Source organism: Bacteroides sp. AM07-18 (assembly GCF_003602695.1).
In the GTDB taxonomy this organism is placed as follows: Bacteria; Bacteroidota; Bacteroidia; order Bacteroidales; family Bacteroidaceae; genus Bacteroides; species Bacteroides uniformis.
Genome location: NZ_QTLM01000001.1, coordinates 1 through 115,343, shown reverse-complemented (window position 1 = coordinate 115,343; position 115,343 = coordinate 1). Strand labels below are relative to the sequence as shown.

The following is a 115,343-nucleotide window of genomic DNA, read 5'->3' as shown; positions in this document are numbered from 1 at the left end:
ACATTTCGGTTCCAAATGCCGGGGAATCTTATATTTAACACCTGAAGTTCTTTTGCACATTGCCCGGAATTTCACCGGAAAATCCCTGAGATTCTCAGACAGCAGATAACGGACTACCCTTCCTGCTCCTCTTCATTGCCCGAAAGGATAGGCAGGCAAATCCTATACTTCACCGCCAGTATGCGGGTAACGAACACCGTCACACCGCCCACAATCTGACACACGAAAGACTCCATCCTCAGAAGATGGCACATCCAGTAGAAGGTTCCTCCCACCACACAAGCCATCGCATAAATCTCCTTCCGGAATATCAGCGGAATTTCGTTAATGAATACGTCACGTATCACACCTCCCGCAGCCCCGGTGATGCTGCCCATAATGATGGCCACCCAGAAGGGATAGCCCAGCGCGATGCTCTTGCCCACGCCGACCACCGTGAACAGTGCCAGGCCGATACTGTCGAATATGAAGAACGTATTGTGCAGATGGATGAGATGTTTACCGAAGAGGATGACCCACAACAAGGCCAGTCCGGTACAAATCAAGTAAATGGGATCCGTCATCCAGCCCGGGGTGACGTCCAGCAACAGGTCGCGTATCGTACCGCCGCCAATGGCCGTCACAAAACCCACCACATACGCTCCAAACCAGTCGAACCGCTTGGCCGAGGCCAGGCGTATGCCACTGATGGCAAAGGCAAATGTGCCAATGAAATCGAGTATCTGAACAAATGTTGGCATTATCACTTTGAGAATTAAAAATTATAAATTATAAATTAAACATTGAATAAGTGTGTATTTTCAACAGACACTCTGAAAATAATAGGCAAAGTAACAAATAATTTCCCTAAGAAAACGTATTTTTGTCGTATCATTTTTCACCAACTACGACAATGAGAATAACAATCGTATCGGGCGCACGCCCCAACTTCATGAAAATAGCCCCCATCTGCCGCGCCATCGACGCCGCCAGAGAGGCAGGAAAGAACATCTCCTACCGCATCGTCTACACCGGTCCGCAGGATGACACCAGCCTGGATGCCTCGCTCTTCTCCGACCTTTCCATGAGGAAACCGGATGCCTACCTCGGTGTCACCGGACACAACCACTCGCAGGTGGCAGCCTCCATCATGCTCGCCTTCGAGCGGGAGTTGGACGGGCATCCGGCACAAGTCGTACTGGTGGTAGATGACATGACCGCCACTATGAGCTGCTCCATCGTCGCCAAGAAGCGCGGACTGAAGGTGGCGCACGTCATAGCCGGCACACGCTCTTTCGACATGAACATGCCCCGCGAGGTGAACCGCACCATCGTGGACGCCATTTCCGACTATCTCTTCACCGCCGGCATGGTGGCCAACCGCAACCTCAACCAGGAGGGCATGATACCCGAATATATCCACTACGTGGGCAACATACTGATTGACACCATCCGTTTCAACCGCCACCGCCTGGTGCAGCCCATGTGGTTCTCCAGCCTCGGCCTGCGGAAAGGGAACTACCTGCTGCTCACCCTCAACCGCCGCGACCTGCTGGAGAAGAAAGCCGTACTGCACTCCCTGCTCCAGACCGTCATCGAGAAGGCCGGCGGCATGCCTATCGTCGCCCCGCTACACCCCTACGTGCAAAAGGCGGTGAAGTCGCTGGAAGTGAATGCTCCCAACCTGCACATCCTGCCTCCGCAGAGTTACCTGCACTTCGGATTCCTCATCAACCAGGCACGGGGCATCGTCACCGACTCGGGAAACATCGCCGAAGAAGCTACCTTCCTCGACGTCCCCTGCATCACCCTCAATACCTATGCCGAGCATCCCGAAACCTGGCGCATCGGTACCAACGAGCTGGTAGGCGAAAATTCCTTCGCCCTCTCCGCCTCGCTCGACAAGCTGCTGCACGGAGAATGGAAGCACACCACCCTGCCCGACCGCTGGGACGGACGAACGGCGGAACGCATCGTACAGACACTACTGAACGGCAACAATTCATAATCCTCCATAAATTCTATCCCAAGCTTGCAAACGTCTATCCCAAACCTACGGACGCTTATCCCAAGCTTGGGCTTTTCTATCCCAAGGCTTGGGATAGAACTTTCTCCATACGTTGTGCAACTTTATCCTTTATATCCGGCAACTTTTCTATAAGGATTCTGTACGTTTTTTATCTGTATCCGACAAACAAGACATACGACTTTCACGTTCATTTAACCATATCTCCCGTTTCTTTAGTCTATATTTGCTTCTTGATTAACCTTAATTTGTTAACTTTGCGCCCGAATTATCTGTAACTTATGAAGCAAAGATATACAATTTACGCCCTTTTCCTGCTGTCACTGTTCGTCTCCATCAGCGCATCCGCCCAGATAAAGGGTGTCATCACAGACTCCCTCACGAACGAACCGCTGATGTACATCACCGTACAGTATGAAGGGAAAGGTGTAGGCGGCATCTCCAACGCAAACGGTGAATACCAGGTGGAAACCCGCAAAGGCTGGGATGAGCTGACGTTCTCCGCCGTAGGCTATATCACCAAGAAAGTAAAACTGAAACCCGGCACCCGGGTGCTGAACGTCAAACTGCAATCGGATGACATCATGCTCTCCGAGGTCGTGGTGAAGCCCAAAAAGGAGAAATATTCCCGCAAGAACAACCCCGCCGTGGAGTTCATGAAGAAGGTCATCGAGAACAAGAAGGCGCTGAAACTGGAAGAGAACGACTACTACCAGTACCAGAAGTACGAAAAGATGAAGATGTCGCTCAACGACGTCACCCCTGACAAAATGGAGAAAGGCATCTACAAGAAATTCTCCTTCTTCAAAGACCAGGTGGAGGTATCACCCAAGACCAACAAAATGATTCTGCCCATCTCCATCAAGGAGACGGCCAGCAAGACCATTTTCCGTAAAAGCCCCAAAAGCGAAAAGACCATCATCGAAGGTATGAACTCCGCCGGTATCGAAGAGTTCTTCAACACCGGAGACATGCTGGGGACCATCCTTACGGACGTATTTTCCGACATCAACATCTACGACGACGACATCCGCCTGCTGCAACGCCGCTTCGTCAGCCCCATCGGCCGCGGAGCCATCAGCTTCTACAAATACTACTTGATGGACACGCTCATGGTGGATAGGCAGGAGTGCGTGCACCTCACCTTCGTTCCCCAGAACCCACAGGACTTCGGTTTCACGGGGCACCTCTACGTGGTGAAGGACTCCACCTATGCCGTGAAGAAATGTACCATGAACCTGCCCAAGAAGACGGGTGTCAACTTCGTGGAAAACCTCGACATCGTGCAGCAGTTCGAACAACTGCCCGACGGAAACTGGGTGCTGACCGATGACGACATGACCGTGGAACTGCACTTTGTGAAAGGCATCCAAGGCCTGGAAGTACAGCGGACCACCAAGTACAGCGACTATCAGTTCACGGAGATAGAACCCCGGCTCTTCCGCCTGAAAGGAAACGTCATCAAGGAGGCGAACATGCTTGCCAAGAGCGACGAGTATTGGGCGAAAGTGCGCCAAGTGCCCCTCACCAAGAAGGAGAGCACGATGGACGTATTCATGAACCGCATCGAACAGATTCCCGGCTTCAAGTACGTTATCTTCGGGGCGAAAGCCTTGATTGAGAACTTCGTGGAGACGGGCAGCAAGAACCATCCCAGCAAGTTCGACTTCGGTCCTATCAATACAATGATAACCAGCAACTACGTCAACGGCACGCGCTTCCGTCTGAGCGGTATGACAACCGGTAACCTCGACCCGCATTGGAGCCTGAGCGGTTACGGCGCCTACGGAACCAAGGACAAGAAATGGTTCTACTCCGGGCAGGTGGCCTACTCCTTCAACAAGCGCGAATACGTATTATGGGAGTTCCCGAAGCACTACATCGCCTTCAAGTACACCTACGACGTGATGTCTCCCATGGACAAGTACCTCGCCACGGACAAGGACAACTTGTTTGTCGGCTGGAAATGGACTACGGTAGACCAGATGTCCTACATGCGTGATGCCACGCTGACCTACGAGCTGGAAACCAATACCGGCTTCTCCGTACAGGCCATGGCACGCCACCGCAACGACCAGCCTGCGGGGCAACTGCAATACTGGAAGAACAACGGAGAAACACCCGGACAGTGGGATGAAAAGAATACGCTGGTGCACGACATCACCACTACCGAGCTGGGTGTGACCCTGCGTTACGCTCCTGGTGAAACCTTCGTCAACACCAAACAGCGCCGCGTGCCCGTATCGTTGGATGCGCCCACCTTCACCCTCTCCCACACCGCCGGATTCAAGGGTGTGCTGGGTGGAGAGTACAACTTCAACCTGACGGAAGCCAGCATCCGGAAGCGCTTCTGGTTCGGCTCGTGGGGTAAGCTGGACATTACGGCACGTGCCGGTGCGCAATGGAACACCGTCCCCTTCCCTCTGCTGAACCTGCCGATGGCGAACCTCTCGTACATCACGCAGAACAACGAATCGTTCAACCTCATCAACAACATGGAGTTCCTGAACGACCGCTATGCCTCGCTCAACCTGAGCTACGACATGAACGGAAAACTCTTCAACCGCATCCCGCTCATCAAGAAGCTGAAGTGGCGCGAGATGTTCCGTGTCCGCGGCCTGTGGGGCACGCTGACCGACAAGAACAACCCGTACAAGAGCAGTAACCCGGACTTGTTCCTCTTCCCCACGCGCGACGGTGTACCCACCAGCCACATCATGGACAAGACCCCCTATGTGGAAGCCAGCGTAGGTATCTACAACATCTTCAAGCTGCTCCATATAGAATATGTACGCCGGCTGACTTATACCGACATCCCCGGAACAAAGAACTGGGGAATACGATTCATGATATTGACAGTGTTTTGATTAGTAATTAGTTATTAGTGATTGGTGATTAATTATGGGATGAGTAATAATGATGAAAGAAAGTATATTAAAAGATAAATCGATGGATTTTGCAGTACGTATAGTAAACCTATACTATTATTTAAATGATAAAAGGCAAGAGAGAGTGATGTCTATCACACCCCAACAATACGATTCCCTCAATGAAGATTGTGTAATTCTTATAAAAATGATAACCGCTACTATCGTTACTTGCAAAAAGAACAACTCAAAACCACCAATCACCAATAACTAATCACTAATAACTAACAACCATGCCTCCATTAGCAGAACGGCTTCGACCAAGAACATTAGACGAATACATCGGACAGAAACATTTGGTGGGTCCGGGTGCGGTGCTGCGCAAAATGATTGACGCAGGACGCATATCCTCATTCATTCTGTGGGGTCCTCCGGGAGTGGGAAAGACAACCCTGGCACAGATTATCGCCAACAAGCTGGAAACCCCTTTCTATACGCTCAGTGCCGTGACCAGCGGCGTGAAGGATGTACGCGACGTGATAGAGCGTGCCAAGAGCAACCGTTTCTTCTCGCAAGCCAGCCCCATCCTCTTCATCGACGAGATACACCGTTTCAGCAAGTCGCAGCAAGACTCGCTGCTGGGTGCCGTGGAGCAAGGCACCGTGACGCTGATAGGCGCCACCACGGAGAACCCGTCGTTCGAAGTCATTCGCCCGCTGCTGTCGCGCTGCCAGCTCTATACCCTGAAGTCACTGGAGAAGGACGACCTGCTGGAACTGCTGCAACGCGCCATCACCACAGACACCGTGCTGAAGGAACGGAAAATAGAACTGAAAGAAACCACCGCCATACTCCGCTTCAGCGGAGGAGACGCCCGCAAGCTGCTCAACATTCTGGAACTGGTAGTGGAATCCGAAGCCGGAGAAACCGTCATTATTACCGATGACATGGTGACCGAGCGCCTTCAACAGAACCCTCTTGCCTATGATAAAGATGGAGAGATGCACTACGACATCATCTCCGCCTTCATCAAATCCATCCGGGGCAGCGACCCGGATGGCGCCATCTACTGGCTGGCACGTATGGTCGAAGGCGGTGAAGACCCTGCCTTCATAGCCCGCCGCCTCGTCATCTCCGCCTCCGAAGACATCGGACTGGCCAACCCCAACGCGCTGCTGCTTGCCAACGCCTGCTTCGACACGCTGATGAAGGTAGGATGGCCCGAAGGACGTATCCCCCTGGCAGAAGCCACCATATACCTTGCCACCAGCCCCAAGAGCAATTCGGCCTACATGGCCATCAACAACGCCCTGCAGCTGGTACGCGAAACGGGTAACCTCCCCGTACCCCTGCACCTGCGCAACGCGCCCACCAAATTGATGAAGCAATTGGGCTACGGCGAGAACTACAAGTACGCCCACGACTACCCCGGCAACTTCGTCAAGCAACAATTCCTGCCCGACGAATTGAAAGACCGCCGTATCTGGGAACCACAACTCAACCCTGCCGAGCAGAAGCATAAGGAACGGATGCAGCAACTCTGGGGAGGGGAAAAGAATTGGTAAGCTATCAATTCAAATTAAAAATTGAAAATTAAAAATTAAAAGTTGGAGATTAAAAGTCAGATACAGAAAATCTCCACAACAAATAACTCATAACTCCATGAATATAGTAGTATTAGACGGCTATGCCGCCAACCCCGGCGACCTTTGCTGGGACGAATTGCAAGCCTTGGGCGAGTGCACCATCTACGACCGCACCGCCCCTGCGGAAGTATTGGAACGCGCCGCCGGTGCAGAAATCCTGCTGACCAACAAAACTGTGCTCACCGCCGAACACATGGCCGCACTGCCCGAACTGAAGTATATCGGTGTGCTGGCCACCGGATACAACATCGTAGACACCGCTGCCGCCAAAGAACGCGGCATCATCGTCACCAACATTCCCGCCTACAGCACCGACTCCGTTGCCCAGATGGTCTTTGCCCATATACTGAACATCGCCCAGCAAGTGCAGCACCACTCCGAAGAGGTGCACCGGGGCCGCTGGACAGCAAGCAAGGACTTCTGTTTCTGGGACACGCCGCTCATCGAACTGCGCGAAAAGAAGCTCGGAATCGTAGGCCTGGGCCACACCGGTTTCACCACCGCCCGCATCGCCATCGGCTTCGGTATGAAGGTATGTGCCTACACCTCCAAGACCAACTTCCAGCTTCCTCCCGAAATCCGCAAGATGGAGCTGGACGAGCTGTTCCGCGAATGTGACATCATCAGCCTGCACTGTCCCCTCACCGACTCCACCCGCGAGATGGTAAATGCAGAACGGCTCCGACTGATGAAGCCCACCGCCATTCTCATCAATACCGGACGCGGCCCGCTCATCAACGAACAAGACCTTGCCAATGCACTTAACAACGGCACCATCTATGCCGCCGGCGTAGACGTACTCTCGCAAGAACCTCCCCGTGCCGACAATCCGCTGCTCTCCGCCCGCAACTGCTATATCACTCCGCACATTGCCTGGGCAAGCACCGCCGCGCGCGAACGCCTCATGCAGATTATGCTCGAGAACATCAAGGCCTACCAAGACGGTAAGCCGGTGAACGTAGTGAATAAATAAGCAAACAACATGGGAAAGTCCGCCGTAAAAGGTCTGTTCTACATCTGCCTGATAGCAGCGACATTTGTCTTGGCCACCATCACCATAGTGGCAGCCTTCTCAGGAAACGTGGCTCCGGTCGATTCCGTCATCATGCCATTACTGGGGCTGGCAGTGCCCGTACTCCTGATTGTCAATCTGATAACGGCACTCTGCTGGGCATTGGCCCATAAGCGCTGGGCACTGGTTCCGCTGGTGGCATTCTTCTGCAACTGGGGATATCTGACGTCTGTCTTCCAGCTCCACCTGCCGAAAGACAAGACCCTGGCAGGCAAGTATCTGAAGATAGCCACCTACAACATACACAACTTTGGAGGTGAAATTACCGGTTATTCCTGCAAGGAGATAGCCCGGTACATGCAGCAGGAGGGCGTGGATGTGCTATGCTTCCAGGAGTTCGGAGACAACAGTGACTTCCCCACGGACAGCATACGGCGCGTACTCTCGCATTGGTCACACGCGCTCATCCCTTCCGAAGACTCTGTCAAGGGCGTACTGCCTATCGCCGTATTCAGCCGTTATCCATTGGCGAACCACCGTTTCATCACTTACCAGCACAGCTCCAACTGTAGCATGATGTGCGATGTAGTGATGGGTACGGATACCATACGTCTGATAAACAACCACCTGCAGACCACCAGCGTCAGCCAGAAACGCAGGAAGTGGGAACGCGAGCTGGCCACCGACGACACCCGCCGCGAAGTCCAGGCAGCCAAAGATGCCGCAGGCACCCTGCACGAAAACTTCATGAAGCGGGCCACACAGACTTACGTCATCAGCCACTACGCTAAGACCAGCCCCTATCCCGTGCTGCTATGCGGCGACTTCAACTCAATACCTTCCTCCTACACCTACCACCATTTGAGGACAACCCTCAAAGACGGATTCCGCACTGCCGGAAACGGATACATGTACACCTACCGCTATGCCAAACGCATGTTACGTATTGACTACATCTTCCACTCCCCTAGCCTAAAGGGTATCGAATACTACTCTCCAGACCTGGATTTGTGCAGCGACCACAATCCAGTGATTATGGAGGTTGAAATACAATAAAGTAAAGAAATCCCAAAACAATAAGGGCTGTCCCGGAATCCCGGAACAGCCCTTGCCTTATCATATTCCGCCATTCAGCGGAGATTATCTGCACCCGATTAGTTGAACACGTAGCGGATACCGACTTGCAACTTCCAGCATTCGCTGTAGTTCTGATAGGTGTCGTAAGTCTTGGTAGGATATTCACCGTTCACTTTATACATGGAGAATACCGGAGTCAGGTCAGTAGCACTCTTCACCCCTTCATACTTCAGGATTCGGTTGCTGTTGGAAACGGTGTTGGTCTTGGAGATACCCCATTTGGAGTTGATGAGGTTACCCACGTTCATGATGTCGAAACTCAACTGGAAGCAATGCTTAGTCTTGCCAATCTTGAATTCGAAGTCCTCCAGCAGACGGAAATCGAAACGGTGTACCCACGGAGCGCGAGCGGCATAAGCCTCAGCATACTGTCCTTTGTGATTCTTCAGGTACGAATCCTGCTCTACGAATCTCCAGAAAGCAACGCGGTCTTCCTCTGTCTTGAAGTTGATTTCACTATCATCCTTCGGAATATACATCAGGTCGTTGTTGATGCCGTCGCCGTTCATGTCGTTGGTGTAGCAGAAGCTGTAACCGCCGGAAGAATAACCGGAATAGAACAGATTCAGGTGTGTGCCGCGAAGCAGGCCTTTGTGTCTGAAGGGAATGTAGTAGCCCACAGAAGCAATCACCTTGTCGGGAACCACATACTGTGAACGTTGTGCATCCACATAATTGGAACCGTCAATCGTGTTCAGTCCCTGCCAAGTAGAGATGGGGTCGCTGCCCGGAAGACCGGAAACTTCTTTGGACTCCGTGTGCGTATAGGCCAGCATCAGCATCAGGTCGTCCACCGGCTGGGCATTCACCGTGATGTTTGCCGTATAACCGTAACCTTTGGAAGTATTGTCGAGCACCACGGCATTCTTGCCATTGTAATGCACGAAGTCGCCTGCATATTTCACATTCTTGTCGGGGTTGTCATAAAGAGAATAAGAGTACACCATACGGTTATCCGCACCATTGAAACGTTGCATACCCGTATGCAGCAGTTCCGTAGTTGTCACCTCTTTTCCATCAGCGCCCTTGACGGTGGTCAGCTTATTGTACTTCCATTCGTCGGGGTTCTTGATGTTGATATTGTTGATGGTAACGGCATTCACATTCTTTGTAAACATGAACTCTCCCGTCACGGTCAAGGGGAAAGATACGGGTACCTGATAATCCACCGCGATAGACGACTTCCACACCTGTGGCATCTTGAAGTCCTTGGCCACACCCGAAATCTTGCTTCCCGCCACGTGTTTCTCAATCGTGGTGGGGAGGTTGAACTTGTCGATTATCTGGTTCATGTCCGTAATCATGCCGCCTGCCAACTGGTCCAGACGGGAATCGTGGCCCACCACTTTTCCATTGTCATATTGGGTCTTAAAGGTAACGGAGTTCTGTACCATAGAAGCATTGGTCGGCATATTGGTGAAGAAAACCAACGGCAGACGTCCCGTAAACACACCCGTACCTCCACGTACTTTCAGCGACTTGTCCTTGAACACATCCCAAACGAAACCTACACGGGGAGAAATCTGCCATCTGGAATCCGGCCACTTGCCGGTGTCGATGTGCTGCCCGTCGAAGTCGAGCTCATAGATGGCATCGTTTCTCTGGAGATCGTCGTTGTCGAACATCAAGTTGTCGAAACGGATACCGTAGGTCAGTTTCAGACTGTTGCCGAGATTCCATTCATCTTGGGCATAGAAGCCAAGCTGGTTAAAGGTAACCTGGGCATTGGGGTTGGCCACACCGTTGAAACCATAAGTCAAAGCGAATGATTCGGGAGCTGCGCCACTCAGGAAATCTTCCAGACTGTTGTAGCGATAGTATCCCGTACCGTTACGCATATAGGCGTTGTTGGCAAACTGGTGCTCGTAGCTAAGACCTGCCGTCAGCTTGTGGTTACCGGTGAAGAAGGTGAAGTTATCGGTAATGTTCGTAATCTTGTTCTTCACACCGTTGTTGTAGGTGAACAACTCGTAACCGGCGCTCATATACGGTTCCAGAATCTGGTTTCCGTTCTCGTCCTTGCCTGCCATGATGTCGATAAAAGGGAAAGGAGAAGAGTTGGTGCCGCGCATGTCCTCTATATTGGTGTAGGTGAACAGCAGCTGGTTGGAAATCTTATCGGTGAAGCGGCTGTTCAAATCTGCCGCCCAAGACTGCACTTTATTGTCCATGGAATACATGCTGTTGGCAAACGCCATAGACTGTGTACCTACGCGGTAAGTGTTGTTCAAACGGTATCCCGTATCGGAAGAGTTACCGTTCGGGGCATTCCAAGCTGTATTCTTCGTATTGTTGTAGCGGAGGCTCAAGCGATGGCGGTCCGTGATGTTCCAGTCGATGCGGGCCAGAATCTTGGTGTTCTCCTCGTCAGCAGGAAAACTTGTGTAAGAACCTGCGTCGTAGCCGTACTTGTCCTTCAGATGGTTGTACACCTTCTCCATATCCGACTTCAGCGTACGGGACACCATACCTTTTGCCTCTTCACCGTCCTCACGCGCGCGATACTTTATAACCTCTCCCGGAGTCTTCTCTTTTTCGTAGTTCACAAAGAAGAACAACTTGTTCTTGATGATGGGACCACCCAGCGTGAAGCCGTAGGTAGTCTTGGACTCATCGGAACGTGCTCCCAGGTCCTCGCCGTTGATGCGGTTACCGCGCATGTCCTGGTTGCGGTAATAGGTATAGGCAGTACCTCTGAATGTGTTCGTACCACTCTTGGTGATGGCATTGATGCCGCCGCCGATGAAGTTCGTCTGGCGTACGTCGAAGGGAGCCACCACTACCTGCACCTCTTCGATGGCATCCATGGAGATAGGGTTGCCGCCGCCGGGAAGGTTGGAGCTAAGTCCGAAGTTATTGTTGAAGTTGGCACCGTCGATAGTGAAGTTCGTGGAACGTCCGTCACCGCCGGCAAAACTCATGCCGTTAGCATAGGGAGAAAGGCGGGCAATGTCACTGATGCTGCGGTTCACGGTGGGAAGCTGCGTCATCTGTGCAGACGAGATATTGGTAGTGGCACCCGTCTTTTCAGCGGTGAACTTGGTCTTGGCAGCCGTCACAATCACTTCGTTCAGCAACTCGGAAGATTCACTCATCTCTACGTTCAGGTTGTATACCTCACCCAGCTGAAGGGTGATGTCCTTATAAATAACCGTCTGATAGCCGATGTAGGAAATCTCCACCCGGTAGGGACCACCGGTGCGCATACCCTGGATGGAATAGCGTCCGTCAACGTTGGTCACGGTTCCGTAGCGCGAACCGGAAGGCTGGTGAACAGCCTGGACAGTGGCGCCGATAATGGGCTCATTACTTGCATCCGTCACCTTACCTGCCATAGAGGCGGTGGTGACCTGCGCATTTACACCTACAGCAGCCAGTAGCAGTAGCGCTGTCAGTATAATTCTTACCTTCTTTAACATAATGTCTTTAAATTAGTTCTTTAAAACGTTATATTTCTTAAAACACCGGCAAAGATACGCAAATTTATATATAAAAAGGTTACATTACGATTACAAATTTTAAGAATCTATTCAACACAAGGAAGTATCACTGTGAAACGGCTTCCACGGCCCTCTTCGGAACGGAGCTCAATGCGTCCCCCCATCTTTTCGGCAATGAGCACGCAAATGGACAGCCCCAGTCCTACGCCTTGCGAGAACTCGCTGCGTTTGTAGAAACGCTCGAAAATCATCTTCTGCTCGCTGTGCGGAATGCCTACGCCGGTGTCTTCCACATAGAGATGTACCTCGCCCGTACCGGGCGGACAGCAGTAACCCAGTCGGATGCTGCCGGTCTCGGTGAACTTGTTGGCATTGTTCAGGAAGTTGGTGAGCACCTGCGTCAGACGCATGGAGTCCACGTCCACCTGCACATCCCAGACCGGGAAGTCCTTGACGAACTGCAACGGAGGATGGATGAGCAGGCTATGCGTCTGGTAGACGTCATCGAGCAGCTTACGCACACTCTCATGCTGGAAAGTGAACGAGAGGTTGCCCGACTCGATACGCGACAACTCCAGTATATCGCCCACCAGCTTCAGCAGCAGTTTGGTATTGGTGTTGATGATGTCCACAAACTCCTGCCGCTCTGCGTCGGAGAACTCCGGTTCGTTGGCCAGCATGTCCGAGAAGCCTACAATGGCATTGAGCGGAGTACGTATCTCGTGGCTCATGTTGTTGAGGAACGACTGTTTCAGTTCGGCCTGCTCCGCAAGCTCGCGGGACTCTATCAACTCCTGCTCGTGGTCTTTCAGTTCCTGGATGTTCTGCAGCAGTCCGGCTATGATGGGTGCGTGTCCGGGGGTGTGGATGGTATTGTAGCTGAACTCCCACCACTGGAACTCGCCGGTGAAGTTACAGCGGTACTGTCCCTTGTGGTGCGTACGTTCGTGCCTTGACGCTATGTTCTTGCGGAAAACGGGTAAGTCGCCGGGATGGATGTAGGGAGTGATTTCATTGAGCAGAAGACGACCGGAGCGGTGGTGAATAAGCTCGCAGAACTGCGAGTCGCAGGACACGGAATCTCCCTCCAGTCGCCAGGCGTAGGTAGAATTTCCTTCGATGGCCAGGCAGAGGGTCTCATGCTCGTAGAGGAGGTTTCGCAGTGCCTCACGCTTGCGTCTGCGTTCGCGCAGCAGGCTGAAGGAGAGCAAGACTATCACCGTCAGCACGAAGACTGCGCCCAAGATGGAACCGATAAGTATAGGATAGCGGTAGCGCTCCGAAAAAGGGATATACATCACAGTGTACTCTGCCGGAATGCTCTCGAGCGGGATGCCATACTTCTGCAGCACATGCCAGTTCAGCACGTACTGCTTGGCGCATTCCGTCACCTGCTGCCGGGGCATCCGCCCTTCGAGGCGTTCCTTGATACCGGTCGCCATGTATCTTATCTGGCTTTCCAGTGGAGTGAAATATCCTCCCAGCAAGTAGTCGGCAAAGCCGAAGCCCTCGTTGATGGTCTGAAACGTGGGATTGTCGAAGAGCATGCCCACACGCTTGGTGGTATAGTCTCGCTTGGTGTAGAGCAGCAACGTATTGTCGCCGCGTCCCAGCCACATCAGATGGCGTATCGCTATGGAGTCGCTCGTCATGCGCACAATCTTCGTGGTGTCCAGCAACACGTCTATGTTCTGCCGTTTCAGTATAGGGCTGATAGTCTCCCTCTCGCGCACACGGTGATAGGAGGAACCGGCAAAGTAAGCACCCTCGGTAGAGGTCACGATGGCGAACCCCTGCCCACGACACTGCTCATTCAACGCATGCCATATCTTGCGGTCCAGAAACACTTGTCCGTTCATCAGGCAGATGCGCGACTTTCCCATGATACTCTCTATCATGCGTATGGTACGCAAGTAATCGGGCGTGTCGGCATAGCCCGTGATGTTGGGGTATTGCAGGAGCAGAGATATGTTGGGATAGTTCACACCGCTGAACACAACGGGTATTTCATGCGCCAACGGGTGTCTGCATGCCATCAGCGCATAGGCAGCCTGGTCGTCGAGCACGGCTATCAACTCGGCTCCCCAGGCAGAGAGGTCGTCCACGAAACCGGCCATACGGAGGTTTTCTGCCTCCTCCATGTAGCGGTCGCAGTCCAGATAGTATTCGCGTACATCGCAGTCCAAGCCGAGAAGGCTGAACTCTTTTTGCAACAGTTCCAGAGCCTTCGCAGCAGGCGGATAGCCCGGCTCGAAAGAGTGTATCAGCGCAATACGCCGTGTCTCCGCATGGGCAGGGTGTGCACACACGAGGCAGAGAGAAAGAATCAATATGTATCCGGCAACTGCCTTTATGTGCTTCATATCCGGAAGGTCCTTTTCGACTTGTACCAGCAAAGATACGAATGTTTTTTAAGAATAATGGACTATTTCTTCTGTTTCTGTAACAAAGAATACGTTTTCTTAAATCATTGACACATCCCAACTTATCTTTCAGAGGATTTACCGAATATCCCTAAAGAACCGATTCTTCGTCCAGTATTCCAAAGTGGAGGTCTATTTGTCCTTGACCTTCGGCAACACCGCATTCAGTACCATATATCCCAACATACCGGCAACAATCGTTCCCAGCAATACACCAAACTTCGCCTGGTTCAGCAGATCCGGATATTCTCCTGCAAAAGAAAGGTTGGCAATAAATAAAGATACCGTAAAGCCAATACCCCCCAACAAGGATACTCCGGCAACACTTCTCCAATTCATTCCCGGAGGCATTGAGGACAAACCACTCTTGACCGCCAGCCAGGTAAACAGAAAAATACCGATAAACTTGCCAAGAAGCAATCCTGCAGCCACCGCTATACTAACAGCTCCAACAACGCCACCGCCTCCACTGAACACCACACCGGCATTGGCAAAGGCAAAGAGCGGCAGTATCACAAAGTTTACCGCACCATGCAAATTGTCTTCCAGGGATTGCAAAGGACTAATTACATGATCAGAAGCGCGCTCCACTTGTTTTAGAGTGGCAATCTGCTCATTGGTCAATATAATATTATCTGATTTGGTAACCGGAAAATCACCGATAATGTCGCGGATGCGTTTAATGTATTTCCCGGCATCCAAACGGGGACGGGCCGGTATTACAAAGGCCAGTATCACTCCGGAAATAGTGCTGTGAATGCCCGACTGAAGGAACAAATACCAAATAATTACCCCGATAAGCAGGAAGAATATCTTCTGTGTCATACCGAATTTCCCCATATAGTAAAGGAAGAAATAAAGGACAGCAGCTACAATAAGATATCCGTATGCCACTTCGGAACTATAGAAAATGGCAATAACCAGAATACCGCCAATATCATCGACCACTGCAAATGCCGTCAGGAAAATTTTCAGGCTCAAAGGCACCCGTTTACCCAGCAGACTGAGTACACCCAATGAAAAAGCAATATCCGTAGCCATCGGTATAGCCATACCGCGCGTTTCCGGAGTACCCTGAACGACCAAAAGTGAATAGACAATGACCGGCACCAGCATACCGCCACATGCCGCTACAAAGGGTAAAGAGGCCTTACGAAAGGAAGAAAGTTCACCCACCAGCAGTTCCCGCTTTATCTCCAACCCCACAGCCAGAAAGAAAACAGTCATCAGGCAGTCGTTTATAAACTCAATCATTTTCAATGGATGACCGCCATGGGAGAACAAGTTGAAGTCTCCGATGCGCAGATGCAGTTCCTGCAAAAGAAAGCCCTGATACAACGGAGCCATTGGTGAATTAGCAATAACGGCCGCCAAAATAGCCATCAAAAACAGCAAGATGCTCGCCGCTATATTCAGCGACGAGAAGTTTTTCACAGTACGTAAAATAATCATAAAGAAGTATATTTGATTTAAGATTTCATCCTTTCGACATCAATCCAGCTTCAAGACTGCCAGGAACGCTTTCTGAGGTACCTCCACATTACCAATCTGTTTCATACGCTTCTTACCTCTCTTCTGTTTCTCAAGCAATTTTCGTTTACGGCTCACGTCACCTCCATAACATTTGGCCGTTACGTCCTTACGCACAGCCTTAATCGTTTCCCGGGAAATAATCTTGGCACCGATAGCAGCCTGAATGGCGATATCGAACTGCTGTCTCGGAATCAGGTCTTTCAACTTCTCGCACATCCGGCGTCCCAACTCGTAGGCATTGTCAAAGTGTGTCAAGGTAGAAAGAGCATCCACCGGCTCACCGTTCAGCAAAATATCCAGCTTCACCAGTTTGGAAGGGCGGAAACCGTGGGGATGATAGTCAAAAGAGGCATATCCCTTGGAGATACTCTTCAATTTATCATAAAAATCGATGACTATTTCGCCAAGAGGCATGTCATAGTATATTTCTACGCGGTTACCTGAAATATATTCCTGCTTCACCAGCTCGCCACGCTTGCCCAGGCAAAGAGTCATGATAGGACCGATGTAATCAGTGGTGGTAATCACCGAAGCACGGATATAGGGCTCCTCAATACGGTCTATCATGGTAGGGTCGGGCATGCTGCCGGGGTTATGCACTTCGGTCATATTTCCCTGCTTGTCATAGATATTGTAGGAAACGTTGGGCACGGTGGTGATAACGTTCATGTCAAATTCACGGTCAAGGCGTTCCTGCACAATCTCCATATGGAGCAGCCCAAGGAAACCGCAACGGAAACCAAAGCCCAAAGCCAATGAAGACTCAGGCTGGAAAGTCAGCGAAGCATCATTCAACTGCAGCTTCTCCAAAGAAGAACGCAGGTCCTCGAAATCTTCCGCCTCGATGGGGTACACACCGGCAAAAACCATCGGCTTCACTTCCTCAAAACCGGCGATGGCCACTTCGCAAGGACGGGCAATATGCGTAATCGTATCACCTACTTTCACTTCCTTAGAGGTTTTGATACCCGAGATGATATAGCCCACATCCCCCGTACGCAACTCCGGACGTGGCATCATTTCCATTTTGAGCACTCCGATTTCATCCGCATCATATTCCTTGCCTGTATTGAAGAATTTCACTTTATCCCCTTTACGAATCACACCGTTCACTATCTTGAAATATGCAATGATACCACGGAAAGAATTGAAGACAGAATCGAAAATCAACGCCTGCAACGGAGCTTCCTCGTCACCCTCCGGATGAGGGATACGCTCAATGACCGCAGTCAGAATCTCTTCCACTCCCATGCCTGTTTTGCCGGAAGCACGGATAATCTCATCACGCTTGCAGCCCAACAGTTCAACGATTTCGTCCTCCACTTCCTCGGGCATGGCGCTTGCCATGTCACATTTGTTGATGACGGGGATAATCTCCAAATCATGCTCAATCGCCATATAGAGGTTTGAAATGGTCTGCGCCTGCACTCCTTGCGAAGCATCTACAATAAGCAAGGCTCCTTCACAAGCGGCGATGGAACGTGACACCTCGTACGAGAAGTCCACGTGTCCCGGAGTGTCTATCAAGTTCAGAATATACTTTTCACCTTTATAGGTATACTCCATTTGTATGGCATGGCTCTTGATGGTGATACCTCTTTCCTTCTCAAGGTCCATGTCATCCAGCATCTGTCCGTTAGTTACTTGTATAGTATTGGTAAATTCCAGCAGACGGTCTGCCAAGGTTGATTTACCGTGGTCGATATGGGCAATAATGCAAAAATTTCGTATATTCTTCATTGTCAATAACTATCTATTAATTGGGTGCGCAAAGATAATGAAAACAGAGCAAATAAAAAAAATGCGTTGATAACATATTCATGTACCAACGCATCTTTTTATAACATTCCAATCAATTCCTCGCTTAGTTCAGCTTTACAAACAATTCGCCTTCCACTTCAGAAGTAGAAACCTTGTCTTCTCTTAACAACCAGCCCAATCCCAGGAAGAAGTCCTTGTCGATCAGTTTAGTTGCTTTCTTGATTTGCTTGTGAGTCAAGCCATCTGTGCCATTCAGTGCAGTCCAAATCTGTCCTGCAACATTACCAGCTTTTTCTTTTAACATTTCTATTTGCTTTTAGTTAAACGTTATCCTCATCTCCAAAGATAGAGATGTCGGTGTTTTTATATCGCTGCAAAGATAGGTATATTTATGTTATACAACACGTTATTAGGCACTTTTTTTCTTACTAAGGAGTAAAAAAGTTCTTTTTTCTTACTTTGAGGACGTTTTTTCCAGGTATTCGGTCCAAATTTGGGCAGCTACCTCTACCATCCTGGCACACGGGCGTTTAGCATAATACTGCTCGGTACGGGCTTCCGGAACGGACGAACCTTCCGGTTTTCTCAACCCCAACAATTCAGCACATATCAAAGAGCCGTTCCGTTTCTTGAACTCAGCAGCCAGCTCCTGCACCAACGCATAGTTTGCCGCCTTACCTTCACGGTCCTTGCCTTCCACAGCTCCTTTTTCCAATCCGGCCAATAGGAACATGCCGCATGCAGCACCGCATGTCTGCCTCATACGACCTATGCCACCACCAAAAGAGGCGGACATCCGGAAAGCCTGCTCTTCTGTAAAACCATACATATCTGCAAAAGCTCCCACTACCGACTGCGAGCAGTTATAGCCACTCTTGAAAAGCTCCACAGCTTTTTCTATTCTGTCTTTTGTTTCCATAATCATTCTGTAATTTCCAACAACATCGGGCAATGGTCCGAGTGGACAACGTCACCCAATATTCTCGCTTCCTTCAACATCGGGCGCACCGGCTCACTCACCATACAATAATCAATGCGCCACCCTTTGTTCTTGGCACGTGAATTAAAGCGATAGCTCCACCACGTATATTCCTGCTTGTCGGGATGAAGCCAACGGAAGGAATCTATGAATCCCGCATTGAGAAAGCGCGTCATCCACTCCCGCTCTTCAGGCAGGAAGCCACTGTTAGTAGCATTCCTGATAGGGTCATGAATATCCATTGCCTCATGGCAGATATTATAATCACCGCAAAGAATGAGTTTAGGACGCGTACGTTCCAGCTCCAATACATATTCCTGGAATTTCTCCAACCAGACCATCTTAAAGGCCTGGCGTTCATCACCGCTGGTACCGGAAGGATGATAAACACTCACAACGGACACATCGCCGAAGTCGGCACGGATAAAGCGCCCTTCGTTATCGTATTCTTCGATACCCATACCATATTCCACATGGTCCGGTTCTTGCTTGCTCAGAATAGCGACTCCACTATACCCTTTCTTCTGTGCAGAATATAGATAATGCTTATACCCCAAAGCATCCAGCGCTTCCGTCGGATACTGTTCCGGTTGCAGCTTCGTTTCCTGCAAACAAAGCACATCCGGCTGCTCTTGTGCCAGCCACTCGGGAAAACCTTTTGTCACGGCAGCCCGTAGCCCATTTACGTTATATGTAATAATCTTCATACTTATTTGATTTCTTAGAAATGAATTATTCAAGATGTCAACTCGGATACCAGCAGCATGATATTCAGCACAGTGACCACCGCAGCAATGGCGTAAAGTACAAATGTACTCCATTTACTGTTTACATACTGCCCCATCACTTTGCGTGAAGAAGTCAGTCCCACTTGCAGGAAAACCGTGAACGGCAGCTGGATGCTCAGTATCATCTGTGAAATCAGCAGTCCTTTGAACGGGTCTCCGATAAAGAAAATCAGCAGCAGCGCAATGCCCAGCGACAGAATCACCCCCACCTGCGAGTGACTGTCTTTGATATGATAGGATTCTCCGAAAATACCGGCAAAGATAGAACCTGCCGCCATACCGCTGGTTATGGTGGAAGATATACCCGCCATCAGTAATGCCAATGCAAAAACCACGGCAGCACTATTCCCCAGCAACGGCTCCAGCAAGGATTTGGCCTGCTGCAACTCTTCCACCTGAATGCCGCTTTTAAAGAAAGTTGCCGCAGCCAGCAGTATCATGGCACTGTTGATGGCCCATCCCACAATCATAGAGAACAGCGTGTCGAACAATTCATATTTCAACACCTTACGGATGGATGCATCATCTTTCTTATTATATTCATGGCTCTGTATCACTTCCGAGTGCAGAAACAGATTATGCGGCATCACCACCGCACCGAGCACACTCATGATAATCAGCATGCTCCCATGCGGGAACGAAGGTGTCACCCACCCTTGTGCGGCCAGCGGCCAATCTATCTTCACCAGAAACAGCTCATAGATAAAGGAGAGCCCGATGACCGAAACAAAAGCAATGATGGAACGTTCTATCTTCTTGTAGGAATTAGTGAAAAGCATGACGACTACAAATACGGTAGTCAAGATAGAGCCCCATATGATGGGAATGTCAAACAGCATCTGCAAAGCGATGGCACCTCCCAATATCTCTGCCAGCGAAGTCGAGATGGAAGCCAATACCGCTGTACCCAATATGGGACGCGACACCCAGGAAGGAGTATATTTGGTAGCGGCTTCGGACAAGCACAAGCCGGTTACAATTCCCAGATGCGCCACATTATGCTGCAATACAATCAGCATGATAGTGGATAAAGTCACGACCCACAGCAATGAATAGCCAAATTCAGACCCTGCCGCAAAATTAGATGCCCAGTTCCCCGGGTCAATAAAGCCCACAGTCACCAGCAGTCCGGGACCTATATATTTAAAAACGTCCAGACCGCCCAGATAGCGTTTGTGGTCTCTCCGTTTCAAGTCTTTAAAAATATTCTTCATTGTATCTGTTCAATTAAGAGCGTAAAAATACTCAAATAATAACAAATACCTCCATGTTAGGTTCAAAAAAAGCCCCTGGCATCTTTCAATGTCAGGGGCTCTCATCCATTCTTTCAGGCAGGAGGCTCAATACCCCATCTCGTGCAATGCCTTGCACAATTGGTCGGGGCAGGAAGTGGAACGTCTTCCGCAGCGAATTCCTTCCAAATGGGCAATCACCGCATCTACCGGCATGCCTTTCACCAAACGTGAAAGTCCTTGCAGGTTTCCATTACATCCACCCCAAAATGCCACTTCTTTCACAATACCATCTTCCACATCCAGTTCGATGTTACTGCTACACGTACCTTGCGTCTTGTATGTATATGTCATTATTCTCCGCCTTCTTCCGGTTTCATGTTAGTATAAACCGTCTGTACATCATCAAACTCTTCGAGACGCTCTATCATTTTGTCGATGGTTTCGCGTTGCTCGGGAGTCACATCCTTCATATCGTTCGGGATATAGGTAAACTCACCGCCGACATCTTCAAAACCGCACTCTTCCAAATGTTTCTGGATAGCTGCATAGCTTTTCGGATCACCATAAATAGTGATAGTACCTTCTTCTTCATCCTCTTCGTAGTCTTCCTCCACGTCATAGTCTATCAAGTCAAGAATGAGTTCCTCCATATCGATACCGTCTTTCTTCTTGAAAGTGAACACACACTTGTGGTCAAACAAGAAAGCCAGTGAACCCATTGTTCCCAAGTTACCGCCGAACTTGTTGAATACGGAACGCACATCGGCTACTGTACGGGTAGTGTTATCGGTCAGTGTATCCACAAAAACAGCTACACCGTGAGGACCGTATCCTTCATAAGTCATACCCTTATAGTCGCTCTGGTCCTTACCCATCGCATTCTTGATAGCACGTTCAATATTATCCTTCGGCATGTTTTCACGCTTACAAGTAGCGATAACCGAACGCAGTGTCGGGTTGTTTTCCGGCTCCGGACCGCCGGCCTTCACCGCAATAGCAATTTGTTTACCCAGTCTTGTAAAGGTCTTTGCCATGTGACCCCATCTTTTCAATTTGGCAGCTTTTCTATATTCAAACGCTCTTCCCATTGGAACTGTATTTTAAATTATGAATTATAAATTCTAAATAATGAATCAACGCAGCTTGGCATTCAACTTGTCCTCCAGGTTCTTCACCAGTTTGGACATAATCTTGTCAATCTGCTTATCGTTCAACGTGGCATTCTCATCCTGCAGCAAGAAGCTCACCGCGTAACTCTTCTTACCGGCTTCCAGATTCTTACCCTCATAAACGTCGAAGAGAGAAACCTCCTTCAGCAGCTTTTTCTCCGTCTCGTAGGCAATCTTCTCAATTTCCGCAAACTGCACTTTCTTGTCGAGCAGTAACGCCAAGTCGCGTTTCACGGCAGGGAACTTGGAGATTTCCGTATAGCTCACCTTCACATTGCGGATGGCCTTCAGCAATTCTTTCCAGTTGAAATCGGCATAGTAAACCTCGTTGTCAATATCGAATGCCTTCAGCAGCTTCTTTGTTACAATACCGAAAGTAGCCAACCGCTTTCCACCCCTTGTCTGTACGGATAAACCGGCAGCATAGATGTCATCAGTCAGATTGCCGACAACCAAATCATGCATGTGCAGCCCCAATCTGGCAAAAACATTCTCAACGTATGCCTTCAGCTCATATACCGAGCTGTTCTCGTCCGGATGAGCCCATGAGTTGGTCACCCTCTTGCCAGTCACCCACAAACCAAGATGATAGTCTTCGGAATAAGCGGCAAGCACTTTCTCCGGATTCTTCTTTTCCTCGTTGAAGTGATAACAATTACCGAATTCAAAGAATTTCAGGTCTGCATTCTTACGGTTGGCGTTGTGCGAGATGCTTTCCAATCCACCGAAAAGCAGTGTCTGACGCATGGCATTCAAGTCTGCACTCAACGGATTCAGCAACATTACCAGATTCTTCGACGGATAAGACTCCAAGTTGTCATAGTAAGCGGCACGCGTCAACGAGTTATTCAGAATCTCATTGAAACCACAGCCCACCAGCTGCTCGGCAACCAAGTTCTGCAGTTTGTTGGATTTATCATATTCACCCTTGGTAGTCAGACAAGACTTCAAGGTAGTCGGAATCTCCACATTATTATATCCGTAGATACGCAGGATATCCTCTATTACATCGCAATCGCGCTGCACGTCCACACGGTAAGGAGGAACATCCAGTGTAAGCCCTTCGGCTGTCTCGTCTACAATCTTCATTTCCAGACTTGTCACGATGCTCTTGATGGTATCCACCGGAATAACTTTACCAATCAGTGAGTTCACTTTCTCATAGGCAAGTTCCACACGGAAATCCTTGGCAGGAGCGGCGCACACATCTTTTATTTCAGAAGAAATGGTACCTCCGGCAAGTTCCTTTACCATCAAAGCAGCCAGCTTCAGGCAGTAAATAGTGGCATTCGGGTCAATACCTCTTTCAAAACGGAAAGAAGCATCTGTGTTCAATCCATGACGACGGGCTGTCTTGCGCACCCATGTGGGATGGAAGTAAGCACTTTCAAGGAACACATCCTTGGTGGTTTCCGTAGAACCGGAATCCAGACCGCCGAACACACCGGCAATACACATCGCCTCTTCCTTGTTGCAAATCATCAGGTCGCGTTCGTTCAATTTACGCTCCACGCCATCAAGAGTTACAAACGGAGTACCTTCCGGCATGGTCTTTACAATCACCTCACCGCCTTTAATCTTATCCGCATCGAAGCAGTGCAGCGGCTGGCCGAAAGCATGAACGATATAGTTGGTAATATCCACCACATTATTGATAGGACGCAGGCCGATAATACGCAACTTGTTCTGCAACCATTCGGGGCTTTCTTTTACTGTAACCCCTTTCACCGTAACGCCGGCATATCGGGGACATGCTTCGCTGTTCTCTACAGTTACTTTAATATCCAAGTCGTGATTTTCTACCGCAAAAGCGTCTACCAAAGGTTTCTTCAAGGTAGCCTGCTTACCGTTCTGTATCAAGTAGGCGTACAAGTCGCGTGCCACCCCATAATGTGAGCAAGCATCAGCACGGTTGGGAGTGATGTCCACTTCCAGTACGTAATCGCTCTTGATGTTATAGTAGTCCTTGGCAAGCGTACCCGGAACAGCTGTCTCCGGCAGTACGATGATGCCTGCGTGGTCCGTACCGATACCGATTTCATCCTCAGCACAAATCATGCCGACAGATTCCACGCCACGAAGTTTTGATTTCTTGATGGTAAAACATTCGTCACCGTCATACAGTTTTGTACCCAACGTGGCTACTACCACTTTCTGTCCGGCAGCTACATTCGGAGCGCCGCATACAATCTGCACGGGTTCACCTTGTCCCAGGTTCACCGTAGTGACGTGCATATGGTCTGAGTTAGGATGAGCTTCGCATGTCAGCACTTCGCCGATGACCAGTCCTTCCAGTCCGCCTTTAATGGTTTGCACCTCTTCCACACTTCCCGTTTCCAGTCCGATGGAGGTCAGTGCCGCAGCAACTTCATCCGGTGTCAAATCGAAATCGACATACTCTTTCAACCAATTATAAGAGATATTCATATCATTATATTTTTATTGTTTCCAAAAGTGACCTGCAAAGGTAATAAGATTTTTTGGTTGGCAGGGAATTATAAATGAAGAAAATAACAAAAAGGCGATGAAGTGCTTTTCCTTCACCGCCTTTCTCCTAATATTACTACATGAATCTACAATTTATACATTCATTGCATTGGCACCTAAAGCTCCCAATATGGCAGAAGCAACAGCTATCACTACCTTCAAAATTTTGTCCCAAACGTTCTTTTTCATAGTTTTAATCTTTCTAAATCAGTAAATACATCTTATCCTAACGGGTTCTCTCCCTGGTCACCGTCGGAACCGCCACCGGAATTACCACTATCACCGGCATCATCCTTACCATCCGTAACCACTCCCGTCCATTTCTCAAACTCCACACCCTGGAGCAGGGCACGCGTAGTGCCGATGGCAGCCGGGCGCGTGTATTCCGGAGTAAACTGGCAGCGCAAAGCAGTCACCTGATTGGGATTCACGTCTTCAGATTTGACCACTCCCTTACCTCGCGTACGGGCCTTCATGGTGAATGTGCCCAGGCCATCCAGACGCACCGTACGGCTGTTCAGCAACTGGCTCCTCATTACCGTCATCAGGTTACGGATTACATTATGTACGTCACCCGGAGTCAGGGAAGATTTCTCGGCAATCACCTCAGCCAGCTGTTGCGCATCCACAGCTCTTCCCACTTTCTTCAAACTCAGATGCCAAAGTTTGGCACCCTCTTTCGTCGCCAGAGACGACTGTCTTGCATAATAAAATAAAGGCATACTTTCTTTCTCCTTTTTACATTTTTAATTCAACATGGTTTTTCATCTCGTATTGTTGATCAACAATGCAAAGGTGAGGATATATTTGCCTGTAAACAAAGAAAACAGCCTCGCTGAAGCTGTTTTCTGAGATAAGTTCATAAAGTATTGATTTACAAGTCGACAGATTAGGCAAGCCAACTTAATCAAGAAAAGGAAAGCTTATTTCAAATTGATTGATGTAATCCAAAATACCTCTTCATGAAACAGATATAAATAAGACTTAACAAGAGGATGGTACATAGCAGATACCAGTAGCCTGAATCCAAACACATTATATATCCTACGATTATGATTGCCTGCACTGCCATGTAAATAGAAGAAACCATTACATGAGGAATCTTCAGCTCATTCGCCATAATCTGATACAGATGCTTGCGATGCGGTAGTCCGATATTCTCATGAAGCATCAGGCGGTGAATGATAGTCAGTACACTATCCACACCATAAACGGATAAAAGGACAATCCAACTGAAATCTTCCGTTTCAATGATGAGCCTGCCTATCAGGAAAAGAAGGATGAAGGCAATGCTCACCGAACCCACATCACCCGCAAAGCATTTGGCACGCTTGCGGAAATTGAAGAAGCAGAAGACAAGAACGGAACAGATAACGGTATAGATGAAATCCGCTTCCACAAAAGTAACAACCTCCTTATTGATATAGGCCAACGCAGCAAGAATAACCAGAGAACAACCGCCGGTTATGCCATTAATACCATCCATAAAGTTGTAGGCATTGATGATACCCGTACAGACTATCAAGGCTATGACTATCCACCACCAGGACAAGGAGAACAGTCCCCACTGATAAAACATCAAGGCCATGGCAGAGAAATGAAAAAGCAGTCTTGTCATCTGTCCGGTGGATTTTATATCGTCCACGAAGCTGATGAACGTCACCAGTGTCAAGGCAAGCAGGAACCAGGGATATTCAAAGCCACTCGTCAGGAAATAGACCAACGCACCGAAATAAAAGATAATCCCACCACCACGCAAAGTCACTTTCGTATGGGAACTGCGCTCATTGGGCTTGTCGATGATATTGCACCTATCAGCCACCCTAAAATAAAAAAGTTCTGCCACGAATAACAGAACTAAAATTATCAGATAATACATAAATACAAACTTATTTTACTACTTCAAACTGTCTGCAACCTGTTTTAAAGACTCTTCAAAGCTTACCAGCTGATAATCAAATTCCATCTTACTCATCTTTGGATTGTAATAGTAGGTCGCAAACATCTTATTTATAGGCTGCAACACAAAGCTACCCAACCACACAAACGGGTTCAGCAACTTGGTTATCCAAACCTTGTGACCAGCAACCTTAGCGAAGTAACGGACAATCTCCACCGTATCAGCCAACTCGCGATTTTGCGGATAAAACGTACCCTCCAACTCACGTTCAATCGCCTGCTTCACAAACTCAGCCAAATTGTCAATATAGAGCATCGAACGCTTATTGTGCCACTCTGGAAATACCGGAGTCTTACAAGCCAACTTCGCCAAACGAGGGAAATTCCCCTTCGCATTTGGACCATAAATCATACAAGGACGAAGGATACAGATTTTCATCTGATTTCCACCTTTAGTTTTAGCAGAATCTTCCTCCTGATTTTTAACAAGATCCCACAGTCCATTCTCTGCCTGTAACTTCGAGTCACCATAGAACCCATTCGGAGCCGGTTTCGTTTCTGCCGTCAAGACTTCAGCCTTAAGCGACCGGCTTTCATGAAACACTATCTGGCTCGACATAAAGATAAACTGCTTCACGCCCGTAGCCTTAGCATGTTTTGCAATCTCAATCGTTAAGTCACGATTCACCTTATAATAAAGCGGCTCCATTTTCGGATCTGCATTTACATGTGCAATACCAGCCACATGAAAGACCACATCATACTTTGTATAATCAGCCTTCTTCCAGTTGTCGTCCATCGTATCCACCGCATCAATCTGATACGATGAGTCCTTAGACAATATATATTTTCTGACGCTCTCGCCCACATAGCTACCAGCGCCAGTTATTAATATTTTCTTCATTCGTTCAATTAGTAGAGTTTCTCTATTTCTTTCCAAACCAATCGGCTGTCAAAGTTCTCAACGACCCACTTTCGTCCATTTCTTCCATCAATGACATTTTCCTTACGAATCATATCAAGCTTTCTCACCAAATCCTCAGGAGCAATATCCACGAACAAACCTGTCCTACCGTCAATAATCGAGTCACAACAACCTGTTACACGAGTCGTAATGACAGGTTTCTCCATCGCCTGCGCCTCCAACACACCCGTAGGAAATCCCTCACGATAAGATGCGAGTACATACACATTCATCAACGAATAGTAATACTCCATACCGCCATTGATAAAGCCTGTGAAAATAATACGCTTATCATTCTTAATCCGTTCCTGAATGTCCTTAGGCAAAGCATCCCTCACCTCAAACATGCCTACAAGCAACAACTTGCAGTTATCCGCATCCTGCAACCGGTCAAAAGCACGTACCAGTTCAATAATGCCCTTATCACGTACCAAACGACCTGAATAACCAATTACAAAGTTACCCTCCTCAATGCCATACTTTGCTCTCAATGCAGCAACCTTCGTCTGATCAATAATAGCGGGATTGAAGTGATTGACAGTATCCACTCCATTGCATGTACCCTTACCTAAAATGATTTGCTTTTTTGCAGGAGCCAAATGATTTTCAATACTCCTTCTAAGCACAGATGGACTTACACACACCACCTTAGTTGAACAAAACGAAGCCAATCTGTCCACCGTCATCAGTATGAAACGTTTCAATCCATAACTAGTCTCATACACCAATCCATGACGAAAGTAAATGCGATTAGGCACACGCATCAACCAACCCGAAATCATAGCTAGTAACCCACCTTTAGGCGTATGCCCAACAATGATATCAATCTTTTGTTTTTTGATAAACTTGCAGATATTCCGTATCGAAGTAAAATCCTCTTTTATCGAGATACTTCTATTCACAGGAGTCTCAATATACGCGAATCCTTGCTCCTTAGCAAAGTCTGCCAAATACTCACTCGGACTGCAAGCTACATTCATATTATAACCCTTTTCTTTGAAGTATTTGAACTGATCTCCGATGAAATATGGAAGAACGAAATAAATATTTACTACATGTAGAATATTCATTTTTATAAAGCAACATATTTTTACTTACCTTCTTGCCACTTTCTACAATCCTTGAAGAAGCTAATGACAATCATTGTGAGAAGAATCCCTACAGGGAAAGCCGCAATAATGGTTACGCCCTGAAGACTATAGAGGGAATTCTCAGCAAAGAGAAGACCGATAGGAAGAAAAATGAGCAAAAGCGCCCAAAATCCACGAATCTTGCGTGAAGGTTCTTCATCGGCAGCAATCTGTTTGTAACTGTAAGATGAAGTGACATATGTGATGCCATCAAGTGTAGTACTATAGAAAGCAATCATAGTAATCACAAGCAATATCAAGGCAACTGCAGGAAGAGGGAGCGTGTCAAAAATCATCAGAATGGCATCGTACATCTCACCACCATTGCTAATGAAGCCAGTCACATTAAGACCATACTTCATTTGCTGAGCAAGCCCGTAGTTACCAAGAATAATAAACGACATGTAGGTTCCTGCGAGCCCCCAACCAAACGAACCGAAGACCGTGTTGCGGATAGTACGACCCTTTGAAATCAAAGCGATGAAGAAAGGAGTTGCCACACACCAAACAAGCCAGTATGCCCAATAATAGACAGTCCAGTTCTGAGCAAAACCGTTTTCACGAAGAGGATCCATATAAGTAGAGAGACCGATGAAGTTCTGAATGAGGTTGCCCAATGATTGGAAGCCTGTTTCAACGATATAACGAGTTTCACCACCCAAGAAAAGGAAGTAAAACAAGATACCGAAAAACAGATATGAACAGATGCCTGCAAGTTTGCTGATACCAGTCACACCGAAGAGTACGGTAATCGTGTAGATAGAGCAGATAAGCAGAAGCACACAGATGGTGATGGCTGTATTGACCTCAAAACCGAATACCGAACCCATAGCTTTGGTAAGCAGAGGAGTTGCCAACGAGAAGGTAGTAGCAGTAGCACATACCACAGCAAAGATGGCAATCACATCAATCATCTTACCCCAGATACCATCCACTTTATCGCCAAGGAGCGGACGGCAAGCCTCTGAGAAACGCTGTCGTTCACGCTTGCGAACATGCATCATGAAGCCAAAACAAACAGCAAGAATCACATAAAAGCCCCAAGCCAAAGGTCCCCAATGAAATAAAGTGAAAGTAGGAGCCCACATCTGCATAGAGCCCTTTTCTACTACATGAGTTTCTGCGCCATAGAGTGCCCACTCAATAAGTGAGTAAAACATGATGTCGGCTGCCATAGTGGAAGTGAAGATCATTGTACCCCACTTGAAGTTACTGTAAGCAGGCTTGTTTAGATTTCCAAATCTGATGTTTCCATACTTTGGCTTAAGAGCTACATAGAGTGCACAAGCCACACTACCAATAGCAAGTATAGAATAATAGAGTCCGATGGTATCACCCAAAAATCCCCTCATTATATCGACTACTGATTTTGACTTATCGGGCACTATCATAAATACTGCCATCAATGCTATAACTATAGCAAAGGGGATTAGCATCGTGCTCCAATCAATTTTTCTATTTTTGACTTCCATCTGTATACTATCTTTTGATGTTCTTTAAGTTCCTTATCGCGCGATTGTAACGGTCGTATCCGTAGGTCCCAAAGTTATCTCCCTTTGCCTCCTTGATGATTGTCCATTGTGCCCAGAGGTAATCCCAAAGAATCATATAACAGAGAATCTTTTTAAAGGAATTCTTCGGTACATTTCCGTTAAAATACTTGTCAAGAATGTAATCCTGATTTTCTTTCGTAAAGTCTGCTTCTATAAATAGAGCTGCAAAATCTGCCATCGGGTCGTTCATACCTGAGTACTCCCAATCAATGAGGTAGATTGTTCCATCCATTGCCTTGATGAAGTTCTCGTAGAGAGCATCATTGTGACATGGGCAAAGTTCTACACCCAATTCATTTAAATAGCCTTCAAGTGCCATCACCTGCGGACGAACCTCCTCCCATCCTTCATACATTATAGCCTCTGCCTTTTGTATCAACAGGTCGTACTTTTCTATCTCCTGAAAAATATTGAACTCGTTCTTCAGCCGAATATGCGAACCATGAACCGTCTGATAAATCTTGGCTATCTTCTTCATATTGTCATGACGCTGGATAGTAGCGGCATTGAGGGTTTCAGCATTCTCTACAAAGTCTGCCAGTTTAATTCCGGTCTTTGCATTGAAATAGCGAATCTCCGGAGTCACACCCATCTTGCAGGCTTCGATGGCATTAAATTCTTCGTTAGCACGCTCCACCATTCCCTCCGAACCATTTCCTGGAACACGAAGTACATAACTCTTACCTTCGAAATTCACTCGGAAGTTCTTATTGCTCATACCGCCAATCTGTATGATTTCAACCTTGCTGACATCTTCTCCTGAGAAGATGCTCTGCAGATGCATCATCAGGTTATCGTAATCAAACGGATCTTCGCGTCTTCTGAGACGAGGATAAATATCGTTCTGTAACTTCTTAAAATCCTCTTCACAATCCACATCGCCCCAAATGAGATTCTTGAACATTATGACAGGACGATCAAGCGGATCGGTCACATCCATCAGCAGATACTCATAGTTAAGATACGGATTGCTGGCATGCTCCCAGGCTTCAATCAGATGCTTATAAGTGTCCAGGCTGATACGGCTCACACCTATCATCTCACCCTCAAAATGGCACACACGATGGCGATCTTTTGTTATCTTGGTAGCAAAACCATTCTTTGTTTCCATAAAGCACTCGTCGCCCGAACCACTTTCCTCAGTCATTGAGAGACAATTGCCTTCGGTTCTGGCAGCGAGTTCCTCCAGAACTCTTCTGCCATAGAAAGTATCGCTTTCTATAAGCAGAAAATCCTCTTGGATATCATCTTTTGCCAATGCCAGCGAACCCATAGATGCCGTAAACTCATAGTCCTCATTTTTGATGAGTTTTACATCTTCAGCTGCATATTTCTGGAACATTTCAGCTTTGTAGCCCACCACTAACACAATATTACTGAAATGGAGGTCGCGAAGGATTCCCAAAGTTCTGTCAAGCAAGCAAAGACCTTCGGCAAACGGCATCAGAGGATAGGGTATTTCAGAATCCTTCTCACGTCTGGCTGCAAGTATTACGGCAGTTTTCATATTCTCTTAATCTCTACACCTTTTTCGGAATTGTATTCGTATGGGATTTCACCTACCATAAACCGGAAGTGCAGGTAGTCGCCCTTGTGCCTGATATTCTTAAAGGCATAAACATCTGCCTCTTTCACCTCAAGCTGTTGGCAAATCTGCTTAACTACCGACGAACATGTATCATCTTTATAGCTTTCGTCAAACTGGCGCAATTCGTCAAGCGAATCAAACTCAAGAATCTCCCCTTCCTTATAGCGGTTGATTCTCATCTTTGGCAGTTGGTCTATATAACGGATATAGACATCCTCCCAATAGCCTTGCTTGGTTTCTTCGTTCTTGTATTCCTCAATCATAATCTTACGGAAAGCCTCCGAGAACTCATGATTGAAAAACACATGCCCTACCATATACCAAGCATCACGACCGCCAATCTTTACTTCGGTAATCTGACCGTTGTCATTGGTGGTCAGACAATATTCACCAGTTTCGCCTTCTGCATAGAGAGCAGAATAATAACTTTCAGCCGATTCCTTTACGAATACATTATCTGGGAAATAGTTATCTGAACTACACACGAACGTATTATCCAGTTTTTCGATTACACGTATTACTGACGAAGTATTGTTGTAACAAGCATAATCTTCGTTGCACACAATGCTGACGCCATACTTCTTCTTGAGATAGGCAAACATTTCTGCCTTATACCCCACAACGAGAGTGATGTCTTCAATGCCAGCCTCTTTCAACTGACAAATCTGGCGCTCAATGAGCACCTCACCTTTCACCTCCAGCAATCCTTTTGGACGTTCAACAGAGAGTGGTACAAAGCGCGATGAAGTACCCGCAGCCATAATGATGGCATTACGTTTTGTCATTAGAATGAGATATTTGCAATGAAGTTGATGTATGGCTTATCAAAAACCGGATTGTAGATATACTCTGCACTCAGAGGAAGCGTCCATCCATTTTTGAAGTTTACATTATAAGTATATTTCAGGTCGATGTTGCAGACTGCGAATTTCTTTTCGTAATTGGTGTAACAAGACCTAGTTGGTGTCATACCAACAGCCAGCGAGATGCGGTTGTTATTGAGGAAATCGTAATAAGTACCAATCTCCAGATAGGTAGAGTATGCCTGCTTCAGATTGCCATCGGCATCCTCGTATTTGTCATCATCGCCTGCAAAAAAATTACTGGCAGTAATCCAAAGAGGTACTCTCTCAGGAGTATAGGTGATGCAAGCCTCTAACCAGTGACCATTGTGCTTACCGCCAAAGTACTCATCGCCCTTACTTCCAATAGTAGGGTAATAATAGTCGTTGAAGGCAACGGTCAAGCCCTTCCAAGTATAGCTCAAACCAAGGTCAACCTCTGCATATTTACCATTAAAAGCATAACCACCCATGGCGTATACATAAAGACCATTCCAACTATAGTTCACACAAGGGAAAAGCACAGGTGCAGACTCCTCAGGAATCATCTCCATACCTCTCCACATATACTTGGTCTGAAGATCAAGGCCCAAGTGGAAGTTCGAAGCCTTTAGCTTTGCGCTCCAGTTGTTCCTTGCAGGAAGCCCAGCCTTTGCTACTGGAGTTGATACGGTTTCCTTAACAACAACCTGTGCGATATAGACTGTATCATGAACGTACACGACTTCCTGTGCGAAAGAAGCAATCGAAATTGTTAGCAATGATAATGTAAGAAAAAACTTTCTCATTTCTACTGTAAATATTTATCACTAATTATATTATTTTCAATATTTCCTGATTACTAAGTGGTCGTTCAATAGAATAAGTTTTTTTGCTTCGCATTGCCTTTTCATTTATTACGATATTATCTGTCAAGACTCTATTTAGAACAATTCCAGTAAAAAAAACGCCAAAATAATCCAAAGGGAACACTCTTTACCTGAACTTCCACTATTTTTCTGCAGGTACCCTTATACCATTTATAAAAATGTTGTAAGAGACGTTATTCTTTGAACAGAATGAGTGAAGAAACATTCCATGAGGGACGGCCTCAGTTTGGTACTGAAAATAAAATCTTTCAAGAGCTTCGCTATATACATAAGTGTTAGATTTTATTTCCTACAAAGATATAGATAGCATTTTGAAGCCCTAATTTGAGTGCTTACTTAAATATATATGTCAGCCTATTTTAAGCACTTAAAAAACAAATGATTAACATTTTCATAATTGCAATACTCTACATAGACGGCATATATCCAAACAGGCTCTAAAAAAGAAATATTATTTCTCCCCTATTTTGGTATATTTATATCCCATTTTCTCTATATCAACTCTATTCCAAATATTTCGACCATCCACAATCACTTTCCCCTTCATCACTTTATCAATAACATTCCAAGCAGGTAAACGGAACTGTCTCCATTCTGTCATTAATAATAATGCATCTGCTCCGTCCGCACAATCATAAATATTAGAAGTATAAGTCACTGAATCACCTATTCTGCGTTTACATTCATCCATGGCAATGGGATCAAATACTCTAACTTGAGCTCCGATTTTCAATAATTTATCAATCACGACCAATGCCGGTGCTTCCCGCATATCATCAGTTTCCGGTTTAAACGCAAGACCTAAAAGTGCAATAGTCTTTCCTTTCAAACAACTTTCAGAAGCCTGTTTCAAGGAATCTTCAGCGGATATTAAAGCTACAAGTTTTTCATATACGATACTCTTCTGCTTCTCATTAACTCGTTCTACAGCTTCAATTATTTCCATGTGGTAACCATTCTCAACACCTGTATGTATCAATGCTTTAACATCTTTTGGGAAACAACTTCCACCATATCCACAACCTGCATAAAGAAATTTTTGTCCAATACGGGCATCTGCTCCAATTCCTTTACGCACACTATCCACATCAGCCCCTACCCTTTCACAAAGGTTTGCAATATCATTCATAAATGAAATGCGTGTTGCAAGCATTGCATTGGCTGCATATTTAGTCATTTCTGCACTGGGAATATCCATAAAAATCACCCGAAAATTCTGAAGCAGAAAGGGTTTATAAAGCTTAGTCAAGATCTCTTCCGCCCGCTTACTTTCTATTCCAATAACTATGCGATCCGGACTCATAAAATCCTTAATGGCAGCACCCTCTTTCAAAAATTCCGGATTACTTGCTACATCAAATGGAATTTGCAAACCTCGCTTGTCCAATTCTCCTTGAATAGCCATTTTTACTTTTTGAGCAGTGCCTACAGGAACTGTGGACTTTGTTACAAGTATAGTGTATTTATTAATATTCCTTCCAAATTCACGAGCTACCGCCAATACATATTGCAAATCAGCAGAACCATCTTCGTCAGGTGGCGTTCCCACTGCTGAAAAAACAACTGCCGCCTCATCAATGACATCTGATAAATTTGTCGAGAAGTTCAGACGTCCATATTCTACATTACGTCGTACCAACTCTTCTAATCCAGGTTCATAAATGGGCATCTCACCATTCTTCAACTTTTCTATTTTATCTATATCAACATCAATACATGTTACCCGAACACCCATTTCCGCAAAACATGTACCGGAAACCAATCCTACATAGCCTGTGCCTACAACTGCTATATTCATAATTACATTATTTTATAAAAAAAATACCTTATACAAGAAAAAAACATCCAAAAAGAAAAATTTCTCAATCCAAACCGATATTCTCTATAACGGAAGAAATGCTTTTGCCAAAATGTCATATTCTCACCATTTTTACAATAGAATTTATAAAGTCCCAGTTTCCTATTTGCCAATTTCGTAATAGAAGGAGCTTCTTTATCCACATGTATAATCTGAAGAATATCCGTCAGATATATAGCCTTTGGTTTAACTTTAAGCAAACGTGTCCACATATCCCAATCTTGATTACAAGGCATCTCTACATCAAAACCATTTGCTTGAAGTATCAATTCTTTTTTTACCAAAACTTGATTTCCCACCACATTACACCACAACAAATCATATAGAGAGAAACACCGATCTTTAAAAAAATAGCGAACAATCTTCTTTCTATTTTTCTCATCACAAATTACCCCGGCAGAACATACAAAAGCCACCTCATCCGACATCGCAGCCATCATTTTCTCAATTCTCTCCGGCACAAATTCATCATCATCATCCAACCCTGCAATATACATTCCATGAGCTTGGCTTATTCCATAATTACGAGCAGCACAAGCTCCCCGATTAGGATCTGGCAATGCATAATAAAAAAGATTATCATTCTTCTCTATCAACTGCCCGATTTTTTTTGCAGTATCATCAGAAGAATGGTCATCCACCACGATAATCTCTATATTTCGATAAGATTGGTTTATAACAGAATTAACGGCTCTTATCACATTATCCTCACGGTTGTGTGTTGTGACAATTACACTCACTAATGGTTCATTCATAACTATTCGAAAGGATATAAATACTCTTCCAATTCTGATTCTATAAATTTTATTTTCTCAAGTTCCTTAACATACATAGATTTCTTCCAAAGCATTGTATTGTTAATCGATCTTGAAGGCATGAACTTGGGATCTTTACTATGCAGTTTCTCATCAAGATTCAAAAAATGATTTACACGCTTTGAAAATTCATCGTAATGATAAATAGCGTCTTCGAAACGAATTCTCAATACATTTTCCGAATCTTTTTCTCGATTGATTTGTTCACGCTGTTTACGATATAACACCACAAATTTATTTACATCCTTAGGTACCCAACCCTCACCCCAGCGCACAACATTTTCCAAATAATAATCACGAGGATCACGATCAACCACTATTGCTTTCATCTTTTCAAAATAATCGAAATAACGGTTGATGCCAGTAGGCGGTAGCAATTGATCAAAATAAATATAATCATATTTATTAGACGGATCTATTACTTCACACAATGCTGTGAGATACCATTTCACACATTCACAGAAATATACTTTTGTTGGAGAAGAAAAATACATATCTCGATGCGGAATATAGTGCGCAATATACTTACGGTTTCCACCTAATAATCTCATGAAATGAGGATAGATTTTATATAAAAGATAAGACTTCCATCGAGGCGCCATCACCAAATATTCTCCCCAAAAACCATCCCATGTTACATCCAACAGTTTCGATAGGAAATCATAAGATATTTTTTTAAATTGCCCATGGAAAAATTGTTCATATCTCTTATTAAAAATATCGCCCGCTTGCCATTCCACATAATTGATGAAATTCTGAATAGCAATATCAGAATTCAATCGATGATAACTATTCACCAATGTATCTTCCAACGAAGTTACTCCACCAAAATCTTGAAGAAATCTAAACTCAAAATCACCGAAATTATTAATATTCTCAAATTCTGATAAATAATCGGTCACTACACCCGACCCTGAACTTCCAAAGCTAGCGCACGATACTATTTTGTAATCTTTCATTAACACTACATTTTATATTAATATAGATTCAGTAAAAAGGCTTCCACTCTTTCTAATATCACTTCCGGAACAAACTGTTTACTTTTCTCCAATGCCAAATCTGAATATTTTCGATACATTTCTTTATCGGAAAGTATGCGATATATATTTTCTCCCAATGCCTCGAAATCATCAATAGGAGAAACAAGCCCATACTCACTATTACCCAATATCTCACGTACCGATGTGTCCGATGACACTAATGGAAGTCCAAAACTACCCGCTTCAATCAATACGGTAGGTAATCCTTCTGAAAAACTGGAAAAAGCGAACAAATGTGCTGCTGCATAATAATTCTGAGGTTCTGGCTGGTTACCCTCGAAAAAGCAAACATCTGCCATTCCATTCTCTACAGCAAAAATTTTAAGTTCCTCTTCAAGTTCCCCTTCACCTACCATCAACAAATTACACGAATAATGGTATTTTTCTCTAATATATGCCATGGCCTTGATGAGGCTTTTATGGTTTTTTTGAGGAGATAACCTTGCTACCATCAATACAAAATCACCATATTTATCTCTCAATTCACTTATCTTCTGTTCATTCAAAGGTTTCTGTCTTATAAAAGAAGGATTATAAATTTTTTCAATATTCAGATGAAGGAACTTATTGAAAAACAAGACCTCTTTTTGACAAACATCGGTCAACACCACCAGATTCTTTATTTTCATATATAACCTTTCAAAACCTGGTACAATTACCATATAAGAATAAAGCCCCCCATGCAACCAACAACACTTCTTTTTCGCTTTCAGAAAGTCATATGCAACAAAAGACAGATCATTCAAATGACCAGAGAAAGCAATCGCCACATCATATTTTCTTCGAGGTGTTATGATGCATTTATAACCAAACAAAATAATCCTCAACAATAAAAAGATTATAGGAAAAGCATATTTCCCCCACCAATATTGCTTGGCAACCCTCCAATACGCTTCAGGGCAAAGTGCCAAAGGCAACGGCATATTTTTTATTTCACAATCTTCAGGCAATTCATTGACTATTTCATCCGTTTTTTTAGGATTCAGAATATAAACATCCACTTCATAGCCACGTGATTTTAATAAATGGATATAATCTATCCCCACGCGCTGAATGCCTCCATAAAACATAGAATCAAAAACAAAAGCAATTTTCATTTCATCTAAATTTACTAAATATTATTTCCGAAAAGATGTTTCTAACTCCATAGCCCTATCCGCATCTTCTATACGCTGCTCCACTATGTTTTTCTGATTTTTGTCAAAACGATGAAATATATCAGTATATGGATACCAATGATGATAAAATTTCAATCCACTTCTCACATAAGACAAATCTCCTGCATAATAATTGGCATTAGGCAATATAGGAAGGGTGAAAAAAAAGACAAAAGCCAATAAGTTTTGCGGCAAGCGTAAACGGTATAAAGCATCAACATAATAAAGTAACATATAAAAAACGATATAATTTATCATACGTCCCGCAATAGCAGTATTGGCAACCATTGTTGTAGCAATGAAAAAATAAAGCATATAAATGGGGTCATATTTATCTATTTTGCCAAGCAACTTCTTTCTATTGTAATAAACTAAAATAAATGGAAATAATACATACTCAACAAACCGTAATATTTTCCCATTAATGTTCATGCCCAAACCTTGATAATATTCAAACTTCTGAGCAATAAGAGGATTGACAAATAAATAAGAAAATATATCGTTCAGATACCCCCATAGCAATATATTTCCCACCAACATTAAAAATATATTCAGATAAGAGAAACGGATATACCGACAAAAAGGATAAAGAAACAATATAAAAGCAGAAGAATGGAATAAAAATGCTATTGATACAACCAAATAGTACTTACTCCATTTCTTATCAATATAATAATCTGATGCAAAAAGGAAACAAATGACAGCCAATGATTCACGTAGAATTTCTGTATTAAAATATAAATATTGATATAAAAAATAAAAAAGCACTACTGTAAAACGATATTTCGTTTTCTTCCAAATAAAAAAGAATACAAAGCCATTCAAAAGGACAGCATGTACAAATTGAAAAAATATAAAATCATCATAAACCGTTTTAATAATAGAATTTAAAAGTAACCAACCAGGATCAAAAAACACGTAAGAAAAGAGATTCATTTCATCCCCCAGTTTCGGATAAAAATCGAAATATCGAATATATCGCACAGTATCTCCCCCTACCACATAACGACATCCCATTATCAAAACTGCCAGTATAAGCAATAACTTATAAGACAGAACAAGCCCTTTCTTTTTTTTGCAGATATCATAACGGAATACAAAATAAAGGGTTAGAGTTAATACGAAGAAATAAATCATAGCATAATCTTCTTATATCGAGTATATGCACTCATAAAAAACGGTATATATAACAATAATAAAGTAAATACACATATCCATTTCATCCCCAATGTAAGATCCCCTCCAAGCATTACATATAAAGATAATGCTAAAACCGGCATTAAAGTAAACAATAATAACCTCCAATGAAAATCCACTCTATATAAATATTCTGTAGTTATCAAACTAATGGCACATAAAACAGCATTTGCTAAAAACATTGAAAAGGCAACTCCTGGCAAAGCAAAAAATCGAACTCCCAAAAACAAAGTTACTATATTAACAATCAATGACATAAAAAAATTAATCGAAATATATTGAGTTTTCTGCACAATTTTAGGCCCTACATTTACTATCTCTGTCAATACCAGAAAAGAGATGCTCAATCCTAACATACCTACATATTTAGACGAGTCCAAATATTTATCATCAGCCATAACCTTTATCAAATCTTGTGAAAAAACGGTAATACATGATACTAAAAAGAACAATGGCGGGGATAATAAATCCAACATACTTTGTATCATCTTTTTATGATTTTCCTTTTGCAGAATCTTAAATAAGAATTGATTCCAAGCCATCATAAAAGTTTGTTGAAACAGTTGCATAATCGACCCGAACTTCAATGCCATTGAAAAAATTCCTAAAGTATATGTATCCAAGTATCCTAATATAAAGAAACGATTAGAAGAAGAGTTTATAGAAACTCCTACACGTGCTGGGAACTGTGGAATTGCATATCGTAAAGACTTCAGAAAAGCTGTTTTTGAAAAAGAGAACGCTAACAATTTGCGAATAAAAATCAAGGATAATACAGAAGAGAAAAAAACAGCCAAGAGTTGAGACATGAAAAAACCTTGCAAGCCCATACCTGAAAATCTCAAAAAGACAAACATCAAAGCTATCAACAATATGGATTTTATAATCACGGAAGTTGCAAATAAAAAGACCTTATTTTCAAACCTTAATAGAATTAAAGACAATGTTGAAAGTGCTGAAAAAGGCATTTGTATCGCAGCTATTCTGAAAGCATATGCATACTGAGTATTTTCACACAATAAAACACTTAATGTTTCCGCATAAATACATACCAACAAAACAAGCAATAGCACCAATAAAAGTATGACAGAAAATATAGTAAAAGCAAAAATTTTTCTCTCTTTACTCTCATATTCATAATAATATCTTTGTAACGATGTCTCCAATTGCAAAAAGGCAAATATCAACACAACACCAATTGTCGTTTGTACAATGTCAATTACCCCAAACTCAGCAACAGTAAAAGTTGAAGCATATAACGGGATTAAAAGAAAAGAGCATAGCCGCTCTAAAGCAACGGCAAAACTATATGAAAAAAAATTCAGAATCAATTCTCTCATTTTCCAAAACGTCTTAGCCAAGATTGATATGTATACTTTTCCACTATGCTCGAAGATAAAGGAACAATATCCTTTTGCAAAAAAGCATCCAATTCATCCCATGAATCCATATCAATAATAAATATATTATTCGGATCATAAAAATCCGCTTCTTTCACTGACTTTTGATTTGTAATTAATTTCTTTCCGAAAAAAAATGCTTCCATTACCCTTAAAGTATAACCGCTTTGTCCTGGTTGGGCTATATCCAATAAAATATTTGACTTACTTACATAATCCAAGTATATTTCATATTCCAAATAAGGAAGTCGCTGCGATTTAGGCAATGTTTCGTCAACTACATAAAACAATACATTCATATTTAGAGATATGAATTTCTCACGTAAGGTATTCAACAACGCTCCTCTTCCCTTATTTTGACCACAGAACAATACATCATACTCTTTTCTCCCAATCTTTTCAGGAACCAATTCCTTTAAATAGAAAGCTGTATTATATTGCATATTCCAGCGTTCACAATCTGCCTTATCAAAAGACCATAACTGACATCCCATTTTCCACAAAACAGAGGGCAAAATTGAGTTTTTCGCAGCAATAACAGGATTCCAATACCAAACTATAACTTTACCATGCATCATTTTTTTACATACATATTTGATTACTCCATATGAATAATCATGATTGTAAGCAAAAATAATTACGCATTTATATGTATTTAATTTCTTTTTCCAATTTCCTAAAAAGATAGCTATCAATTTATTATCCAATATACCCAAACTCTTTAATACCTTTTTCAATATTCGAGTAATTATTCCCATATTTTTATAGGGAGCACAAATGTCCACATTGTTATTCCCCATATATTTTTCCCATATAGGAAATGGCGTATATAATACCAAAAAATCCTTATTCATTTAACAAATCTATTTCTCCTTTTCATTTATTTACTACCATAGCTGGAACACCAACCACAGTACATCCAATAGGCACATCATGAATAACCACAGCATTAGCACCAACCATACTATCATCCTCAACAATAACACCTCCTAAGACACATGCCCCACACCCAATCATAACATTATCTTTTATAACAGGAACCCCTCTATTATTTCTACCTGCTATTGAAACATTCTGATATATCTTACAATTATCTCCAATTATAGCATCTTGATGAATCACACATCCCAAGCCATTATGGACAAACAAAGTATTCCTTCCTATTTGTACACTAGGAGGCAGTTCACAAGAATAAATAACTCGAATTAAACGAGATATAAATCCTGGGAAAAACGGTATTTTCTTTTTATACAAATAGTGCATCACACGATACAAACGCATTAAAGAGTTCTTTTCCATAAGTGGTGTTAATACTCAATTTAGAGCATATCCTTTTTATAAGGCACCAGAATGGGTGCCTCACAAAAAATTGCTATTAAATTCGATTGATTTTTAACTATTGGCATACAGCCAAGTCTATATTTTGCGGTGCAAGACTCAAAAAATCTCTGCAACCGTTAAAAATTCCGGTAAAAAATTTGCCAAGATAATCCCACGTGGACCTGCCTTGCAGCTTCACCGTGCTGATTATGCTATGGTATACGGCGGCAATCTCAGCCCCCTCGTCGCTGCCGAAGTGCAGCGAGTTCTTCCGTTTGGTCGTAAAGGGACGGACAGCACGTTCTGCAAGATTGTTAGAGATCGGATAACGCCCGTCCTTGATATAAGTGAAAGCCTCCTTCCAAAACTTATGGAGATAATTAAGGGCCTCACGCATATAACAACTTTTCTGCTCCTCCTCACTTTTCAACTCCTGCAAAAGGTTCGCCCGCAGATTTATCATCACCTCCATGGTCGGCAACCCCTGCCGTCGCCGGGTACGTTCCCCGTCGGTGATCATCTCCCTGTCGTACTCCCTTTCAAAACGGAAGAGACGGTTGATATTGTCAAGGAACACATCAGCCCTCTTGTCGCCACCTTCCATCCAGGCCTTCACGAACTTCGCCCGCACGTGCGCCAGACAGACCTGATGGTCCGTATCCTTATACCTGTGGGTTTTCAGCTCGTCACCGATAAAGACATAAGCGTTATAGCCGTCCGACATGAGAGCCTTCAACTCGGCGTCACCTAAAAAGTTCGTCAGCACGTCACGGCCACGCGAACCGTCCTCGTAGAAGAAGATCACCACACGTTCAGCCTTGTTCACCAGGACCCACATGTAGCATTTCTTGTAACGGTCATATTTACGGACCTTGCACCACGTCTCGTCACAATTGACAACGGCATCCTTCTCCAGCGCGATACGCTTAAGTTCCAACACCATACGGTCGAGGTATTTCCTGCCTTTCTTCAGCCAGTTGCGCAAGGTGTTCTCCGATACGGTCATTCCCATATCCCCAAGCCATTGGTGCAGCAGGCAGAAGGTCACGTTCTTCACGTATACCTCATAGGCGATGGCCTGCAGGAACCCAGGAGTTATCTTGGTACCGTCAAACCGAGTTACCACCTGCGGGTGTCCTTCCTTGGGGAAATACCCCCAGCGCGGCTTGCGGCCCTTCTCCACGTACTGTACCATCTCGAACTGTTCTTCCACAAGGCGGATGTCCAGACGGAAGGTCCTCACAAGCTTGCGGTCAAGGATACGCCCGGGAACCTTGGAGAGATCCGACAAGTGCCTGACAGGAGTTCCGTTCACGCCCATGGTACGATAGGTTTCCGGACGGTTGCAGAGATCCCTCGGATTCGGAGAGGAGGGGTGGGATTCCTGTGTTTCCGACTCCGGTATGGAACGGGGATCCAACGATTCGTCCGTACCGTCAAAGCCATCTTTCTCATTCTCACGGTCAACCGGATCATCATCACTACCGGAATCATCCTTCTTTACGGACTGTTTCTTCGATCCGAAACGCTGCTTGCGGGCGGATTTGAGTTGCTCCTTCAGTTTTGTAATCTCCTGTTCCAGGGATTTACGCGATTTGCGTTCTTCCTCAAGAAGGGATTGCGACTCATTTAATTTTTCCAGCATCCGGTTGGAGCGGGATAACTCTTTTGTCAGATCCTCCAAAACCAGTTTCATCGCCCGGTTATCCAACTCAGCGTTCTCCAGACGCTCGATAAGGTATTCCACATAGCGGTTTTTCATTTCATCGGACATATTCTCACAGCGGTTAAAAACACGACGAGAGAAGGTCTCCCGAGACAGAAGCTCGCGTTTCTGAACTATAAACTGGCGTAATTCGTCCGTATCCATATCCTGCTTTTTGTGATATAAAGATACAAAAAAAACTTGATATAACCATATAAATACGGAACATAATCATCTTATCTTTAACGATTTAATTACGGGATTCTCCAACAGGAGGACCACGTCCTTCCAGTCTATCCGGCAGGCGACCTCGTTACCTTCGTCATCCTTGATTATACGCATAAACTGATAGCCCGAAACAAACTTCTTCTCGAAAAGACTATACGAACGGTTATCATAGGCGAACAGCCGAACGATACGCCGGTCTTTAGACATCACGATATAAATGTCACCGTCTGAGGGCTCACGGTGCAACTGTTCACGGATGACAGACAGAACACGGGAATGCTTACAACGCATGTCAGTAAAGCCACGCAGGTAATAGAAGCGGTTCATGCCGGTCACACTCAACATAGCACCTCCAGCTTTTGGATCAGACGGTACAGACCAGGATAATCCAGATCTTTTTGGAGGATATGCAGACCATTGCTCAAGGTTAGATCCAAGCATATACGCACGGGAAGCACACGCGCCCCTTGGCACGGATTCCGGTGATTGTTCCCTGCCTGCGGGGAAGGAATGTCCTTCTTGACCGGGTTTTCCACTGAAGGAGAAGACGGAACGGAATCCGAGGGCGGAACCGGGGGAACACCATCCACCTGAACTTCTACTATTTTTCTGCGGGTATCCTTGTACCATTTATGAAAAAGGTTGTAAGGAACGTTATGCGTTGAACAGAATGACTGAAGAGACACACCATGAGGGACGGCCTCCGTTTGGTACTGAAAATAAAATCTTTCAAGATCTTCGCTACTATACATAATTCGGAAATTTTAGTTCGCAGCGAAGATAGGTATTTCATTTTTGAGCTCTAATTTGAGTGCTTACGAATGGTCATCAAATGGGAACATTGCGAGACGCTTAGTCTTTCACTTCCTCCCACGGATAAGGATTCTCCATCACATTCTGAAACTCATCAACAGCTTCCTGCTGTTCGGCGGTCAGCAATGCAGCATTCCAAGAGGCAATGATGGAGTGAGCTTCATCTGCCAAAGGCTCATCGAAAACCTCTCCATAACAAGCAGTGAGCAGACGGAGCTTCAGCAAAGATGCGGGAAGAGTATCCAGAATATCCCAACAACGGTTCAGAACCTCCTGCACATGCTGCTGTTTCTCACCGTGGTCGACAAACGAGGCACTGTAACCCATTAAAAGAGCGAGACATACATTGGCTTGTTCCTCCACTGTAGTGCCCCAAGTGCCGGAATTATATAAAGTTGTAGTCAAACGATAAACTTCACCATTACGACGCGACAAGTCATCACTATAAATAGGACTCCCGTCCATACCCAAATACATCAGATCGTGCGCAGCACGCTGAAGGAGGAGTGCTTCTTCTAAAAGAGACATATTATTTCAGATTTATGATTTTAGATTCTAAAGAGGAAAAAAGATACTTCGCCACATCCTACATAGTGATCGTTATTTGATCACTTCTATAAGGTCCGGATGGATAGTGGCCATGGCAAGAGCAATGACACCTTGTATCTCTATAACCACACGGCGGTCACGTGCCCCCTTTACTTTCAGAAAAATACCCTCCTGACCTGCAAAGTCACCACCCGTAATACGGACTCTAGTTCCCTTCGACAGATTCAACTCTTCGGGCTGGAAATAAAGCAAATGGTCGTTATAGGTTCCGGCAACGGCGATGAAGCGCTGCATCTCATGGTCGGGAATAATTATCTTCTGACCACTGCGGGTATCGGTTATATATTGCAAATAAGTAATTTGAGACTTAACACGCTGTACGTCGGAAGGACGTGCATGGACAAAAACCAGATTACGGATGACGGGAACCAAAGTACGGACTTTCTTACCCTTACGGATACTTACCTTATATTGCATGGGGACAAAACAGCCGAGGCTCTCCTTCTCGAGAAGATGCACCGCATCAAGCTCTCTGCGGTATGTGGCACGCATGGCATGCCAGACTTCAACCTCGTTATCCGTTTCCATTTTCGTTGTTTTGTTCACAAAAGAGTGTTCCTCTGGGGCTTTGAACCCTCGGTATATACCTGGTATCCAATCATTTGCGAGCACCCTATGTAAAATACAGCAAGCATTGTGCCCTTCTTGCCAACAGTTTTTTTGCAGTTCGTCATTACCTTTTGGTAAGAGACTATAAACGAACGGATTACAAACAAAAAGCGTTTTTTAAACGTTCGTTTTTTGAACGTCAAATTTCAGGAAATGAAATAGGGAATAAGTTAATAAAAGGGAATGGAAATTTTAAATATTAAATAAGATACTTAATACACTGAATTACTGTATATTAAACTGGAATATGATGGGCTTTCCAAAATATTTTTATTAAACATTTTGAGGATATAAAAAACAGTCTTATCTTTGCGTCCATTAAACGAACGTTTAAAAAACACTTCCAAGTCAAAGTCATTTCCATTTATATATCAACGCATTAACCCATCATAAAGATAAAACCCAGCTTTTTATCTCCATCCTTACTCCACAAAAACAAAAAACTTGATATACCTTTGCATTTATTTTACAAACTACAGTAATTTTAATTATTAACCCAAAAACATTAGAAAATGAAGGCAAAAGAAACACTCCAAAGTAAGGAAAAAAAACAAAAAGAGACACCCTTAAAACGGATGTAAAGCACGGCATATCAGCTCCTAAAGCAGGAGTAGGACGTCCCTCAAGCGGGGAGGTTATAGGAATACTGCCACAATATAGGAAAGAAGTCATTAAAGACATCATCCTATGGAAAAAATCAAGATACTTTATAGAAGAAAAGCCGACAAGCAACAAGGCATTGGCACAATGGGCATACTCACATTTCGACTTTAGAACGCCAGACTATAAAAGACTGTCAGAAAACACTATAATACAAGAGTTCGGTGAAGTGTGGCGGGAAATGAAGGTAGCAGGAAAGATATAGGGAATAAAACAAAAAAGGGCAGAAACCACGAAACTTATTGACAATAATTAAATATAAACAACTTAAGGAATAAACCACTTATCTTTGCCGCCACTTTGGTAAGGATGAAGCCACACCGCCTATAGATGCCGCTTTCTCAACGAATGCGGCATCTTTTTTTATATACAAGCGTACCTCCTGCCAAACTAATACAATTATTAATTTTAAAGACAACAAGATGAGAAAGTCGACAAAGAACGCTTCACTTCACGAAGCACTGAGAAACCTATGGAAAATACGTATCATGCTGGAAAAGAACTACACGGAAACATGCGCCACATGGATGGCCCGACGGATAGAAAGCCTGATAGACCACATGCAATACGGCCACGCACTCATAGCCTACCACAAGCAGGACGGGACATTCAGGCTGGCGAAAGCCACCTTACTGCCCTACAAGGCAGACTTCAGAAGAGATTATGACATCACAAGAGTGACAAGCACCATAGCCTTTTGGGACGTGGAACTGCAGGCATGGAAAACCTTCCAGCTGGAAAACTTCCTCGAATGGAGCCCCATATGCTAACCATTAACCATTAATCACTAATCATTAAACACTAAAAACAATGGCCATGATGTACGGGGGAATGCTATACTTCCCCCTCAAAGTAAATCTATTCGAAGAGATAGCAGTGGAACTGGTGGAAGCCAGGTTCGGACTGAAAGGAACGGCGGCGGTAATGAAACTGCTGTGCAAGATACACAAGGAAAACGGATATTACCTGAAATGGAACGCGGAGCAATGCACACTGTTCACAAACAAGGCGGGAAAGGACATCAACGAGCAGGAGATGCAGGGAATCGTGGACATCCTGGTGGAGAAAGCCTTTTTCGACCCCAAAACCTATAAGGAGCAAGGGGTGCTGACCTCTACCGAGATACAGAAAATATGGCTGGAAGCCACCAAAAGAAGAAAAAGGGACCTCACCACCCTACCCTATCTGCTGGTAGAGACGGAGGAAGATAAACCGGACAAGGACGAGACTTGTACGCAAAAACGGGAAAATTGTACGCAGGATGCGGACATTTTCCCCGAAAATGCATACAATTCCAAACAAAGCAAAGTAGAAGAAAGTAAAGCAAAAGAAAGTAAAGCACTTCCCCCTCTTACTCCCCCGGGGGAAAGCGGAGGAGCGCAGGGGAATCCTGATCTGGACATTCCCGGATATGCCTACAACAGGAATACGCACAACCTGGAATGCCTCATGCTGAATCTGGAAAAGCTCTACATCACCGACCGGGAGGAAATCAGGAAGATACTGAAGTTATCGGACTACGGCAGGCTGGGAAACTACGTCTGGAAAATATTCAATGGGACGAACTGGAGCAAGGTGAACAGCAAGGGAGGGTACATCATCTCGGTACTGGCAAGAGAGAAGCGGAGTACGGGAAGCTGATTCCACAGGGCACAAGCTATCAATAACATGTCATGCAGGAAATCAATAACGTGTGATACAAAAAACAAATATCGTGCCGGCAGGAAATTAATTCCTTGCCGACACGATATGAATTTCTTCTTCGTCCTTAAAACTGTACCTTATAATTATGCCGGTATTCAGTGCAAAACCTCTGCAATTCAATAAAAAATGGCTGGAACACAGCAAACAGTTCCTCATCGTGCTCTTCAAGGTAACGAATAGCCTTGTCTACGGATATATCAATATGATGATATTCCACCATGATGTTCAAAGACTCTCTTATTCCGTTCAGAGTGGCGTATTTCCGCAAACGGTCGGTCAGGATAAAATGCCAGATGAAACGTTTGAACCGTACCGGAAGATAGCGGTAATTGATGAGGAGGGAAAGATAGAAAGTCCGGGTATACCTCCTCAAGGAAACTCCGGAGAACGACTCGAAACGGGAAGCCAGCAAATAATCGAAATAAATATCCAGCAATACCCCCGAATAGCGTCCGAATTCAGGTTGAAGCCTATGTACCACCTCGCAGACAGCCGGATGACGGTCGGTATAGTCGTCAATAGCGCGGTGAAGCTGAATACCCTTGGCTATATCCGGCGGATAATTCTTATAGGAGCTTCCCTTTACGGCATCGCCTACAAAATTGCCCAACTGTACTTTTCTGTTCGAACCGGAAAGGAATATATGTGCCAGGTAGTTCATGACAAAAGATTTACCAGCTCCTTGCAAAGACACTCCTTCACCTCTTCCATCGGCACCTCGTGTCCCAGCTCTTTCTGCAAAGAAGTGACACCCTTGTCTATGAATCCGCAGGGATTGATATAGCTGAAATAACGTAAATCGGTATTCACATTCAGTGCCAATCCATGCATGGTGACAAAATGGCTGCTGCGCACGCCGATGGCACAAATCTTACGGGCACGGGAAGTATCGCCCTCCAGCCATACGCCCGTTGCCTTCTCCAGGCGTCCGGCCGCGATGCCAAACGAAGCACAAACACGGATTACCGCCTCTTCCAGCAGATGCACATACTCCTTCAACCCCAAAGAAAAGTCGTCAAGGTTCAGAATAGGATAGCAGACCAACTGTCCCGGGCCATGATACGTAATGTCTCCGCCACGGTCAATATGATAGAGCGTAGCCCCTATCCTGCGCAGTTGTTCTTCTCCCAGCAACATATTCCCTTCTTTTCCGCTACGCCCCAATGTATAGACATGGGGATGCTCGCAGAGCACAATATGATTGACATAGCACTCTCCTGCCTGCTTGGCGTGTACAAGTGCGTCAAACCATTCCGTCTGCCGGCTCCATGCTCCGGCATAAGGAATCATGTCCCAATCTGATATTTCCAGTTTCATGCAAGCAAATATAGCACTTTTTTGAATTCACTCCCCGAATTTATCTTAAATATGTAGCATCTATTCATAAAAATACACCTTGATAATCTGATAATATCTCACGTACTTTGCAAACATTCTGATATAACTATTCACAAAAAGACAGACTTATGAAAAAAAGAATTCTAATAACGCTATTCGCAGCGTTACTGTTCAGCTTTTCCATATCTGCACAGATATTGAAGGGGCACGTATATGATGCAACGACCAATGAACCGCTTGCAGGGGCATCGGTCACCTACAAGCTGAAGGACACGCAAGGCGTAGTGACCGACATAAACGGTGCATACGAAGTACACCTGCCGGCGGGAGGTGTAGATTTGGTATTCAGCTACGTGGGATATGAGGATGTGCCAATGCCCATCGTCATCAGCAAAGGAGACATTATGCAGAAAGACGTGTACATGAAGGAAAGCACCAACCTGCTGGAAGATGTCGTGGTCTCGGCCGGACGGTTTGAACAGAAGCTGAGCGATGTGACGGTCTCCATGGATTTGATAAAGGCCAGTGACATTGCCCGCCAGGCTCCCACAGACATCACCTCGACACTGCAGACCATTCCGGGGGTGGATATCATCGACAAGCAACCCAGCATTCGAGGCGGTGGCGGCTGGACTTACAGCGTAGGTGCCCGCAGCCTGGTACTGGTAGACGGGATGAGCGTGCTCAGCCCCCAAAACGGAGTCATCAACTGGAACAGCGTACCTCTGGAAAATGTGCAGCAGGTAGAGGTCATCAAAGGAGCCTCCAGCGTGCTCTATGGTTCGTCGGCCCTGAACGGCATCATCAACATACGCACCGCACGGCCGGGACTGACCCCTCAGACCCGTTTCAGTGCCTATGTAGGAATCTATGACGACCCCGACAACAGCGATTACCAATGGAGTGACAAATCTTTCTGGAAAGAGGACAAATATCCGGTAAAGCCCTTGTTGCGCAACAGCCTTTTCAGCGGTGTACGCAATCCGCTCTACGAAGGTTTCGACCTCACCCACTCCCGCCGCATCGGTAACTTTGACGTCAGCGGCGGACTGAATCTCTTTACCGACGAGGGCTACCGCCAACAAGGTTACAACAAACGTTTCCACATCAACGGAAACCTCACCTACTATCAGCCGGATATGGGTATGAAACTGATGAACTACGGTTTCAACGTGGATTTCCTTTCCAACAAGTACGGGGATTTCTTCATCTGGCGCTCGCCCGGCGAGGCCTACCGCCCCTCTCCCTTTACTAATATGGGACGTGAGTCCAACAACTTCCGCATTGACCCTTTCTTCAACTTCACCAATCCTGAAAGAGGTACTTCACACAAAGTAAAGGGCCGTTTCTACTACAGTGCGGACAATGTGGTACGCCCTACACAATCCGCCTCCATTACGGATATTCTGGGCAACATGGGCACCGACGCACAAGTCATCCAGAACATTGCCAATGGAGACTACACAGCCCTCCAGCCACTGATGACCGGAGTTATCAAATGGCTGGGAAGCGACAAGCTGAGTGATTTGATGGACGGTGTCTTCGGCTCTCTGGACAACATATTCCCCAATGCCACCACTGCCGACTATTGCGACCTCATCTCCTGGGTAATGAGCAACGGCCTGCCGTCTGACATGGGCGGACTGCTTGAAGGGAAACTGCCCAGCGACCTGGTTCCCTGGCTATCCGGTGTACTCAATCCGGAGCGCAATCAATCACCGACACGGACGGACAAGAATTACGACTATTATCTGGACTATCAGTTCAACAAGAAATGGGACGGCGGCGCACAAATCACCACGGGCCTGACTTACGAACATATCCGCACCTTCTCCGGCGAAACGGAAGAAGTACATCAAAGTGACAATGTTGCCGCCTATATGCAATACGACCAGCGCTTCTGGGACCGCCTCAGCGTATCGGCCGGTGTACGTGCCGAATACTACCGGATAGACAAGCACTATCGGGAAGCCGACACAAAGGTTTTCGGGAGCAAGATCCCTTTCCGCCCCGTGTTCCGTGCCGGGCTGAACTACCAGCTGGCCGATTACAGCTTCCTGCGTGCCAGTTTCGGCCAGGGTTACCGTAATCCCTCCATCACCGAGAAATACCTTCGCAAAGACATCGGAGGTGTAGGCGTATATCCCAACTACAACGTACGGCCGGAAAAAGGATTCAATGCCGAGCTGGGATTCAAGCAAGGGTACAAGGCAGGCAATTTACAAGGATTTGCAGATGTCGCCGCTTTCTATACCCAATACAAGGATATGGTGGAATTCCAGTTCGGCCTATTCAACAATGCGGACCTGAGCATGATAAACAGCGTTACAGACGCCATACAAATGCTGAAGGACGGCAAGGGTTTCGGCATCGGGGCACAGTTCCACAACGTGTCCAAAGCACAGATTTATGGAATGGAAATCAGCACCAACGGCATGTACACCTTCAACAAAAACGCCAAGCTGCTCTATAACCTGGGATATGTATATACCGAACCGAGGGATGCCGACTACAAGAAACGCAATGCCCTGGAGAACACCTATACCGACCCGCTTCAGATGAAGGAGAAAAGCAATGACGGCAAGTACTTGAAATACCGTCCGAAACACAGTTTCAAGGCCACGCTGGACTTTCAGTGGAAACGCATCAACATAGGTGCCAACGTAAACTGGAAAAGCAAGATGCTTGCCGTGGACTATATTATGCTGGACGAACGCAGCAAAAGTGAACCTGACCTGCTGGACTACGTGCGCGGCATCCTCTTCGGCTCGTCCAACGGGGAAACCCTGGCATCCTATTGGAAAAAGCATAATACGGACTATGCCACAGTGGACATGCGCTTCGGGGTGAAAGCCACCAAGGAAGTAGCTTTCCAGTTCATGATAAACAACCTGCTGAACAAGGAGTACAGCTATCGTCCCATGGCAGTAGGCGCGCCACGTACTTTCGTCGTAAAGATGGACGTTACATTTTAAAAAAAGAACATTTCATTTTAAAAACAGAATGTCTTCCGTTACTTTTTCCCGGAAAAGAATTACCTTTGTGCGAACTCTAAACGACAAAGCGTATGGAATTTCCTCAAGTCGACCTGCCAGTAGACATGATTGCATGGACTGAAGTAACGGAAGACATTCTAAACATATACAAACAGTCGTGCCGCCTGAAAGCATGCATCTTTGCACTATGCATAGAAGGTTCCATCACGGTATCCATCAATCTGATGGATACGGAAATCAAGCAAGGGGATTTCATTACCCTGCTTCCCGGAACCATCATACAGTTTTACGAACAAAAGGAAAAAGTATGCCTGGGATTCGTGGGGTTTTCTTCCCATTGCCTCAATGGAGTCAACCTCATCCAGTCTACATTAAGCTCCTTCTCCAACATACTGGAGTATCCGGTACTGGCTGTCAACCCTACCGTCGCCTCCTATTTCAAGGACTATTTTGCCTTATGGGCACGCATCACGACCGGTCCCTATCCTCCCGATACAAAAATGGCTCAAAGCACATTGAACATGCTCCTCAGCGGCATAGACAGAATGTATTGCCACCGTCCGCAGATGCAAAAAGGGAATAAGAGCCGGAAAGAGGAAATATGCCGCGAACTGGTGCAGCTCGTCATCGAAAACTATACCCGCGAACGCCGCGCGCAATTCTATGCCGACAAACTGGGCATCTCCCTGCAACACCTCAGCACCACCGTGAGGCAAGTGACCGGCAGAAATGTATTGGACATCATCGCCCACGTCGTCATCGTAGACGTGAAAGCCAAGCTGAAATCAACCAACATGACCATTCAGGAGATTGCCTATTCCCTAAACTTCCCCAGTGCTTCCTTCTTTGGAAAATACTTCAAGAGGCACATGGGCATGAGTCCGCTGGAGTATAGGAACAGCTGAGAATACAGCCGTCAGAACCTGGAACTCAGACGAAGGCTGCTCAAAGCCACGGATACACAGGAAAGAGCCATGGCAGCACCTGCCAGCGCAGGACTCAGCAGGATGTCATAAACGGGATAGAGTACTCCGGCCGCGACAAAGATACCTACTGTATTATAGATGAAAGCCCAGAACAGATTCCGGTACATGAGGCTCACAGTCTGGCGAGACAACCGGAAAACTTTGGGCAACAGCAGCAGGTCTGAAGTCCTGAGAGTAATCATGGCGGTGTCCATCAACGTATCGGTCCCCTTTCCCATGGCAATGCTTACATCAGCACAGCTCAAGGCTCGCGCATCGTTCACGCCGTCACCTACCATGGCGACCGTTTTACCCTGAAGCTGCAGCTTATGGATGAAATCCTCTTTGTCGTCGGGCATGGCATCAGCCACAAAACGCATGATACCCAAACTGCCGGCCACGGAAGAAGCCGTACGCTCACCGTCTCCCGTAAGCATGCATATCTCGATGTCCTGGGTACGCAGTTCCCGGATAGCTTCCATAGAAGTCACCCGCAACTGGTCCTTGATGGCAATAACGGCAAGTAAATCGTTCTCACGCCCAAAGTAGACAATACTGTTTCCGTCCGATTCATATTGTGTCAGCATATCGGCCAGGATATCCGACAAATTGGCTTGATAATCTTTCAGCAGTTTATGGCTTCCTACCCAATATTCCGCACCTTGATAGGCCACTCTGACACCTTTTCCGGTAATGTTTTCAAAACCGTCCAGGTGGGCAGGGATAACCTGCTCCTCCCCTTCCAGGGCCGTAACGATTGCTTCTGCCAGAGGATGGTCCGAAGTAGACTCGGCAGCAAGCAGTACATCTTTATAATGCTCCTCCTGCCCTTGCGCCCACAGCCAGCCTATTACCGTAGGATGTCCTTCTGTCAGGGTCCCGGTCTTGTCGAATACCACCACATCCACATTGCGCATCTGCTCTAAAGCGGAAGTGTCCCTGATCAGGATATGATTGCGGGCAGCTTTATTGAGGCCCGCCGCCAAAGCTACTGGAGTGGCCAGCCCTACCACACACGGACAAGCCACCACCAATACGGACAAAGCGGCAAACAGACCGTGTGACACTACATCTATGCCTCCGAAGAACACCCATATAAAAAAGGTCAGCAGGGAAATGATGAGAATGACCGGGACAAAAAGCTCGGCAACACGGTCGTCAATGCGTTGCTTCTCCGGCAGTACGCGGGCTGCGTTATGCTGCCAGCCTCCCAACCGGCGGATAGCCGCCGACACATTTCGCCGGGCACGTTCCTCCATAAACTCGCCGGTCAGGGAAAAGGCGATGATGACGGCGGCAACCCCATAATAGACATGCGGTTCCAGCCCGATGCCCAGCCAATAATCCGGGAAGAAAGTGTTGAACACACTGAACAGAAAAGCCACAGAGGTGGTAAGCGCCACCAGACGGTCTATATTGTTGCGGCCCGACCGGGTCCCCTTCCAGGCACCGGTATAAAAAGGAGCGCCGAAAAACAGCAGTACCGGAATTGCCAGTACCATCTGTATTTCACGGGTATAGGGTACATGCACAAAGACTGTAGAAAACAGTATCAGTACGATGGCAAAAAGCCATGCACCGACGACGCGCAATCCCGTGCTGTGCATATCCGGCACGGGATGTGCCTTAGTAATTATATTGCTCATTCGATTTATTTTTTAGATGGTTGTTGTTCCGCTTTAATAAAGCAACAACCGGAATGAGCAGTTTGTTCAATTACTTCTTATCGTCCTGCTTGGTTTCCTTGACAAACTCCGCTTCATAATGGAACTTTTGGAAACCTTCTTTCAACTTTTCCACATTGGTCTTGTCGGCATCATACGTGATGGTTACCGTCTTTGTCTTCAGGTCTGTGTGGAAGTCCTTCAGTCCCTTCTCAAAACGGATGTTATTGTTTATCTTCCTTACACAGTTCTCACACTTCATCTGTGCCACCTTGAACACGGCTGTACGGATGTCTTTTGCCATTGCGGCAGATGCACAGAAGAGTACAACTGCCAAAGTCATTAAAAATCTTCTTGTTTTCATTGTTTCGCTATTGATTTAATAAATAATATTATATTCTCGGCAAGTTGAAGCGAATACCTACATAGGCTTTTGCCCCATGCATCGGTCCCCACACCATCGTAGCATCAAAGTTGCTTCCCCAGGGGTTGGAAGCGTCGATGATGGAGTCCTTCTGCTTGAAGTTCGTCAGATTCTCGCCACCGATGTATATAGACCAGCGGCGAAAATAGCGTGTCACCTGGGCACTCAACTGCTCGAAGCCGCCATAGCGCCTTTCCCACGACCAGCCGCCATTTTCCAGTTCATACGGAGCCGGCATGCGCCCGCCACCGTTCAGTTGCAAAGTTACATCAAACTGCCACAATCCCAAAGGTGTCTGATAAGAAGCCGTCAGCAAACCTTTATATTTGCTGGTAAGGGGTTTCTCCATCAGCTCTCCGTTGTAATTCGTCTTGGCATCCGTCCAACGGTAAGCCGCGGTAAAGGTGAAACCCGGGAAGAACGGATAGCTTGCCTCCACCTGCACTACCTGCGAATAGGAACGGCCGTGAAGGTTGTAAAACAGAACGGCATGCGGGTCCGTATCCATGTCTACCACCACCTGCTTGCTGAAATCCGTGTAATAGTATTCCGCATTCAGGTTCAAGGTTTTGCCGAACAAGGGAATATAGGCGGAAGTGCTTGCGCCATAGTTCCAGGCCTCATCCTGGTCAAGACGTTTGGCGATGTCTATCCGGCGGCTACTTGCCAGCAGATAGTTATTCTCGGCCAGCACATGGTTCGTGCGGTATCCTTTTCCTGCCGAAAGACGGAAATGTACATACTCGTTGGGATTGTACTTCACATGGAAACGCGGGGTGACGAAATAGCCGTACTCGCTGCTATGGTCGCCGCGGATGCCACCCATCAGCACCAGTTTATCGTCCCAGTTGTAGGTGTACTGCACGTAGGCGCCGGGGACGGCTTCTTTGGTGAATTTCTTTGTCAAAGGCTGTGCGGCGTCATTGTCCAGGCGGTAGTGCTGGTCGTAGGAGTCATAGTTGAAGCTCAGTCCGGCAGAAAGGCTTTGACGCTTGGTCAGTTCCGTCTCGAACAGCAAGGAGGCATAAGCGTTGTGCTGGTCCACATCGTAGATTTTCCGTCCGTACAAGGCATCCTGCTTGTGCAGGGAGCCGGAGAGAATCAATGCCAGGTTGGTATTCTTCTCCTTGTTGAATATATAGGCGTTCTTGGTGAAAGCTTCGTAGCGGTCGGTACCTATACTTATCTTATAAGGGTCTGCCAGGGACGTTTTGCCATGGCTGACTTGCCCGCTGTTGCGGTCTTCTGTAAGCACTTTGATGCCTGCCTGGAAGACGTAACGGTCGCCCATGTATGCCCAGCGGTTCCAGAGGTTGTACTGCTCCACGCGGGGGATGTCGGCAAAGCCGTCGTCGTTGCTGTCGTGAGCTTTGGTCTCATTCTCGTAATGCGCCAGCAAAGAGGTGCTCCAACGTTTGGAGAGTTTCACCGTGGCATCGGCATTGGCTTCATAACGGTTGGTGCTGCTGGCAAAGAGGTTGGCGGAAAACCAATCGGCTTCGGGCAACTGGGGTTTCTTGAATTCCACATTGATTTGTCCCGTGATGGCCTCATAGCCGTTCTTCACGGATGAACTGCCCTTGCTCACCTGAATACTCTGCATCCATGGCCCGGGTACATAACCCAGTCCGTAGGGGGCGGCAGAGCCGCGGTAGTTGGGGATATTCTCCGTCATCATCTGCACATACGTACCGGACAAGCCGAGAAGCTTGATTTGCTTGGCACCGGTGGCGGCGTCAGAGTAGGTGACGTCCACCGAGGGATTGGTCACAAAACTCTCTCCCAGGTTACAGCAGGCGGCACGACTCAACTCGGCGCTGCTTATCATATCTTCATTCATCACACTGTTGCGCAGCTTCATGGTGCCCAACTTACGGCTGACCACATTCACCTCGCTCAGTTCCACCCCTTCGCGCAAGACAATGTCGAGCGTCTCATTGCGGTTACTGACGTGTATCGTATCGTTCTCAAAACCGATAAAGCTGACTACAAGCATATGCTTGTCATTGGGTTTGGACAAGGAGAAAGTACCGTCCGCCGAAGTGGTGGTACCTTGGGTGGTTCCCTGCCAGAAGAGGTTGGCACCCGCAATCGGGTCGCCCAAATTATCCTTTACCGTTCCCTTTACCTGCGCCTGCAAGGCGGTGAAAGAGAACAGAAGAATGGCTATCAAACTATATTTCATTTCTGTTTTATACTTAAAGAAGTGATTAAAAAACAAACAGTTCCCTCCGGGCAATCCAGGTCATTGCCCCGTATAAAACAACACTAAATGAGAAGCGTGGAATAGAGCGCCAGATAATGACGCGAGCCGACGACATATGGCGGTGCTCCTGAAACAACTCTCGGAGTACAAGCCACCTGCGGCAAGGAGTGATCAAACAGCGGCAGTTGCTCGCAAAACAGTGTAAGGAATGGCACGAACGAAACAGACTCGTGTGCATGCTTCACGAAATCCACCTTGTAGTAGACGGCTGTACAGCCGGTATCCTTGCATGTTTGCCGTGAGGCACGATGTGTATTATGGCATTTGGAACAGCCGGAAGTGCAGCAGCTTTGCGTCGTCTCGCATCCGGCACAGCAATACTGAACTACAGAAATCCCCACTCCGCTTATAATGATAAGGGAGGAAAAGAGTACAGCCAGTATGTAACGGAGTTCCTTCATAAGCGCTGCAAAGATAGAAAGTTTTAACCGTTTGCCGGAATTAATTTTTCCTTTTTTATGTGTGCAGTTCGTTAATAAGTTCTATATTTGTCGATAAAGTTTTTTGATTGATATGTTGATTTATAAACGAAATTCAATATGAAAAAGCAAACTGTCAGCCTACTTGTCCTTCTGCTTGCGGCAAGCGGCTTTTTCTTTTCCTGCGGTAACACCGTGAACAAAAACGCATACGCGTTGGAGTTCGACAGTATACAAGTAAACGAAACCGTACATCTCTTCGGAGACACAGCCAAGCCGGCCTGCAACCTCATCCTCAACTTTGCCTACGCCAGCCAGTCATCCGACGTGAGGCTGAAAGACAGTCTGAACGCCTTCTTCCTCTCCGCCTGCTTCGGCGACAAGTACATGGCGATGACACCCGAAGAAGCTGTCAAGAAATATACGGAGAAATATGTCAGCGACTACCGCAATGACCTGGAGCCGATGTACAAAAAGGATGAGCAGGACAAGGAGGACGAAGAAAGCATAGGAGCCTGGTATTCCTATTATAAAGGAATCGAAAGCCATGTGCAGTTGTGCAATACCTTGATACTGACCTACCGTATAGATTACAACGAATATACCGGCGGCGCACACGGCATCTACATGTCCACTTTCCTCAACCTCGACCTAAAGACCCTAAGCCCCATCCGCCTGGACGACCTCTTTGAAGGCGACTATAAGGAAGCGCTGACCGACTTGCTTTGGAAACAGCTGATGGCAGACAACAACGTCAGCACCCGCCAAGAGCTGGAGGACATGGGCTACGCCACCACCGGCGATCTGGAGCCCATCGAGAATTTCTATCTGGACCCAACGGGAATCACCTTCTATTATAATGTATATGAAATTGCCCCATACGTAATGGGAGCAACCAAAATCACGTTGTCTTATGAGGACATAGCCCATCTGATGAACGGTGAATTCATCACATTGAGCAGTGCTATAAAGGCAGACGGTGAATAGGAACTGTAATCAATTGTCTATCAACATAAAATTCACAATGGATTTAATACTCAAATATTTCCCGGACCTGACGGAAGAACAGAAACGGCAGTTTGCCGCACTCTACGACCTCTATCTGGACTGGAACTCTAAGATTAATGTCATTTCACGCAAAGATATAGAGAACTTGTACGAACACCATGTGCTGCATTCTCTGGGCATAGCCAAGGTAATCCGCTTCAGGCCGGGGACACAGATTATGGACCTCGGCACGGGAGGAGGCTTTCCGGGAATCCCGCTTGCCATCCTTTTCCCCGAAGTATACTTCCATCTGGTGGACAGCATCGGAAAGAAAGTACGCGTAGCCTCCGAAATAGCCAACAGCATCGGGCTGAAAAACGTCACCTTCCGTCATGCCCGCGCAGAAGAGGAAAAAGGGAAGTTCGACTTTGTGGTGAGCCGTGCCGTGATGCCACTGACAGACCTACTGAAGATTATCCGCAAGAACATCTCCTCCAAACAGCAGAATGCATTGCCCAACGGACTGATTTGCCTCAAGGGGGGCGAATTGGAAAACGAAACCATGCCCGTCAAGAACAAGACTACGCTGTGGGACCTGAAGGAGTTCTTTGAAGAGGAGTTTTTCGAGACAAAGAAAGTAGTATATGTAGGGGGATAAATCTAAATACATAATATGAAAATAAAGAGATTTGAGTTTAATATGTTCCCGGAGAACTGTTATGTGCTTTGGGACGAAACCAATGAAGCGGTCGTCATTGACCCGGGCTGTTTTTATGAAGAAGAAAAGCAGGCCTTGAAAAACTTCATCATCAAGAATGGGCTGAATGTGAAACATCTGCTGAATACCCATCTGCATCTGGACCATATCTTCGGCAATCCTTTCATGCTGAAAGAGTTCGGTCTGAAGGCCGAAGCCAACCAGGCCGATGAGTTCTGGATTGACGAAGCGCCGAAACAAAGCCGCATGTTCGGCTTCCAACTGCAGGAAGCCCCCGTGCCCCTGGGCACTTATCTGCACGATGGAGACATCATCACCTTCGGCAATACGGAACTGGAAGCCATCCATGTGCCGGGACACTCGCCGGGCAGCCTGGTGTACTATTGCGCGGCAGACCACTGCATGTTCTCGGGGGATGTGCTGTTTCAAGGCAGCATCGGCCGTGCCGACCTTGCCGGCGGCAACTTCGACGAACTGATAGAGCATATTTGCAGCCGTCTGTTCATCCTGCCCAACGACACGATTGTCTATCCCGGACACGGAGCACCGACTACCATAGGAATAGAAAAAGCGGAGAATCCGTTCTTCCGGTAAATATACAGCAAACTTTTAAATCATTACAGCCATGAAAAACGACCTATTGGCCTACCGCCACATCGGCATCAGCGAAAAAGACGAGGAGAAGATGCTCCAAAAAATAGGAGTGAAAAGCCTGGACGAGCTGATTGATAAAACCATTCCTGCCAACATCCGCCTGAAAGAACCGCTGGCTCTGCCCAAGACAATGACGGAGTATGAATTCGGACAGCACATTGCAGGACTGGCTGCCAAAAACAAACTTTACACAACCTATATCGGTATGGGATGGTACAATACCATCACTCCTGCCGTTATCCAACGGAATGTATTCGAGAACCCCGTTTGGTACACTTCCTATACCCCCTATCAGACCGAAGTCTCACAAGGACGCCTGGAAGCCCTGATGAACTTCCAGACTGCCGTATGCGACCTCACCGGCATGCCCCTTGCCAACTGCTCCCTGCTGGACGAAGCGACTGCCGCAGCCGAAGCCGTGACGATGATGTACGCCCTGCGTCCGCGCGACATGCAGAAATCGGGTGCCAACGTGGTATTTGTAGACGAAGCCGTCTTCCCGCAGACACTGGCGGTAATGGCTACCCGCGCCATTCCGCAAGGTATCGAGCTGCGTATAGGAAAATACCATGAAATGGAATTCACGCCGGACATCTTCGCCTGCGTACTGCAATATCCCAACGCCGCCGGCAACGTGGAAGATTATCGCGCCTTCGTGGAAAAAGCCCATGCGGCCAACTGCAAAGTGGCCGTTGCCGCCGACATTCTGAGCCTCGCCCTGCTCACCCCTCCGGGAGAATGGGGAGCTGACATCGTCTTCGGAACCACACAACGGCTCGGTACCCCGATGTTCTACGGTGGGCCGTCGGCAGCCTACTTTGCCACCCGCGACGAGTACAAGCGCAATATGCCGGGACGCATCATCGGCTGGTCGAAAGACAAATACGGCAAGCTGTGCTACCGCATGGCGCTGCAAACCCGCGAGCAACATATCAAGCGTGAAAAGGCGACTTCCAACATCTGTACCGCGCAGGCACTGCTGGCCACGATGGCTGGCTTCTATGCCGTATATCATGGTCCGGAAGGCATCCGCACCATTGCAGAACGCATCCACAGCATTGCCGTATTTCTGGAAGAAAGTATCAACAGACTGGGGTACAAGCAGGTCAATGCACAATATTTCGACACGCTCCGCTTTGCACTGCCCGACACCATTTCGGCACAGCAGATACGTACCATCGCCTTGAGCAAGGAAGTGAACCTGCGTTATTTCAAGAATGGGGACGTAGGTATGAGCATCGATGAGACTACGGACATCACTGCCGTCAACGTACTGCTCTCCATCTTTGCCATTGCCGCCGGAAGGGATTGGGAAAAGGCAAGCGACGTACCCATGGCAAGCAGCATCAGCGCGGAGATGAAACGCCAAAGCACCTATCTGACACATGAAGTATTCAACAAATACCATACGGAAACGGAGATGATGCGCTACATCAAGCGTCTCGACCGCAAGGACATCTCACTGGCACACTCCATGATTTCCCTCGGCTCGTGCACCATGAAGCTGAACGCTGCCGCAGAGATGCTGCCGCTCAGCCGTCCGGAATTCATGAACATGCATCCCCTGGTGCCCGAGGACCAGGCCGAAGGTTACCGCGAACTGATAAGCAACCTCAGTGAAGAGCTGAAGATAATTACCGGCTTTGCCGGTGTCAGCCTGCAACCCAACTCCGGTGCGGCAGGCGAATATGCAGGACTCCGCGTCATCCGCGCCTATCTGGAAAGTATAGGACAAGGGCACCGCAATAAAATACTGATACCTGCATCCGCACACGGCACCAACCCGGCATCTGCCATCCAGGCAGGCTTTACCACCGTGACCTGCGCCTGCGACGCACAAGGCAATGTGGATATGGCCGACCTGCGCGCCAAAGCGGAAGAAAACAAGGCGGACCTCGCCGCCCTAATGATCACCTACCCTTCCACACACGGTATCTTTGAAACGGAAATTGTGGAAATCTGCCACATCATACACGCCTGCGGTGCGCAGGTATATATGGACGGCGCCAATATGAATGCCCAAGTAGGCTTGACGAATCCCGGCTTTATCGGTGCGGATGTCTGCCATTTGAATCTGCACAAAACGTTCGCCTCTCCTCACGGTGGCGGCGGACCGGGCGTAGGTCCCATCTGCGTGGCAGAGCATCTGGTTCCGTTCCTTCCGGGACACAAATTGTTCGGCAATGCCGCCAACCAGGTGTCCGGAGCTCCTTTCGGCAGTGCAGGTATCCTCCCCATTACTTACGGCTATATCCGCATGATGGGAACAGAAGGGCTGACACGGGCCACAAAGATAGCCATCCTCAGCGCCAACTACCTGGCAGCCTGCCTCAAGGATACATACGGCATCGTTTACCGCGGTGCTACCGGCTTCGTAGGACACGAAATGATATTGGAATGCCGTAAGGTGCACGAAGAGACGGGCATCAGCGAAAACGACATCGCCAAGCGCCTGATGGATTATGGATATCATGCCCCTACCCTCTCCTTCCCGGTACACGGCACACTGATGATTGAACCGACGGAGAGCGAAAGCCTTGCCGAACTCGACAACTTTGTCCACGTGATGCTGACCATTTGGGACGAGATTCAAGAGGTGAAGAACGGCGAAGTCGACAAGACGGACAACGTGCTGGTGAATGCCCCGCATCCCGAATACGAAGTGGTAGCCGACACATGGGAGCACAGTTATACCCGCCAAAAGGCAGCCTACCCGATAGAAAGCGTGCGCGAAAACAAGTTCTGGGTGAACGTGGCACGCGTAGACAACACGTTGGGAGACCGTAAACTGTTGCCCACATGCTATGGATGCTTCGACTGATGAAAAGAAAGCGTAACGGACTATTTTATAGTAAAAAAGAAGAAACCATCAATTCCATCTCCCATGGCATCGGCATTGCCATGGGAGTAATTGTAAGTGCACTATTCCTGATAAAATGCTACCAGGCACAGAACCTTTGGGCAGCATGCGGCGTATGGCTCTATCTGTTCGGCATGGGCGGCTCCTATCTTGCCTCCACACTCTACCACTCCCTGAAACATCATAATCCGTGGAAACGGCGCTTGCGGCATTGGGACCATGCGGCCATCTATTGGCACATTGCAGGCAGTTACTCCCCCATCACGCTCATTGCATTGAGAGAGGACGGCGGTTGGGGATGGGAACTTTTCGGCTTCGTCTGGCTATGCGCCATCATCGGCACTGTTGTCAGCTTCCGCAAGATGGAGGAGCACAGTTACGTGGAAACAGTGTGTTACATCCTGATGGGACTGTCCGTACTGGTAGTATTCAAGCAGCTTTTCGCCCTCTCCCCTACAGCCTGCTACTGGATTATTGCCGAAGGAGTATGCTACATCACGGGAGCTGCTTTCTACTCCTTGCGCAAGGCACGGTACATGCATTCGGTTTTCCATTTCTTTGTATTGGGCGGTTCAGCCTGCCACATGGTGGCTGTATGGGACATACTGGTGAAGATGCTGTAAGCAAACGGCAAGCGCACAACAGCTAAAAGAAGTTAATAAGTATCTCTCCCCCTTGCTTTTCTCCATAACTTACCCTACGTTTGCAGTGTTGTACATCAGTGCAACACTAATAAAATTATGATAACGATAGAGAATACGAGCTACGGTTACAAGTCCAATCCACTTATTTTCAACAACATATCTTTGGAAATAGGAAACGGCATATATGGACTTCTGGGAGAAAACGGCGTAGGCAAAACGACGCTGATGCATCTCATCTGCGGACTACTCTTCCCCAAAAACGGAAAGTGCAGCATAGACGGAAGAAACACGGCGGAGAGACAGCCCGAAGGGTTGAACCGTTACTTCTTCCTGCCCGAAGAGATGCAGATGCCAACCGAGAGTATCGTCAGCTTCGCTGCACGCCATTCCGTATTCTATCCACATTTCAATCAGGAAGAATTCGAGCTGAACCTGGAAGAGCTGAAAATCAACCGGAAACAAAAACTCTCTTCCGTCTCCTACGGACAACAGAAGAAGGCAATGCTGGCATACGCCTTTGCCCTGCATACTCCATACATCCTGCTCGACGAACCGACAAACGGGCTGGACATCACCTCCCGCCAAGCCTTGAAACGTATCATCAGCCGCAGCATGGACGATGAAAGCACGCTGCTCATCTCCACCCATCAGGCGCACGACTTCGAGAATCTGCTGGACCATCTCGTCATCCTTGGCAAAGGCGAAATATTACTGAACCGTTCGCTGGACGAAATCAGTAACCGGCTTCTCTTTGCCCGTACGGACATCCTGCCGGCAGAAAGAATTTACAGCGAAGAGAATCTATCGGGTTATTTCTCCATCATTCCCAACGAGGACGGAGAAGAGAACACACCGGACATCGAGCTGCTGTATAAAGCGGTGCTGCAACAACCGGAAAAGATACAGAGCATGTTTCAATGAAAATCCATCATACAAACAGAACAATGAACGCAACTTTTAATCTGAAACGCTTCCTGCTACTGGAACAATATAAAAGGAATGAGACCGGCAGGCACCTGCTTTGGTCAGCAGCCGTCGTATCGTTCATCTGCATCCTGTGCATTCTCTACGACATAAACCGCGGTGGAAGTTACTACGGCAAACATACCTCTGCCACCGAATTCTCCCGCTACGTACTATGGTTTATCCTCATGGCCCCCTGCCTGCTGGAAACAAAATTCAGCAAACGCAGCTCCACTCTCGATATACTGCTGCCGGCATCGGCATTCGAGAAGTTCCTGCATGTCTGGATAAAATACCTGCTGCTGCTTCCCCTATTCTGCAGCCTGCTGATAGCCTGCCTCAAAGGTCTGCTGTCCTTAAGCGGCAGCGAGTTCCTGCAGTATTTTGCAACGCACATCACGATGTTCCGGATACACAACACCCAGATACTGACCTATGTAATCCTGCATGCTTCCGCCTTCATCGGATACTTCGCCTTCAGCCGGCAAATCCTGCTGAAAAGCTTCACCATCTTTGTAGGCTCCATTGCCGTCTGCATAGGAATTGTAACTTTTGTGGCCTCCCTCATGCCCGAAGCCAGAGCGGACGGATATTGGATGGATAACATTGCCACATGGCCCCACACCAACTATCCGTTGTCGGCCGGTGCACAAGCCATCGTGACTTTCTGCAATTATGCGGCTCCCATCAGTGTGCTGCTCGGTTCATGGGTATCGAGCTACTTCCTGCTCAAAGAAAAACAACTGTAGCCTATGGACTTCAAGACCAACAAGCCGATATACCAGCAGATTGTAGACTTCTGTTTCAGCAAGATTCTCACCCGCGAATGGCGGGCGGAAGAGCGGGTGGTATCCGTGAGGGAGCTCTCCACACAACTGGCAGTGAACTCGCGCACCGTGCTGAAGGCCTATGAATACCTCCAGACGGAGGACATCATCTACCCGGAACGGGGAATGGGGTTCTACCTCTCCAAAGATGCGGTGAAGAAAGTGATGCGAATACAGAAGAAAGAGTTTTTTGACAACCAGCTTGCCGACATGTTCCGCAGCATGGAGCTACTCGGCATCAGTATAGAAGAAATAACAGAACGATATAACAAACTTAAAAAAGACGGTTCATGAAGAGATACGCAAAGACTGCATTATGGATTACCTTCGGACTCCTCTTCGGACTTACGATTGTCAAAGTTTCGACACTGATGTACGAGATTTATTCCTTCATGCATTCCTAACTTTCATCGGACAGACGAGGAAAGTATAAACAACTGATATACAAGCTTCAGCATCTTCCCTTAGCGGGAAGAGTGACTTTTACATCCCTATCCAACAGTAACAGACTAATACAAACGATTATGAAAACCAAACTTTTTTTACTATTGCTTGCCCTCTCCGTACTCCGTACGCAGGCACAGAGCCTCTCCATCAAAGGACGCGTCACGGACGCCTCGCAAGAAGCAGTTATAGCCGCCAATGTGTCATTATGGACCATAGACTCTACTTTGGTGACCGGAGTAACCTCGGATGCACAAGGCAAGTTCGCCCTCCCTAAAATCAAGGCAGGCGACTACCGCCTTTCCATCTCCTTCATCGGCCTCCAAAGTGAAAACATACTGCTGAAACTGAATAAAAGCCTCGACCTGGGCGATGTACAGTTGCAGGAAGATGCCGTGAGCCTCGGTGAAGTGACGGTATCTGCCAGCAATGTGCTGCAGCGGGTAGACCGGCAAATCATCCTGCCTTCCGAAAGCCAGCTCAAACGCTCGTTCGGTGCCTACGACCTGCTGAACAATCTCGGCATTGCCCGTCTGCAAGTGGACAATCTGAGCAACAGCATGAGCGTCAGCGGTGGCGGGGCCGTACAAACCCGTATCAACGGCATTAAAGTGACAGACAAGGAGATAGCGGCCGTCAGAGCCAAAGACGTACTGCGTGTGGAGTTCATCGAAGACCCCGGCAAGCAGTACGGAGACGATGAGCTGGGCGCCGTAGTCAACATTATCCTGCGCCGCCGCGAAACGGGCGGTGTTGTGAACTTCCAACTCTCCGATTCGCCCCACACCCTATGGGGAGAGAATTTCCTGAGCGCGAAGTTCAATTACAAGAACTCCGAATGGGGCATCGACTACTTCAACAAGAACGGCAAGTATCACAGCCGCCTCGAATCCCACGAAACCTTCTATCTGGGCGACCGCACCATCGACCGCATCAAGGAAGGCATCGAAGACGAGTCGCCCTCTCTGAGCTTCATCAACAACCTGAATCTGACGTACAATCTGACGAAAGCGGACAAATATGTATTCAATGCCATCTTCCGTAACAACCTCAGCAATGCCCCCTACCAGAATGAACTGAACAAGATGTGGGCAGTGGGCAGCACGGAGTCCATCTATTCGTACGTCAACAACCACACATCCAGCTACTCTCCGGCGCTCGACCTTTACTTCCAGCATACCCTGCCCCATCAGCAGAGCATCCAGGTGAATGTAACGGGAACGCTCATCCATACCAAGAACAACCGGAAATACAAGGAGTACAAAGACGAGAACGCACCGCTGGCGGACATCCAGACATTGGTGGACGGTGACAAGCGCTCCGTCATTGGCGAAGCCATCTATGAAAAGAACTTCAAGGAGGTGAAGCTGAGCGGCGGTGCCCGCCACTATCAGATGCGGACAGAGAATGAGTATAAAGGTTCCAACCCTACCACTTCGAAGATGGACCAGTCGCAGACATCCGCTTTCTTCGAGGTGCAGGGCAAGGTAAAGGACTTCAGCTATGCGGGCAGTGTAGGAATGACACGTGCCTGGTTCAAGGAAAGTGAGGAAGACCATGCTTACTATACCTTCACGCCCACCGTGCGGTTGAGCTATAATCTGAAGAAGGCGGGATTCCTGCGCTACCGGTTCAACATCAGTCCTGCCATACCGTCGCTCGGCTCGCTGACTGATGTGGAGCAGGCGATGGACACGATACAGATAGTCCGCGGAAACCCGTTGCTGAAAACGTATCAACAGTTCACGAACTCCTTGTCTTACAGCTATTCGAAGAAGCAGTTCAATGCCAATCTGAGCGTGCGCCACCAGTATTATGACAATCCCATCATGGAAAGCATCTTCGTGGAGGACGGCAAACTGATACTGAAGGATGAAAACCAGCGGTCGTTCCAAAGCCTGAATACGGAACTGATGGCCGGCATAAATGGCGCTACACTGTTCGGACTGAAAGATTTCCTGACGCTTTATGCTTCGGGAGGATATACGCGCAGTTGGTCGGAAGGCCTGAACTATAGCCATATGTACGATGAATTCTATTACAGCGTGATGGCGCAAGTGCAATATAAAGGCCTCTCGCTGCTCGGGCAGTTCCGGAAAGTGCAGAACAATTTCTTCGGCGAAACCATTAAAAAGAACGAAAACCAGACGGCATTCATGGCAATGTACACCCGGCAGAACCTTCAGGCGGGAATCGGTATTATGTTTCCCTTCACCAATAATTATAAAGTGGGAAAAGAAAGAATCAGCAAAGTGGCTCCTTTCCGTTCCGAGACATTCGTCAGGGAGACGGGACAGATGGTCGTGCTGCGCGTGGGTTATACATTCGAGTTCGGACGCAAGCACAAGGCAGGCAACAAGGGGCTGAACAACAGTGATACGGACAGCGGCATCATCAATATGCAGCGATAACCCATTTCCTCTGTGAAGAGGAAGCCCAACGGAGAGTGGCGGAATTATACGTTATTTTGCTTCATGTATGATTAATTACCTGACCGTCACCTCTCCTGCGGGTATCTCTGTTTAGCGGATGATGGTCACCGTACCTTCCTTCACCTTTTTCTCCTTCACCGGAGCATCGGCGGGAGCATATCCCAGGGCTGCGCAGCCATATACCTTATGGCTCTCGGGTACACCCAGCTTTGTCAAGAAAGCGCGGACATCGGGGTCGTCGCAGGTCTGCCCCAACTGGTTAATCCAGCAGGAACCGATGCCGAGGGACTTGGCTGCAAGGAAAATGTTCTCCAAGGCGCAAGCGCAATCCATAGCAGCCCACCATTGGGTAGGCTCGTTGGAGACAATGACCAGCGTGGGGGCATGATAGTAGCAGCAATAAGTCTGGCTATGTCCACGTTCCCGTGTATGAGGGTCGTCACTCTTGGCAAAGGCGCCTTTGATTTTATCATTCAACTCTTTCAGTACTTCCTTATTCTGAATGGCAGTGAAGTGCCACGTCTCCAAATGCATACCGTTGGGGGCATAAGTAGCCGCCTCAAGGATAAGATTCAAATCTTCTGCGGAAACCTGCTGTTCCATATAGGCACGGACGCTACGGCGTGCCTTGATAGTTTGTAATGTCTCGTTCATTTGTTTAATTGAGAATTGATAGTTGATTATTGATAATGCAAATCGGTGCGTATTCAGTAGGGCTGTTTCATCGTTTCACCAGTCCAATCTTCACATTCAGCTTGAAGTACCAGACGCCGTTCTCGCGCTCCAAGAAGCCGTATTTATCTTTCTCTACGGCACCTTTCTCCAAACGCGTGTTCTGATAAAGGAAGTCTGCAAAGACCTGCGGACGGGATTTGTGGTAGCAGAGTATCTGCCCGTTGCCGTCCGTCAGGAAGATGCCTTCGACGGCAGAGTCCGTACCGTTATAAATTTTGGCAGGGCGCATGCCGAGGGCAAGCGCCAGCAAGAACTGCTTCATCTTGAACTCGTAGAAGCGGTGCTTGTTTATCAACTCGTCCTTTATCTTCAGCGGATTCATCTCCTTGATGCGCTCCGTCAATTCGCTGATGCGGGTGATGCCGTCCAAGTGCATCAAGCGCACCATCTCGGCAAGCATGCGGGGGAAGTGGAGGTCTATCATCAGCAGGTTGCAGCGGAACACGCGGTCGGCAACGTCGGCATACTTCAGCACGCCGCCCAGTCGCTCAATCATCATCATGCGTTCTGCTACTTCCGTAGAAGATTCCGGCAGGGCATTCACCTTGTTCACCGTGGGCACGGCAAACTTGACACCGCTTTGCTCCAGCTTCAGATTCGCCGTGCGCCCTCCGTCCAGCAACGGATTCATCGGGGTAAGACGACAACGGACATTGAAGCCCGTCAGAGGTGCTTCGGGATGCCAGAAGGCAACGGAAAAGTCGGTACGGTCTTCCGTCTTGGACTCCAGGTCATATATGTTGGCAGCATCCAAGAAAGCTTCCAGCCCTTCGGACACTTCCACTTCCTCGCCCGAAACATTCTTCAACAGATGCAGAATCAACTCTGCCGCATCACCAAAGTCTTCGCGGGGGAAACGCAGCTCCTCTTTCTCGCCCGGAACAAACGAACCGTCCTTCCCGGTAGTTCCGCTGACAATGCGCACTTCCTGCTCTTCGATATAGTAACGGCGCGTACCGTCATGCTCTTCCCTCTGTATCAAGGCAACGGGCCAGCGCAGGGTTTCGTCTTTTTCAGCTTTCGGTGTGCCCGGTGACACGGCTCCATCCGCCAGCAGGCGAAAGAAGGTGTAGAGCTCGCCCAGTTCTCTTTTTGTTGCACTAAATGCCATAAATTTTCTTTTGTTTAAAGGAGGGAGTCAGCCTTTCATAAGGAGTGATGCCGTTTCCGCAAAGAAAACAGTCTGTTCCGAAGGACAAAACAACTTGTTCCGTTAAAGGAAACGAACAACTTCCCTATTGAAAGGGGCTCTTATCCCATTTGTTGTATTATTCAAACCTCAATGTTTCTACTTTCTCCAACCGTGCCCGCAACTTCGGCATCATGGACTGGCGGATACGGAGCGTCATGCGGCAGTCCATATCGTACGACTGTTCCTGAATTTCCGGCTCTTCTTCCTTCACTACCCGCATCACATCGTTCATGAAAGGATATTCGAAAAGGAAGGTAACCGTCTCATCCACGGTCTTTTCAATAACGGTGGCGGCAGCAATGGCTTCGGCGGCAGCAGCCTTATAAGCTACAATCAGTCCACTCGTACCCAACTTGATACCGCCAAAGTAGCGCACTACGATGACGAGAATATCCGTCAGTTCGTTGGAATTGATTTGTCCCAGAATCGGTTTGCCTGCCGTGCCCGAAGGCTCACCGTTGTCGTTGGCACGGAAGTCCTTCCGCTCATGCCCCAGCATATAGGCGTAGCACACGTGGCGGGCGTCGTAGTATTTCTTCTGGTAAGTTTCCAGATGCGCCTTCACCTCCTCTACTGTACGCACCGGCAGGGCGATGGCAATGAACTTGCTGCGCTTTTCAGTGTAAATGCCCTCGGAAGGGGCAACGATGGTTTTATACGTATCTTCGCTCATGCTGCAAAGATAATGCAAACCGAAGAGAGAACTTTCATGCTTGCATGAAAAAAGTTATGTTGAAGTGCAGCTTATCTAAAGATAATGCAAAATCAAAAGCAGAAGAAATAAGCAAGCTGATTTCTGCCGAAAAGAGTTATCTTTGTACGAAGAATCAGATTTATAATCAAACAGAAAAAATGACAGACGGAATCAAGACATTGCACTATTCGGACCTCTTCCTGGCAATGTATTTCGAGGGAGGGAGAAGCTGCACGCACCGGAATCATTCGCACGTGCTGGTATATATGTACTCCGGTGAAATGGTTATCGATGAAAGAGGCAAAATCACTCGGCTGCATAAAGGAGACTGTGCCTTTATCCGTAAGGACTTTAGTGTGCAAATGACCAAACAAGCCTGGAATGGAGAGCAGTTCAAAGCCATTTTCCTGATGTTCACTCCCAAATTCCTGCGTGACTTTTACAGCAGGCTGAACCGGGACATCCTGCCTAAAGATGCCAAACGAGATAAAATAAGCTTGTACAAGCTACCTTCCAACCGCCCCGACATTGTAAGTCTGTTCGAATCCATGACACCCTATTTCGATTCGAGCATCCACCCGACTGAGGAGTTGCTGCAACTGAAAAGGATGGAGGGGATATACGTGTTGCTCAATACGAGTAAAAACCTGTATGCTTCCGTTTTTGATTTTGCAGACCCGTGGAAAATAGACATATTGGACTTTCTGGAACACAATTACATGAACGACATATCCATGGAAGAAATGGCCAATTATACCGGCCGCAGCCTATCCACGTTTAAACGCGATTTCAAAAAATGCAGCACACTCTCCCCACGGGAATGGCTGATACAGCGCCGTCTCGAAGCCGCCCGTGAGCTGATACGGAAAGGAGGGCGCAAAGTATCGGAAATCTGTTTTGAAGTAGGTTTCAAGAACCTCTCCCATTTCTCGAAAGCTTATAAAGCCACCTACGGTATTCCTCCGACAGAAGACATACAGCAGGAAGTGAGTCTCACATAGATTGCGGAACTTTTTCTATCCGTGGACTGCACGGCAAAGCATATTGAACCGTACAACAAAGCCATTGTAGCATAGCCTCCTTACATTTGTACCCGAAAAATGATTAGAGTGTATAACAATTTAAATCAAACGATTATGAAAAGTATTTTTGAAAAAGATTTATCGGGAGAGATGGTTTCACCCAACGAGCCGGGCTACAATGCATTAATTGAGGACATTTTCGCTACCATCAAGGTTGCCACAGAAATGAATACGGGTTACCGCACCCCCGAAGAGGTACACGGATATATGGGCAAGATTCTCGGTAAACCGCTTGAAGAAAGTACAACGGTGCTGCCACCACTCTACATCGACTACGGTAAGCCTATCACCATCGGAAAAGGGTGCTTCATCCAGCAATGCTGCACTTTCTTCGGTTGCGGCGGCATAACGATTGGCGATGAGGTATTTATCGGACCGAAAGTCAATCTGATTACAATCAACCACGACCCCGATCCGGAGAATCGCAGCGCTACCTATGGCCGTCCGATTACCATTGAGGATAAGGTATGGATAGGAATCAATTCGACCGTCCTCCCCGGAGTACGTATTGGCTACGGCGCAATTATCGGAGCGGGCAGTGTAGTGACCAAAGACGTTCCTCCTATGACTGTGGTAGCCGGGAATCCAGCCAGATTTATCAAAAAAATCAATAAACCACACCAAAAAGATTAAAGCAAATTCATGAAAAAGATAGTGATTGCCATCGATTCCTTCAAAGGATGTCTCACCTCGGCAGAAGCCGGAGAAGCTGCCGCCCAAGGGGTACATGCCGCATGTCCCGAATGCCGGACCATCGTGCTCCCCGTGGCCGACGGTGGAGAAGGCATGCTCGACGTCCTGCTTGCAGCCAGTAACGGAAAACGTATCACCGTCCGTGCCCACGACCCGTTGATGCAACCGTGCGATGCCAGTTACGGCATCTCCGGAGACGGCAATACCGCATTCATAGAGATGGCCGCCATCAGCGGACTGCCTCTGGTTCCTGCCGACAAAAGGAATCCGATGAAAACCACCACCTTCGGAACGGGCGAACTGATACGCGATGCCCTGGAACGGGGATGCCTCCGTTTCATCATCGGACTTGGAGGGAGCGCCACGAACGATGCCGGTCTGGGAATGCTGCAAGCATTGGAATTCCGTTTCTTCGATAAAGAAGGACACGAAGTGGGAAGCATGAAAAAAGGCATCGCCCTATGCGGTGCCCTTCTATCGGCAATCAGCTCCATTGACAGCTCTTCCGCCCATCCCGCACTGAAAAAGGCATGTTTCACGGCGGCGTGTGATGTACGCAATCCTTTCTTCGGTCCCAATGGAGCAGCCCACATATTCGCTCCCCAAAAAGGAGCAGACGCAGATATGGTAAAGGAACTGGATGTTGCTATGCAGCATCTTTCGGACGTCATATTCCACACTACCGGCAAAGACGTATCCTTGCATCCCGGTGCCGGTGCGGCAGGCGGCATGGGCGGCAGTCTCCACGCATTTTTGGATGCACAGTTGAAACCCGGCATAGAGCTTTTTTTGGAAACTCTGGACTTTGCAGAAAAGATTAAGGATGCCGACCTCCTCATCACTGGAGAAGGGAAATCGGACCGGCAGACTCTTATGGGGAAAGTGCCTTCGGGCATCTTGCAGGAAGCAAGAAGGCAACGTATTCCTGTCATCCTGCTGGCAGGAGCGATAGAGGATGCCGGGATACTGAATGCAGCCGGATTCCGGGGCGTATTCTCCATTACCCCCTCTCCCGTCTCTTTGGAGCAGGCCATGCAGCCTGAATTTGCTCAAGAAAATATCCGAAGGACAGTGGAGCAAATTTGCCGGATTTTCTTTTAACTCTCTCTAACTCCTTTAACATACCGATAGCACCAGATACCGACTACATCGGCAATCAGCCAGCCGATGGGGATGGACCACCAGATGCCTGTCACCCCAATCTCAGGTATCGAAGCAAACCAATAAGAAAGAACTACACGGGTGCCCAGCGACAGCACGGTCAGCACAACAGACATGCCCGGCATACGGATGGCCCGGTAGTATCCGTACAGCAAAAACAAGATGCCGATGCCACAGTAGAAAGCACCTTCAATGCGTAGGTACGCCACTCCCACCGCAATAATCTCCGTTTCGTCCGGACGGACAAAGATAAGTATCAACGGTTTGGCAAAGATGAAAACCAATACGGACACAAGGAGCGAAAAAACAACAGCCGTGACAAATGCACTGCGAACACCCCGGTGGATACGGTCGTAACGTCCGGCCCCGAAGTTCTGTGCAATAAAGGTGGAAAAGGCGTTCCCAAATTCCTGCACGGGCATATAGGCGAAAGAGTCAATCTTCACAGCTGCCGCAAAAGCTGCCATTACCGCTGTTCCAAAGCTGTTGACAAGTCCCTGTACCATCAGGATTCCCAGATTCATCACCGACTGTTGGACGCAAGTCAGTGTAGAGAAAGAAGCTATTTCCTTCAAGCAAGTACGGTCAAAACACATATCTTCATGATGCCATCGCAGTTCCGGACGCCTTCTGTAAGTATAAATGATGATGCCCAGAGCAGCTACTCCTTGAGCGAGGACAGTGGCCGCAGCCGCACCCTGAATCCCCCAATCCAGTTGTAGGATAAAAAACAAGTCGAGCGCTATATTCAGAACGACAGAAACTGCCAGAAACCAAAGCGGAGTGACAGAATCCCCTACTGCACGCAGCAGAGATGCGTAGAAGTTATAGATAAAGGTGAAAACTATACCGCAGAAGATTATCCACAAGTAGCTGTGCATCATGCCGTATATGTCTTGCGGAACCTGCAACAGCCGGAGAATAGGATCGAGCCAGATAAAAACGGCTACATTCAGTATCAGTGTCACGATACCTATCAGTACAAACGAACTGAATATGCTACGACGCAGTGCTACATAGTTTCCGGCGCCATAATGCAGGGAGAATACGGTACCACTGCCCATCGCCAGTCCCAGCAAAACGGATATCAGGAAAACCATCAGTGTGTATGCCGAACCGACCGCCGCCAACGCCCCTGCACCAATGCATTGGCCTACAATGAGCGTATCTGCAATGTTGTAGCATTGCTGCAAAAAAGACCCTACCATCATGGGTAGGGTAAAACGTAATAAAGTACCGGTTATGCCTCCTTGGGTGAGGTCTCCTTTCCGTAGCATCCTGCTTTTGTTTTTAAGAGTTTCATTTCCGGGTACAAAGATACAAAACCCTCCAACAAATCATCTGGACTCGACGAAGAAAGAGGCATGTAATAAAAAAAGCAGAGGGTTAACCTCTGCTCTCCATACTGTTTTTGTCAGGATTCAGAATCTTTACGACCTGACGAACATCTCTCTTGTCTGCATTACCGTAAAGGCCAATCTGTTGTCCGGGTACTGTTCCCTTTTCATGTTCTGCCTGGGACAATGCTACTTTCGGGTCAATATGCCCTGCTTTCTTATCTATATTCATACCTATTGAGTTTTTCTAAATTCTTATATGAGAACAAGATAAAAAAGCAAATTGTTCAGCAGTGTCACGAGATATTTAGTAATTCCACTTCAAATATCAGTGTGGAATACGCCGGAATGGGTCCACTGGTACGTGTACCGTATCCCATGGTGTAAGGGATATATACAATCCAACGACTTCCGGGATGCATTCGTAGCAAGGCAATCTGCCAGCCCTCAATCACTTCATTCAGACGAAAAGCCTCCGGACAATTCCGTTTCCACGAATTATCGAACTCACGCCCATTAATAAGCGTGCCTTTATAATGCACAGATACTACACTGTTGAGACGTGGTGTCGGACCGTCTCTGCCTTCCTCCAATACCCGATAAAGTATGCCGCAAGGCAATTCCTTGATTCCTTCTGCCGTACGCAACTGCTCCAGAAACTGTTCGTTCTGCAATTTATATTCTTCTTTTCTACTCATATTGACTTTTTCAATACTTTACAATAATTTGTGCACTGCTTTCTTGCAGTTCCGCATATCCTTTTCCGTCAGCTCAGGATGCTTCTTAGTACCTCCCCTCTCAATGGTTTTCACAATCTTGAAACCACTCCATTTCAGAATCTCCCTGAAAGCTTTCACCACACCGTGCGTCTGATTATAGAGAATATTGAAAGGATAAGGGGTAGTACAAGTGCTAACCACAATCGCTTTCTTGCCCTTATGAAGCGGAAGGGGCATTCCCCAGGAGTTCTCCCCCATCATACCGTAAACCATACGGTCGAAAAGCACTTTCACTTCTCCCGGCATGTTTCCCCAATAGCAAGGGGCACCGATTATCACTGCATCGGCTTCTTTCATAGACTGCAACACTCTCTGTGCCCCATCCTCGGGCAGACAACACTTCAATGAACTGCGACACTTCATGCAACCGATGCAGGGATGTACCTGCAACTGTGGAACGTCTATATAAACTGTTCCAACTCCGCAGCCTTCAAGTTCCTGCTTCATCAGCTCCAACATTTTCGACATGTTGCCATGACGACGAGGACTACCGTTAAGAATCAATACCTTCATTGCATACTCTTAATTTTTCAGCAAAGGTCGGCATTTTCTACATAATAACCTTACTTCTTGTTCAGTTTTAGTTCTGTAATAAAAGCCACTATCAGTCCGATTCCACCAACACCCAGCACACAAGCCCCATAAATAAGGGAAACAGTCTCCCTATACATCCAGTCTCTGTCCGCAGTAAAGTAATTGGGAATCGTCGCATAGCAGATAAGATAACCCAGCAATAACCCAAGTCCCATACCAGCCAACAGACATCCTATTTTCAGGGCAGAGAACGAAAAGCTACTTCCACGTAATTTAGGCGTATCCATCTGAGGGAGTAGTCCCCGCTCGTCCATCTTCTCAATCAGCATGATTCTTTCCTTCTTACAAACAAACAGCTCAAACAATTTGTAAACTCCTAAAGTAATGATTGTCATCACCGCAGGCACCATAATAAAATCCATCATATTCGTTTCAATTTAAATTAGTAATTTCGTTTCTTTGTACCCTTTAGACGCGGCAGTTTACATGAGGTTACACTTTTCCGGAAAAATATTTTTTCTTCCGAAAATCTGTAACCAACCAAACAAACTTGCGTCTAACAGACAAAATGAAAGACGACGAGAGACATATCATCCAGCGCATCTTGAGGGGAGAGACTGCTCTTTACGAGCATTTTCTCAACACATACGGCCAGCAGGTATTCATCCTGGTGGCCCGTATCGTCTCCAACCAGGAAGATGCCGAAGAACTGACCCAAGATGTCTTCCTGAAAGCCTTCCAGCATCTCTCGTCTTTCAAGGGCACCAGTTCTTTTTCGACGTGGATTTATTCGATTGCATATAATACGGCCATCTCGAATGCACGGAAAAAGAAATTTGATACCTTTGTCATGGATGATACACTGCTTGCCAACATATCCGATACACAAGTAGATGAAGCCTTAAATGATGAAGGGGAAGAGCAAATTGCCAAATTGAACAGAGCCATGGAGCAACTCGATTCCGAGGAACAGGCACTGATAAGCCTGTTCTATTATGAAGAAAAAACATTGAATGAGGTCGCTCTCATCCTGGGACTGACGGAAAGCAACGCAAAAGTGAAGCTACACCGTATACGTAAAAAGATTTATGTGTTGATGAAACAAGAAAAAGTATGAACGAAGAACTAAAAGATAGAGGATTGAAAAAGGCGGTAAGAGAACAGACTACTTTCCGCCTGCCGTCCAATTTTACCTACCGCACCATGCAGAAGGTAGAAGAAGCCATACGTCTGCGCGAGAAGAAATCAGAAAGAAGAATTCTGCTTGCAACTATTGCCGCTGCTATCTTCTTGATAGGTGTCAGTGGGACAGGATTGGTTCTGTACTTCGGAGACAGCATCCGGGAAGCCTTTACGCCCACCACCCTCCCACAGTCAGAAAGTATCCAGATTCCTTGCTTTTATCTCCTACTGATTCTGACCATTCCGCTTTTCATCCTGTTTGACCGGTGGATGAGAAAACTGTATTTCAAACATCACACTCCTAAGCTTCCAGAGTTCTGAACGAAAAACGGGGATGTCTTTTAGTGGAAGACATCCCCGTTTCAGTTTATATCAATTCATTTAGTCCAGTTTATGAATCACCAGTCCCGAACGCAACTTCGGCTCAAACCAAGTTGTCTTGGGAGGCATGATGTTGCCCGTATCGGCGATGTCCATCAGCTGCTTCATGGAAACGGGATAGAGGGCCAATGCCACTTTCATCTCACCACTGTCCACCCGCTTCTTCAACTCTCCCAGACCACGGATACCGCCTACAAAGTCGATACGCTTGTCGGAACGAAGGTCTTTGATGCCGAGCACTTCATCCAGTATCAGATTGGAGGAGATGGTTACATCCAGTACTCCAATGGGGTCGTTATCATTATAAGTACCCGGTTTGGCAGTAAGGCTGTACCACTTTCCGTTCAAATAGAGGGAGAAGTTATGCAGTTCGGACGGCTTATAGATGTCCTCACCTTTCTCCTCCACGATGAAATTCTTGCCCACAGCAGCCAGAAACTCTTCGGGAGTCATGCCGTTCAAGTCCTTCACCACCCGGTTATAGTCAATAATAGTCAACTGGTTGGCAGGGAAGCACACAGCCATGAAGTAGTTATACTCTTCGTCACCACGGTGATTGGGATTTTGCTTGGCTTTCTCCGCACCCACCAAAGCGGCAGCGGCGCTGCGATGATGCCCATCGGCAATGTAGAGGGCGGGCATCTTGGCAAACTCCTGGGTTATGGCATCAATGTCCTCCTGCTTGTCTATAATCCAGAAGGTATGACCGAAACCGTCACCCGGAGCGATAAAGTCGTATACCGGTTTCCCGGCTGTATAACGGGAAATGATGGCATCCAGCGCAGTATTATCGGGATAGGCAAAGAACACGGGCTCAATGTTGGCATTGTTCACGCGGACATGCTTCATACGGTCCTCCTCTTTATCACGACGAGTCAACTCGTGCTTCTTGATAACACCGTTCATATAATCGGGAACATAGGCACCGACAACAAGACCGTACTGTGTCTTGCCGTTCATGGTCTGGGCATAGACGTAATAGTTTTCTTTATCATCCTGCACCAGCCAGCCTTTCTCTTGGAACATACGAAAGTTCTCTGCAGCTTTCCGATAAACACGTTCGTCATGCTCATCCGTACCGACGGGAAAATCTATTTCCGGCTTGATGATATGATATAGGGACTTCTCATTACCTTCCGCTTCTGCACGTGCTTCTGCAGAATTCAATACGTCGTAAGGACGGGACGCTACTTGTTCCACCAAATCCTGAGGGGGACGAATCCCTTTAAAGGGTTTAATTATAGCCATAAGAGAGTGTTTTATATGGATTATTAAGGTTTCTTTTTCACGAAATATCTTACCAGATAAATTGCACTACCTAATATCAGTACAATAGATACGCCCTCGCAAAAACCGAGGGCGAAATCTGACAATTCATTTCTGAATATACTACTTAATGAAAATATACCAGCACCTATTGCTAAATAAAGAACTGAACATTTATAGGTAGTCTTACTATTCATCTCATTTCCTGTTTACGCGGAACTTCTCGCAACCGTCTTTCAGGAAGCCTACAATCTGCTTGGCAGCGGCAATACCTGCGTTGATATTGGCTTCGGCAGTCTGGGCACCCATCTTTTTCGGTGTAGAGAAATAACGTCCGGCAAACTTGGCTGCAAATGTTTCATTGGCAGCAGGCATAATGTCGGTCATGTATTTCAAGTCGGTACGCTCTTCCATCAGCTGGATAAGCTCGGCTTCATTGATGACTTCCTTACGGGCTGTGTTCACCAGCAGTGCGCCTTTCGGCATCTTGTTCACCAATGCATAATTGATGGAATTCTTCGTTTCGGCAGTTGCAGGAATATGCAGGGAAACGACATCGCAAGTAGAGTAAAGCTCTTCGGCAGAACCCACAGCCTTCACTCCATCCTTCTCGATTACTTCTTTCGGGCAGAAAGCGTCGAACGCATAAATCTCCATACCGAAGCCTTTGGCAATACGGGCTACGTTGCGACCCACGTTACCATAAGCGTGGATACCCAGTTTCTTGCCCATCAGTTCCGTACCGGAAGTACCGTTATACATATTACGGACAGCCATCACCATCAAGCCGAAAGCCAACTCGGCCACAGCATTGGAGTTCTGTCCCGGAGTATTCATTACACATACATTGTGGGCAGTAGCTGCTTCCAGGTCCACATTGTCATAACCGGCACCGGCACGCACCACAATCTTCAGTTCCTTGGCGGCATCCAGCACTTCAGCATCAATGATGTCACTGCGGATAATGATAGCGTTGGCATCTTTCACAGCCTCCAGCAGCTTGGCTTTTTCGCCATATTTCTCCAGCAGCACGAGTTCGTAACCTGCTGCTTCTATTTCTCTACGGATACCGTCTACTGCCACTTTGGCAAACGGTTTGTCTGTTGCAACTAATACTTTCATAATTTCATGATATTAAAAAGACTCACCACAGATGACACAGATTATCACAGAGTTTAATCATAAAAACAATCTGTGCAAATCTACGTAATCTGTGGTGAAAAACAATATTATTAATGAAGTTTCTCAAATTCCTGCATGCAGTCAATCAAAGCCTGCACGCTTTCCTTTGGCATGGCATTATAGCAGGATGCACGGAATCCACCTACAGAACGGTGTCCCTTGATACCTACCATACCTCTTTCGGTAGCGAACTTCAAGAAGTCAGCTTCCAATTCCTTGTATTCGGGAGCCATCACAAAGCAGATGTTCATGCGTGAACGGTCTTCTTTGGCAGCCGTACCCACAAACATTTTGTTACGGTCAATTTCAGCATACAGCATATCGGCCTTTTCGATGGCACGGCGTTCCATTTCCTTCACGCCACCCTCTGCCTTAATCCAGCGCAATGTCTGCAGGGCTGCATAGATGGGGACAACGGGAGGAGTATTGAACATAGAGCCGCTATCCACATGCGTCTGATAGTTCAGCATGGTCGGGATATAGCGGGATACCTTACCCAGCGCGTCATTCTTCACGATGACGAATGTAACACCGGAAGGAGCCAGATTCTTCTGCGCACCACCATAGATACAGATATATTTGGATACGTCGATGGGACGGGAGAAAATATCAGAAGACATATCGGCCACCATCGGAACGTTTACGTCCAAATCCTCTTTCAGTTCCGTACCGTAGATTGTATTGTTGGTAGTGATGTGGAAATAGTCTGCATCAGCAGGCACTGTATAGTCCTTCGGAATATAAGTATAAGTAGATTCAGCGGAAGAAGCGACTTCAACTACTTCACCGAATGCCTTAGCTTCTTTCATGGCTTTCTTGGCCCATACACCCGTATTCAGGTAAGCAGCTTTCTTTTCAAGGAAGTTGAAGGGTACCATGCAGAATTCCAAACTGGCACCACCGCCCAAGAACAGTACCGAATATCCTTCGGGGATATTGAGCAATTCTTTGAATAATGCCACAGCTTCGTCCACAACGGGTTGGAAGTCTTTGGCACGGTGGCTGATTTCCATCAGTGAGAGGCCTGAGCCATTGAAATCAAGAATAGCTTGTGCCGTATTCTCAATCACCTCACGAGGAAGGATAGAAGGTCCTGCATTGAAATTATGCTTTTTCATTTGAAGTTTGTTTTGGTTATACAATTTCGTTCATTAATGTCTTTCGACTTTGCGAAATTACGGAAATATTTCTTCAAAACAAACCTTTCCTGATGAAATTCTATTTTTAAGCCGCATTTAGCTTACTTTTTAATGGTTTATACAAGATATATGCACCATTTTGTTATCTTTACTTATCAAGGATAATACTTTTAGAGAAACTAAAAGCAAGGCGGTTTCATTACTTCATATTCAAAAGAATAAGCGCAAATAAAATGAATATTTATAAGATAAATCACTTTGCTTCCTCGATAACAGTTTTCATTCCCTTGATTTTTTCACCGCGTACCAGCGTCAACAATTGTTTCATTTTACTGCGGCGCACGGCTACAAAGGCATAGTGTTCCTTTACGTCCACCTGCCCGACATCTTCACGCGCCATTCCTCCTTTTTTATACAAGAAGCCGACAATATCTATCTTGTTCAACTTATCCTTTTTCCCTTTACCTATATATAAGGTAGCCCATCGGGGCTTGGCCGGTTTGGGAAGCGTCTCCGGAAACTCGTACGTTTCGATGTCTTCAGAAATGTACTCGGGTACCCGCTCCTCGGCATGCAGGACAAGATATGCATTTCCCGATGCCTCCCAACGGGCGGTACGTCCATTACGGTGTGTATAGGCTTCCTCGTTTACGGGAGGATGGTAATGCACCACATTCTCAATACCCGGAATATCCAGTCCGCGGGCGGCAAGGTCTGTAGATATCAGCACGGCGCAACTGCCATTACGGAACTTGTAAAGCGCACGTTCGCGGTCGGGTTGCTCCATACCGCCATGAAACATGTCGCAAGGGAACTTCCTGGCTTTCAGGTACCCGGCAACACGCTCCACGCTTTCACGATAATTGCAGAATACCAGAGTGGAATGATAGCCGAGAGTACAAAGCAGGTTATAGAGGGTCTCCAGCTTGTCCTTCTCCGGAGAAACGACCTTATGCAGCCGCAGACGCGGAGCAAGGGCTTCCGGAGCAAGAAAATCAAGCTTCATGAGCCGGGAGACGGAAGACGGGGAATCACCTCCTACTCCGGCAAATTGCGGTATTTCCTCTGCATCGGTGGCCGAGAGAAGCACACGCTTTTTCAGTGAGGGAAGCTGCCCGATAACCTCTGCCATCTCGTCATGGAAACCGAACTCAAGACACTTGTCGAATTCATCTATCACCAGAGTGACGACAGTGGCGGCATTGAAATTCTCTTTCCTCAAATGGTCGCTCATACGTCCCGGAGTACCGATAATGACGGCGGGATGAATGCCTTTCATTGTCCGGTGTTCTTCCATAGCAGGGCGTCCGCCATAGCAGCTCATAGCCTTGAAAGGAGTTCCCATGGACTTGAACACAGTTTCTATCTGCAAAGCCAATTCGCGTGAAGGTACTAGTACAAGAGCCTGCACACTTTGTATATCCGCTTTCAAGGTCTGTACCAGCGGAAGGAGGAAAGCCAGTGTCTTACCCGAACCGGTAGGCGAAAGAAGCACTAAATCTTGGGCTGATTGATAGGCTTCCTTAGCAGCCTCCTGCATCGGAGTAAGTTCTTGTATCTTCAAATTATGAAGTATATCCGAAAGTTCCATGAATATCTCTTTTTTTAATCAATATGCAAAGATACGGATAAGAAGTCAGTTTCCATCAAAACGAAAACAGCTTTTAAGAAAGCTACCTAAATCATGACATGCCCGTCATACTAAAAGGGGAGACTCTCCTTATAGTTTCTGAAGCTTTTACCAAGCCCAATCGTCAGCACTATAAGTAGCTTCTACAGTCTTCTCTATCTCATTAGGCAGGTTACAGAAGAAGTCGATACCGGTTTCGTACTCCAAATTTTTAATAGAAACGGCATAAACCATAAATTCATCTTTTCCAGGTTTTTCTGGCAATAATTCAGAATGAGGGACTAAAAAAGCGATAGTATGATAAACCCCTGCCTTCTCGCTCAACAGAGCCATGTAATAATAGCTGGGGCAAATGAGTCCGCCAAGTGTCAGCCCGTCGGCATTGGTGGTGGGATAAAGCCCGTCATTGGCTTTCTTCACACCTGTGAAATTGGTAAGCAAACGGTCAGTAGTACCACCTTTCACGACATAAAGTTTGTCGTATGTGCCATTGATGGTGGAACGTCCCCAAGTCTGCACCTGCTTCTCAAGAGCCGCCCAATACTTTTGATTGAAACTCCCTATCTGTGGCGAGATATTACTGTAGTAGAAGGTCTGCTTATTGGCACTTTTACTGTACACACGGTCTTCGCTGGCACAAAGATGCCCCTTGTCGTACCCATCGCTCTTATGCATGGATTCAGTCACCTCCACGCTGTTGTCAATATTGGGGTCGTCTTGATTCCACTCGTTGGCACGCTTCACGTTGTCTTGCGCAGTAATCGGGTCGAAACTGAATGCCACCCAAGCCGAATGCTTCTTGGAAGCGATGTATTCCAAAGAGAAATTGAGTACCTGCCCGGCACCTTCCTCATCAGACACGCCTGCATAGTATTCAATATATTGATTGGTTGCATTGAGAGCTGGGATTTCAAGATTGTCTGCTTTATTGTTATCAGCAATATTGGCATTTTTCACATCTATATCCTCAGAAGCCACATACTCTATGCCCACTTCATTACCGTGAATATAGGCCACGCGGAGCTTGCCCATCTGATAATGATTGTAGCGGTTGAAACGCACCCAATAGCACGTAGAGGGTTTCACCTCAACGCTTTCGCTGAAAGCATCGGCAGACGGAACAACAGTAAGCCCTTCCAGCGACTCACTATTAACAGGAGCAAATGCGTAATTACGCCCGGTAAAAGCTTTGGACTGGATATAGAAAGGGGTGCCGATAGCCTTGGGCTTATACACGTTGAAACCATTGTCGCTCGACTCATAGCCCTTCATCACGTAAGTATCCGAACCCTGCTCGGTAGGTATTATCTCGGGAATGAGCGAAGCCTCTGAAGAATCATCACATCCAGCCAGCCAAATTCCGACCAGCAAAAGAAATAAGTAAGACAGTTTTTTCATCTATGTTTCTAAATTTGATTTTACGATACTAAGAATGCAAATGTGGTAATGGACAGTAAAGTCCATTACCACATTGTCTATTGCACAACCTCAGGAATTATTCCTTCACCACAAAGTTACTCATGTAGAATGTAGGAGCAAATCCAGGATCAGTATTACTTGCATAACGGAATGCCACATATACTTTCTTGCCCACATAGTCAGCCATGGAAGTACGCATTTCGATCTCTTTAGAGCTTGTAGGCCACTCGAACGACAACGGATCACTCCAAGCCGCTCCCTGCAATGCTGCAATCTTCTCTTCCTCAGTAGCAGTAGAAGCCGCAGGGATATAATTTTCGGACACATGTACAGACACTGCGTTCTCAATTTTGCCTCCATACAAATAGTCTGCCGAAGCAGTGAATACCATCTGTGGGGCAATAGCTTCGGTAAGATCTACCTCACCGGTTACAAGCCATGCCTCCGTATCGCGGTTACGCTGATAATAACCGCTTGCCTTGATACGGGTATAACCTGCACCTGCACTCCATACATAATTCATGCCATCAAGCTTCACATTCACAATCTGGGCATCGTTATGAAGTTCACCAGCAAAGTCATTGCTATAATACTCTTTTGCTTCCATCCATTTGCCGTCAGTCTTCAGGAATGCCATTTCAGCAGTTTCCGTTTCGGTATTCTTCTTCACCCATGCAGTGCCATCGAAGCCATATTCATCGGCCATCACATCATACTCCTTATTTCCGAAATAAACTACTGCCTTGACATCCCCGCTCTGTGCGTAAGGGAATGCATTCTTCAGATAAACGGGCAATACGGCATCAGCATCGCTCAAATAGTCCGAACCGGTAGAAACATAATCGGCAGGTTGCATCACACGGATACCGATACTTGCGCTTTCTTCGTAGGCAGTCCAAGCCGAACCGTCATACTGGTAGAGAGCAGAAGCATTTGGCTTCACGTCTGATGCACGGGTAACGGCACGAGCAGGCATTTCAGCTTCTGATTCAGGAATCTCCTTATAAATATCCACACCCTCATAATACCCTGATACGGTACTTGTAAGTGACATATTCTTAAACTCTACAGTAGGCGCACACTCTGTAGTACTCTTATAACGGAAAGCAATGGCTATCTTCTTGCCCTCGTAAGCACTCAGGTCAATATCACCGGAATTTACATAATTCCAATTCTTGCCTTCCGGCCATTGAGGTACATTCAGAGCCTTCCATTCAGCAGTAGCCACATCATCCACATAATCTTCCGAAGCCAGCAATTCAATAAAATCAGCACGATTGTTACCATTCAAGAAATTAATGGCAATATCTACCTTAAGAAGAGGAGCCTTCGCTTTTGCTAAATCTATAATAGGAGAAACCACCCATGCTTCCGATTCAAAATCGCTATCTCCTACATGAGCACTACCCTTCCAACCATATTTACCATCCACCTTCCATACATTAGTTAACGTGCCGGTAAGTTTCACATTTTGAGTAGTGAAACCGCCCTCGTTTCCATTGAACGACTCATTCATATAAATGCCCAACGTAGCATTCGGATAAGAACCGTATGAATAAGAGTTTCCTTTTTCATAGAAATTCAGCTTGATGATTTTGTCCTTTTCCACATTTTTTACATCAAATGCCTTACGGTCATAGTTGTAAGCAAAGCTCCAATCCCCACCCTCGGGTATGGAAGTACCGATGTTGAAACTGTTAAACGTACCACTCTGATAAATGAACTTGCCATCCGGACGTTGCATAGTGAAACCTTTTTCCGTAGGAGTAAGTGTCATGATATGATTGGACACATCGCTGGTGATGAAACCATCCGCAATCTCTACCGGTTCACCCTCCATATAACCATACGTCTTATCCGGGTCTTTGAACTGACCGAAAGGAATCCAAGTATTGTCCTTCGTCGGAGCCACAATGACATAATTACCTCCTTCGGCATCAATAGAAGTTACTTTCTGGTATACCATTTTCACTGCACCGCCGCCTGTACTGGGCTCGGTCTCCGACCAAGCGTAATTCACTTGGCACACATCTCCCGTCTTCGGGTTCTTGATACCTTCCTTCAACAAAGCAGGAAGCTTCTTCAACGTAGAAGGGGTGAGATATTTCACTACCATGCTTTCCCCCCATACTGTAGCGTAATTATCAGAAGTAAGATCGAAAGTCTGAGCTTCGTTTATCTTCGAGAGATATTCAGGTTGCTCCTTGCCGATATTGTACTGCACCAGCACCTTGGAACCATCTGACAGATATGCGTAGAGCGAATCGACAAATGCAGGCAGATAATCTTCAGGAGCTACCATATCAGTAAACATCTTGGTTTTACCCAGCTGGTTCAATGCCGTAAGATAAGTCTGCCCCTCGGGATCCTTGGCGAGAGCTATCCCTTGGTTCTTCGGCATAGAAGCTATTTTGCCATAATGGGCATCAGCCAATACGAGGGTATCGGTACTGACATCCGTGATGGTTTCTTTTTCATCAAATCCGGGGAAATTATCCTCGTTATAATCGCAGGCCCCAAGTGCAAACAGCGAAGCCAGTGCGGTTCCTAATAATATATGTTTTTTCATAAATATGTTCGCTTAGAAATTCAACTTCAATCTTACAGTATAAGTACGTCCCCAACCATAGATAACACGTGTGGCCGTCTCCCAGTCATGGTTACTTCCATCGCGTGCATCGGCTATGTACTCTTGGTTGAACAAGTTGTTCACATTGCCGCTCAGTGTAGCACGAATCTTACCGAAGTCAAAGGTATATCCTGCACTTACATCAAATGTGCTCCATGAAGGAATCTCCCAAGGTTTTTCCACCACGTAAGCCTCTTTTTGAGTGGCTTGGCTCGCATCAATGTCATAATCGGCATAATTGCGTGCAAAGAAGTTCCAGTCTGCATTAAGACGCAAGCCTTTCATTGGGCGGAATGTCACTCCCAAAGCAGCTGTAGTCTGAGCAGAACCGCCCACCTGTACATTATCCATTTCAATGGTATACTTGTACTGATCTACATTACTCATATCTGTCACCACTTCACCACGGCTATTCGCCATAATCTGGCCTTCAGTATTCATCATGAAGCCTTTCGCTGTCCCATTCCAGCGCCAGTCTCCCCAAGAGAACATACCGTTAACTTCCATCCAGCGGAAAGGCTTGGCAATAAAGTCAAGCTCTATACCCATGTGGTTAGCCTGCGCACCGGTCATGTTCATTGTCCAACGCTGGGAAGCCCCGTTTACGTCTTCATAGGATCCGGTATCATATAAAGCCTTGTCTTTCCACATAGTATAATAGGCGTTTACATTGGCTGAAAAATACTGGCTACGATATCCATAACCTAATTCGAAAGAGTAAACTTTCTCATTCTTAGCATCGGGATTACGCTCATGTGAACTCTGAGAATTGATGAAGGTATTATCAAAAATAGGAGCACGGCTGATAAATCCGGTATTGAAGAATACGTTATTGTAATCATCAAGGTTGTAATTCAAACCAGCTTTCACATTGCCTCCCAAATAATGCTTCTTCGAAGACAGCTGTTTGTCACCACTATAATAAAAACGGTCTTTACGCCAATAACTGGTATTTGTAAGACCACCTGAAACAAATGCACTCACTTTATCTTTATTATACTCCAATTGGGCAAAACCACCTTCGTACATCACAAAACCGTCGTAGTCACGACGAATCACATCTCCTACTCCCAACTTCTGGTTTACCCAGGAGGTGACTCCACCATTCACACTATTCTCAGCCAATACACTCTTACGGTTATAAGAGTCTACATAATACTGCCCTCCAAAAAGATCGGTAATGACATTCTTGTGCAAACCTTTATAATAGCGGAAGTCAATACCACCATAGAAATCAAAGTAATCACCAAACTTAGTGGTATAAGTAGAAATCAATCCTGTCCAGAAATGGTCGTTCGAGGCTTTGTTCATAATCATCAGCGAACCTTTATAACCGGGCATTCCACTCACATTCACCGGATTAGTATAGTTATCTGCATTAAGCTTATCCACAGCATCATAATCAAAAGTACCATCAGGACAACGGAACTGAGTGTTCACCGTACCATCACTGGCCGTACCGTACCAAGAGCTGGTGTACCCCGTTACCCCCGTACCACTATAGCCCGCACCAGTACCGATAGACATATAAGCTGCTGTACTGAGGCTTGACTTATGGTTGATTTGCCACAAATGATTAAGAGACATCTGGGGCTTATGGTATTCGTTACGTGAAGAGTTCATCACTTGTCCATTGCGATAACCGAAAGTAGAGTTGTAACGATAGGGACTTTCCTCACCCATCCATTGTTTTACACGCTGATACTCCTTGATATTCAAACCATTTGCCATATTACGCTGATTATGCCACTGAGGTGCTCCAAAAGCTGTAAATGAAAGTTGATGGTTGTCATTGATACGTTTTGCAATACTCATGAACCAAGTGTAGGCCTCGGATTCCGTACCTTGAATATAACCGTCGCGTTTATCTCTGGCACCCAATAAAGTAAAGGCCCAACCATCTTTTGTCAGACCGGAAGAGACACTGAACATCACTTTACTGTAGCCGTCATTACCCATGCCGTAAGAGATGAAGCCGCCTTTCTTGGCATCAGTAGTCTTGGTTATAATGTTTTGTGAGCCACCTACTGAAGGAGTTGACACCTTGCTGGCACCAAGTCCACGTTGTACCTGAATACTGCTGGCCACATCAATCAAACCACCCCAGTTACTCATGTATACTTTCTGGTTTTCCATTCCGTTCATGGGTACACCGTTAATCATCATAGCCACATATTCTGACTTAAAACCACGAATCTTTATGTTGGAATCACCAAAGCCACCTCCCTCATTAGAAGCATAAACACCCGGAGTAGATTTCAAGATTTGCGGTAACTCCTGAGAACCTATCTTATCTTCAATAAATACGGGGTCGACAGTAGATACTGCAACCGGAGTCTTGCGTGCCACAGCAATAGACGATGTAATCACTACGTCCTTCAGCATCACAGCATCCGGTTCCATTGGGATAGCACCCAAATCCACAGAAGCGCCCTTCTGCGTAATCTTCTTCTTCTGGTCTTTATACCCCACATACTTGAATAGCAATGTCGCATTCGAAGCAACGCTTTGCTTGAAATAGCCATCAATGTCGGTCACCGATCCTTGTGTAGTACCTTCCACCATGACGGCGGCACCCACTAACGGTTCACCTGTTTCTGAATCAACAAGCTGACCTCTCACTGTAGTCTGAGCAAATGCAGCGGCACTGAATACCGACAACACTGCAACCAACAGGAATTGAATTAGATGTTTTCTCATAATTCTGTTTTTTGTTAATAGATAGTGTTAATTAAACATTAATTTATGTTTTAAGTCGCAAATATAACTAATAAAAACGAGATTAATGTTATATTTATGTTACATTTTTTGAAGGTAGAAAGGCTTTTTTGAGATATTTTTAAACAAAAAAAGCCCTGCATTCTACAGCAGGGCTTTCGTATTGTCAACAAGTAAAAGAATATACTTTCAAATTCGCACTGAAATCAGTCATTCATGAGCTTTCTATAACGTACACGGGTGGGTTCTTCTTTCCCAAGACGTTTCTGTTTATTTTCCTCATATTCGGAATAAGAGCCCTCAAAGAAGAACACATTGGAGTCTCCTTCGAAAGCGAGGATATGCGTACAGATACGGTCGAGGAACCAACGGTCGTGACTGATGACCACGGCACATCCGGCAAAGTCCTCCAAACCTTCTTCGAGAGCACGGAGCGTATTCACGTCGATGTCGTTGGTGGGCTCGTCCAGCAACAGTACATTACCTTCTTCCTTTAGGCAGAGCGCCAGGTGCAGACGGTTGCGCTCACCACCGGAAAGCACCCCGCAGAGCTTTTCTTGGTCGGCGCCGGAGAAGTTGAAACGGGACAGATAGGCGCGTGCATTGATGTCGCGTCCACCCATGCGAATTAGGTCGTTTCCACCGGAGATGACTTGATATACGCTCTTGTTGGGGTCGATATCCTTGTGCTGCTGGTCCACGTAGGCCACCTTTACGGTCTCCCCTACCTCAAACTTGCCTTTATCTGCCTTTTCCAGCCCCATGATAAGGCGGAAAAGCGTGGTCTTACCGGCACCGTTAGGGCCGATGATACCCACGATTCCGTTGGGCGGAAGCATGAAGTTGAGGTCATCGAACAGCAGTTTGTCGCCAAACGCTTTTGCCACATGCTTGGCTTCAATCACTTTATTACCCAGACGGGGACCGTTCGGGATAAAGATTTCCAGCTTCTCTTCCTTCTCCTTCACGTCCTCGTTCAGCAATTTGTCGTAGGAGTTCAAACGTGCTTTACCCTTTGCCTGGCGGGCCTTGGGAGCCATACGCACCCACTCCAACTCACGTTCCAGCGTCTTGCGGCGCTTGCTGGCAGTCTTTTCCTCCTGCTCCATACGCTTGGTCTTCTGTTCCAGCCAGCTGGAGTAGTTACCCTTCCAGGGAATGCCTTCACCACGGTCCAGCTCAAGAATCCAGCCGGCAACGTGGTCGAGGAAGTAACGGTCGTGCGTTACGGCAATCACCGTACCCTCGTACTGCTGCAAGTGTTGTTCCAGCCAGTCAATGGATTCGGCATCGAGGTGGTTGGTGGGCTCGTCAAGGAGAAGCACGTCAGGCTTCTGCAACAATAGGCGGCAGAGAGCCACACGACGGCGTTCACCACCGGAAAGATGTTCTACGGACTGGTCTTCGGGCGGACAACGGAGGGCGTCCATGGCGCGCTCCAGCTTGCTGTCGAGGTTCCAGGCATCGGTCGCGTCAATGATGTCCTGCAACTCGGCCTGGCGGGAGAAGAGCTTGTCCATCTTGTCCTGGTCCTCATAATATTCGGGCAAGCCAAACTTCTGATTGATTTCCTCGTATTCTGCCAGCGCGTCCACAATAGGCTGCACGCCTTCCATTACAATTTCCTTTACGGTCTTGGTGGGGTCGAGGTACGGTTCCTGGGCCAGATACCCCACAGAATATCCCGGCGAGAACACCACTTCGCCCTGATAGGACTTATCCAATCCGGCGATAATCTTCAGCAGGGTCGATTTACCCGAACCGTTCAGACCGATGATACCGATTTTTGCCCCGTAGAAGAACGAGAGGTAAATGTTCTTCAGTACCTGCTTGTTGTTCTGCTGAATGGTTTTATTCAGCCCAACCATAGAAAAGATAATCTTTTTATCGTCTACTGTTGCCATGTATTTAATGATTAATGTTCAGTGATAATGATTAATATCAAGGATTGATGGGGACAAAGATAAGAAAAAAGATGATATTATTTTGCAATTTTCAAAAAAGTATCTATCTTTGCATCCGCTTAACAGCAATGAAGGATTGAATCGCTAGCTCAGCAGGTAGAGCACAACACTTTTAATGTTGGGGTCTTGGGTTCGAGCCCCAAGCGGTTCACATAGAAACAAAGCCAGAAGGCGACAAAAAGAAAAAAGTCCTACAATATCAATGTATTGTGGGACTTTTTTTATGTTTCCATCTTACCTGAAAGTCCCAAAAGGGTACGAAAAGAAAAGTTGGACATCCAAACAGTGGTACAATTGGTACAGTGGGTACAGCGCCTCTTCTGCTTCACACACATGCGCTTATGTACATTACTTCATAACGCGTACATTATTTATATACATGCGTGTGTGAGATAGAAGAGACGCTGTACCCACTGTACCAACTGTACCCATAAACCTCACCTTTACGCCGCTCAAGTTCACCTTTACACGGCCCAACCTCACCTTTGCTTATGTCACTTCACCTCTTCCAGATAAAGCACACGGCTCGAATAGTCGTTCTGCTTGTGATAGTCCACCTTATGGTTGTAGGGAATCTCCAGCCCGTTTGCCATGAGGTAGGCACCACTGAAACTCTTTCCTTCGTAGTTCAAGGGAACATTATCTATACGGTTCAGCTCATGTACCCGGTATTGCTTGTCAGCACAGAGACCGGCCATCTTCACACGCGGCAGGTGCTGGTTACAGAAATGTTCCGTCTTCCACCAATAGAAAACTGCCTTGTCCTTCTCCGGAGCCACGTACATCAGAGAAGCCACACCTTGCTTGTCATAAGGAGAGAGCAGGCGGTAAATGTCTCCCAACTGTACTACGGGACGGATGGTCTTGTACTCGGCAATGGCATTCTTGCAAAGAGCCTTTTCTTCTTCCGTCATATTTTTGGGCTGGATTTCCATACCCAAACGACCACTCATGGCAACGTCTATCCGATATTTCAGAGGAATGGTGCGGAACGTCTGATGATTGGGGGCAGCACTGATATGCGATGCCATAGCGATGGCGGGGAAGAAATAGGAAGTTCCCCACTGCATATAGACACGCTGAAGGGCATCAGTATTGTCACTCACCCAGAATTCATCAAAGTAAGGCAGCACTCCGTAGTTGGCACGACCGCCGCCACTGGCACATGCCTGGATGGTAAGGTCGGGATATTTGGCACGGATGCGCTGGCAGATTTTCTCGAAGCCGCGGTGGAATTCGATGTACATGTGGCTCTGATTATCCTTCGTCAGATATTGCGAACCGTGGTTCTGGACAGACATATTGGCGTCCCACTTGATGTAATCTATTTCAGGATAAGAGGTCATCAGGTTGTCTACCACACCGAAAACGAAGTCCTGCACGGCAGGATTGGCAAGGTCAAGCACTACCTGCGTGCCGCCGCGTCCCAACACAACGTCACGTTCGGAAGCTTTAAGTACCCAGTCGGGATGCTTCTCGTAGAGTTCGCTGGTAGTGTTCGCCATCTCCGGCTCAATCCAGATGCCAAACTTGACGCCATGTTTCTTGGCATCACTCAGCAAGCCTCCAATGCCGTTCGGAAGCTTGTTCTTGTCCACCACCCAGTCGCCGAGTGATGAGCTGTCGTTCTTACGGGGATACTTGTCGCCAAACCAGCCATCGTCCATCACGAACAACTCGCCACCCATGGAGGCAATGTCCGCCATCATTTGATCCATACCTTGCTGGTTGATGTCAAAGTACACGCCTTCCCAACTATTCAAAAGAATCTTGCGGGGGGTAGTGCCGTGCGCCAGTTTGTGCAGGCGTGCCCAGCGATGGAAGTTACGGCTGCCGCCACTCAAGCCTTCATTACTATAAGTCAGGGCAAGTTCGGGAGTGCGGAAAAGTTCGTCCTTCTTCAAGGAATAAGTAGAGTTCTCTTCGTTGATTCCGGCAAAGAAATGGTGGTATTCATCATCGTGTGTCTCAATGCGGAGTTTGTAGTTGCCGCTGTAACAGAGGGCTGCACCAATCACGTTGCCCGTGTTCTCCTGCGGACGACCGTCGAGGGAGAACATCACTTCGGCATGGTCAGTATGGGAATTGCGCACACCGTCCTTATTCTTGATAACCTTCATGCCCGGAGTGAGAGGTTCCTGCGTCAAAACCCCTTCATTGGCCCAGGAACCGGAGAGATGGGACAGCCATACATCGCCGCGGCGGATGGGCAGATAGCCGGAGGCAAACTGATTGAGCACCACCGGCTTCTTCTCCTGATGGGAGATTTCAGTCCAGGATTCTATCACGTCGGCATCCTGCCAGGCACGGTAACAGACGTTGACGAAGAAGGGATACACCTTATCCTTCAGTGCCACGACAGTCGTCACGGCATTCCCTTCCTTTTCGGTAGTCACGTTCAATACTTCGAGCTGGAGGGTCATGTTACCGTCGGCATGCTTCACAGCGAGGGCCGTCTCCACGGGAGCATTCAATCCATATTCGGGATAGGCTGCATGGTTCGCTTCTGCCGCAGAGATATTCTGCAAGTCGGCTTCAGAAAGTCTGTTACCATAATACAAGTGTCTCAGTGTACCGCCTTCAGGAACCGAAAGCACCAAAGAGGTTTTCGGAGTGGATACACATACGTTTTGAGCCAACAAACTGCCGGTCAGCAGCAGTGCTCCAAAGAGAAAATTTGTTCGTTTCTTGAAATTCATGCTTTTCTTGTTTAGATTCTATATTCATTTAGCTGTGAGCAAATGTAGGCGTTTCCCCGAAGATAAAATAGTATCATTTTATCATATCCTTATACAAATTCTATTTCCGGCTGACAATTGTCCCCGTGGCTTGGTTGGCAGGCATCACCAGCACTTCCGCAATCTGGATATGCTCGGGGACGGCAGCGGCGAAATAGACCACTTCGGCTATATCGTCGCCGGTCAGCGGGCGTATACCTTTATATACATTATCGGCCGCCTCCCGGTTACCACGGAAACGGACGACGGAGAAATTGGTTTCCACCAACCCCGGCTTGATATTCGTTACGCGTATCGGGGTATCCACCAGGTCGATGCGGAGTCCGTCGGAAAGGGCCTTGACGGCAGCCTTGCAGGCACAGTACACACTGCCTCCCGGATAAGCGTAATCTCCGGCAATGGACCCCATATTGATAACGTGACCACGGCCTCGCTCCACCATACCGGGAACCACGAGGCGGGTCATGGCAAGCAAGGCTTTCACGTTAGTGTCGATGACAATGTCCCATTCATCCAGGTTACCTTCATGTTCCTTGTCCACCCCAATGACGAGTCCGGCATTGTTCACCAGTATGTCTACCGCCTTCCATTCCTCCGGAAGGGATTCGAGGGCGGCACGGGCAGCCTGCCGGTCGCGGACATCGAAAGGAAGCAGATACACATCGGCTCCATATTTCTCCAACAATTCTTTCTTTACAGCATTCAGTTTCTCCACATTACGGCCATTGAGTATAAGCCGGTAACCGTTCATGGCAAATTTACGCGCGCAGCCTTCCCCTATTCCCGAGGAGGCTCCGGTGATGAGTACAATCTTCTTTTCCATCATGTTATTAAGTTTTAATATCAATACTGCCAACAAAGGTATTACTTATTATTTTAACTTCATAGGAATAATGAATTTTAGAGTAAGGCGAAAAATCCCGATAAATTATGTAACTTTGCACCCGCTTTTTGAAAGCCCGAGAAACTGTTTTGATTTTATTTCAGCTTTCTTCTGAGATTTGTTTAATTCGTTTGGATAAAGTAAAAGACGCTTATGCAAAAGTCCGATTGCATCATCGGTGTGGAGCACGTATCGAAATTTTTCGGAGATAAGGCCGTGCTGAATGATGTGAATTTGTCTGTCCGTAAGGGCGAGTTTGTAACAATACTGGGACCGTCCGGCTGCGGAAAGACAACACTGTTGCGCCTCATTGCAGGCTTTCAGACAGCCTCGGAAGGAGTGATAACCATTGCCGGAAAGGACATCACGCAGACACCGCCGCACAAGCGTCCGGTAAACACCGTGTTCCAGAAGTACGCCCTCTTCCCCCACCTCAACGTGTTCAACAACATTGCCTTCGGGCTGAAGCTGAAGAAGCTGCCCGGTGCCACCATCGAGAAGAAGGTGAAGCAAGCCCTGCGCATGGTGGGCATGACGGACTATGAGGACCGCGACGTGGATTCCCTCTCCGGCGGGCAGCAACAGCGCGTAGCCATTGCCCGAGCCATCGTCAACGAACCCGAAGTGCTGCTACTGGACGAACCCCTTGCCGCCCTGGACCTAAAAATGCGCAAGGACATGCAGATGGAGCTAAAGGAGATGCACCAGAAGCTGGGCATCACCTTCGTATATGTGACCCACGACCAGGAAGAGGCACTGACCTTGAGCGATACCATCGTCGTGATGAGCGAAGGACGCATCCAGCAAATAGGCGTGCCGACGGACATCTACAACGAACCCATCAACTCCTTCGTAGCAGACTTCATTGGTGAAAGCAACATCTTGAACGGAGTTATGATAAAGGATAAAGCCGTCACCTTCTGCGGACACGAATTTGAATGCGTGGACACGGGATTTGGCGAGCAGATGCAGGTAGACGTAGTGATTCGCCCCGAAGACATCTACATCTTCGACGTATCCGACGCCGCACAGCTGACGGGCACCGTAACCAGCTGCATCTTCAAGGGTGTGCACTACGAAATGCTGGTGCAGACGCGCGAAGGCTACGAGCTGATGGTGCAGGACTACCATGCCTTCGAGGCAGGACGCGAAGTCGGTCTGCTGGTGAAGCCCTTCGACATCCATGTGATGAAGAAGGAACGCACCTGCAACACCTTCGAAGGAAAGCTGGTGGACGAGACACATGTAGAGTTCCTAGGCTGCAACTTCGAGTGCCTGCCCGTGCAAGGCATCGAACCGGGCAGTAGCGTACAAGTGGAAGTGGACTTCCAGTACGTCATCCTCGAGGACAACGAAGAGGACGGCCGACTGACGGGTGAAGTGAAATTCATACTCTACAAAGGAAACCATTACCACCTGACCGTGTTTACGGACTGGGACGAAGATATCTTTGTCGACACCAACGACGTGTGGGACGACGGCGACCGTGTAGGTATCACCATCGCCCCTCAAAATATACGGATTGTTCAATCTCTTAATAAGGAAGGAAGTGCTCAATAAGTTATCCCATTTCTTTATGCGCCGGCGCAACTGGACGGTACCCTACGCGCTGTTTCTGCTTGTATTTGTCATAGTACCGCTACTGCTCATCGTGCTCTACGCCTTTACGGACGACGGAGGAGCGTTTACGCTGGCCAACTTCCGCAAGTTCATGATGCACCCCGAAGCGATGAACACGTTTGTCTACTCCATCGGAATAGCCGTTATCACCACGCTGGTCTGCCTGCTGCTGGGCTATCCGGCAGCGTATATCCTGAGCCAGAAGCAATTCAACACCTCACGCACCATGGTGGTGCTGTTCATCCTCCCCATGTGGGTGAATATCTTGATACGTACGCTTGCCACAGTGGCGCTGTTCGACTTCCTGAACCTGCCGCTAGGCGAAGGTGCCCTTGTGTTCGGTATGGTCTACAACTTCCTGCCGTTCATGATATACCCCATTTACAACACCCTTCAGAAGATGGACCACAATCTGATTGAGGCTGCGCAGGACTTGGGAGCCTCTCCTACCCGCGTATTCGGCAAGGTGATTCTGCCGCTCTCCATGCCGGGAGTGATGAGCGGCATAGTGATGGTGTTTATGCCTACGGTTTCTACCTTTGCCATTGCCGAGTTGCTGACAATGAACAACATCAAACTGTTCGGCACCACGGTGCAAGAGAATATTTACAACGGAATGTGGAACTACGGTGCCGCCCTCTCGCTCATCATGCTGCTGCTGATAGGCATCACCATCCTCTTTACCAACGAGGAGGACGGGGCATCGAATGAAAGCGGAGGTGTGATATGATGACACGAATCTTAACCCGCGGCTACTTGTGGCTGCTGCTGGCGTTGCTCTACTCGCCCATCTTAATTATTATGATATTCTCCTTCACGGAGGCAAAGGTGCTGGGCAACTGGACGGGATTCTCCACCAAGCTGTACAGCTCCTTGTTTACGGGCGGGATGCACCACTCGCTGATAAATGCCATCTGGAACACATTCGCCATTGCCCTGCTTGCCGCCACCGCCAGTACGGCGCTGGGCAGCATTGCAGCCATCGGCATCTTCAATCTGCGCTCGCGCACACGGCAGGTAATGAACTTCGCCAATGCCATCCCGATGATGAATGCAGACATTATCACCGGTGTGTCGCTGTTCCTGCTGTTCGTCAGCTTCGGCATATCGCAAGGATTCACCACAGTGGTACTGGCACACATCACTTTCTGCACGCCCTACGTGGTGCTCAGCGTAATGCCCCGGCTCAAAAAGATGAACCAGAATGTCTACGAGGCGGCACTCGACCTGGGCGCCACACCGTTCCAAGCACTGCGCAAGGTTATTCTTCCGGAGATATTTTCGGGTATGATAAGCGGATTCATCCTTGCTTTCACGCTCTCCATCGACGACTTTGCCGTGACCATCTTCACCATCGGCAACCAGGGGCTGGAAACGCTCTCCACCTACATCTACGCCGATGCGCGCAAAGGTGGACTGACGCCGGAACTGCGGCCACTCTCCACCATCATCTTCGTGACAGTGCTGGTGCTGCTGATTGTAATCAACAAGCGGGCCGAACGGACGAAAAACGATTGATGTGAGTGATGAGTTATAAGTTATCAATTGTCAAGAACAAGATGATGAAAAGGATAATAAACATACTGATTCTACTGTGCTGTATCGCATCCCTCTCTTCTTGTGGAAACTCCACAGAAGAGCGCAGCCGTGTACTGAAGATATACAACTGGGCGGACTACATCGATGAAGATGTGCTTGCCGAATTTCCCGACTGGTACAAGCAGCAGACGGGCGAAGACCTCCGTATCATCTACCAGGTGTTCGATATCAACGAAATCATGCTCACCAAAATTGAGCGCGGGCACGAGGACTTCGACGTCGTATGCCCCTCGGAGTACATCATCGAACGTATGCTTCGCAAAGACCTCCTGCTACCCATCGACCGCAACTTCGGCCACACGCCGGACTACATCCCCAACGTGTCGCCCTACATTCGCCACGAGCTGAACAAGACCTCGCAACCGGAACGCCAGACCGAGGACTATGCCGTACCCTACATGTGGGGCACCGCTGGCATCCTCTTCAACAAAAAGTTTATTACCGCCGAAGAGGCCGGCACATGGGACATCCTCTGGGACTCCAAAAACCGAGGCAAAATACTGATGAAGGACAGCTACCGCGATGCCTACGGTACCGCCATCATCTACGCCCACGCCCGGGAGCTGGCCGACAGCACCGTCACCGTAGAGCAACTGATGAACGACAACTCCCCGCAGGCCATCGCTCTGGCCGAGCAACGCCTCAAGGAGATGAAACCCAACATCGCCGGCTGGGAAGCCGACTTCGGCAAGGAAATGATGACCAAGAACAAGGCGTGGATTAACTTCACCTGGAGCGGCGATGCCGTCTGGGCCATCGAGGAGGCCGATGCCGTGGGTGTGGAACTGGACTACACCGTCCCCCGCGAAGGTAGCAACATCTGGTACGACGGCTGGGTAATCCCCCGCTACGCCCGCAACGTGAAGGCGGCAAGCTATTTCATCAACTACCTCTGCCAGCCTTCCGTGGCACTGCGCAACATGGATGCTATCGGCTACGTCAGCGCCGTAGCCACACCGGAAATCATGGAGGCCAAGACCGATACCACGCTCGACGTGCACTCCGACCTCAGCTACTTCTTCGGCCCCCTGCCCGGAGCCGACAGCCTGCAGATAGACCCGGTCCAGTACCCTGACCGCTGTGTAGTGGAACGCTGCGCCATGATACGCGACTTCGGCGACCGCACGGAACTGGTGCTCGAGATGTGGAGCCGCGTGAAAGGTGACAATCTCAACACAGGCATCGTGCTGCTCATCTTCGCCGTTTTCGGTCTGCTCTTCATCTGGCTGGTATATGCCAAGATACGAAAGTACAAGCAGAAACGCCGCCACCGTCTCCGCAGAAAGCGGAAAAGGGGATGAACAACACATTGTTTACCTAAAAACCCGTCAACGTGCAAGGAACAAAGAATCTGACACAAGGCCCCATCAACCGCCAGCTTTTCACGCTGGCAATGCCCATCATGGCCACCTCGTTCATCCAGATGGCCTACAGCCTGACGGACATGGCATGGGTAGGGCGTCTGGGCAGTGAGTCCGTGGCTGCAGTAGGTGCGGTAGGCATACTGACGTGGATGTCCGGCTCCATCGCCTTGCTCAATAAAGTGGGCGCCGAAGTCAGCGTAGGCCAGTCCATCGGTGCACGCAGCGAAGAGGATGCACGCAGCTTTGCTTCGCACAACATTACGATTGCCCTGCTCATCTCCGTCTGCTGGGGAGGTCTGCTCTTCCTTTTCGCCCGCCCCATTCTGAACATCTTCGAGCTGAAACAGCATATCACGGACGCCGCCGTGACTTATCTGCGCATCGTGTCGACGGGACTGCCGTTTGTCTTTCTCTCCGCTGCCTTCACGGGCATCTACAACGCGGCAGGACGAAGCAAGATTCCGTTCTACATCAGCGGAACGGGACTGATTATGAATATCCTCCTCGACCCTCTGTTCATCTTCGGCTTCGGTTGGGGAACAGTGGGCGCGGCACTTGCCACATGGCTTTCCGAAGCTACAGTATTCGGCATCTTCGTCTACAAGCTCCGGGAGAAAAGCGCCGTGCTCGGAGGTTTCTCCTTTATCGTTCCGTTGAAAAAGAAGTACACCCGGCGCATCTTCAAGCTCGGGCTGCCCGTGGCTACGCTGAACACGCTATTTGCCTTCGTCAATATGTTCCTCTCGCGCACCGCCTCGGAGCAGGGAGGACACATCGGACTGATGGCATTCACCACCGGTGGACAAATCGAGGCCATTACCTGGAATACTTCGCAAGGATTCTCCACGGGGCTGAGTACGTTCATCGCCCAGAACTATGCCGCGGGGCAGAAGTCGCGCGTGAAGCAAGCATGGCGCACCACCATGTGGATGACGGGCGTATTCGGAAGCCTCTGCTCACTACTGTTCATCTTCTTCGGCAGCGAGGTGTTCTCTATCTTCGTACCCGAGGCCGAAGCCTACCGTGTGGGCGGAGATTTCCTCCGCATCGACGGCTATTCGCAAATGTTCATGATGATGGAAATTACCATGCAGGGCGTGTTCTACGGACTGGGACGGACAGTGCCGCCTGCCATTGTCAGCATCGGATGCAATTACATGCGTATTCCGGTGGCGTTATTGCTGGTGCACATGGGTATGGGAGTGGATGCCATCTGGTGGGCAGTAAGTGGAACGACCGTTGCCAAAGGTCTTATACTGACAGCCTGGTTCGTCCTCATCAAAAGGAAAATTCTCTAAAAAAGGACAGAACTGGCGAACTTTAGAAAGAAGAATATGGTTATTATATACATAAATTTGCAACATTAAAGATAAAGTCAACTTTTAAAGAAAAAGAGTTATGAAGAAGATGAAATTTACAGTATTACTTTTGTGCGGCGCATTGCTGCTGGGCAGTTGCGGCACAATGAACAACAAGGCCAAAGGTGGAATAATCGGCGGTGGCTCCGGTGCAGCAGCAGGTGCCATTATCGGCGGACTGATAGGTAAAGGCAAGGGGGCAGCCATTGGAGCTGCGGTAGGTGCTGCAGTAGGTACGGGTGCCGGCGTTGCCATCGGACACAAGATGGACAAGAAGGCTGCCGAAGCTGCCAAGATTGAAGGCGCCCAAGTGGAGCAGGTGACGGATGCAAACGGCTTGCCGGCTGTCAAAGTATCCTTTGCGGCAGGTATTCTTTTCGGCTTCAACTCCGCAGCACTGAGCAACGAGGCAAAGGCTTCCCTGCGCGAACTCGCACAGATTCTGAAGGAAGACCCGACAACCGATATCGCCATCATCGGCCATACCGACAAAGTGGGTACTTACGAAGCCAACATGAAAGTTTCCAAGAACCGCGCCTATGCCGTAGAGAACTATTTGCAGGATTGCGGCGTATCTCCGGCCCAGTTCAAGAAAGTGGAAGGCGTGGGATACAACGAATACGACGAAAGTCTGTCTGCCGACCAGAACCGACGCGTAGAGGTATATATGTATGCCAGCGAACAGATGATTAAGAATGCGGAGGCGAATAATTAATGTGCTAATGTGATTAATGTGCCAATTAGCACATTGGCACATTGATCACATTGGCATATTAGCACATTAATCACACTGGCACTCTCTCCATGAAACTCCCGAAGCCTTTGCGGTTCCTCCGCAACATCATATTATTCTTCTTTATTTCCACTATCCTAGCGGTAGTGGCTTATCGTTTTGTACCCGTCTACATCACGCCACTGATGGTTATTCGCAGCGTGCAACAGGTCTTTAAGGGTGAAAGTCCATGCTGGCACCACACTTGGGTATCTTCCGACAAGATATCCCCTCACCTGCCTATGGCCGTCATTGCCTCGGAAGACAACCGGTTTGCCACACACAACGGATTCGATTTCATCGAGATACAAAAAGCGATAAAGGAGAATGAAACAAGAAAACGGAAACGGGGCGCAAGCACCATCAGCCAGCAGACGGCAAAGAATGTATTCCTATGGCCCCAGTCTTCCTGGGTACGTAAAGGACTGGAAGTCTACTTCACCGTACTAATAGAGTTCTTCTGGTCCAAAGAACGTATCATGGAGGTCTATCTCAACTCCATCGAAATGGGGAAAGGCATCTATGGTGCACAAGCTGCCGCCAAATACAAGTTCAAGACCACCGCCGCCAAGCTCTCTGCCGGACAGTGCGCACTAATAGCGGCAACATTGCCCAACCCCATACGCTTCGACTCAGCACACCCCTCCCCTTACATAAAGAAAAGGCAAGGACAGATTCTACGATTGATGAAACTGGTACCCAAATTCCAGCTAAATGAGAAGCGGACAAAAGAATAAGAAGAGGATGTATCAAAACAGTTAATAGCACACAGATGACACATCCTCCTTTAATTTTTAATTCTTAATTTTTAATTAATACGCGTGTCCTCCCTCTTCCATCTCCTTCGCATCAATCTTGCGATTGTCGATGCTGCGCCAAGCGTAGAAGATGTAGGCAAGAACGAAAGGAACAAGGATAGAGACATAAGCCATAACCTTCAGTGTGAACTGGCTCGAGCAACTGTTTGCCAACGTGAGTGAGCTTTGCAGGTCGTGGGTAGAAGGATAATAGGCCGTATTGTTATAGCCTGCCACAAGCAGCAGTGCCAATACCGTAAGCACCGTCCCTGCACCGGCAAACCAGATACCCTTGTCGAATGCCGGCTTCCACAGCGTGCGGATAATGCCCCAGAGCACAGCCACCACACCAACCAGGAATACAAGCAGCACTACCGGCATCTGCAGGAAGTTCGTCAGATACTTGTAGGGCTCCATGAACACCTCTCCCGTTTCCGGGCGTACAGCATAGCCGTCGGCAAGCAGCGTGCGGATGACGAAGGCCAGGAAGAATACCAGGAACAACGCCGTATTTCCCCAGAGTGCCCGGCGGCAGCGTTTCACCAAATCATCCTCATTGATATTATTAATAAAATAAAGCGCTCCCAAGATACGTGCCAGAAAGAACACAGCCAGCCCCAGCACCACATTCCACGGATTAAGCAGCGCATCCAACCCATGCCAGCCGTTAGCCCATTGGCTGATAACCGGCATTGCCGCATCTGCGATATTCCCTTTATTGATATAGAAGTTAGACCCCGTGAAGAACGTAGCAACCGCCCCACCCAGCAATACCGGACCTACTACTCCGTTTATCACCAGGAATGTGCGATACGTTGTCTTGCCCAGCAGATTTCCCGCCTTGGACTGAAACTCGTAGCTGACAGCCTGCAACACAAAGCTGAACAGAATAATCATCCACAGCCAATAGGCTCCTCCGAAACTCGTACTATAGAACAACGGAAACGAAGCAAAGAACGCGCCTCCAAACGTGACGAGCGTTGTAAACGTGAACTCCCACTTCCGTCCCGTAGAATTAATCATCATCTTCTTCTGCTCCTCCGTCTTCCCCAGACAGAACAGAAGCGAATTACCTCCCTGCACGAACAGCAGGAATACCAGCAGTGCTCCCAGCAAGGAGACTACAAACCACCAATAGTGTTGAAGAAATATATAAGCATTCATTGTGAGTTATGAGTTATAAGTTATGAGTTATGTGACGGTGTGTGCGTTTCGGTTTCCGGACCTTTGCGAATGGCCTTCAGCATAATTCCCACCTCAGCAATCAGCATGACAGTGAAAAGTACCAGGAAGATAAAGAACGTGGTCTGCACGGAGCCTACATCCAGCTTAGAGATGGCGGCACTCGTGGGCAGCATATCTTGGATGGCCCACGGCTGGCGACCACACTCGGCAACCACCCATCCGGCTTGTCCAGCCAGATAGCCCAGCGGAATGGTGAGCATAGCCACCCAATGCATCCATGACATCCGCGACAAGTCTTTCTTATAGGCCAGGAACAGCACCACAATAAAGAAGAGGATGAAGTATCCACCCAACATCACCATCACACGGAACATGTAGAACGTAAGGGGCACATTGGGCACCAGCTCGTTCACGTCCTTGATATAACCGTAACCGAAATAGGCTACATTATCTTTCAACACTTTGGCAGCCACCTCTGCATCCGCCTCATTGCCCGCAGCCTTGGCTGCACGATAGGCGGCAAACGCACCGATGGCCGTTTTTCCTTTTTCTATTTTCTCTTCTGCCGAAAGCGCTACGGTACCGTCCCTCAACGGATATCCGCCTTTCAGCAGGTCATTGATGCCGGGAACAAAAGCATCCATCTTGCGCTCGGCAAGCAGCGACAGCATCTTCGGAATTTCCACACGGAAAAGGAATGGGTCTACTCCGTCCTGCGGTGTCTGCTTGGCAGGATTCAGCAGCCCGAACGCTACCAATCCGGCACCTTGCCGCCCTTCATAATAGCCTTCCATAGCAGCCAGCTTCATCGGCTGCTTTTGCGCCACCTGATAGCCCGAGCCATCACCCGTCCAGGCAGAGAGCACAGCGGCACACAGACCTACCCATGCGGCAATCTTTACACTTGCCAGCGCAAATTTCTTCTCGCGCTTCTTCCACAGATACCAGCAGCTTACGCCTACTACAAACACGGCAGCCAGCACCCAGCCGGACAGCACGCTATGGAAGAACTTATTGACAGCCATCGGCGAAGTTGCCACAGCCCAGAAGTCCACCATCTCGTTGCGTGCCGTATCGGGATTGAACTCCATACCTACGGGATTCTGCATCCACGCATTGGCAACCAGAATCCACCAGGCAGAAATCGTGGCGCCCAACCCCGTGAGCCAAGTAGATGCCAGGTGGAAACGCTTGCTCACCTTATCCCAGCCGAAGAACATGACGGCGATAAACGTTGCTTCCATAAAGAAAGCCAAAATACCCTCGATGGCAAGCGGCGCACCGAAGATGTCGCCCACAAACCAACTGTAATTACTCCAATTCGTACCGAATTCAAATTCCAGAATAATACCGGTTGCTACACCAATAGCAAAGTTGATACCGAAAATCTTCATCCAGAATTTGGCAGTACGTTTCCAAAATTCGTCACCCGTACGGTAGTACGCTGTCTCCATGATGCCCATAATTACCGCCAGTCCAAGTGTCAGCGGCACAAAAATCCAGTGATAGATGGCGGTCAAGGCAAATTGGGCTCTCGACCAGTCAATCAGGGAAGTGTCAATGTGTCCAAGCATAAGAATCAAGTTATGAGTTATAAGTTATGAGTTATTAAGTTTTTAAGTTATCGGGTAAGAACAGAGAGACACGGAGAATTTATAAGGGCAAGGAAATAAACTCTGTGTCTCCGTGTTTAGTCGCCCAGACTCCGATGGATAAGCTCATTACTGACATAGCCTTCCTTGTCATCGCCCACCACGGGGGTATTCAGAAACCGTGGGAAGAAGAAAAGGCGGAGAATGAAGAACATGATGAACAACTTCACAAGAATGATAAGCCACAAAGTACGCCCTAACGTCATACTTCGAAAACCTTCCAAATAAAAACGCCAAATGTTTACCGCAGTCTGTTTCATGCCGATAAAATTATAATGATTACAAATATAAAATACTTTTATATAAAGAACAAATAAAAAGGTGAAAAGTTGAACAGAAAAAAGACTTCTCCCATTCATCGGTACAAAAAAGATTTTAGGCGAGGAAAATTCACTCAACGTCTATCACTTTTGCAATCCTTTCTCCACCCCACTACATTTGCAAATGTAAAACCATAGAATAACGAAGATATGACGAACGTAAAAAGATTGACAGTGATAGCGCTATGTATGGCAAGCTGCATGGGAGTGGCCGCCCAAAACGGCACTTCCACGCAGATACCCGGCAGTTCCGAGCAGCCAGCCGACAGCCTGCCCGCCCAATGGGACTTGCAAGCGTGCATCGACTATGCCTTGCAGCAAAACATCACCATCCGCAAGAACCGCCTCAGTGCGGAAAGTGCCCAGGTAGATGTAAAGACCGCCCGAGCCGCTCTCTTCCCCAGCCTTTCGGCCAGTGTGAGCCAGCGTGTCGTGAATCGCCCGAAGAGCGAGACAAACACCACCATCGACGGCGACAACATCACCAGCAGCCAGAGCAAGACTTCCTATAACGGCAGCTACGGCATCGATGCCAACTGGACCCTCTACAACGGCGGGAAGCGCCTCAACACCATCAAACAACAGCAACTGAACAACCGCATTGCCGAACTTAGCGTAGCACAGAGCGAGAACAGCATCGAAGAAAGTATCGCACAAACCTACGTACAGATACTCTACGCCGCCGAAGCCGTGAAAGTGAACGAATCGACCCTGGAAGTGAGCCAAGCCGAATGCGAACGCGCCCGCCAGCTTCTCGAAGCAGGAAGCATAGCCAAAAGCGACCTGGCACAACTGGAAGCGCAGGTAAGCACCGACAAGTACCAACTGGTGACCGCACAAGCCACCCTGCAAGACTACAAACTACAACTGAAACAACTCCTGGAACTGGACGGCGAATCCGAGATGAACCTCTACATCCCCACACTCGGCACGGAAAACGTACTGGCACCCCTGCCCACCAAAACGGACGTTTACCGTTCTGCCCTCGTGCTCCGTCCGGAAATAGAAGCCGGCAAACTGAATATACAGACATCCGACCTCGACATCAAAATTGCCCGCGCTGGCTATCTGCCTACGCTGAGCCTCAGCGCCGGCATCGGAACCAGCCATGCCAACGGCAATGACTTCACCTTCAGCGAGCAAGTCAAACAGAACTGGAACAACTCGCTGGGCTTCACCGTAAGCGTGCCTATCTTCAGCAACCGGCAGACCAAGAGTGCCGTAGAGAAAGCCAAGATTCAGAAGCAGACCAGCGAACTGGACCTGCTGGACGACCAAAAAACGCTGTACAAGACCATCGAAACCCTCTGGCTCGATGCCAACAGCGCCCAGCAGCGCTACGCCGCCGCCACAGAGAAACTGAAAAGTACGCAGACCAGCTATGAACTGATTCAAGAGCAGTTCAACCTGGGCATGAAGAATACCGTAGAACTGCTGACTGAGAAAAGCAATCTGCTCAGCGCACAGCAGGAGACACTGCAAGCCAAATACATGGCCATACTGAATATGCAGCTACTGAAGTTTTATCAAGGAGAAAAAATCGAATTATAATACCTTATATATATGAACAAAAAAAGAATCATCCTCATTGCCGTAGCTGCCGTAATCATAGTGGGCGGCGGCGTATGGCTCTTCGGTGGTGCCAAGGCCAAGCACAAGGTGACCTACGCCACAGCAACCATCCATAAAGGCGAGATTTCCGAATCCGTAACCGCCACGGGGACCATCGAACCGGTGACGGAAGTGGAAGTGGGTACCCAGGTGAGCGGTATCATCGACAAGATTCATGTAGACTACAATTCCGTAGTAACCAAAGGCCAACTCATTGCCGAGATGGACCGCGTGACACTGCAAAGCGAACTCGCTTCGCAACGCGCCGCCTACAACGGTGCAGAGGCCGAATACGAGTACCAGAAAAAACTCTACGAGCGCAACAAGACGCTGAACGAAAAGCAGCTCATCGCCGCCACGGACTATGAGCAGTCCGTCTATAACTACGAGAAGGCCAAGAGCAACTACGAAAGCAGCCAGGCATCACTGGCAAAGGCTGAACGCAACCTCTCCTACGCCACCATCACCTCTCCCATCGACGGTGTAGTCATCAGCCGCGACGTGGAAGCAGGACAGACCGTGGCTTCCGGCTTCGAGACACCGACACTGTTCACCATCGCTGCCGACCTGACGCAGATGCAGGTTGTGGCCGACGTGGACGAAGCGGACATAGGCGGTGTGGAAGAGGGACAGCGCGCCACGTTTACCGTAGACGCCTACCCGAATGACGTGTTCGAAGGAGTGGTCACACAAATTCGTCTGGGAGATGCCAGCTCAAGCAGCACGTCGAGCACCAGCACCAGCACGGTTGTGACCTACGAAATAGTCATATCCGCCCACAACCCTGACCTGAAACTGAAACCACGCCTGACGGCCAACGTCACCATCTTCACCCTCGACCGCAAAGACGTACTGTGCGCTCCTGCCCGTGCCCTGCGCTTCAACCCCGAAAAACCGCTTATCGGCGACAATGATATCGTGAAGGATTGCGAAGGGGAACATAAACTCTGGACCCGCGAAGGCAACACCTTTACCGCCCATCCGGTGAAGATAGGTATCTCCAACGGAGTCAACACGGAAATTATCAGCGGCATTAACGAAGGTACCGTAGTGGTGACCGAAGCCACCATCGGCAGCATGCCCGGCAGCGGCGCTCCGGACATGAGCCAGGAAGCTCCCGGAGGTGAGAAGAGTCCGTTCATGCCTGGCCCTCCGGGAAGTAAGAAGAAGAGCGGAAAATAATACAAAAAAAGAATTATGAATAAAGCAGTCATTGAACTTCAAAATATCAAACGCAACTTCCAGGTGGGGGACGAAACCGTGCATGCCCTGCGCGGCGTCTCGTTCACCATCCGTGAAGGCGAGTTTGTCACCATCATGGGTACATCGGGCTCCGGAAAGTCGACTTTGCTGAATACCCTCGGCTGCCTGGACACGCCCACCAGCGGCGAATACCTGCTGGACGGTATCTCCGTACGCACCATGAGCAAGCCTCAACGCGCCGTACTACGCAACCGTAAAATCGGCTTCGTATTCCAGAGTTACAACCTGCTGCCCAAAACCACTGCCGTGGAAAATGTGGAGCTACCGCTGATGTATAACTCCTCCGTCTCGGCTTCCGAAAGGCGGAGACGTGCCATCGAAGCCCTGCAAGCCGTGGGGCTGGGCGACCGACTGGAACATAAGTCCAATCAGATGTCCGGCGGTCAGATGCAACGCGTAGCCATCGCCCGCGCCTTGGTGAACAATCCCGCCGTTATCCTGGCAGACGAAGCTACGGGTAACCTGGACACCCGTACTTCTTTCGAGATTCTGGTACTGTTCCAAAAGCTGCATGCCGAAGGACGCACCATCATCTTCGTCACCCACAACCCCGAAATAGCCCAGTACAGCAGCCGCAACATCGTGCTGCGCGACGGACAAATCAAGGACGATACCATCAACACCCAAATCCAGAATGCAGCCGAAGCCCTGGCAGCATTGCCTAAGCAGGAGGAGGAATGAGGGATAAGGGATTAAGGATTAGGGATTAATTTTAAACTTTCCATTAAAACGATATGAACGGAACAAACCTTTTCAAAATAGCCTTGCGAGCCTTGAACAACAACAAGCTGCGCGCATTCCTCACCATGCTGGGCATCATCATCGGCGTGGCGTCCGTCATCACGATGCTTGCCATCGGACAAGGTTCGAAGAAAAGCATCCAGGCGCAAATCTCCGAGATGGGCTCCAACATGATTATGATTCACCCCGGTGCCGACATGCGCGGCGGTGTCCGCCAAGACCCCAGCGCCATGCAGACCTTGAAGCTGACCGACTACGAAGCCCTGCGAAACGAAACCAACTTTCTGGCTGCCGTCAGCCCCAATGTCTCCTCCAGCGGGCAGCTCATCGCGGGCAACAACAACTACCCCTCCTCCGTGAGCGGCGTGGGCACGGACTATCTCGAAATCCGGCAGCTCAGCGTGGAGAACGGCGAGATGTTTACCGAAGCCGACATACAGACCTCTGCCAAGGTGTGCGTCATCGGAAAGACCATCCAAGACAACCTCTTTCCCGGAGGAGAGGACCCTGTGGGACGTATCATCCGCTTCAACCAAGTGCCCTTCCGCGTGGTGGGCGTGCTGAAGTCCAAAGGCTACAACTCCATGGGCATGGACCAGGACGACGTAGTGCTTGCCCCTTACAGCACCGTGATGAAACGCCTGCTGGCACAGACCTACCTTAGCGGCATCTTCGCCTCCGCCCTCACCGAGGACATGACGGACAATGCCACCGACGAAATCACCGAGATACTGCGCCGCAACCACAAGCTGAAGGAGAGTGACGACGACGACTTCACCATTCGCAGCCAGCAGGAACTCAGCACCATGCTGAACTCCACCACCGACCTGATGACCACGCTGCTTGCCTGCATAGCCGGCATTTCGCTCGTAGTGGGCGGCATCGGCATTATGAACATCATGTACGTATCGGTGACGGAACGCACGCGCGAAATCGGCCTGCGCATGAGTGTAGGCGCCCGCGGTGTCGACATCTTGAGCCAGTTCCTCATCGAAGCCATTCTTATCAGCATCACCGGAGGCATTATCGGTGTCATCATCGGATGCGGAGCCAGCTTGATAGTGAAGGGCGTTGCCCACTGGCCCATCTTCATCCAGCCGTGGAGTGTATTCCTCTCCTTCGCCGTATGTACCGTCACCGGAGTGTTCTTCGGTTGGTATCCCGCCAAGAAAGCTGCGGACCTCGACCCGATAGAGGCCATACGCTACGAATAACCTTTTCTCCCTTGCCGGAAGTTAGCCAAATAGTTCTTAAGTATTAGGAAAAAAGTTTCCGGCAATAGGGAAAAAAGTTATGCGAAACTAAGAACAATCTCTATCCCAAGCCTTGGGATAGACATCCGCAAGCTTGGGATACATATCCGCAACCTGGAAACGCTTATCCGCAACCTGCGAACAGAGATTTGCTTCGCAGGCAGCGGATATTTCCAATATCCACCTAAAATCCGTATCTTTGTATCATGATGAAACAACAGCTCCCTAACCCACGCCGCCGCGGCATCGAAACCCTGATACACATCATTGTCTGGGGTATCGTCATCGGTTTCCCCTTTCTGATGATGACACGCAGCGGCTTCAATATCAGCCTTGCGGACTATCTGCGCCACGGTAGCAGCAGTACCCTCTCATTCTTCCTTGTATTCTACATCAACTACTGCTTCCTCATTCCCCGCTACTTGTTCGAGGGACGCATCCGGCAGTATCTCCTGCTGAACACACTGCTCATCATCTGCATTACCACCGGCGCCCACCTTTGGCAAGAATACACATTCCAAAACCATATGCGCGGCGATGATGACGGTCAGCACATGGGGCCTCCCAAATGGATATTCATCTTGCGCGACGTCTCGACCATGATTCTCACCGCCGGCCTCAGCGCTGCCATCAAGCTGAGCCGCCGCTGGGCGCAGATGGACGCCGCCCGCCGCGAAGCCGAGAAAAGCCGCACGGAAGCCGAGTTGAAGAACCTGCGCAACCAGCTCAACCCGCACTTCCTGCTCAATACGCTGAACAACATCTACGCCCTCATCGCCTTCGATGCCGACAAGGCACAGACTGCCGTGCAGGAACTGAGCCGACTGCTGCGCCATGTGCTGTATGACAATCAGCAGAACTTCGTCACCCTGGACAAGGAGATGGACTTCATCCGCAACTACATCGAACTGATGCGCATCCGTCTCTCCGCCAACGTCCGTGTGGAAACAAAGATAGACGTCCGACCGGACAGCCGTACGGAAATAGCTCCGCTCATCTTTATTTCCCTCATAGAGAATGCCTTCAAGCATGGCATCTCCCCCACCGAGCCCAGCTTTATCCGTATCCACTTCAGTGAAAGCCCCGGAGAGATACATTGCGAAATAACCAACAGCTATCATCCCAAAAGCGTGGCAGACAAGAGTGGAAGCGGCATCGGGTTGGAACAAGTGCGCAAGCGTCTGGAGCTGACCTATCCCGGCCATTACGACTGGCAGCAAGGAGTGAGTGAGGACATGAAAGAGTATAAATCTATTTTAATTATAAAGATATGAATCTGAAGTGCGCCATTGTAGACGACGAGCCCCTCGCCCTGGGGTTGCTGGAAAGCTACGTCAACAAGACCCCGTTTCTAGAGTTGGTCGGTAAATACTCCAGTGCCGTACAAGCCATCAAGGAGTTGCCCGAGAAGCACATCGACCTGCTTTTCCTCGACATCCAGATGCCCGAACTGAACGGACTGGAATTTTCGAAGATGGTCGATTCCGGCACCCGCATTGTCTTTACCACCGCCTTCGACCAGTATGCCATAGACGGCTACAAAGTCAATGCGCTGGACTACCTGCTGAAACCCATCTCCTACGTCGACTTTCTGCAGGCTGCCAACAAGGCTGTGCAATGGTTCGAATTGCTGCAACAGTCCAAGGAAGAGATTCAGAGCATCTTCGTAAAGAGCGAGTATAAGCTGGTGCAAATCGAATTGAGTAAAATTCTGTACATAGAGGGGCTAAAAGACTATCTCAAAATCTACGAGGAGGATTCTCCCAAGCCTATCCTGTCTCTCATGAGCATGAAGGCAATGGAGGAACTTCTGCCTGCCTCGCGTTTCATGCGCGTCCACCGTTCCTACATTGTTCAGAAGAATAAAATACGTATTATAGACCGTGGCCGCATCGTGTTCGGAAAGAATTACATCCCGATAAGTGACAGCTATAAACAAGCTTTTCAAGAATTTTTAGACCAAAGAAGCTAAAAAAATCGACTAATCCGTCGATAAAATCGGAAAAAACGTCGATTTATTATAGAATCCTTTTGCATATTAAAATATGTTTTTTTATCTTTGCACCGAACAGATAGGAGTTGTGAAACTCCCCCAATAGAATAGTTTAGTTAAGTCTAGTTTAGTTTTTGTGTGAAGCACTTCCTCCGTAAGCGAACGCTGGAAGTGCTTTTTACATATCAACACTATTTAATCCACAAGCAGAAAAATTATCAAAGCAAATTTAAAAAACTATATATAACTACATATCAAACACCAACATAACATTCATTTTCTTATCTTTAATACAGAAACAAGTGGGCACGCATGTTTTATGATTTTACTAATCACATCTGTATAATGTTAGTTTCGCGACAACCATTATACGGTAATAATCTTGTAAATTATGGAAATCAAGAAAACATCCAAAGCAAGCCTGGAAAACAAGAAGTCAAGTTGGCTACTTGTAGGTTATGTAATTGTGCTGGTCTTCATGTTCGTTGCATTTGAATGGTCGAAGCGTGATGTTAGGATTGACATGAGCGGTGCTATTACCGAGAACGTATTTGAGCAGGAAATTGAAATTCCTATCACGGAGCAACCCGAATTAGTAGCTCCGCCACCCCCTCAAGCTCCTGCAATTGCCGAGGTATTGACAATTGTGGATGATAATGACAATGTGAAAGAAACAGCCATTGCCTCTTCCGAAGAAATCGGTGAAGCTGTAATCATCAAACCCATATCTCCAACCGTAGATGAAGAGATTCCGGTAGAGGATGAGATTTTTGAAGTTGTAGAGAAGAATCCCGAGTTTTCTTATAATGGCATGAGTCTGATGCAATATCTGGGTAAGAGTATAAAATACCCGACTATTGCACAAGAGACCGGAACCCAGGGGCGCGTAATAGTACAATTCGTTGTCAACAAAGACGGCAGCATCGTAGATGTAAAAGTAGTAAGAGGCGTAGATCCCTATCTGGACAAAGAAGCTATCCGTGTGATTTCCACCATGCCCAAATGGAAACCCGGTGAGCAACGAGGCAAACCGGTCCGTTGTAAATTCACAGTTCCCGTAATGTTTAAATTACAATAGCAGACATGCCAGTGTCCACTTTCCACTTGTCTTCATAAGGTAATCTCCAATATCCGAGGGTGTGTCGAAACTGGTATTCACCACAGATTACACAGATTTGCACAGATAAGCATCTTTGATTATCAGTAGATTAAGCTCATTCTGTGTTAATCCGTGTAATCTGTGGTGAATTTTGACACACCCCCATTTTTTTAAGTATCAACACAGCCATTTCCTTCTTCCATATTTTTCTTTCCGCAGAAAAACAAAAACATTCAGCCCTCTCAGACTGTTACATAGAAAAACAATATATCACTCCTGATAAAACCACACGATCACTACTGTCCCGTAAAAGTGGATAAATAGTTCTTTGAAAT

98 protein-coding genes, 1 tRNA gene and 1 pseudogene are annotated in these 115,343 nt (G+C 47.5%); 38 read left to right on the top strand and 62 right to left on the bottom strand.

Translation table 11 applies throughout. The features are described from left to right. Positions 1–113: 113 nt before the first annotated feature. Positions 114–740 (bottom strand): trimeric intracellular cation channel family protein, encoded by a 627-nt coding sequence (locus DW096_RS00505; RefSeq protein ID WP_005828294.1) that lies wholly within the window; start codon positions 738–740, stop codon positions 114–116. A gap of 152 nt (positions 741–892) precedes the next feature. Between DW096_RS00505 and DW096_RS00500 the strand changes: the two genes are divergently transcribed. The 5 genes from DW096_RS00500 to DW096_RS00475 all read left to right on the top strand — a co-directional run bounded on the left by DW096_RS00500 (position 893) and on the right by DW096_RS00475 (position 8,586). Beyond that, positions 893–1,987, top strand: coding sequence for a UDP-N-acetyl glucosamine 2-epimerase (locus tag DW096_RS00500; RefSeq protein WP_022401058.1), 1,095 nt, complete (start codon positions 893–895; stop codon positions 1,985–1,987). Positions 1,988–2,286: 299 nt separating this feature from the next. Continuing rightward, positions 2,287–4,872, top strand: a complete 2,586-nt coding sequence (locus tag DW096_RS00495; protein WP_118930831.1) for a DUF5686 and carboxypeptidase-like regulatory domain-containing protein — start codon at positions 2,287–2,289, stop codon at positions 4,870–4,872. A 293-nt stretch (positions 4,873–5,165) separates the two neighbouring features. After that, complete coding sequence (locus DW096_RS00485) at positions 5,166–6,437, top strand: replication-associated recombination protein A (protein ID WP_120028630.1); 1,272 nt, start codon at positions 5,166–5,168, stop codon at positions 6,435–6,437. Between the two features lie 97 nt (positions 6,438–6,534). After that, positions 6,535–7,491 carry a D-2-hydroxyacid dehydrogenase gene (locus DW096_RS00480; RefSeq protein ID WP_118930832.1) on the top strand — a complete coding sequence of 319 codons (957 nt, stop codon included), beginning with the start codon at positions 6,535–6,537 and terminating at the stop codon, positions 7,489–7,491. Between the two features lie 9 nt (positions 7,492–7,500). Beyond that, on the top strand, positions 7,501–8,586 hold the full coding sequence (locus DW096_RS00475; RefSeq protein WP_118930833.1) for an endonuclease/exonuclease/phosphatase family protein: 1,086 nt from the start codon (positions 7,501–7,503) through the stop codon (positions 8,584–8,586). A gap of 98 nt (positions 8,587–8,684) precedes the next feature. Here the strand turns inward: DW096_RS00475 and DW096_RS00470 are convergent, their stop codons facing one another. The 34 genes and pseudogenes from DW096_RS00470 to DW096_RS00315 all read right to left on the bottom strand — a co-directional run bounded on the left by DW096_RS00470 (position 8,685) and on the right by DW096_RS00315 (position 45,997). Continuing rightward, entirely contained in the window at positions 8,685–12,086 is a 3,402-nt protein-coding gene (locus tag DW096_RS00470) for a TonB-dependent receptor (RefSeq protein ID WP_118930834.1), read from the bottom strand. A gap of 107 nt (positions 12,087–12,193) precedes the next feature. Further along, a complete protein-coding gene (locus tag DW096_RS00465) occupies positions 12,194–14,470 on the bottom strand; it encodes a HAMP domain-containing sensor histidine kinase (RefSeq protein ID WP_120028681.1) in 2,277 nt (758 codons plus the stop codon). A 192-nt stretch (positions 14,471–14,662) separates the two neighbouring features. After that, positions 14,663–15,982 (bottom strand): Na+/H+ antiporter NhaA, encoded by a 1,320-nt coding sequence (gene nhaA, locus DW096_RS00460; protein WP_008663230.1) that lies wholly within the window; start codon positions 15,980–15,982, stop codon positions 14,663–14,665. Positions 15,983–16,021: 39 nt separating this feature from the next. Continuing rightward, complete coding sequence (lepA, locus tag DW096_RS00455; RefSeq protein WP_022401063.1) at positions 16,022–17,803, bottom strand: translation elongation factor 4; 1,782 nt, start codon at positions 17,801–17,803, stop codon at positions 16,022–16,024. Positions 17,804–17,927: 124 nt separating this feature from the next. Next, on the bottom strand, positions 17,928–18,128 hold the full coding sequence (locus DW096_RS00450) for a winged helix-turn-helix domain-containing protein (protein WP_005828272.1): 201 nt from the start codon (positions 18,126–18,128) through the stop codon (positions 17,928–17,930). A gap of 150 nt (positions 18,129–18,278) precedes the next feature. Then, the gene (locus tag DW096_RS00445) at positions 18,279–18,749 is read right to left on the bottom strand and encodes a C-GCAxxG-C-C family protein (RefSeq protein WP_022401337.1); all 471 of its coding nucleotides are present in this window, start codon (positions 18,747–18,749) and stop codon (positions 18,279–18,281) included. Then, entirely contained in the window at positions 18,746–19,510 is a 765-nt protein-coding gene (locus tag DW096_RS00440) for an exodeoxyribonuclease III (RefSeq protein ID WP_120028629.1), read from the bottom strand. Before DW096_RS00440 ends, DW096_RS00445 begins: the two co-directional genes overlap by 4 nt. 29 nt (positions 19,511–19,539) lie before the next feature. Next, positions 19,540–20,805, bottom strand: coding sequence for an Nramp family divalent metal transporter (locus DW096_RS00435; RefSeq protein ID WP_005836422.1), 1,266 nt, complete (start codon positions 20,803–20,805; stop codon positions 19,540–19,542). Between the two features lie 126 nt (positions 20,806–20,931). Next, positions 20,932–21,177 (bottom strand): TIGR03905 family TSCPD domain-containing protein, encoded by a 246-nt coding sequence (locus tag DW096_RS00430; protein WP_120028628.1) that lies wholly within the window; start codon positions 21,175–21,177, stop codon positions 20,932–20,934. Beyond that, complete coding sequence (locus DW096_RS00425) at positions 21,177–21,914, bottom strand: YebC/PmpR family DNA-binding transcriptional regulator (RefSeq protein ID WP_005828265.1); 738 nt, start codon at positions 21,912–21,914, stop codon at positions 21,177–21,179. Before DW096_RS00425 ends, DW096_RS00430 begins: the two co-directional genes overlap by 1 nt. 45 nt (positions 21,915–21,959) lie before the next feature. Next, a complete protein-coding gene (gene pheT / locus DW096_RS00420; RefSeq protein ID WP_120028627.1) occupies positions 21,960–24,422 on the bottom strand; it encodes a phenylalanine--tRNA ligase subunit beta in 2,463 nt (820 codons plus the stop codon). Between the two features lie 153 nt (positions 24,423–24,575). Further along, the gene (locus tag DW096_RS19240) at positions 24,576–24,671 is read right to left on the bottom strand and encodes a smalltalk protein (protein ID WP_005828262.1); all 96 of its coding nucleotides are present in this window, start codon (positions 24,669–24,671) and stop codon (positions 24,576–24,578) included. Positions 24,672–24,703: 32 nt separating this feature from the next. Next, positions 24,704–25,204 carry an HU family DNA-binding protein gene (locus DW096_RS00415; protein ID WP_009036934.1) on the bottom strand — a complete coding sequence of 167 codons (501 nt, stop codon included), beginning with the start codon at positions 25,202–25,204 and terminating at the stop codon, positions 24,704–24,706. Between the two features lie 206 nt (positions 25,205–25,410). Continuing rightward, positions 25,411–26,361, bottom strand: a complete 951-nt coding sequence (locus DW096_RS00410; protein WP_119958422.1) for a glycosyltransferase family 4 protein — start codon at positions 26,359–26,361, stop codon at positions 25,411–25,413. Between the two features lie 18 nt (positions 26,362–26,379). Beyond that, positions 26,380–27,285 (bottom strand): NAD-dependent epimerase/dehydratase family protein, encoded by a 906-nt coding sequence (locus DW096_RS00405; RefSeq protein WP_009036932.1) that lies wholly within the window; start codon positions 27,283–27,285, stop codon positions 26,380–26,382. An 8-nt stretch (positions 27,286–27,293) separates the two neighbouring features. Further along, positions 27,294–28,415 (bottom strand): glycosyltransferase family 4 protein, encoded by a 1,122-nt coding sequence (locus DW096_RS00400; protein WP_009036931.1) that lies wholly within the window; start codon positions 28,413–28,415, stop codon positions 27,294–27,296. Positions 28,416–28,435: 20 nt separating this feature from the next. Further along, entirely contained in the window at positions 28,436–29,911 is a 1,476-nt protein-coding gene (locus DW096_RS00395; protein ID WP_255342435.1) for a BCCT family transporter, read from the bottom strand. Between the two features lie 43 nt (positions 29,912–29,954). Next, on the bottom strand, positions 29,955–31,535 hold the full coding sequence (locus DW096_RS00390; protein WP_009036929.1) for a phosphotransferase: 1,581 nt from the start codon (positions 31,533–31,535) through the stop codon (positions 29,955–29,957). Next, the gene (locus tag DW096_RS00385) at positions 31,532–32,401 is read right to left on the bottom strand and encodes an NTP transferase domain-containing protein (protein WP_009036928.1); all 870 of its coding nucleotides are present in this window, start codon (positions 32,399–32,401) and stop codon (positions 31,532–31,534) included. The genes DW096_RS00390 and DW096_RS00385 overlap by 4 nt, the downstream gene beginning before the upstream one ends. Then, positions 32,401–33,246, bottom strand: a complete 846-nt coding sequence (locus DW096_RS00380) for a hypothetical protein (protein ID WP_133303531.1) — start codon at positions 33,244–33,246, stop codon at positions 32,401–32,403. The genes DW096_RS00385 and DW096_RS00380 overlap by 1 nt, the downstream gene beginning before the upstream one ends. Positions 33,247–33,422: 176 nt before the next feature. After that, positions 33,423–33,613: pseudogene (locus tag DW096_RS19690) on the bottom strand (hypothetical protein); the annotation flags it as partial. A 165-nt stretch (positions 33,614–33,778) separates the two neighbouring features. Then, a complete protein-coding gene (locus DW096_RS00375; protein WP_009036926.1) occupies positions 33,779–35,125 on the bottom strand; it encodes a UDP-glucose/GDP-mannose dehydrogenase family protein in 1,347 nt (448 codons plus the stop codon). Between the two features lie 2 nt (positions 35,126–35,127). Further along, positions 35,128–35,940: a glycosyltransferase gene (locus tag DW096_RS00370; protein ID WP_009036925.1), complete on the bottom strand. Its 813-nt coding sequence runs from the start codon at positions 35,938–35,940 to the stop codon at positions 35,128–35,130. A gap of 2 nt (positions 35,941–35,942) precedes the next feature. Next, positions 35,943–36,959, bottom strand: coding sequence for a hypothetical protein (locus DW096_RS00365; RefSeq protein ID WP_009036924.1), 1,017 nt, complete (start codon positions 36,957–36,959; stop codon positions 35,943–35,945). 17 nt (positions 36,960–36,976) lie between these two features. Next, complete coding sequence (locus DW096_RS00360) at positions 36,977–38,137, bottom strand: glycosyltransferase (RefSeq protein WP_034528727.1); 1,161 nt, start codon at positions 38,135–38,137, stop codon at positions 36,977–36,979. A gap of 21 nt (positions 38,138–38,158) precedes the next feature. Next, positions 38,159–39,334 (bottom strand): EpsG family protein, encoded by a 1,176-nt coding sequence (locus DW096_RS00355; protein ID WP_120028626.1) that lies wholly within the window; start codon positions 39,332–39,334, stop codon positions 38,159–38,161. Then, positions 39,331–40,734 (bottom strand): lipopolysaccharide biosynthesis protein, encoded by a 1,404-nt coding sequence (locus tag DW096_RS00350; RefSeq protein WP_009036921.1) that lies wholly within the window; start codon positions 40,732–40,734, stop codon positions 39,331–39,333. The genes DW096_RS00355 and DW096_RS00350 overlap by 4 nt, the downstream gene beginning before the upstream one ends. Beyond that, positions 40,731–41,648, bottom strand: a complete 918-nt coding sequence (locus tag DW096_RS00345; protein WP_009036920.1) for a hypothetical protein — start codon at positions 41,646–41,648, stop codon at positions 40,731–40,733. Before DW096_RS00345 ends, DW096_RS00350 begins: the two co-directional genes overlap by 4 nt. Positions 41,649–41,670: 22 nt before the next feature. Continuing rightward, positions 41,671–42,093, bottom strand: coding sequence for a serine O-acetyltransferase (locus tag DW096_RS00340; RefSeq protein WP_009036919.1), 423 nt, complete (start codon positions 42,091–42,093; stop codon positions 41,671–41,673). A gap of 97 nt (positions 42,094–42,190) precedes the next feature. After that, positions 42,191–43,984, bottom strand: coding sequence for an IS66 family transposase (locus DW096_RS00335; RefSeq protein ID WP_120028625.1), 1,794 nt, complete (start codon positions 43,982–43,984; stop codon positions 42,191–42,193). A gap of 66 nt (positions 43,985–44,050) precedes the next feature. After that, complete coding sequence (gene tnpB / locus DW096_RS19235) at positions 44,051–44,392, bottom strand: IS66 family insertion sequence element accessory protein TnpB (RefSeq protein WP_120028624.1); 342 nt, start codon at positions 44,390–44,392, stop codon at positions 44,051–44,053. Next, the gene (locus DW096_RS19500) at positions 44,386–44,799 is read right to left on the bottom strand and encodes a hypothetical protein (protein ID WP_009036915.1); all 414 of its coding nucleotides are present in this window, start codon (positions 44,797–44,799) and stop codon (positions 44,386–44,388) included. Before DW096_RS19500 ends, tnpB begins: the two co-directional genes overlap by 7 nt. Before the next feature lie 100 nt (positions 44,800–44,899). Then, positions 44,900–45,388 carry a UpxZ family transcription anti-terminator antagonist gene (locus tag DW096_RS00320; RefSeq protein ID WP_005828187.1) on the bottom strand — a complete coding sequence of 163 codons (489 nt, stop codon included), beginning with the start codon at positions 45,386–45,388 and terminating at the stop codon, positions 44,900–44,902. 72 nt (positions 45,389–45,460) lie between these two features. Further along, positions 45,461–45,997 carry a UpxY family transcription antiterminator gene (locus DW096_RS00315; protein ID WP_009036914.1) on the bottom strand — a complete coding sequence of 179 codons (537 nt, stop codon included), beginning with the start codon at positions 45,995–45,997 and terminating at the stop codon, positions 45,461–45,463. 1,163 nt (positions 45,998–47,160) lie between these two features. Here DW096_RS00315 and DW096_RS00305 point away from each other — a divergent pair. Together DW096_RS00305 and DW096_RS00300 are read left to right on the top strand one after the other, a co-directional pair. Continuing rightward, entirely contained in the window at positions 47,161–47,508 is a 348-nt protein-coding gene (locus DW096_RS00305) for an SH3 beta-barrel fold-containing protein (protein WP_022401485.1), read from the top strand. Between the two features lie 40 nt (positions 47,509–47,548). Beyond that, entirely contained in the window at positions 47,549–48,379 is an 831-nt protein-coding gene (locus tag DW096_RS00300; RefSeq protein WP_057097938.1) for a DUF4373 domain-containing protein, read from the top strand. A 127-nt stretch (positions 48,380–48,506) separates the two neighbouring features. Here the strand turns inward: DW096_RS00300 and DW096_RS00295 are convergent, their stop codons facing one another. After that, positions 48,507–49,103: an ACP phosphodiesterase gene (locus DW096_RS00295; protein ID WP_057097939.1), complete on the bottom strand. Its 597-nt coding sequence runs from the start codon at positions 49,101–49,103 to the stop codon at positions 48,507–48,509. Further along, positions 49,100–49,771, bottom strand: a complete 672-nt coding sequence (lipB, locus tag DW096_RS00290; protein ID WP_255420172.1) for a lipoyl(octanoyl) transferase LipB — start codon at positions 49,769–49,771, stop codon at positions 49,100–49,102. The genes DW096_RS00295 and lipB overlap by 4 nt, the downstream gene beginning before the upstream one ends. A 137-nt stretch (positions 49,772–49,908) precedes the next feature. On the opposite strand from lipB, the gene DW096_RS00285 reads away from it, so the two are divergent. Beyond that, positions 49,909–52,755, top strand: coding sequence for a TonB-dependent receptor (locus tag DW096_RS00285; protein WP_120028623.1), 2,847 nt, complete (start codon positions 49,909–49,911; stop codon positions 52,753–52,755). A gap of 92 nt (positions 52,756–52,847) precedes the next feature. After that, positions 52,848–53,681, top strand: a complete 834-nt coding sequence (locus DW096_RS00280; RefSeq protein ID WP_005828170.1) for a helix-turn-helix domain-containing protein — start codon at positions 52,848–52,850, stop codon at positions 53,679–53,681. A gap of 11 nt (positions 53,682–53,692) precedes the next feature. Here the strand turns inward: DW096_RS00280 and DW096_RS00275 are convergent, their stop codons facing one another. The 4 genes from DW096_RS00275 to DW096_RS00260 form a co-directional block, all read right to left on the bottom strand. Further along, positions 53,693–55,387, bottom strand: coding sequence for a heavy metal translocating P-type ATPase (locus DW096_RS00275; RefSeq protein WP_120028622.1), 1,695 nt, complete (start codon positions 55,385–55,387; stop codon positions 53,693–53,695). 70 nt (positions 55,388–55,457) lie between these two features. Further along, the gene (locus tag DW096_RS00270; RefSeq protein ID WP_035457917.1) at positions 55,458–55,769 is read right to left on the bottom strand and encodes a heavy-metal-associated domain-containing protein; all 312 of its coding nucleotides are present in this window, start codon (positions 55,767–55,769) and stop codon (positions 55,458–55,460) included. 28 nt (positions 55,770–55,797) lie between these two features. After that, a complete protein-coding gene (locus DW096_RS00265; protein WP_120028621.1) occupies positions 55,798–58,014 on the bottom strand; it encodes a TonB-dependent receptor domain-containing protein in 2,217 nt (738 codons plus the stop codon). An 83-nt stretch (positions 58,015–58,097) separates the two neighbouring features. Then, positions 58,098–58,496 carry a hypothetical protein gene (locus tag DW096_RS00260; RefSeq protein ID WP_034523146.1) on the bottom strand — a complete coding sequence of 133 codons (399 nt, stop codon included), beginning with the start codon at positions 58,494–58,496 and terminating at the stop codon, positions 58,098–58,100. Positions 58,497–58,634: 138 nt separating this feature from the next. Here DW096_RS00260 and DW096_RS00255 point away from each other — a divergent pair, with 138 nt between their 5' ends. From DW096_RS00255 to DW096_RS00215, 9 genes are all read left to right on the top strand, one after another. Further along, positions 58,635–59,501 carry a DUF3298 and DUF4163 domain-containing protein gene (locus DW096_RS00255; protein ID WP_120028620.1) on the top strand — a complete coding sequence of 289 codons (867 nt, stop codon included), beginning with the start codon at positions 58,635–58,637 and terminating at the stop codon, positions 59,499–59,501. A 37-nt stretch (positions 59,502–59,538) separates the two neighbouring features. Further along, positions 59,539–60,159: a 16S rRNA (guanine(527)-N(7))-methyltransferase RsmG gene (gene rsmG / locus DW096_RS00250; protein WP_120028619.1), complete on the top strand. Its 621-nt coding sequence runs from the start codon at positions 59,539–59,541 to the stop codon at positions 60,157–60,159. Positions 60,160–60,174: 15 nt separating this feature from the next. Next, positions 60,175–60,813 (top strand): MBL fold metallo-hydrolase, encoded by a 639-nt coding sequence (locus DW096_RS00245; protein WP_005828155.1) that lies wholly within the window; start codon positions 60,175–60,177, stop codon positions 60,811–60,813. Positions 60,814–60,844: 31 nt separating this feature from the next. Next, positions 60,845–63,694, top strand: a complete 2,850-nt coding sequence (gene gcvP / locus DW096_RS00240) for an aminomethyl-transferring glycine dehydrogenase (protein WP_120028618.1) — start codon at positions 60,845–60,847, stop codon at positions 63,692–63,694. Continuing rightward, positions 63,694–64,356, top strand: coding sequence for a hemolysin III family protein (locus DW096_RS00235; protein WP_005828151.1), 663 nt, complete (start codon positions 63,694–63,696; stop codon positions 64,354–64,356). The genes gcvP and DW096_RS00235 overlap by 1 nt, the downstream gene beginning before the upstream one ends. A 117-nt stretch (positions 64,357–64,473) precedes the next feature. Continuing rightward, a complete protein-coding gene (locus DW096_RS00230) occupies positions 64,474–65,298 on the top strand; it encodes an ABC transporter ATP-binding protein (RefSeq protein WP_118930838.1) in 825 nt (274 codons plus the stop codon). Then, the gene (locus DW096_RS00225) at positions 65,295–66,089 is read left to right on the top strand and encodes a hypothetical protein (protein WP_117589081.1); all 795 of its coding nucleotides are present in this window, start codon (positions 65,295–65,297) and stop codon (positions 66,087–66,089) included. Before DW096_RS00230 ends, DW096_RS00225 begins: the two co-directional genes overlap by 4 nt. A gap of 3 nt (positions 66,090–66,092) precedes the next feature. Next, complete coding sequence (locus DW096_RS00220; RefSeq protein ID WP_009036896.1) at positions 66,093–66,461, top strand: GntR family transcriptional regulator; 369 nt, start codon at positions 66,093–66,095, stop codon at positions 66,459–66,461. 230 nt (positions 66,462–66,691) lie between these two features. Beyond that, positions 66,692–69,022, top strand: a complete 2,331-nt coding sequence (locus DW096_RS00215) for a TonB-dependent receptor (protein ID WP_120028617.1) — start codon at positions 66,692–66,694, stop codon at positions 69,020–69,022. A 111-nt stretch (positions 69,023–69,133) separates the two neighbouring features. Here the strand turns inward: DW096_RS00215 and DW096_RS00210 are convergent, their stop codons facing one another. The 3 genes from DW096_RS00210 to DW096_RS00200 form a co-directional block, all read right to left on the bottom strand. Further along, entirely contained in the window at positions 69,134–69,697 is a 564-nt protein-coding gene (locus DW096_RS00210) for a nitroreductase (RefSeq protein ID WP_009036894.1), read from the bottom strand. 67 nt (positions 69,698–69,764) lie between these two features. Continuing rightward, positions 69,765–70,889: an HpaII family restriction endonuclease gene (locus DW096_RS00205; protein ID WP_118930839.1), complete on the bottom strand. Its 1,125-nt coding sequence runs from the start codon at positions 70,887–70,889 to the stop codon at positions 69,765–69,767. A 157-nt stretch (positions 70,890–71,046) separates the two neighbouring features. After that, positions 71,047–71,643: a YigZ family protein gene (locus DW096_RS00200; RefSeq protein ID WP_118930840.1), complete on the bottom strand. Its 597-nt coding sequence runs from the start codon at positions 71,641–71,643 to the stop codon at positions 71,047–71,049. A 179-nt stretch (positions 71,644–71,822) separates the two neighbouring features. Here DW096_RS00200 and DW096_RS00195 point away from each other — a divergent pair, with 179 nt between their 5' ends. From DW096_RS00195 to DW096_RS00185, 3 genes are all read left to right on the top strand, one after another. Then, positions 71,823–72,665 carry an AraC family transcriptional regulator gene (locus DW096_RS00195; RefSeq protein ID WP_035449226.1) on the top strand — a complete coding sequence of 281 codons (843 nt, stop codon included), beginning with the start codon at positions 71,823–71,825 and terminating at the stop codon, positions 72,663–72,665. Between the two features lie 135 nt (positions 72,666–72,800). Further along, complete coding sequence (locus DW096_RS00190; RefSeq protein WP_118930841.1) at positions 72,801–73,379, top strand: sugar O-acetyltransferase; 579 nt, start codon at positions 72,801–72,803, stop codon at positions 73,377–73,379. A gap of 9 nt (positions 73,380–73,388) precedes the next feature. Beyond that, positions 73,389–74,540 carry a glycerate kinase gene (locus tag DW096_RS00185; protein ID WP_118930842.1) on the top strand — a complete coding sequence of 384 codons (1,152 nt, stop codon included), beginning with the start codon at positions 73,389–73,391 and terminating at the stop codon, positions 74,538–74,540. Here DW096_RS00185 and DW096_RS00180 read toward each other — a convergent pair. The 5 genes from DW096_RS00180 to DW096_RS00160 all read right to left on the bottom strand — a co-directional run bounded on the left by DW096_RS00180 (position 74,537) and on the right by DW096_RS00160 (position 77,675). Next, the gene (locus DW096_RS00180; RefSeq protein ID WP_118930843.1) at positions 74,537–75,877 is read right to left on the bottom strand and encodes an MATE family efflux transporter; all 1,341 of its coding nucleotides are present in this window, start codon (positions 75,875–75,877) and stop codon (positions 74,537–74,539) included. The genes DW096_RS00185 and DW096_RS00180 overlap by 4 nt on opposite strands. 109 nt (positions 75,878–75,986) lie before the next feature. Next, positions 75,987–76,169, bottom strand: a complete 183-nt coding sequence (locus tag DW096_RS00175; RefSeq protein WP_005828120.1) for a hypothetical protein — start codon at positions 76,167–76,169, stop codon at positions 75,987–75,989. A 64-nt stretch (positions 76,170–76,233) separates the two neighbouring features. Then, complete coding sequence (locus DW096_RS00170; RefSeq protein ID WP_008663162.1) at positions 76,234–76,635, bottom strand: FKBP-type peptidyl-prolyl cis-trans isomerase; 402 nt, start codon at positions 76,633–76,635, stop codon at positions 76,234–76,236. A gap of 18 nt (positions 76,636–76,653) precedes the next feature. Continuing rightward, complete coding sequence (locus tag DW096_RS00165) at positions 76,654–77,229, bottom strand: flavodoxin family protein (protein WP_005828115.1); 576 nt, start codon at positions 77,227–77,229, stop codon at positions 76,654–76,656. A gap of 50 nt (positions 77,230–77,279) precedes the next feature. Then, positions 77,280–77,675, bottom strand: coding sequence for a DUF6249 domain-containing protein (locus DW096_RS00160; protein WP_016273511.1), 396 nt, complete (start codon positions 77,673–77,675; stop codon positions 77,280–77,282). A 143-nt stretch (positions 77,676–77,818) separates the two neighbouring features. Here DW096_RS00160 and DW096_RS00155 point away from each other — a divergent pair, with 143 nt between their 5' ends. Both DW096_RS00155 and DW096_RS00150 read left to right on the top strand, forming a co-directional pair. After that, positions 77,819–78,367, top strand: coding sequence for an RNA polymerase sigma factor (locus tag DW096_RS00155; protein ID WP_057097949.1), 549 nt, complete (start codon positions 77,819–77,821; stop codon positions 78,365–78,367). Beyond that, on the top strand, positions 78,364–78,753 hold the full coding sequence (locus tag DW096_RS00150; RefSeq protein WP_016273509.1) for a hypothetical protein: 390 nt from the start codon (positions 78,364–78,366) through the stop codon (positions 78,751–78,753). Before DW096_RS00155 ends, DW096_RS00150 begins: the two co-directional genes overlap by 4 nt. 60 nt (positions 78,754–78,813) lie before the next feature. Here DW096_RS00150 and DW096_RS00145 read toward each other — a convergent pair whose 3' ends face one another. The 8 genes from DW096_RS00145 to ettA form a co-directional block, all read right to left on the bottom strand. Continuing rightward, on the bottom strand, positions 78,814–80,061 hold the full coding sequence (locus DW096_RS00145) for a DUF1015 domain-containing protein (RefSeq protein WP_087332578.1): 1,248 nt from the start codon (positions 80,059–80,061) through the stop codon (positions 78,814–78,816). A gap of 216 nt (positions 80,062–80,277) precedes the next feature. Continuing rightward, positions 80,278–81,201, bottom strand: coding sequence for an NAD(P)-dependent oxidoreductase (locus DW096_RS00135; RefSeq protein WP_005836308.1), 924 nt, complete (start codon positions 81,199–81,201; stop codon positions 80,278–80,280). A 110-nt stretch (positions 81,202–81,311) separates the two neighbouring features. Beyond that, positions 81,312–82,379 (bottom strand): 3-phosphoserine/phosphohydroxythreonine transaminase, encoded by a 1,068-nt coding sequence (gene serC / locus DW096_RS00130; RefSeq protein WP_005828105.1) that lies wholly within the window; start codon positions 82,377–82,379, stop codon positions 81,312–81,314. A 274-nt stretch (positions 82,380–82,653) separates the two neighbouring features. Next, entirely contained in the window at positions 82,654–83,991 is a 1,338-nt protein-coding gene (locus DW096_RS00125; RefSeq protein ID WP_118930844.1) for a DEAD/DEAH box helicase, read from the bottom strand. A gap of 147 nt (positions 83,992–84,138) precedes the next feature. After that, positions 84,139–85,428, bottom strand: coding sequence for a DNA/RNA non-specific endonuclease (locus tag DW096_RS00120; RefSeq protein ID WP_005828102.1), 1,290 nt, complete (start codon positions 85,426–85,428; stop codon positions 84,139–84,141). A 97-nt stretch (positions 85,429–85,525) separates the two neighbouring features. After that, entirely contained in the window at positions 85,526–88,018 is a 2,493-nt protein-coding gene (locus DW096_RS00115; RefSeq protein WP_034528708.1) for a choice-of-anchor J domain-containing protein, read from the bottom strand. Positions 88,019–88,030: 12 nt separating this feature from the next. Then, positions 88,031–90,778: a TonB-dependent receptor gene (locus DW096_RS00110; protein ID WP_005828100.1), complete on the bottom strand. Its 2,748-nt coding sequence runs from the start codon at positions 90,776–90,778 to the stop codon at positions 88,031–88,033. A 224-nt stretch (positions 90,779–91,002) separates the two neighbouring features. Next, on the bottom strand, positions 91,003–92,700 hold the full coding sequence (gene ettA, locus DW096_RS00105) for an energy-dependent translational throttle protein EttA (protein WP_118930845.1): 1,698 nt from the start codon (positions 92,698–92,700) through the stop codon (positions 91,003–91,005). A 138-nt stretch (positions 92,701–92,838) separates the two neighbouring features. Between ettA and DW096_RS00100 the strand changes: the two genes are divergently transcribed. Further along, a tRNA-Lys gene (locus tag DW096_RS00100) sits at positions 92,839–92,911 on the top strand. 343 nt (positions 92,912–93,254) lie between these two features. Here the strand turns inward: DW096_RS00100 and DW096_RS00095 are convergent. Together DW096_RS00095 and DW096_RS00090 are read right to left on the bottom strand one after the other, a co-directional pair. Then, the gene (locus DW096_RS00095; RefSeq protein ID WP_118940766.1) at positions 93,255–95,459 is read right to left on the bottom strand and encodes an alpha-galactosidase; all 2,205 of its coding nucleotides are present in this window, start codon (positions 95,457–95,459) and stop codon (positions 93,255–93,257) included. A gap of 100 nt (positions 95,460–95,559) precedes the next feature. After that, a complete protein-coding gene (locus tag DW096_RS00090) occupies positions 95,560–96,321 on the bottom strand; it encodes an SDR family oxidoreductase (protein ID WP_005836294.1) in 762 nt (253 codons plus the stop codon). Between the two features lie 213 nt (positions 96,322–96,534). Here DW096_RS00090 and potA point away from each other — a divergent pair, with 213 nt between their 5' ends. The 7 genes from potA (at position 96,535) to mtgA (ending at position 103,831) form a co-directional block, all read left to right on the top strand. After that, complete coding sequence (gene potA, locus DW096_RS00085; RefSeq protein WP_016273499.1) at positions 96,535–97,941, top strand: polyamine ABC transporter ATP-binding protein; 1,407 nt, start codon at positions 96,535–96,537, stop codon at positions 97,939–97,941. A gap of 16 nt (positions 97,942–97,957) precedes the next feature. Continuing rightward, positions 97,958–98,731, top strand: coding sequence for an ABC transporter permease (locus DW096_RS00080; RefSeq protein ID WP_005828083.1), 774 nt, complete (start codon positions 97,958–97,960; stop codon positions 98,729–98,731). Continuing rightward, positions 98,728–99,519 (top strand): ABC transporter permease, encoded by a 792-nt coding sequence (locus DW096_RS00075; RefSeq protein WP_118930846.1) that lies wholly within the window; start codon positions 98,728–98,730, stop codon positions 99,517–99,519. Before DW096_RS00080 ends, DW096_RS00075 begins: the two co-directional genes overlap by 4 nt. A gap of 44 nt (positions 99,520–99,563) precedes the next feature. Next, complete coding sequence (locus DW096_RS00070; protein WP_172685028.1) at positions 99,564–100,901, top strand: ABC transporter substrate-binding protein; 1,338 nt, start codon at positions 99,564–99,566, stop codon at positions 100,899–100,901. A gap of 32 nt (positions 100,902–100,933) precedes the next feature. After that, positions 100,934–102,262 (top strand): MATE family efflux transporter, encoded by a 1,329-nt coding sequence (locus DW096_RS00065; protein WP_118930848.1) that lies wholly within the window; start codon positions 100,934–100,936, stop codon positions 102,260–102,262. A 100-nt stretch (positions 102,263–102,362) separates the two neighbouring features. Then, the gene (locus DW096_RS00060) at positions 102,363–103,037 is read left to right on the top strand and encodes an OmpA family protein (protein WP_035448184.1); all 675 of its coding nucleotides are present in this window, start codon (positions 102,363–102,365) and stop codon (positions 103,035–103,037) included. Positions 103,038–103,126: 89 nt separating this feature from the next. Next, positions 103,127–103,831: a monofunctional biosynthetic peptidoglycan transglycosylase gene (gene mtgA / locus DW096_RS00055; protein WP_005828075.1), complete on the top strand. Its 705-nt coding sequence runs from the start codon at positions 103,127–103,129 to the stop codon at positions 103,829–103,831. Between the two features lie 75 nt (positions 103,832–103,906). Here the strand turns inward: mtgA and DW096_RS00050 are convergent, their stop codons facing one another. The 3 genes from DW096_RS00050 to DW096_RS00040 all read right to left on the bottom strand — a co-directional run bounded on the left by DW096_RS00050 (position 103,907) and on the right by DW096_RS00040 (position 106,988). Next, positions 103,907–105,055, bottom strand: a complete 1,149-nt coding sequence (locus tag DW096_RS00050; protein WP_005828073.1) for a cytochrome d ubiquinol oxidase subunit II — start codon at positions 105,053–105,055, stop codon at positions 103,907–103,909. A gap of 20 nt (positions 105,056–105,075) precedes the next feature. Then, entirely contained in the window at positions 105,076–106,650 is a 1,575-nt protein-coding gene (locus DW096_RS00045) for a cytochrome ubiquinol oxidase subunit I (protein ID WP_118930859.1), read from the bottom strand. 116 nt (positions 106,651–106,766) lie between these two features. Then, positions 106,767–106,988, bottom strand: a complete 222-nt coding sequence (locus tag DW096_RS00040) for a DUF4492 domain-containing protein (RefSeq protein ID WP_005836288.1) — start codon at positions 106,986–106,988, stop codon at positions 106,767–106,769. A gap of 210 nt (positions 106,989–107,198) precedes the next feature. Between DW096_RS00040 and DW096_RS00035 the strand changes: the two genes are divergently transcribed. From DW096_RS00035 to DW096_RS00005, 7 genes are all read left to right on the top strand, one after another. Continuing rightward, positions 107,199–108,599, top strand: a complete 1,401-nt coding sequence (locus DW096_RS00035) for a TolC family protein (protein WP_120027374.1) — start codon at positions 107,199–107,201, stop codon at positions 108,597–108,599. A gap of 12 nt (positions 108,600–108,611) precedes the next feature. Continuing rightward, positions 108,612–109,841 (top strand): efflux RND transporter periplasmic adaptor subunit, encoded by a 1,230-nt coding sequence (locus DW096_RS00030; protein ID WP_117879010.1) that lies wholly within the window; start codon positions 108,612–108,614, stop codon positions 109,839–109,841. A 15-nt stretch (positions 109,842–109,856) separates the two neighbouring features. Then, positions 109,857–110,603 carry an ABC transporter ATP-binding protein gene (locus DW096_RS00025; protein ID WP_005828066.1) on the top strand — a complete coding sequence of 249 codons (747 nt, stop codon included), beginning with the start codon at positions 109,857–109,859 and terminating at the stop codon, positions 110,601–110,603. A 53-nt stretch (positions 110,604–110,656) separates the two neighbouring features. After that, on the top strand, positions 110,657–111,877 hold the full coding sequence (locus tag DW096_RS00020) for an ABC transporter permease (RefSeq protein WP_005828065.1): 1,221 nt from the start codon (positions 110,657–110,659) through the stop codon (positions 111,875–111,877). A gap of 245 nt (positions 111,878–112,122) precedes the next feature. Beyond that, on the top strand, positions 112,123–113,190 hold the full coding sequence (locus DW096_RS00015; protein ID WP_005828062.1) for a sensor histidine kinase: 1,068 nt from the start codon (positions 112,123–112,125) through the stop codon (positions 113,188–113,190). Next, positions 113,187–113,888: a LytTR family DNA-binding domain-containing protein gene (locus DW096_RS00010; RefSeq protein ID WP_022401519.1), complete on the top strand. Its 702-nt coding sequence runs from the start codon at positions 113,187–113,189 to the stop codon at positions 113,886–113,888. Before DW096_RS00015 ends, DW096_RS00010 begins: the two co-directional genes overlap by 4 nt. Positions 113,889–114,300: 412 nt before the next feature. Continuing rightward, the gene (locus tag DW096_RS00005; protein WP_005828058.1) at positions 114,301–114,987 is read left to right on the top strand and encodes an energy transducer TonB; all 687 of its coding nucleotides are present in this window, start codon (positions 114,301–114,303) and stop codon (positions 114,985–114,987) included. The last annotated feature ends 356 nt before the right edge of the window (positions 114,988–115,343 follow it).

Excerpts from the sequence above, each read along its gene's own strand:
- DW096_RS00505 (WP_005828294.1), bottom strand. The coding sequence starts at position 740 with ATGCCAACATTTGTTCAGATACTCGATTTCATTGGCACATTTGCCTTT.
- DW096_RS00500 (WP_022401058.1), top strand. The coding sequence starts at position 893 with ATGAGAATAACAATCGTATCGGGCGCACGCCCCAACTTCATGAAAATA.
- DW096_RS00495 (WP_118930831.1), top strand. The coding sequence starts at position 2,287 with ATGAAGCAAAGATATACAATTTACGCCCTTTTCCTGCTGTCACTGTTC.
- DW096_RS00485 (WP_120028630.1), top strand. The coding sequence starts at position 5,166 with ATGCCTCCATTAGCAGAACGGCTTCGACCAAGAACATTAGACGAATAC.
- DW096_RS00480 (WP_118930832.1), top strand. The coding sequence starts at position 6,535 with ATGAATATAGTAGTATTAGACGGCTATGCCGCCAACCCCGGCGACCTT.
- DW096_RS00475 (WP_118930833.1), top strand. The coding sequence starts at position 7,501 with ATGGGAAAGTCCGCCGTAAAAGGTCTGTTCTACATCTGCCTGATAGCA.
- DW096_RS00470 (WP_118930834.1), bottom strand. The coding sequence starts at position 12,086 with ATGTTAAAGAAGGTAAGAATTATACTGACAGCGCTACTGCTACTGGCT.
- DW096_RS00465 (WP_120028681.1), bottom strand. The coding sequence starts at position 14,470 with ATGAAGCACATAAAGGCAGTTGCCGGATACATATTGATTCTTTCTCTC.
- nhaA (WP_008663230.1), bottom strand. The coding sequence starts at position 15,982 with ATGATTATTTTACGTACTGTGAAAAACTTCTCGTCGCTGAATATAGCG.
- lepA (WP_022401063.1), bottom strand. The coding sequence starts at position 17,803 with ATGAAGAATATACGAAATTTTTGCATTATTGCCCATATCGACCACGGT.
- DW096_RS00450 (WP_005828272.1), bottom strand. The coding sequence starts at position 18,128 with ATGTTAAAAGAAAAAGCTGGTAATGTTGCAGGACAGATTTGGACTGCA.
- DW096_RS00445 (WP_022401337.1), bottom strand. The coding sequence starts at position 18,749 with ATGATTATGGAAACAAAAGACAGAATAGAAAAAGCTGTGGAGCTTTTC.
- DW096_RS00440 (WP_120028629.1), bottom strand. The coding sequence starts at position 19,510 with ATGAAGATTATTACATATAACGTAAATGGGCTACGGGCTGCCGTGACA.
- DW096_RS00435 (WP_005836422.1), bottom strand. The coding sequence starts at position 20,805 with ATGAAGAATATTTTTAAAGACTTGAAACGGAGAGACCACAAACGCTAT.
- DW096_RS00430 (WP_120028628.1), bottom strand. The coding sequence starts at position 21,177 with ATGACATATACATACAAGACGCAAGGTACGTGTAGCAGTAACATCGAA.
- DW096_RS00425 (WP_005828265.1), bottom strand. The coding sequence starts at position 21,914 with ATGGGAAGAGCGTTTGAATATAGAAAAGCTGCCAAATTGAAAAGATGG.
- pheT (WP_120028627.1), bottom strand. The coding sequence starts at position 24,422 with ATGAATATCTCTTATAATTGGTTGAAAGAGTATGTCGATTTCGATTTG.
- DW096_RS19240 (WP_005828262.1), bottom strand. The coding sequence starts at position 24,671 with ATGAAAAAGAACGTTTGGGACAAAATTTTGAAGGTAGTGATAGCTGTT.
- DW096_RS00415 (WP_009036934.1), bottom strand. The coding sequence starts at position 25,204 with ATGCCTTTATTTTATTATGCAAGACAGTCGTCTCTGGCGACGAAAGAG.
- DW096_RS00410 (WP_119958422.1), bottom strand. The coding sequence starts at position 26,361 with ATGTATTATCTGATAATTTTAGTTCTGTTATTCGTGGCAGAACTTTTT.
- DW096_RS00405 (WP_009036932.1), bottom strand. The coding sequence starts at position 27,285 with ATGAAGAAAATATTAATAACTGGCGCTGGTAGCTATGTGGGCGAGAGC.
- DW096_RS00400 (WP_009036931.1), bottom strand. The coding sequence starts at position 28,415 with ATGAATATTCTACATGTAGTAAATATTTATTTCGTTCTTCCATATTTC.
- DW096_RS00395 (WP_255342435.1), bottom strand. The coding sequence starts at position 29,911 with ATGCTAATCCCCTTTGCTATAGTTATAGCATTGATGGCAGTATTTATG.
- DW096_RS00390 (WP_009036929.1), bottom strand. The coding sequence starts at position 31,535 with ATGAAAACTGCCGTAATACTTGCAGCCAGACGTGAGAAGGATTCTGAA.
- DW096_RS00385 (WP_009036928.1), bottom strand. The coding sequence starts at position 32,401 with ATGACAAAACGTAATGCCATCATTATGGCTGCGGGTACTTCATCGCGC.
- DW096_RS00380 (WP_133303531.1), bottom strand. The coding sequence starts at position 33,246 with ATGAGAAAGTTTTTTCTTACATTATCATTGCTAACAATTTCGATTGCT.
- DW096_RS00375 (WP_009036926.1), bottom strand. The coding sequence starts at position 35,125 with ATGAATATAGCAGTTGTAGGCACAGGCTATGTAGGATTGGTTTCCGGT.
- DW096_RS00370 (WP_009036925.1), bottom strand. The coding sequence starts at position 35,940 with ATGAATGAACCATTAGTGAGTGTAATTGTCACAACACACAACCGTGAG.
- DW096_RS00365 (WP_009036924.1), bottom strand. The coding sequence starts at position 36,959 with ATGAAAGATTACAAAATAGTATCGTGCGCTAGCTTTGGAAGTTCAGGG.
- DW096_RS00360 (WP_034528727.1), bottom strand. The coding sequence starts at position 38,137 with ATGAAAATTGCTTTTGTTTTTGATTCTATGTTTTATGGAGGCATTCAG.
- DW096_RS00355 (WP_120028626.1), bottom strand. The coding sequence starts at position 39,334 with ATGATTTATTTCTTCGTATTAACTCTAACCCTTTATTTTGTATTCCGT.
- DW096_RS00350 (WP_009036921.1), bottom strand. The coding sequence starts at position 40,734 with ATGAGAGAATTGATTCTGAATTTTTTTTCATATAGTTTTGCCGTTGCT.
- DW096_RS00345 (WP_009036920.1), bottom strand. The coding sequence starts at position 41,648 with ATGAATAAGGATTTTTTGGTATTATATACGCCATTTCCTATATGGGAA.
- DW096_RS00340 (WP_009036919.1), bottom strand. The coding sequence starts at position 42,093 with ATGGAAAAGAACTCTTTAATGCGTTTGTATCGTGTGATGCACTATTTG.
- DW096_RS00335 (WP_120028625.1), bottom strand. The coding sequence starts at position 43,984 with ATGGATACGGACGAATTACGCCAGTTTATAGTTCAGAAACGCGAGCTT.
- tnpB (WP_120028624.1), bottom strand. The coding sequence starts at position 44,392 with ATGTTGAGTGTGACCGGCATGAACCGCTTCTATTACCTGCGTGGCTTT.
- DW096_RS19500 (WP_009036915.1), bottom strand. The coding sequence starts at position 44,799 with ATGTATAGTAGCGAAGATCTTGAAAGATTTTATTTTCAGTACCAAACG.
- DW096_RS00320 (WP_005828187.1), bottom strand. The coding sequence starts at position 45,388 with ATGTCTCTTTTAGAAGAAGCACTCCTCCTTCAGCGTGCTGCGCACGAT.
- DW096_RS00315 (WP_009036914.1), bottom strand. The coding sequence starts at position 45,997 with ATGGAAACGGATAACGAGGTTGAAGTCTGGCATGCCATGCGTGCCACA.
- DW096_RS00305 (WP_022401485.1), top strand. The coding sequence starts at position 47,161 with ATGAGAAAGTCGACAAAGAACGCTTCACTTCACGAAGCACTGAGAAAC.
- DW096_RS00300 (WP_057097938.1), top strand. The coding sequence starts at position 47,549 with ATGGCCATGATGTACGGGGGAATGCTATACTTCCCCCTCAAAGTAAAT.
- DW096_RS00295 (WP_057097939.1), bottom strand. The coding sequence starts at position 49,103 with ATGAACTACCTGGCACATATATTCCTTTCCGGTTCGAACAGAAAAGTA.
- DW096_RS00285 (WP_120028623.1), top strand. The coding sequence starts at position 49,909 with ATGAAAAAAAGAATTCTAATAACGCTATTCGCAGCGTTACTGTTCAGC.
- DW096_RS00280 (WP_005828170.1), top strand. The coding sequence starts at position 52,848 with ATGGAATTTCCTCAAGTCGACCTGCCAGTAGACATGATTGCATGGACT.
- DW096_RS00275 (WP_120028622.1), bottom strand. The coding sequence starts at position 55,387 with ATGAGCAATATAATTACTAAGGCACATCCCGTGCCGGATATGCACAGC.
- DW096_RS00270 (WP_035457917.1), bottom strand. The coding sequence starts at position 55,769 with ATGAAAACAAGAAGATTTTTAATGACTTTGGCAGTTGTACTCTTCTGT.
- DW096_RS00265 (WP_120028621.1), bottom strand. The coding sequence starts at position 58,014 with ATGAAATATAGTTTGATAGCCATTCTTCTGTTCTCTTTCACCGCCTTG.
- DW096_RS00260 (WP_034523146.1), bottom strand. The coding sequence starts at position 58,496 with ATGAAGGAACTCCGTTACATACTGGCTGTACTCTTTTCCTCCCTTATC.
- DW096_RS00255 (WP_120028620.1), top strand. The coding sequence starts at position 58,635 with ATGAAAAAGCAAACTGTCAGCCTACTTGTCCTTCTGCTTGCGGCAAGC.
- rsmG (WP_120028619.1), top strand. The coding sequence starts at position 59,539 with ATGGATTTAATACTCAAATATTTCCCGGACCTGACGGAAGAACAGAAA.
- DW096_RS00245 (WP_005828155.1), top strand. The coding sequence starts at position 60,175 with ATGAAAATAAAGAGATTTGAGTTTAATATGTTCCCGGAGAACTGTTAT.
- gcvP (WP_120028618.1), top strand. The coding sequence starts at position 60,845 with ATGAAAAACGACCTATTGGCCTACCGCCACATCGGCATCAGCGAAAAA.
- DW096_RS00235 (WP_005828151.1), top strand. The coding sequence starts at position 63,694 with ATGAAAAGAAAGCGTAACGGACTATTTTATAGTAAAAAAGAAGAAACC.
- DW096_RS00230 (WP_118930838.1), top strand. The coding sequence starts at position 64,474 with ATGATAACGATAGAGAATACGAGCTACGGTTACAAGTCCAATCCACTT.
- DW096_RS00225 (WP_117589081.1), top strand. The coding sequence starts at position 65,295 with ATGAAAATCCATCATACAAACAGAACAATGAACGCAACTTTTAATCTG.
- DW096_RS00220 (WP_009036896.1), top strand. The coding sequence starts at position 66,093 with ATGGACTTCAAGACCAACAAGCCGATATACCAGCAGATTGTAGACTTC.
- DW096_RS00215 (WP_120028617.1), top strand. The coding sequence starts at position 66,692 with ATGAAAACCAAACTTTTTTTACTATTGCTTGCCCTCTCCGTACTCCGT.
- DW096_RS00210 (WP_009036894.1), bottom strand. The coding sequence starts at position 69,697 with ATGAACGAGACATTACAAACTATCAAGGCACGCCGTAGCGTCCGTGCC.
- DW096_RS00205 (WP_118930839.1), bottom strand. The coding sequence starts at position 70,889 with ATGGCATTTAGTGCAACAAAAAGAGAACTGGGCGAGCTCTACACCTTC.
- DW096_RS00200 (WP_118930840.1), bottom strand. The coding sequence starts at position 71,643 with ATGAGCGAAGATACGTATAAAACCATCGTTGCCCCTTCCGAGGGCATT.
- DW096_RS00195 (WP_035449226.1), top strand. The coding sequence starts at position 71,823 with ATGACAGACGGAATCAAGACATTGCACTATTCGGACCTCTTCCTGGCA.
- DW096_RS00190 (WP_118930841.1), top strand. The coding sequence starts at position 72,801 with ATGAAAAGTATTTTTGAAAAAGATTTATCGGGAGAGATGGTTTCACCC.
- DW096_RS00185 (WP_118930842.1), top strand. The coding sequence starts at position 73,389 with ATGAAAAAGATAGTGATTGCCATCGATTCCTTCAAAGGATGTCTCACC.
- DW096_RS00180 (WP_118930843.1), bottom strand. The coding sequence starts at position 75,877 with ATGCTACGGAAAGGAGACCTCACCCAAGGAGGCATAACCGGTACTTTA.
- DW096_RS00175 (WP_005828120.1), bottom strand. The coding sequence starts at position 76,169 with ATGAATATAGATAAGAAAGCAGGGCATATTGACCCGAAAGTAGCATTG.
- DW096_RS00170 (WP_008663162.1), bottom strand. The coding sequence starts at position 76,635 with ATGAGTAGAAAAGAAGAATATAAATTGCAGAACGAACAGTTTCTGGAG.
- DW096_RS00165 (WP_005828115.1), bottom strand. The coding sequence starts at position 77,229 with ATGAAGGTATTGATTCTTAACGGTAGTCCTCGTCGTCATGGCAACATG.
- DW096_RS00160 (WP_016273511.1), bottom strand. The coding sequence starts at position 77,675 with ATGATGGATTTTATTATGGTGCCTGCGGTGATGACAATCATTACTTTA.
- DW096_RS00155 (WP_057097949.1), top strand. The coding sequence starts at position 77,819 with ATGAAAGACGACGAGAGACATATCATCCAGCGCATCTTGAGGGGAGAG.
- DW096_RS00150 (WP_016273509.1), top strand. The coding sequence starts at position 78,364 with ATGAACGAAGAACTAAAAGATAGAGGATTGAAAAAGGCGGTAAGAGAA.
- DW096_RS00145 (WP_087332578.1), bottom strand. The coding sequence starts at position 80,061 with ATGGCTATAATTAAACCCTTTAAAGGGATTCGTCCCCCTCAGGATTTG.
- DW096_RS00135 (WP_005836308.1), bottom strand. The coding sequence starts at position 81,201 with ATGAAAGTATTAGTTGCAACAGACAAACCGTTTGCCAAAGTGGCAGTA.
- serC (WP_005828105.1), bottom strand. The coding sequence starts at position 82,379 with ATGAAAAAGCATAATTTCAATGCAGGACCTTCTATCCTTCCTCGTGAG.
- DW096_RS00125 (WP_118930844.1), bottom strand. The coding sequence starts at position 83,991 with ATGGAACTTTCGGATATACTTCATAATTTGAAGATACAAGAACTTACT.
- DW096_RS00120 (WP_005828102.1), bottom strand. The coding sequence starts at position 85,428 with ATGAAAAAACTGTCTTACTTATTTCTTTTGCTGGTCGGAATTTGGCTG.
- DW096_RS00115 (WP_034528708.1), bottom strand. The coding sequence starts at position 88,018 with ATGAAAAAACATATATTATTAGGAACCGCACTGGCTTCGCTGTTTGCA.
- DW096_RS00110 (WP_005828100.1), bottom strand. The coding sequence starts at position 90,778 with ATGAGAAAACATCTAATTCAATTCCTGTTGGTTGCAGTGTTGTCGGTA.
- ettA (WP_118930845.1), bottom strand. The coding sequence starts at position 92,700 with ATGGCAACAGTAGACGATAAAAAGATTATCTTTTCTATGGTTGGGCTG.
- DW096_RS00095 (WP_118940766.1), bottom strand. The coding sequence starts at position 95,459 with ATGAATTTCAAGAAACGAACAAATTTTCTCTTTGGAGCACTGCTGCTG.
- DW096_RS00090 (WP_005836294.1), bottom strand. The coding sequence starts at position 96,321 with ATGGAAAAGAAGATTGTACTCATCACCGGAGCCTCCTCGGGAATAGGG.
- potA (WP_016273499.1), top strand. The coding sequence starts at position 96,535 with ATGCAAAAGTCCGATTGCATCATCGGTGTGGAGCACGTATCGAAATTT.
- DW096_RS00080 (WP_005828083.1), top strand. The coding sequence starts at position 97,958 with ATGCGCCGGCGCAACTGGACGGTACCCTACGCGCTGTTTCTGCTTGTA.
- DW096_RS00075 (WP_118930846.1), top strand. The coding sequence starts at position 98,728 with ATGATGACACGAATCTTAACCCGCGGCTACTTGTGGCTGCTGCTGGCG.
- DW096_RS00070 (WP_172685028.1), top strand. The coding sequence starts at position 99,564 with ATGAAAAGGATAATAAACATACTGATTCTACTGTGCTGTATCGCATCC.
- DW096_RS00060 (WP_035448184.1), top strand. The coding sequence starts at position 102,363 with ATGAAGAAGATGAAATTTACAGTATTACTTTTGTGCGGCGCATTGCTG.
- mtgA (WP_005828075.1), top strand. The coding sequence starts at position 103,127 with ATGAAACTCCCGAAGCCTTTGCGGTTCCTCCGCAACATCATATTATTC.
- DW096_RS00050 (WP_005828073.1), bottom strand. The coding sequence starts at position 105,055 with ATGAATGCTTATATATTTCTTCAACACTATTGGTGGTTTGTAGTCTCC.
- DW096_RS00045 (WP_118930859.1), bottom strand. The coding sequence starts at position 106,650 with ATGCTTGGACACATTGACACTTCCCTGATTGACTGGTCGAGAGCCCAA.
- DW096_RS00040 (WP_005836288.1), bottom strand. The coding sequence starts at position 106,988 with ATGAAACAGACTGCGGTAAACATTTGGCGTTTTTATTTGGAAGGTTTT.
- DW096_RS00035 (WP_120027374.1), top strand. The coding sequence starts at position 107,199 with ATGACGAACGTAAAAAGATTGACAGTGATAGCGCTATGTATGGCAAGC.
- DW096_RS00030 (WP_117879010.1), top strand. The coding sequence starts at position 108,612 with ATGAACAAAAAAAGAATCATCCTCATTGCCGTAGCTGCCGTAATCATA.
- DW096_RS00025 (WP_005828066.1), top strand. The coding sequence starts at position 109,857 with ATGAATAAAGCAGTCATTGAACTTCAAAATATCAAACGCAACTTCCAG.
- DW096_RS00020 (WP_005828065.1), top strand. The coding sequence starts at position 110,657 with ATGAACGGAACAAACCTTTTCAAAATAGCCTTGCGAGCCTTGAACAAC.
- DW096_RS00015 (WP_005828062.1), top strand. The coding sequence starts at position 112,123 with ATGATGAAACAACAGCTCCCTAACCCACGCCGCCGCGGCATCGAAACC.
- DW096_RS00010 (WP_022401519.1), top strand. The coding sequence starts at position 113,187 with ATGAATCTGAAGTGCGCCATTGTAGACGACGAGCCCCTCGCCCTGGGG.
- DW096_RS00005 (WP_005828058.1), top strand. The coding sequence starts at position 114,301 with ATGGAAATCAAGAAAACATCCAAAGCAAGCCTGGAAAACAAGAAGTCA.